Source organism: Dyadobacter sp., assembly GCF_017744695.1.
In the GTDB taxonomy this organism is placed as follows: Bacteria; Bacteroidota; Bacteroidia; order Cytophagales; family Spirosomataceae; genus Dyadobacter.
Genome location: NZ_JAGIAS010000001.1, coordinates 1,377,099 through 1,492,441, shown reverse-complemented (window position 1 = coordinate 1,492,441; position 115,343 = coordinate 1,377,099). Strand labels below are relative to the sequence as shown.

Below are 115,343 nucleotides of genomic sequence, written 5' to 3'. Positions count from 1 at the left end.
TTCGAGTTCCCTAACTTCGCGAAAGGAACCAACGCAATCGCCGAGGCGGTAGTTTCGGTAACGGAAGACAACGACGCATTCTCTCTGATCGGTGGTGGCGACTCAGCTTCTGCGATCAACAATGCTGGTTATGGCGACCGTGTAAGCTACGTTTCGACCGGTGGCGGTGCATTGCTCGAATACATGGAAGGCAAAGTGCTTCCGGGTGTGGCTGCGCTGCAAGCATAAGCATTCACTTTCTTAGGTTTATATCAAAAAAGAAATCCATCCCGCACATCGCGGGATGGATTTTCTGCATAACAAACCTAACTAATTTATGAACGCTGGCCTCGTTCGGCCGGAATTCCACTTTTAATTGCCTCCTGCGCGTTTCTGCAAATCATCCGAACCGGTGTTGCGCTGGCGGGCTCCCTTCACATTCTGGTTACCGAAGTTGTAAGTGAAGGTCAATCTGAACTGGCGGCTAGGCCATTCGGACCGTACTTTGAAATTGATATCCTTGTACACCGCGGTACCATTGAAGCGGTTGGTCCAGAAGATATCGTTTACGTTGAAACGGATCGTCCCTTTTTTGTTCAGGATATTCTTTTGCAGACCTGCATTGATCATCCCCATCGGACGGGCGGCGTACAATCCGTAGAACTGTCTGCTATTATACCATCCGGAGAGCTCAGCGGACCATCCTTTGCCGATCGTAAATTGGTTGCTCGCATACATATTCCAGGATGTCTGCTTGATTTCGAGCTGCTGTTCCAGGTAATATGACTTGTAATGGTTGTATACACCCGTAAAGTTCGCCTGCACCTGCCACCATTTGGTAACCGGAATCGGGAAAGAGATGGTAAGGCTTACATTGTCCTGGTTGTCAAGGTTATCCGACGTTACAAAAGTCTTGTTCTCCGAAGCGATCTGCTGGGGCAGCTCGTCCGCGATCATATCCTTGATGCGGCTGTACGCCAGCGTCGTGTTCAATGCATTCTTGTAAACGTGTACCAGCTGGAACGAATGCGTGTACTGTGGTCTCAGGTTCGGGTTACCGCGTTGGAATGTGTACGGGTCGAGGTAAAACTCGAACGGGTTGAGCGACTGGTAATTCGGGCGGTCGATCCGGCGGCTATACGAAAGGTTGATCACGTTGTTCGTATCAAGCTGGTTCGAAAGGAATACACTCGGAAAGAAATTGATGTAATTTCTGTCGCGTTTCTGGTTCAGCGTGACCGAGTTACCGATCGAATGCGTGTGCTCGGCACGGACGCCCAGCTGATATTTGATTTTCTTCGAAATAGCACCGGCATAGTTCGCATAAGCTGCATTCACGTTCTCGGTGTATTTGAAACGGTTCGAGCGTTTCGGGTCGAATTGCCAGCTGTCAACAAAGGTTTCGAATACCATATCATTATCCGAAGTCACGTAGCTCGATTTCAAGCCGGTCTCGAACTTTCCTTTGCCGATCGTCTGGGTATAGTCCAGTTTCGCCATCGCAATGTTGATGTCCGAAGGCATGTCGTTACGTACCATTTCGGTGGCTGCTTCATCCGGGGTACCGTCTGCTTTGAAGTAGCGGGTATCCAGGTCGCTTTTCTTTTTGCCGCCGTAATGCACGTAGTCGAGGTCGAAAGTCAGTTCTTTTCCTTTGTCGTTGAACTGGTGTTTCAGGTTCAGGTTGGAACTGATATTATTCATCTTGCCGCCGTTGAAAACGTTGGTCCGGAAGGTCCGTTGCAGGCTCAGGTCTTCGTTCAGGATCCGGGTGTTGGTTTGTCCGAAGGGATTGCTCCAATCGTTATAGAACCCGGAAACCAGTACGCCCACAGTGGTTTTATCCGTTGCAAAGTAATCGAGGCCGGCACGCACATTATAGTACTCCGATCGGTTGATGCGCTCGGTATGCTGGTCGAAAATCGTCACTTTGCCGTCGTAAGGAATGGTGCGGTAAATGTCGTTGTTGTTGAATCCTTTGTTATAAAAAGCGCCGCCGCTGATAAACGTGCTGATTTTTCCGGCCCGGTGGTTGAGCGTTCCGGTTGCATTGGCACGACCATATTTTGCCCACGCCCCGCCAAGGTTGATATTGCCATTGGTGCCGTAGTTTTTGTTACGCTTCATTTTAATATTGATGATCCCCGAGTTGCCCGCGGCATCATATTTGGCCGACGGGTTTGTGATCAGCTCGATCTTCTCAATGTTGTCGCTGGGTGTGTTGCGTAGGAGCGTGATGAGTTCCTGTTGAGACAAAAAGGTCTGTTTCCCGTCTATCTGAACGATCACCCCTTCCTTGCCGCGCAGCTTCAATTGCTCGTTCTGCTGGTCGACCGTCACGCCGGGAGCGCGTTCGAGCACTTCCAATGCGGTAGCGCCGGCTGAAACAATGCTGTTTTCCACGTTCACAACCGTCCGGTCGATTTCCTGTTCGATGAATGGCTTTTTCGCTACGACTGTCACCTCGCTCAGTGATTTGATATCCGATTTCAGACTGACAGTGGGAAGGTTTACGGGAGCGTCTTTTACATGAAACACCTCGCTGTATGCTTTCTGGTAACCAACCATCGATATCAGGGTAAGGTATTTGCCTGCTGCTACCTGGTCGAATGCAAATTTGCCCTGCTCGTCGGCCGCGAGCCCTTTTACAAGCACCGAATCTTTGGCTTGCAACAGGAGAACGTTCACAAACGGGAATGGTTGCGACTTTTCATCAAGCACCGCGCCGGTGACTTTTCCTTTTCCGGTAAGAGGCTGGGGAGCTTGTGCGTGCACAAAGCCGGTTCCCAGCAACAGCGCTGCAGTTAGGTTCATTAAGATTTTCATGGCTAATAGTTAAAAGTTCAGCGTACCCGGGGTGAGTTGTTCCATTAGGTACACTGCAAAGATAGGTACTTGGTATAACATAGAACCTTTGATTACATAAAAGGCGTGTATGTTATATAAGTGGTGTGTGTCTATCTTTCGGCTTATAGATACAAAGGGATAAAAGGAAGTTGCATATCGGCTGGAAAAAAGTTTAAACGGTTAAATAGCTATTTGAACGATCAAAGCGGCGAAGTTTCAACTTCGTTTTTTGCTTTTCACCCAATCTCCCTACCTTTGCGTTTTAGATAGCATATATATGACTGAACAAATTCTGATTTTAGATTTTGGCTCACAGTACACCCAGTTAATTGCACGCAGAGTTCGCGAACTGAACGTTTATTGTGAAATCCACCCATACAACAACTTCCCCGAACTCACTCCCAACGTCAAAGGTGTCATTCTCTCAGGTAGCCCCTGTTCGGTGAGGGACGAGGATTCTCCCCGGGTCGATCTCGACAAATTCCGCAAAATATTGCCTCTTTTGGGTGTATGCTATGGCGCACAATTGCTCGCACAGGAACTTGGCGGCGATGTGAAGCCTTCGCAGCACCGCGAATACGGCCGTGCGAAGCTGGAAATCGATGATACCGATTCTTCATTGCTGGCCGGTTTGTCGGAGTCGTCACAGGTGTGGATGTCGCATGGTGACACGATCGTTCGCGCACCGCAGAACTTCCACGTGATCGCTTCAACGGAGTCGGTGAAGGTCGCCGCATTTAAGGTGGAAGATGAACTGACATATGGTATTCAGTTCCACCCGGAGGTTACGCATACGACCGAGGGTAAAAAACTCCTGCATAACTTCGTCGTGAATATTTGCGGCTGCAAGCAGGACTGGACTTCTGAATCTTTTGTAGAACATACGATCGAACAGCTTCGTCAGAAGCTCGGCAACGACAAAGTGGTAATGGCATTGTCGGGTGGTGTGGATTCAACAGTGGCTGCTACGCTGGTACACCACGCGATCGGCCAGAATTTGTATTGTATTTTCGTAGATAACGGGCTGCTGCGTAAGGATGAGTTCGAGCAAGTGCTGCATTCTTACCAGGATATGGGCCTTAATATTAAAGGTGTAGATTCTAAATCACACTTTTACCAACAGCTCGACGGCCTGAGCGATCCCGAAGCGAAACGCAAGGCGATCGGAAAGTCGTTTATCGATATTTTCGACCAGGAAGCGCATTTGATCGAAGACGTGAAATGGCTCGGTCAGGGTACCATTTATCCCGACGTGATCGAATCCGTTTCGGTAAAAGGCCCTTCGGCGACGATCAAATCGCACCACAACGTGGGTGGTTTGCCTGATTTCATGAAGCTGAAAGTAGTAGAGCCGCTGAATACTTTGTTCAAAGACGAGGTGCGGGCGGTTGGACGTACACTGGGTATCGACGAGAAAATTCTCAGCCGTCACCCGTTCCCGGGCCCAGGCCTTGCGATCCGTATCCTCGGTGAAATCACAGCGGAGAAGGTCGCTATCCTTCAAGAAGTAGATGCGATCTTCATCGGCGGTCTCCGCAAATGGGATCTTTACAAAGACGTTTGGCAGGCGGGTGCCATGCTCCTTCCCGTGCAGAGCGTAGGGGTAATGGGCGACGAGCGTACGTACGAGCGTGTAGTTGCGCTGCGCGCGGTGACGTCCGTCGACGGTATGACCGCCGACTGGGCACATTTGCCCTACGATTTCCTAGCGGAAGTTTCCAATGACATTATCAACAAGGTAAAAGGAGTGAACAGGGTCGTTTACGACATCTCTTCAAAGCCGCCGGCTACCATCGAATGGGAATAAGGCATACGAAAAAAGCGGACACCGAGTCCGCTTTTTTCATTTGTTGTATTTCCGGAAGTCGTCAGGATCGCCCGACTCCGCGGCTTAATAAGCTTAACACGAAGAGAACGAGGAATACGAAGAAAAGAATTTTAGCAATGCCTGCTGCGCCTGCCGCTATACCACCGAATCCGAGGATCCCGGCCACGATAGCGATGATGAGAAATATGACGGTCCATCTAAGCATGATTGACAAATATTTAGGTTCTTAATTATTGATTTCTGAACCAATAATTACCAACACTATGCCAGAAGCATAAATGCGCCCTCAATGCCCTAAACTGCTGTTTCTGCTTGAAAATGAGGTTTTTTGTGGAGAATGATGCACAGTTTCAAGGGGATTTAAGTTAATTTGCGGTTTAATCAAATTACTAACCTTATAATGAAGTTTAAATTTTCCGTGCTTTTACTGGTCGCGCTGGCGTTCCGGGTTTCAGCACAAAATGACCGTTGGCAGCAGCGCGCGAAGTACCAGATGGAGATTGATTTTGACGCTGTCAAACACCAGTATAAAGGCACCCAAAAGCTCGTTTACACCAACAATTCCCCTGATACACTTCAAAAGGTATTTTATCATTTATACCTGAACGCATTCCAGCCCGGCAGCCAGATGGACGTCCGCTCGCGCTCGATCAGCGACCCCGATCCCCGCGTGAAGGACCGTATTTCCAAACTGTCGCCTTCGGAGATCGGATATGAAAAGGTGCTTTCCCTCAAACAGAATGGAAAGCCACTGAAATACGAAGTGGTGGGCACTATCCTGGAAGTGACGTTGAACGAGAAGATCGTTCCCAAATCCAATCACACATTCGAGATGGAATTTGAGGCGCAGGTGCCGTTGCAAATCCGCCGCACAGGCCGCAATAATAATGAAGGCATCGACTACTCGATGGCGCAATGGTACCCCAAAATGTCGGAATACGATTACGAAGGGTGGCATGCCAATCCCTACATCGGTCGGGAGTTCTACGGGATCTGGGGGGATTTCGACGTGAAAATCACGATGGATGCTGCTTATACGATCGCGGGAACGGGTTATTTGCAAAACCCTGATAAAATTGGGCACGGTTACTCCAACAAAAATGTAACCCACAAACCCGGTGACCGCCTTACCTGGCATTTCGTAGCGCCGGAAGTACACGACTTCATGTGGGCGGCCGACCGCGATTACCAGCACGATGTCGTGAAAGTAGACGATAACCTGGATTTACATTTCTTCTACCAAACCGACACCCTGGCCAATGTATGGAAGCAAATGGAGCCGCTGGCGGTGCGTTCGTTCAAAATCATGAATGAGCAGTTCGGTCGCTATCCGTACAAGCAGTATTCGGTAATCCAGGGGGGCGACGGTGGTATGGAATACCCGATGGCGACGCTGATCACCGGAAGGCTGAACCTGCACTCCCTGACGAGCGTGACAGTCCATGAGTCCATCCACAGCTGGTTCCAGGGCCTTTTGGGGACCAACGAATCCAAATATCCCTGGATGGACGAAGGCTTCACAACATATGCGCAAAACATCGTGATGAACGAGCTGTTTCCTGCGAAAGGCGATCCGCAAAGAAGCGCCACGACGAGCTACCGCAGCCTGGTGAAGTCGGGTACGGAAGAGCCGCTCACGACCCACGCTGATCATTATAATACCAATAAAGCGTACAGCATTGCCAGCTACAACAAAGGCGCCGTTTTCCTGAATCAGCTTAATTATATCATGGGTAAGGAAACGTTTCAGCGGGGCATGAAGCGGTATTTCAATGAATGGAAGTTCAAACACCCGAATCCGACCGATTTGAAACGCATTATGGAAAAGGAATCGGGGCTGGAACTGGACTGGTTCTGGGAGAATTTTGTAGGCACTACCAAAACGATCGATTACAGCGTTCGTGAAGCGGTGGCCAATGGAAGTAAAACAGACGTTGTGCTGGAAAGGATCGGGCAAATGCCGATGCCGTTGGATGTCGTAGTAAGCTACAAGGACGGCACTCAGGAGAATTTTTACATTCCGCTTGAAATTATGCGGGGCGAGAAGAATGAGAAACTTTATTCCAAGACCACCCAAATGGCGGATTGGGGCTGGACTTACCCGGAGTATTCCTTTACCATCGACCGCAGCATTTCGGATATTCAAGCCATTGTAATCGATCCGAGCCAGCGCATGGCTGATATCGATCTTGATAACAACGTGTGGCCGACGCTTCCTAAAACCGCCCCACGCTTCAAGGCTACCAAAGTAAAATAGTTACCGTCCGAACCGAAAGGAGGCCCCGATGCGCCATCCCATGCCTTGAAAATGCGAGCCATGGAATTGCGCGACGGCCTCCAACCGGACGATCCGCATAATATTATCAATTCCATAAACTGCTTCCGTGTAATTCCGGATCGTTGGTGCACGCAGGTAATGCAGCTGCAACGTCTCCGAAATACCCGTCACGCGTAACGACTGCACACGCGTGAGCAGGAAATGCTGCATCGACCACGTCAAATGGGTCTGGAAAAACCATTTCGCCGTACTGTAACGGTAGTAGGGTAGCATCCGGAACTGATCGGGCGGATAAACGTACTGGAAGAAGAATTCGTTACCCATAAAATGCTGGTAATCGGGGAAGTACATTTTTTTAGTAGTCAAAAAACCGCCGGCATTTACCAGATATTCGAGGTTGCTGCGTGGCCCGAGGTTCAAATCCTGGCGGATCGTTCCTTGCAGCAGTGAATAATCCACGTCTCCCCAAAAGCCCAGCCCGCTCTTGTAATTGACACTAAAAGCTGGACCACGGCTCCTCAGATACCGTTTTTCACCATTTCGGATCAGGTACCTTCTCCAGGGGCGTAATGTGGCGGTGACGTCGAGAATCCATGCATTGTGTTCCTGAAAACCGGTGTTTTCCAGCTCCCGGTTCACCGGTCTGTTAGGCGTGAACCCGAACTGGCTCCAGAAAATGATTGGTCGGGCACTTTCCTGATTGAACAGCTCCTTCCGATGTTCAAAATCCAGACTAGCGTTGAGGCTCAGGACGTCGCCGATGTTGCGGAGCGTGTATTGAATGTGGCCGTATTGTTTTTGATACAATTTCATCAGGCTCCGGTCGACAAAGCGGGCGGCGACGCTATTGGGCAAGGGCGGAATTGGTTCGCGATTGTTGATCTGCGAGGCCATTTCGCCACCTGCCAACGCCAGGTTCCAGTTTTTTCCACCCACATGGGTTTCCAGGTTCCCGTACAACCGCTTCCGCCCGAACGAGTAGCGCACGAGCGGTCGCACGCTCAGATATGACGATTTCGCCCAGCGCTTCTGCCATTCGGTGATAAAGTTAACCGCATTGCCCTCCACCGAATTATAGCTGACCGACAGGAACGGGCTTTTGAAATAGAAAGTGTTACGGTTACCCAATGCATAGGTGTTCCCCAAAAGCAGGTGAATAGGTTTGAAATGGGTGGAGTCGGGCTTGGTCTTGACCCTGAGGGAATCTTTGACAACTTTGATGCTGTCCTGCGTAACATAACTCGAAACCTCCGATCTGGTTAGCGGAATAGGGCGTAATGCCTGCCAATAGGTGGTATCGCGTTTGTTGGCCATCGAATCGATCACAATGGAATCTTGCCGCACCAGCCGGTCGTTGCCAAGCTGTTCTTTTTGTTCCTTCTTCTGCTGTTTTTCGTATTGTTTGGTGAGTTTTCTGAAATTTTTGGTTGAAAACTCCTTCTGCGCCTGGATCAGATTTTCGAGGTCTTTGCCACCTTTTACTTTTGGGGCATCCTCTTTTTTATGGTCTGCAATGACAATGTCTTCCCTTAAACCCGGATCTACATCGAGCTTATCGTAGGTAAGCGAAACGAGGTAGCGGAATTCCCCTGCGAATCCGAGGTAGCTGCCATTCAACCGGAACTGCTGATTGACCGGGATCCATACCCCCTGCACCGGGCTGAAAATTTGCTTCGCCGCAATGTTCAAACCGCTGGTAGTCGTTTGCAAATCGTAGCTATGGATCGCCCAGCGATCTTCCAGAATGAACAAGCTTCCCCGGAAAACCCCTTCGCCGTAAGCTTTTGGAATAACCTTTATTTTGTTGACGATTTCGCCCCTTTCTTCGAAATATCCTTCATACTCAAACTTATAGTAGGCGAATGCCTTGGGGGATAATGGTGAAATCGTTCCGGCGATCTCGGGGCTGTACAAACTGGCCAGGATGTACTCGTTGGGTGAAGGTATGCTGTTATCGAGGCTGTTTCGGGTAGAAATAATGCGTTGGCTGTAATTGTTCGGGCGGCGGTACCTGATCTCCGCGACACTCTCATTCAGAATGGCCTTGCCTTGCTGAACGCCTTCTTTTTTTAGCCGTTTTTGTAGTAAAAAGGGGATTTTGGTAGCCACACCTGTACTTCTGGAATAGACTTTGGCCGTATAACCCCGTATCTGCAACTGATGAAAACGAGCTTTCGCGATGGCGCGGCGCATGATCGTGTACGCGGGATCTTCTTTGCTCTTGCCGATCGTGGCCTCTTGCAGGCTGAGCGCCTGCTCTTCCATCTGCACATTCAGCTCGGTAAAATCGTTGCCGATTGTGATGGTTTTGGAAACACTCTTAAAACCCAGATACTGAAAGACGATTTCGTAGTTCCCGGGCGCGAGACTAAACTCATACTCGCCCTCCTCGTTGGCCATCGTGCCGTTGCTCGTACCCTTTATTGCGATGCCCGCGTAGGGAAGGGATTCGCCATTTTTTGTGGTAATGCGTCCCCTTATCCCGCCAGCCCGGGAGAACTGTTGTATGGCCAGAAAGAGCAGCAATAATGCCAGAAAGCGCATATAGTCGGGTATAAAGTGCTGACAGCGGTGGTTGGAGGTGTGGTATTTTGTGCAACAAATTATCGCAATTAGCACAAATTGCGTGACATTCCGGACCCGCGCTCCCGACTTTACTTATAGAACCATACCAGTGATGCAGCCTGATATGAAAAAGGGGCACGCCGGATAGCCGACATGCCCCTTTTGAATCCATATTTTACCTTAGTTGCATTCCCCGTCGACTGTGCAGTTCGCACCGTCGGCCAGGCTCACGAGCGGTTTGGGATTAGCCTTTTCCCACTCGCCGAATGACTGTTGCAATGCGTTCAGGAAAGTTTCGGTGTGTTGTGCGCCTGAAACAGCATATTTGCGGTCAAGCACAAAGAACGGAACGCCACGCGCGCCCACTTGCTGCGCTTCGTAAATGTCGTGACGCACATCTTCACTGAAACGCGTGCCATCCAGGACAGCTTTCAGTTCAGCAGCGTCCAGCCCGATGGCAGTTCCCAGCTCGATCAGCGTAGCGTGGTCGGCGGTATTTTTGCCATCCGTAAAATAGGCTTTGAACAATTGTTCCTCCGCCGCATCGCCCAGGCCTTTGGTTTTGGCAAACTGTAAAAAGCGGTGCGCGTCGAAAGAGTTGGCCAATACGGCCTTATCCATATTGTATTCCAGACCCACTTCGGCAGCCATGTTCGTCACGTGGTCGTTCACCTGCTGCGCATAATCGGGCGTCCAGCCTTTGGTTTCGGCCAGGTAGTCGTTAATGCTTCTTCCGGGTTCGGTTTTCATCTGCGGATTCAGTTGGAAGCTTTTCCATTCTACCTGAATCTGGTCGCGCTGCGGAAACTCCGCCAGCGCACTCTCAAAGCGCCTTTTGCCGATATAGCAAAACGGGCACATTACATCACTCCATATTTCTACTTTCATAATATCGCTTGTTCGTAATTGTAACTCCGGGGGGAGGCATTGTTTGTTAGGTGTTGTCATTTGTTGTCAGGTATTGTCATTTTTAGTCAGGTATTGTCATTTGTTGTTTCAACAATCCATTACAACCCTGACCATTCTTGACTACACTTGACTATAATTGACTACACATGACTACACATGACCAACCTTGACCATTCCTGACTTTCAACCTCCGGTTACTAAAAAGCTCAGATGGAGATAAAAAGTTCTTCATGCGGCCGGCGTACCTTCTTCGCATTTGCATACGGGTCTTTTTCTGCGTCACGATAGCCCAATGCCAGGATCACCACGCTGCGCAATCCTTTTTCACGGAGTCCAAGGATTTCATCCACTTTTGCCGCGTCGAAACCTTCCATTGGTGTTGCGTCCACTTCTTCGATAGCCGCCGCCACAAGCCCATGCCCCAATGCTATGTATGCCTGGCGTGCAGACCAGTCGAAATTTACATCCTCACTACGGCTGAGGATACCGCCATTAATGCTGCTATGAAAACCCGCCAGCGACTCGACGCTCACGTTGCGAGTCTGGGCGAAGAATTTGATATAATCCTCCACATGCTGCGAGGTCAGCTTCTCCCATGCCGCAAAAATCAGCAAATGCGAAGCGTCGGGGATTTGCGCCTGGCGGGTAGCCGCCTCGTGGTAAATTTTGTCTTTCAACGCCTTGTCCTCCACAATGACAATATTGTAAGGCTGCAAACCCACCGAAGACGGCGCCAGCTTGATCGCTTCAAGGATATTGTCCAGTTTCTCCTGGGGAATGGTCTGGCCATTCATGCGTTTGGTGGCGTAACGCCAGTTCAATTTTTTTATTAACTCGCTCATTTTTATCTAAGTTTGAAGTGCCAATGATTAATCGGCATGCAAACTTAATTAAATTTACTATACATTTGTAAGTAGTATACAAAAGGATAGTGAAAAAATCAGCTATGGAAAAAACAAAAGAAGCGAAGCCGCACACCTGGGATGAATGCACGAAAAGCATCCTCCCCGTGCGCGACGCATTGGAAGTACTCAGCGGCAAATGGAAATTGCCCATCATCATATCCCTTATGTTCGGCAACAAACGCTTCTCTCAAATCGCCAAGGAAGTGCCGGGCATTACCGACAAAATGCTCTCGAAAGAACTCCGTGAGCTGGAAAGCAATGACCTGGTGAAGCGAACCGTTTACGATTCCATTCCCGTGGTTGTGGAATATTCACTCACTGAATACGGGCATTCACTGGAGATCGTGATCAAGACGCTGCGCGACTGGGGCGTAGCGCATAGGAAGCGGATGATGGTGGAGAGTTAAGAAGAAAAAAAGAGCAACCGATAAGGGTTGCTCTTTTCATATCTGTCGGGCTGATAATTATCCCAGCTGATTAATGCAGTTCAAATCTTCGAACGCCACTTTCAGACGGGAGATCATGCTCTCTTCGCCTTTGCGTAGCCATACGCGTGGGTCGTAATATTTTTTGTTCGGCGAATCTGCACCTTCGGGGTTGCCGAGTTGTGATTGCAGGTAGCCTTCTTTTGCTTTGTAATAGTTGAGAACACCTTCCCAGGTCGACCATTGCATGTCGGTGTCGATGTTCATTTTGATCGCGCCGTACTCGATCGCCTCGCGGATTTCTTCGCGGGATGAGCCCGATCCTCCGTGGAATACGAAGTTAACGGGCAGGTCGCCGGTTCCGAATTTCTGCTTGATGTATTCTTGTGAGTTGCGGAGGATTTTCGGTTCCAACTTCACGTTACCTGGCTTGTATACCCCGTGCACATTACCGAATGCCGCTGCAATGGTGAAGTTAGGGGAGATTTTAGAAAGTTCTTCGTAAGCGAATGCCACTTCCTCAGGCTGCGTGTACAGTTTTGAGCTGTCTACATCCGAGTTGTCGACACCGTCCTCTTCGCCACCGGTAACACCGAGTTCGATTTCCAGGGTCATGCCCAACTTCGCCATGCGCTCGAAATATTTAGCGCAGATCTCGATGTTTTCGTGGATCGGCTCTTCCGAAAGGTCGAGCATGTGCGAGCTGTACAAAGGCTTGCCGTGTTGATCGAAATAGCGCTCGCCTGCATCCAGCAAACCGTCGATCCAGGGAAGGAGTTTCTTCGCGCAGTGGTCGGTGTGGAGGATCACAGGCACTTCGTACAATGCCGCCATCTGGTGTACGTGTTGTGCACCGGAGATACCGCCGGCGATAGCCGCCTGCTGGTTGGCATTGGAAAGGCTTTTTCCTGCATAAAATATAGCTCCGCCATTCGAAAACTGAATGATAACAGGGCTGTTAACCGCTTTGGCTGTTTCCAGGACCGCATTCACTGAATTGGTTCCTACCACGTTCACGGCCGGAAGGGCGTAGTTGTTTTCGTTGGCGTGGCGGAAAATTTCACTAACTCCATCGCCGGTTACAACACCGGGTGCAAAGCGTTTTGTCGTTTCGCTCATAGTAATAAAGGATATTTTTTCAAGAATTAATTTTACAATTCAAGTGTCGGCCCTGAATTGTACGGCAATCCCTGCAAGTTAGCTATTTTAGGGGGAAATGACCGAGTTATGTATGGTTTATTATGCGTTGAAACGAAGATTAATACACGGATGACCGTTTTGGCGCAATCTGTGGTATCTTTGAAAATCAATGAAAAAATGGGGCCTTAAACCCCGCATGTTTAAGAAGATCCTTCATTAATGAATTCCAAACTGATCCGGACGATTTTCCTGGCCCTCGCATTCGGGTTTCTCGTGCTTTGGGTGCTCGAATTCCGGCGCGCCGGGCTATTAGAAAGCTACTGGCTTTTACTATTGTGCATTGTTTGTTTTTTGCTATTCCAATTCAGCCGCTTGAAAGCTGCCACGCTTGCGAAACAGGGAGGTGAGCCGGGGGCAGCGCCGAATAAGACATCGGCTGTCGGCGGTCCTGCAATCCACTCCAAACCGGCTAAAAAAATAAAGAAATGAACCTGATATTCCTGGTTACGACCATCGTATTCTTCATGCTGGCGGGCTACTATGGAGCGGTGCGATCGGTGTTGCTGGATGTGTGGATCGACCGGTACGCGCTCAGGCACGAAAAGAATGAGCAGGTCGAGCAGACGCTCTACTGGCGGCGCATTCTCCGGATGATACGCCTGGCATCGGTCGCTTTGGGCTGTTTTATGGGGGTGATCGCGATTTTTCCGTTGTTCGAGCTTAGTAGCGGCACACAGAATTGGCTGTTAATCATCGCATTGTTCGCCGCACTGGCTGTTTTGTGGATGGGCAGCTATTCGAGTTGGGTCAAAATCGGACGTAGTTTTCCCAAAGTACTGGACCTGAAAGCATTTCCGGTACGTTTTGGCGAATGGCTTATGACGCCGCTCTATTGGGTGATCGAGCCGTTTGTGAAAGAAAATATCCTGTCACCTTCGCTGCGTGATGACATTATCTCGGCCGACGATCCCGATTTCGACGATCACAGCATCGAAGAGAAGATGTTTATCAATGCATTGGATTTCAAAGATTTGCGAATTCGGGATTGTATGATCCCGCGGACGGAAATCTCGGCGGTGAATGTAAATGCGACTATCGAGGACCTCCGTACTGCATTCCTGACGAGCGGCCATTCCAAAATCATCGTGCATAAAGAGTCTGTCGATGAGGTGCTGGGTTATTGTCATGCATTGTCATTGTTTAAAAAGCCGAAAGAAATCAGCAGCATTATCACACCGATCCTGATCGTGCCCGAGGCCATGCCCGCACGGGACCTGATGCTGCGCTTTCTCGAAGAGCGCCGCAGCATTGCATTGGTAGTCGACGAATTTGGTGGTACATCCGGCCTGGTAAGCGTCGAGGATGTCGTGGAGCAGATTTTCGGAGAAATCCAGGACGAATATGATACCACCGAAGACTGGACCGAACGACAGCTCGACGATCATACGTACATGCTCAGCGCACGTCATGAGCTCGACTATTTGAATGAAAAATATGGCTGGGAGCTTCCCGAAGGCGATTATGATACAATAGCCGGTATGCTTATTCATTTCTGCGGCGACTTGCCCGATGAAAATGAAGTGGTAGATATCCCGCCTTATTCTTTTCAGATCGTTTCTGTTCAGGACACACGCATCGAACTCGTGAAACTGACCATCGAAGACCGGAAAGCCGAACGTTCATAGTTAACAATCATCATCAAGCCTCAAAATACTGTATGATCAGATTCGCCCGGTTTTCAGTTTTCATATTACTGTTTCCCATCACCGCATTTGCCCAGCAGGCGAAGCTCAAATCTGAAATCGAGCGAATTAGCGCGGAAGCGAAAGGTATCGTCGGCGTGGGAGTGATGGATTTGAAAACAAAGGAAACGCTGCTGATCAACCAGAATCACAAGTTCCCGATGCAAAGTACATTCAAATTCCCGCTGGCGATCGCGGTACTGGATCTGGTCGACAAAGGGAAATTGAAACTGGATCAAAAGATACACGTCACCCAGGCACAGCTCGACCAGAAGACGCACAGTCCGATGCGGGATAAACATTCCAGCCAGGATTTTGATATTACTATTGGCGAACTGCTCAGCTACTCCGTTTCGGAAAGCGATAATAATGCCTGCGACATTCTTTTTGAACTGGCGGGCGGGACAAAAAAGGTGAACGACTACATTCATTCACTGGGTGTGAAAGATATTGCGATCGTTGCGACCGAAAAGGAAATGAAGGCGGGTTGGGAAGTACAGTACACCAACTACGCCCGGCCGTCGGCCTACCTTCAATTGCTGCAAATCGCCTACGAGCGCAGTAGGTTGTCGAAAACGAGCCATGATGTTCTTTGGAAAATATTGGTTGAAGGTCCTACCGGTTTGAAAAGGATCAAGGGACTGTTGCCGAAGGGTACCGAAGTGGCGCATAAAACGGGGACTTCCAATACCAACGACAAGGGTATTGCGGCTGCGACGAACGACGCAGGTATTATGAAATTGCCCGATGGAAGGGCCATTGCGGTGGTAGTGTTCGTCTCAGACGCTTCCGCAGCCATCGATACGCGCGAACTGGTGATTGCCCGGATCGCGAAGGCCGTATGGGATTACTACGGCGGTAAATAATAAAAGAATATCAGAAAGAACCAGTGCAGATAACAGTTGATAAAATAGGGAAGAAGTTCATCAAAGAGTGGATTGTCAGAAATGCCAGTTTCGAGCTCGAGGCCGGTGAAAAGTATGTGTTTGTGGGGCCGAACGGAAGCGGTAAGTCGACACTACTGCAACTGCTAACAGGGATGATCCCCGTTTCCGAAGGTAGAATAGCGTACACGGACCGAAGTGGTAAAGAAATCGAGACTGACCATTGGTATAAGCACATGGTTATCGCTGCTCCCTATCTGGAACTGATCGAGGAGTTTACATTGCGTGAGCAGATCGAGTTTCATAGCAAGTTCAAACCGTTCAAAAACGGGATTTCGGCGAAGGATTTCGAGGATTTTATTCAGCTTCCGCACGCCAGCGGGAAGATTATCCGGCATTTTTCGTCGGGTATGAAGCAACGGGTGAAATTGGGCCTGGCGTTTCTGTCGGATGTGCCAGTGGTTTTTCTCGATGAACCAACGACAAATCTGGATGTGCAAGGCATCAATTGGTACCTCGATCACGTAATGGATAATACACAGAATCAGTTAGTTTTACTGGGTTCAAATGTGCAGCAGGAATACGAATTTTGTAAAAATATCATCTCGGTTTCTGCGTTCAAATAGAAAAACTTTGCCGCGCGGACTATGCAGAAAACTTTACGGCTTCTCTTCATATCGTTTCTGATTATCGTCCGCACAGCCGACCATTCCCGGGCTGCTTCGGCCTACTTTATCGAAAACAAAGGACAATGGGACAGCGATATCCGCTTCCGGGCCGCTATTCCTGGCGGTTTTCTGTTTTTGCAGTCGCATTCACTGCTTTACGTACTTTATGACGGCGCAAAAGTATCCGCCATGCACGCGAAGGGTCACGCACAGGCGCCCGGCACACGCGAGGACATGAGCGCCCCCGGCCTTCGTGCGCATGGGGTGGAAGTTACGTTTCTTAATACTTCTCAGAATGTGCGACACCAGCCATTAAAGACAAGTAAAGGACGTTTCAACTACTTCCTTGGAAATGACGCCAGTACCTGGGCGAGTGGCGTGAATGGTTTTGAGGAGGTGATTTATGAAAATATTTACCCCGATATCAACCTCCGTGTTTACATCAATCAGGCGAAACTCAAATATGAATTCATAGTCAAACCCGGTGCGGATGCGTCCCGGATCAGTTTTCAATACAAAGGAGCGGAAAAGGTAGCCTTAAATGAATCGGGCCAGATCGTGATCAAAACTTCGGTGGGGGACATCAGGGAGGCGCAACCGTATTCATTCCAGTCAGGCAGCAATGCGCGTGCCACGGAGGTGCCGTCTGCATTTCGTCTTTCAGAAGATGATATCGTGCATTTTGAGTTGCCCTCAGGTTATAATAAGTCATTGCCGCTGACAATCGACCCGGAACTCATTTTCTCGACTTATTCCGGTTCCGTAGCCGACAACTGGGGCCACACCGCGACGTATGACGATGAGGGTAACCTCTATTCGGGCGGTACCGTGTTTGGTACCAATTTCCCCGCGACAAAGGGGGCATTTCAAGTCAAATTTGGTGGTTTGGTCGATGTTTCGATAATGAAGTTCAACCCCGATGGCTCTGATCTGCTCTATGCGACTTTTCTCGGAGGTAATGATGGGGATGTTCCTGCGAGTCTGATTGTAAATAGCCGGAAGGAATTGCTGATTCTGGGAACGACCTCTTCCAGGAATTTTCCAACCGGAGGCAATGCATTTCAGAAGGTTTTCGGAGGTGGGACACGTACAGAACCGATTTCGGGAATCGAGATGACGAATGGAAGTGATCTTTTTGTTTCCAAACTCAACGCTGCCGGTAACCAGCTTACAGGCTCCACGTTCGCAGGCGGTAGCGGCAACGATGGCGTGAGCGTGACGAGTAACGTAACGATACGGAATTACGGGGATAGTTTTCGGGGAGAAATAGGAGTGGATAAAAACGACCAGGTATATGTGGTTTCGTCGACCAATTCTGCCAATTTTCCTTTGAAAAACCCCGCTCAAAGTAAGTTGGGAGGCGGACAGGATGGCGTGGTTTTGAAGCTCTCCGCCGGCCTGGATCAACTGCTGTGGTCGACCTACCTGGGCGGCGACAAATGGGACGCGGCGCATTCATTGAAAGTAGCTGCGAATGGCGAGGTATTTGTGGCAGGGATATCCCAAAGCGGCAATTTGCAGACCAAAGCAGGGGCTTATCAATCGGCGTTGAAAGGAACAGAAGATGGTTTCGTAGCGCGTTTTGTGAATGATCAGCTATCGGCACTGACCTATCTTGGCACCGATAAGGAGGATGGTGCTTATTTGCTGGACATCGATCAGGGTAACCAGGTGTATGTGTATGGGCTCACAACGGGCAGCTATCCGGTGAGTCAGGGCGTGTACCGGAATGCAAAAAGCGGACAGTTCGTACATGCATTGAATGCGTCGTTGACCCAAACCCTGTTCTCGACCATCATAGGTTCCGGGCGCGGTACGCCGGATATTTCGCCGACGGCCTTCCTGGTAAGCGAATGCGGGAACATTTACCTCGCTGGCTGGGGAGGGAATGTCAATAGCGGGACCAATAACAACGTGGCCAGCAGCACGGCCGGCTTACCCGTTACGGATGATGCCATTCAGCCCACTACCAACGGAAACAACTTTTATATAGCCATTCTGGAACAGGGCGCAAAATCTCTCCTTTACGCCACATTTTTTGGAAGTCTTGCCCGTGACACGCGCCTGCAAGGCGATCATGTGGATGGAGGAACGAGCCGGTTTGATAAAAATGGGATGATTTACCACGCTACTTGCGCCTGTGGAGGCAGCCATTTCCCAACGACGCCACAAGCCTGGTCGGAAACCAACAACAGCGATAACTGCAATAATGCGGCTTTTAAAATCGATATCGACCGGTTAAAGGCAGATTTCGATGTTTACAAGGGCCAAACCAAGGGCGTGCTTCGCGGCTGTGCACCCCTGGAACTGACATTTGTAAACACGAGTGAAGGCGGGGTGGACTACATATGGGAGGTTAATGGAAATACAATTTCTAGGGATGAAGGGCAGTCGGAATACACATTTAGCAAGCCAGGCGAATACACCGTCACGCTTACGGCCTACAACCGTTTGAGCTGCAAGCGAATGGATGTGGCCCAAAAAAAAGTTGTAGTCGAAACACTGGTGACAAAAGTTACCGGGGATACGACGGTTTGTGAAAACAGTATTGTTAAACTGAGTGCGGCCGGCGGTACGCAATATAAATGGTCACCTGCGACAGGGCTGGATAATGCGAACATTGCTACGCCGGTTGCTACGGTAAAAGAAACGACGGAATACACGGTTGAAATCAGCAATAATGCCGGTTGTAAAGTAACTGAAAAAGTAAAACTGGCTGTCGAGAGAAAGGCCGACTTCATCGGCATGCCCGACACCGAGGTATGCCAGGGCGCTACGGTGACGCTGACTGTCTCGGGTAACGCGCCGAAATACAAATGGCACGCAACAACGGGCCTGGAAGAAACGATCGGGAAATCGGTGACTGTAAAGCCGACGCAAACAACCACCTACGTGATCGAAGGCATGTATGAAGATGGCTGCCGTCCGCTGCGTGAAATTACGGTAAGAGTCGACCAGTCTTACGCACCGGATTTTGAAGTGGTGCAATCGGGTGGGGCGTGTAATGAGCCGTTTTCCTATTCCTTAACCAACAAAACAGGCAAAGCGCAGCGTTACGAATGGAATATGGGAACCGGTAATCCCATAACCGACACGGAGGTGAAGAACTATATTTACGAAGTCCCCGGGGAGTATACCATTACGTTGACGGCCTACAATACGGCCGGTTGCTCGCTCACGGCTTCCAAAAAAATCAGTGCGGAACCCGCATTCACATTAAGTAACGTTATCACCCCGAACGGCGACGGGAAGAACGATTTTTTCATCGTCCCCGTCGCTTCATCGTCACTGGAAGTTTTCAACCGCTGGGGGAAATCAATTTTCAAATCGACTGATTACAAGAACGATTGGGGGAAAGGGATTGCCAACGGCACGTACCTCTACGTCGTCGATACACCGCAAGGGAATCACTGCAAGGGCTGGGTGGAGGTGCTGGAATAGGGTGGTTTTGATTGTATTGCGGGAGGTGTTAACTTTATGTTGATCAAATGAAACACACTTCTAAACCATTAGCACTATGAAAAAACTGCTTTCAATATTCGTGGTAATTTTAACGGTATCTTTCGCCAGAGCTCAAAGCAACTTCGGCAAGCAGATTGATGATAAAAAGGCGATTGCGGCGACGGCGCTTCCGGCGAAAATGGGTGATAAGAATGAAATGCAGGCGAAGGTGACGGGTACCGTGGAGTCGGTTTGCCAGGTGAAGGGCTGCTGGATGAAGGTTAACCTGGATAATGGCGAAACCATGCGGGTTGTTTTTAAAGACTACGCGTTTTTTGTGCCCAAAGATATTGCCGGTAAAACAGTGGTTTTTGAAGGAGAAGCCAGGAAAACAACAGTACCTGTGGAGCATTTAAAGCACTATGCGCAGGATGCGGGTAAGAGCAAGGAGGAAATAGCGAATATCACAGAGTCGAAAGATGAGCTGACGTTTATTGCGGATGGCGTGATCGTGAAATAATGCTCTTCCAAACGGGAGAAATAGCCTGACGGACACTTTTGTAGCGATACATTGGTGTCCGTTTTCAATTTTATGCTTTTCAGATCAATTTCAAATATGTGTCTGGGCCTGTTGCTAAGCGTTCAGGTTTTAGCACAGACTAGCCAGTATGTCTGGTGGAATCCTCAAACAGCTACTTTTCCTGTCGTGGAAGGGCAGGCCTGGCCTACCAGGGAGTTGAAAAATCCGTATGACCGGCTGCCGGCGCGGGCCGAAAAGCAGGTGCGGGATGTCGTCTGGAATTTGTCGAACCAGTCGGCGGGGCTGATGATCCGTTTCCGTGCCAATTCTTCCGAAATCAAGATCCGCTACGCAGTCGGGGGTAAGCACGCGCTCCCACATATGCCTGCGACGGGCGTGAGCGGTGTGGACCTTTACGCAATCACGAGTGACGGCGATTGGCGCTGGTGTGCCGGCAAATATGCATTTGGGGATACTATTACCTACGATTTCAGAAACCTGTCCGCGAACGATAGCTACCACAAACATGGAAGGGAGTACCGGTTGTTCCTGCCGCTTTATAACAGTGTGAAATGGCTCGAAATCGGCACACCGGAAGGAACGGAGTTCACTCCTCTGGCGGTACGACCCGACAAACCGATCGTCATTTATGGCACGTCCATTGCCCAGGGGGCGTGTGCATCGCGGCCGGGTATGGCGTGGACATCGATACTGAGCCGGAAAATGGACCGGCCGTTGATTAACCTTGGTTTTTCGGGAAATGGGAGACTGGAAAGCGAAGTAGTGGACCTTTTGGGAGAGATCGATGCAAATGTTTACGTGCTGGATTGCCTTCCCAACCTGACGATCAGGCCGGATTCCAAGCTCGGCATTACGAAGGAGGAAATTAAAAGACGCGTAATCAGTACCGTTACAACACTTCGCCAGAAGCGGCCGGATGTTCCCATTGTCGTTGCGGAGCACGCCGGATATACCGACGAGGATATCAATCCGCAAAGCAAGCATTATTATGTAGAAGTCAATGAGGTTTTGAAGGACGCTTTCGCGGCATTAAAGTCGCAGGGTTTTCAGAATATTTATTTGATACCGAAAACAGATTTCGGACAAACCTACGAATCGACAGTGGATGGAACGCATCCAACGGACCTGGGAATGCTGCAATATGCCGATGGCTATGAAAAGCATTTGCGACAGATTCTCCATGAACCGTCAGGTGACCTTTCGACGACCCGCCCGGTAACTCAAATGCGCGAATTGCATAATTATGACTGGGAAAAGAGGCATTCGGAAGTACTCGAACTAAACCGTAAGGCCTCGCCTGTCACGGTGGTGATCGGTAACTCGATCACCCATTTCTGGGGCGGCTTACCCAAAGGACCCAGAGCGGTAGGTGAATCTTCCTGGGGCAACACTTTCGGGAAAAATTCAGTGAATATGGGTTATGGTTGGGACCGTATCGAGAATGTGCTTTGGCGTGTTTATCACGGAGAACTGGATGGTTTCAAACCGAAACAGATTTTCATCAATATCGGTACGAATAATCTCGGGTTAAACAGCGACGAGGAAATTGCGGCAGGCTGGAAGCAACTTATTAAAGCGATTAAATATCGCCAGCCGCAGGCGCAGATCGTGATGATGGGCATTTACCCACGCCGCCAGCAAGAGCAACGCGTGGCTGCATTGAACGACAAACTGGTACAGATCACCGGCGAAGCCGATGTGCTGTTTGTGAACCCGGGTAAAGTGTTCCTGAAAGAAGATGGCAAAATCGACGAATCGCTATTTTCTGATGGCCTGCATCCCAATGAAAAGGGTTACAGCCTGCTGGGCAATGCGATCAAGCCTTTTGTGAAATAGGCATTAAAGCACAATACCAATCCCGAAAAGGATTACGAAAAGCAATGTGGAGAGTGCCATTTGTTTCAGGTAGGGGTCCAGTTCGCTGGCTTTCGTGAGCCGGGAAATAGCGAGCCCGTTTTTGACAAATAGCGGAAAGCTGAGGAAAAAGATCAGGCTGGTGTAGCTGGAAAAATGCTGCGCCGTGTAAATGGTCACGCAAAGCATGCCGATCAGCAGAATGCACCAGTGATAGACGATTGCTTTTTCACGGCCGATGCGGACCGGGATAGAGTTTTTGCCCGTAGCACGGTCGGATTCGATGTCCCGGATATTGTTGATATTTAACACCCCAACTGCGAAGAGGCCACAGCTGGTCGCGGGCAGGAGCAAGCCCCAGTTCCATACGTGCGTGTGCAAAAAGTTGCTGCCGATAACGCCCACCCATCCAAAAAAGATTAATACGGAAAGATCACCGAGGCCCACGTAGCCATAGGGGCGCTTGCCTGCTGTGTACGTAATAGCCGCGATAATGCAGGCAATGCCGATTCCCAAAAACACCCAGAATGTGTTTGCGGGTGCCCCTTTCAATGCGATCGTCAGCAGGGTGATGCCCGAAATCAATGCCAGTACCGAGAAAAGAATGATTGCGCGCAGCATTTTCGCAGCGGTAATATGCCCCGAATGCACGGCCCGGCGTGGGCCTTCGCGGAGTTCGGTATCCTTGCCATTCACGGCATCGCCGTAATCATTGGCAAAGTTGGAAAGTACTTGCAGGAGAATGGTCGTCAGCACGCTTAAACCAGCCACTGGCCAGCTGAATTGCCCCGAGGCCGCAGCCAGAAAGCAGCCCATTAAAATACAAGACAGTGCGAGAGGTAATGTGCGGGGACGTGCGGCTTCAATCCAGGGATTCATTGTTGGGTATTGTTAATTCGGGTATTTCAGGCTGCTGTTTTTTGCTCAGCCCAGTCAATAATTTTTTCAGCGATTTCGAGTCCTTCTTTTGAAATTGCAGCACTAAGGTTACCATCGTAACTCATGGCAAGATGAAGGGTGTCATAAGCTATCCCGAACAAATTGAGCATCTTTTTATCGACGGACGCCAACTCTTCCTGATACCATTCAATACTTTTTCGACCCTTCTTTTTGTTTCCGAATACAACATCCAGCGCTTCCAGAACACCGACATATGCAGTATGACCGGCCATTTTTACATACTTCCGATCTTTGTAATAACCATCTTCTTTAACTGCTTTCTCGCGAAGGATCTCTTTTGCATTTAAAAGGTAGCGGCGGGCTTCGTTCATGTTTTTCATAGTTGCGTATAGTTGATGTATTAAAAAACTGTCGGAAGCGCCTTCGGAATACCAAAGGCTACCTCCGACAGTGAATATACTTAAATTCCTACCGCCTTCGTAAATTCTTCGTCGGTAGGCAATACTTTCGAAGCGAAGAAGTTAGTTAGTTCGCCTTTTTCATTGATGACATATTTGCAGAAATTCCAGGTAGGAACTTTGTCATTCCATCCGTTCAGATCTTTGTTGCTCAGCCATTTGTAGATTGGCGCCTGGTCGTCGCCAAGTACGGACACCTTCTCGAACATCGGGAATGTTACACCATAAGTCGCGGAGCAAAAAGTGGCGATTTCTTCGCTGGTGCCTGGCTCCTGCCCGCCGAAATTGTTGGCAGGAAAGCCGAGTACGACCACTTTGTCGCCGTGATCTTTGTAAAACTTCTCCCAGTCGGCATACTGCTTGGTATAACCACATTTGGAAGCTACATTCAGGATCACCACTTTTTTGCCTTTGTACTTGCTCAGATCAACGGTTTTGCCGCCTACCAGCGATTTCACCTTGAAGTCATACAGCGTTTGTTTTGCAACAGGAGCATTCTCCGGACGGCTCGCTATTTCGGATTTGTCGACGAAAAGTCCGGTAATCAATGAAGTAATCATAATGAAAAGTGTCTTAATTAAGCTCATAATAGGTTTTGGTTATGGTTAGTACATATAGTTATAAAGTGAATTGCATGCACGAATCGGGTTATTGACTCTCCAAAACACTATACGGCCCGATTTTCAAAAAAGTTGCTTACATCCGTTCGGGGACATCTATGCCCAATAACCCCAAAGCCTTGCGAATCGTTTCCGCAACCGCACCCGATAATGCGACGCGCAATTTCACCGCTTCCGGATCGGGATCGGAGAAGATCGAAACCTCCGCATAGAACTGGTTATAAACCTTCGCCAGGTCGAACGCATATTGCGAAATGAGCGACGGCGCGAACTCATTGGCAGCCGCCACGACTTTCACCGGGTACTGCGACAATGCAAATACCAGCTCACGCTCAGCCTGGTGCATGGCGTAGCTGTCGCCAGGGATTTCCGCGGATATGCCGGCCTGCTCCGCCTTACGCATGATCGAGCGGATACGTGCGTAGGTGTACTGAATAAATGGTCCTGTATGTCCTTGGAAATCAATAGATTCCTCGGGGTTGAAGAGCATTCGTTTTTTGGGGTCTACTTTCAGCAGGAAGTACTTCAATGCCCCCAATGCCAGCTGATTATAAAGCTGTTTGGCTTCCTCGCTGTTGAAATCGTCGATTTTTCCCAGCTCCTGCGTACGGTCGGAAGCGGTTTGTACCATTTGGCCCACCAGGTCGTCGGCATCCACCACGGTACCTTCGCGGGATTTCATTTTGCCAGATGGCAGGTCCACCATGCCATAGCTGATGTGGTAGCAGCCGTGGGCGTAAGTGCGGCCCAGGCGTTTCAGGATCGCGAACAGAACCTTGAAATGGTAGTCCTGCTCATTACCTACCACCCATAAGTACCGGTCGTTACCGAAATCGCTGTTTTTCAGCTCGGTCGTGCCGAGGTCCTGGGTGATGTAAACAGAGGTCCCGTCGCCGCGGAGTACGAGCTTTTCGTCAAGTCCTTCCTCAGTAAGGTCGATCCAGACGGAGTTGTCCGGCTTTTTGAAGAACACCCCTTTTTGCAGACCTTCTTCGATGATATCCTTTCCTAGTAGGTAAGTATTTGATTCATAATAAGTTTTGTCGAAGCTTACGCCGATTTTCTTGTAAGTCTCCGCAAATCCTTCATAAACCCAATTGTTCATTTTTTGCCAAAGCGCTACCGTCTCGGGATCGTTGTTTTCCCAAAGCAAGAGCAATTGCTGCGCTTCCAGTATCCACGGCGCCTTTTTAGCGGCTTCCTCCTCGCTCATGCCTTGCTCTACCAGCGCCTTGATCTGCTTTTTATATTCAATATCAAACAGGACGTAATACTTGCCCGCCAGGTGGTCGCCCTTGATGCCGCTCGACTCGGGAGTTTCGCCATTGCCGAGCTCGCGATAGGCCAGCATGGATTTGCAAATATGGATGCCGCGGTCGTTGACCAGGCACGTTTTCACCACGTCATAGCCGCTCGCTTTCAGGATTTTTGACAGCGAATCGCCGAGGAAGTTGTTGCGCAAATGCCCCAGGTGAAGCGGCTTGTTGGTATTGGGCGAAGAAAATTCCACCATCACCGACTTCCCGTTTGAAGGCAGTGTGCCGAACGTCGCATCGGAAGAAATCTTGCCGAACAGATCCAGCCAGGTGCTGTCTTTCAGGCTGATATTCAGAAAGCCTTGCACGACATTAAAGCCAGCAACCAGCGACGACGACGCAATGAGCTCATCGCCAATGATCTGCCCGATCTCAGCCGGCGCCTTGCGGGCCGCCTTGGTCAAAGGAAAAGTGACAAATGTGTAAAATCCCTCAAATTCTTTCTTGGTAGGTTGCAGAATGATCTCCTGGTTGTCCAGTTGAAAATGTTTTTGGACGGCTTTTTGAATATCCTCCTTGAGTATTGCTTCAATTGTCATGAAAAATCGGGGATTACATTCCCGCAAGTTTTTATTTAAGTGAAATTATTTCTAATATTAATAGCAATGTGAGCCTTGCAGCATGCAAAATTAGGCGAATTATTGATCTGTGTCACACCCCTGAAGGAAGAAGTTATGCATAACCGTTCTATAAACTATTTCGGGTTGAAATTAATGCTGCTATTGATCTTCGCGCCGCTCTGGGGGGTGCTGGCACAGTTGCAGCAATCCGATCGCCTGGAAATCCCGACCAGCTCATCTTCTTCCGAGCAATTCGAGGTTTTTAGCCTTGGCGAGAAGGGTATTTTGTCCGTCATACGAGGAAATGAATTTTCGAACCGCAACGAGCAATGGGAATTTGTGAAATATGACACAACCCTGAAAGCGCTCTGGCGGACTTCCTACAAACTCGATTTCCGGTACATTCCGGTAATGGCTTACAAGGCGGAAGAAAGCGGTTACTGGTTGTTTGCCGAGCCGGATACCGACAAATTCCTGTTCCTGCAACTGAATTTCCAGGACGGTTCCATTGATACTTATAAAGGTAACCTGCTCTCGGGGGTCGATGTGCAGCATTTCAAGGTGATTGGCAGCAAGGCATTGGTATCGGGTTACTACCGGTCGCGACCGATTGTGATCGTGCATTCATTTTTCGATCACACTACCCGCGTGCTGCCAGGCCTGTTTGAAAAAAATACTGAGCTGAATAATGTCGACATTAATGAGATCGACGGATATATCAACGTAATCACCTATGCTTACCGTAAGAAAAACTGTGTTTTTGAAATAAAAACTTACAATTATGATGGTAAGTTGCTGAAAAGGACCAGTTTGAGTGATCCCCGTTACAGTTTCATTTCAGGCCAGATTGTCCCGCTCAATGCCGATGACTCTTACCTGATCGGTAATTATTCCGTGGGATGTACCCAGTATTCCCAGGGACTTTACGTGACGCATGTTTCCGACGATACGCCGGAAGAGCCGCAGTTTATCGAATTTTCGGAATTACAAAACTTCTTCAATTATATGAAGCCCAAGCGGCGGGCGCGGGTACTCGAAAAGATTGGTAAGCGGAAGAGCCTGGGTAAAGAAAACCGGTTCCGCTACCGGCTGCTGGTACATCAGCTGTTCCAGACGGAAAAGGAAATTGTGCTGGTGGCCGAAGTTTATTACCCCAATCAGCGGTCTACTAGTCCTATTATTTCCGGCGGGATTTCGCGCCCGTACGTAGCACGCGCGCTCGAAGGCTACCGGTATACGCACGCAATCGTCTGCGGGTTTGATCGTAGCGGCAAACTGATGTGGGACAATACCATTACTATTAAAGACCTGACAAGCTTCGACTTACAGGAAATGGTGCAGGTAACACCTGTCGACGACTATTTTGTACTGGCTTATCCGCAGGAGGGAGAAATCCATACCGAGGTGATCAGCCGCAATAAAGTGGTGGTTGAAACGGAGAAATTCAAAATCAACCCGAAATCGGAGAAGGAAAAGGTGTTGAACAATGAAGATGGCTATCTTTCACCGTGGTACGGCCAATATTTCCTGGCGTACGGTATGCAGCGGATCGGGACATCGTCCATTGTACAGGGGCGTGAGGTATTTTACGTCAACAAGCTCACATACAAAACCGACGACATCGGTAAAATGGAGGCCAAAGAAGAAGCTTCCCGGCCCGGTCACCAACCCTGATGTATTTTGAGTAGCCGGCGGCACCTGGCCGGCGGCACCTAGTCGACGAGCCAGATGTGGTCGGCGTCAAAGCCCTGCTCGGTCCATTCCACCTGTACGCGCTGTGTTTCCACCGTGCTCACCTGCATTCCTACATAATCGGGATCGATGGGTAGTTCGCGGTTATAGCGGCGGTCGATCAGTACAAGCAACTCCACTACTTTCGGCCGGCCGAATGCGGTCATGGCGTCGAGCGCGGCACGTACCATACGGCCGCTGGCGAGGACGTCGTCGATCAGGATCACTTTTTTGCCTTCGATCAGGAAAGGTACATTGGTTTTGTTCGGTACGAGGGGAGATTCGCGGCGACGGAAGTCGTCACGATAGAACGTAGCATCCAAATGTCCCAGAAGGATATGCTGTCCGGTGATTTCGCGGAGCTCTTTCACAATGCGTTCGGCAAAGTGGATTCCCCTGGGCTGCAAACCCATGACAACCGTGTTTGAAAAATCCTGGTGATTTTCAATCAGTTGTTGGCATAGCCGGCTGATCATTATTTCCAGAAGGGGACTGCTAAGTACTAATCGTTTTTGGGGTATCATGAAATTTCCCTGAATTTTAGCCTAAATTAAAGTGCTCTTAGACGAAATTAAAATTTTTATTCAATGAAATATCTGATTGCCGGGCTGGGAAATATTGGTCCGGAGTACGCTTTCACCCGACATAATGCCGGCTTTATGGTGCTCGACCGCCTCGCAGCGCAGCACGGTTTTAAGTTTTCTTTTGAAAAACTGGCCTTTGTGGCTGAATGGAAGTATAAGGGCAGGCATATTTATTTTATAAAGCCTACTACCTACATGAATCTGAGCGGAAAATCGATCCGGTATTATATGGACCAGTACAAAGTGGCTGCGGAAAATACGTTAACCATTGTGGATGAGCTGCAATTGCCTTTCGGTACTTTGCGGATCAAACCCAAAGGCAGCCACGGCGGGCACAACGGTTTGAAGAATATTGAGGAATTATTGGGCACCACAGAATACCCCAGACTACGTTTCGGGATCGGAAATAATTTTCCACGTGGGAGGCAAGTAGATTACGTGCTAAAACCTTTTTCCAATGAGGAAATGGCGGAGCTACCCATCATTTTGGACAAAGCGGGCGACATGGTTACATCGTTTTGTACTTTGGGGATACAATCGACAATGAACAATTATAACCAATGATTGTACTTTTTTAAGAAAATATAAATATTTCAAGAATTGTATTTATTTGGTTTTTGATTATTTTTTCGAAATTTGATAAAAGATAATTGCTGATTGTTAGTATAAAATAAGTTTTGAAGTGCGGGTATTGCGATAAAATTCCAAAGAATATTTTGAATAATGATTTTGAGGCAATTTGTAATTTCAAAATTAATTCCGACATTTGTAATGCAATAAGGCACAAGGGAAATAGAATAAATCCATGAGGCCAAAATGAAGTATTCTTATCTTTGCACGATAATGGAATTTCAGGGTTGCAATCCGGTGAAATGATGTGAGACCGGAGAGAAAAAAGGACGAAGCAGCAAGATTTCGTCAGATCTGGAGAATAATTAACAGCGTATATTGGTTAAGTTCTCTGAATTTTGTAAAGAAGAAAAATTGGAGTATTATTGGTAGTATTCTTTCTTTACAAACAAATGAAACGATCGGGAAGTCTGATACGTTAAAAAGAAAAAGAAAAAACAGCTTTAAAGCTAAAAGATATATAAGATAAGAAAAGGTTAAGGGTTTAGGAATAGTCAGTATAAAGCCATCTCCATGAGATGGCTTTATCTTTTTACCGACTCCGCCCAAACTTCCACTCTTCTGTTCGACTTTTTTGTCGCTTCGGTCCGGTTGACCTGATTCGGTTGCGCGGACCCGTAGCCAGACCCCTCGATCCTGCTGGCGATAATGCCTTTGCCGATCAGGTACGCCCGCACAGTTTCGACGCGCTTGTTAGAGAGTTCAAGGTTCTTCTCAAAACTTCCGGTGTTGTCGGTATGGCCTTTCAGTACCAGTCGCAAATCCTGGCGTTTCTGGAAATAGTTTACGATCGAGTCGAGATCTGCAAGGGCGCTGTCCTCCAATACCTCGGTCCCCTGACTAAAATAAAGCGTCGAAAGTGGGGTAGAATGCGTCTCGGGCGCCATATTCATGAGCGCCTTTACTTCCTCGAATCGGTTATTGGTCCGAACGGTCACACTTTTGGATTGAAAACCATCCGCTTGTGCGGTGATCCGGTAAGTCTCGTGAGGGGGTAATTCCACATTGTAAACACCGTCGACGGTCCGGGTGTGTGCAACGAGGGAATCATTCGTCGATTTGCGAACGTGTACCTCCGCGTCGTTGACGGGTTTCAGGTTGCGGCTGTCGTAAACCCGGCCTGTAACCACTGCCAGGTTCTTATTCCGTGCGGGTTCCGGCTTTTCTTCTACCGGCTTGGGTTCTTCTTTTGGTTCTTCCTTTTGAGCGACAGGCTCTTTAAAAGTCTTCGCGATCGACTGGTAGCTCCGGCGCACAAATACGGGCGTCATCACGCGGTCGTAAATACGGATCAGCGCTACGGTTCCTGCACTGGATTCGTTACCTGCAATGAGGTCGTCCTGGAAGATATTCAGTACCTGGTCGGCGTCGAGCACCCCTTCCGTTCCCGGATCTTTAAAGTCCAGTTTCAGGATACCATTGATGTACATCCGGATAACTTTTGTCTCGTAATCTCTCGAGTAGACGTAATGCACCCATTGCTTCGCACGCACCGCAGCCTTTTCACTCATGGCAAAATTGAAGAAATTGAGTTTGCCGTGATAAATATAGGTGCCGTAGTCGCTCTTGCGATTCTTGAAATCGAGTACGCGTTTCCAGATATCGAGCGAGTCGAGTTTGAAATAAATTTCGACGGTGAATGATTTGTTCAGGAATCCCTTCGCTTCGCCGCTATTGAATTGCAGCCCGCTGTTTTTTTCAAAAACATAAATCGATCGTGAAAGGCCATCGGAACCGGGAATTTGTTCTTTGATGATCTGCCCTGGGCGTCCGAGCGGTTTTAGCGCAGGGCCGCCACTTTCAATAGGCAAGAAACCGTTGTTGAAGTCATAAGTCCACTGGTTTTGGGCGTGAACACACAGCGCCGGGGCGCAAAGCAGGGCCATCAGCACCGCCCGCAGCGCATTTTTTTTATTAATCATACCCAAAAATATGAAAAGTGGGGGCGGAAGCCGAAGTACAACTTGTAATTTTGGATTGTTATTATTCTTGCGCGTGAAAAACATCGGTATCGGTCTTCTCTTTTCCATTCTCTGGTCGTCGGCCTCCGTGGCAACGAAATTCGGCGTGCAATCGGCAGCCCCTTTGATACTGGCAAACGTTCGGTTCTTTATAGCTGGTATCTTGCTGCTGTCATTTTCCTACGTGTTTGTCAAAGATAAAGCCTACCGGCTGCCTACGAAAAAAGAATGGCAGCAACTCGCACTGTTCGGTTTCCTCAATACAACGCTTTACCTCGGCTTGTACGTGTACGCGATGAAGTATACTGCTGCCGGCATTGGCAGCTTGGCGGTGTCTACCAATCCGCTGATTATCGTATTACTGTCGTCATGGTGGTTGAAGAGAAAACCCAAAGCGGAAGAATGGACCGGGATAATTCTGGGCATGGGTGGCGTGGCAGTAGCAACTTATCCGCTGCTTGCTGATAGCTATACGACCGTCGGAGGCATTACATTGCTGCTGATCAGCATGATGGCCGTGTCGGCGGCGAGCGTTTACTATGCCACGGTGAAATGGGAATTACCCAATTTGCTCATTAATGGCTGGCAGGTCTTCCTCGGCGGTGTTTTTTTGCTACCGGCGACATTGTTCATGGCCGATTTTAATACTACTAAATTAGATACCGTCTTTTGGGGCTCGGTACTGTGGCTCAGCCTTGCCGTTTCGATCGTGGGATTGATATGCTGGTTTTACCTGCTCCGGATTGATACCGTCAAAGCGTCGCTTTGGCTGTTTTTGTGCCCGCTTTTCGGGTTTTTCTTCGCATGGTGGCTGATGGGTGAGCCCGTGACAATGTACACCGTCGGAGGAACGGTACTGGTGGTTGCAGGCTTGTACGCCGGGCAACGCACGAAATTTGCCGGAAATAAAAGGAACTAGTCGGAGGCGCCTAGCCGGCCGCGCCTAGTCGGGGACGCCTAGTCTACGAGGATTTCGCCTTTGAGATACAACTTCGCCTGACCACCAATGTAAACACGGTCGCCCTGCAATTCACATTTCAGAAAGCCGCCGCGGCGTGAGAGCTGGCGGGCGTTTAGTTGTGTTTTGCAAAGCTTGTCGGCCCAGTAGGGGATCAAAGTCGTATGCGCGGAGCCTGTCACGGGATCTTCGTCAATGCCCGATTGCGGTGCAAAGAAACGCGATACAAAATCCACCTCGTCACCTGCCGCAGTTACGATAACGCCCCGTGCCGGAATGGTCGAGAGAATAATAATGTCAAAATCAAGGTCCCTCACGACTTCCTCCGATTCAAGCACGACCAGATAGTCGGTTTTGCCTTTGTAAACTTCGAGTAGCGTCGTGTTTTTCAGGCTTTCTACAAGCCCGGGAGGCGGTACGGCAATGTGGTATTGATCCACAGGGAAGTTCAATGTAAGCCAGTCTTCCTTGCAATCGACGGTGAGCACGCCGCTCCGTGAATCAAAGCTAATGGATTGCCCTTCGTAATGCTGAATATTGAAAATCACATATGCTGCGGCGAGCGTCGCATGTCCGCAGAGGTCTACTTCTACCGTCGGCGTAAACCACCGGATATGGAAGCCATTTTCGGTCGGGACGTAGAATGCGGTTTCGGCGAGGTTGTTTTCGGCAGCGATGGCGAGCATCGTTTCTTCCGGCAGCCACTGTTCCAGAGGAACTACTGCGGCAGGGTTTCCACCAAACAACTTATCAGTAAAAGCATCGATTTGGTATATGGGAAGTTTCATGAAGTCAAATGGGCTTGATAACAGCAAGGTATTAAAAATATCCGCTACGGGAAGATTTTCCTGCCAATTTTTAATATAATTTATTGGAAATAGATAAGAAATCAAAGTGGATTTCGTCGAAATCCGGCTATCGCTTGCGGTTTTTCATTCGGAGATAGACCCCGTTCGTCCAGCCGAATCCTTCCTGGATTTCATACTCGCCGCCTCCGGCGATCAGATTGGTATCCGATACATTGTACTTCTCGAGCATCTTGCCCGAATGCCTGAACTCCTTCTCGATGAGCCCCAGCCATTCGTCGCTGAGCTCGTTGGCTGTCCTGTGAAAATTGTAATTACGCAAACCTTTGTAAACGATCCATTGCAGCGGGGCCCAGCCATTGGGGGCATCCCATTGCTGTCCCGTGCGTACCATGGTCGTGAGCAGCCCGCCTGATTTCAGGAAATTGAGCCTTATGTATGCACGTACATAATGCGAGTGCGGTTTGGGCGCGAGCTTAAAAAACAGGGGAAAGGCCCCCGCAATGGTGATCGCTTTCGTGAAATCCCTTTTGCGGAAATCATAATCCATGTAATAATTTTTGGACTCATCCCAGAAATAGGTCTGGATAGCGATGTTCCGCTGCCGTGCCTTTTCCTCGTAAAGCAAATGCATACGCCGGTTGTCAGAGAGCAAGTAGGCTTCCGCAATGGTTTTTTCGAGGTGGTAAAGCAGGCAATTAAGGTCGAGCGGCAGGATGTCGGTCGTGTGGATCGAGGCAAAATCGGTTTCATCGGCAAACCACCGGCTGCTGAAATCCCACCCCGATTCCGCAGCCGCGCGGATATGGCGGTAGAGCTCTTCAGGGGCGGTGCCGTATTTTTCGTAGGCCTCATGGGCCAGCTCGGTGTCTTCGCTGAAAGATTCTGGTCGCGGGGTAGCCTTATCGTCCCAATAGCGGTTCAGCAGCGCGCCGTTCGGAAGATAAACCAGGCGCCGGTGAGCGGTGAAAGGTTCGCAAGGTTCCAGGCATCCATCCATCCAGTAATCGTATTCTTTTTGTAATTGGGATAAATATTTTTTCAGTACTTTTTTGCCTTCCATTTCGCTGAATAGTCTCACCATCAGGGAAAAAAAAGGTGGCTGGGACCGGCTCAGATAATAAGTCCGGTTGGCAGTCGGTATGAATCCCAAGGTATCAATCAGATAGGCGAAATTATTGAGCATATGCTCTATCAACTCCACCCGTCCCGACTCTTTGAGGCCCAGCATCGTAAAATAGCTGTCCCAATAATATATTTCCCTGAAACGCCCGCCGGGTACCACGTAAGGATGGGGTAGCGGGATGAGGGATCCGCCCCGTTCCTGGTTTTCGGGCTGGCGGGTAAGTACCGACCAGAGTTTTCCTGTGTGTTCGGAAACCGGCTCATTCTTATCGGAAATGAATTCCGAAGCAATCTGGGCCGGTATCCTGAAATGTCCCCGGACGAATGTTTCCATGTCGAAGTCCGGGGCGTCTTTTTCCTGGTGATAGCGCTCGATGATCAGTACCGGGTCTTCCAGCGGAATCGCATCGGCGAATGTTTTGGAATCGGAGAAAATATGGCTGCACTGCACGTCACGAAATAGCGTTCCGTACAACTCTTCAGGAGAGATGTGGGCCTGACCGTAAGTGAATGATGGAGCAACAAAACCGTACAAAACAAACTGATTTTAGGGATTCTCCCGAATGGACAATGACTTATTTGACTTCTGTGAATTTGAGTTTTGGTAATGACATTGCATTCTCAATGAGTTTAATTTGAATACCCAGAATCCCCGCTTCTGCGTTGGCATCTATCTTCTCTGCATCGTCGGTCGGTTTATGGTAATCGTCGTGGCCGCCGGTATGGAAAAACAATACGGGGATTTGCCTGGCATAGAACGAACCGTGGTCAGAGCCGCCGCTTCCCGCCTTATCCGTAAAAAACTTCGTATCGCTTTTTACATCCTTAAAAATCGCCGGCCATTCGGCACACGTGCCGTAGCCGCCAATGCCGACTCCCCGGTTCGGGTCGTACCGCCCGATCATGTCCATGTTCGACATAAAGTTGATGTCGGCCAACGGCAATGTCGGATTGTTCACAAAGTGACGGGAGCCCACAAGCCCCAGTTCTTCGGCCCCGAATGCGATAAAAAGGAAGTTGTAAGGCTCCTTTTTGTCATTTCCCGAAAAATACCGCGCCAGTTCGAGCAGCCCGGCCACGCCCGAGGCATTATCGTCGGCCCCGTTGTGGATCTGTCCTTCCGGTTTTTCGGCTTTGGAGCTTCCCTGGCGACCCAGGCCAAGGTGGTCGAAATGAGCGCCTATGACGATGGTATATGGCGCCCCGTTGTCGAGAAACCCGATTACATTCCCTGCCTCACGGATGCTGTCGGGCACTACAATGCGCCTGATTTTTGCGGTAAATGGCTGGTAATAACCTTCGGTGCCTTTGGGTAAAAGGTGGTACTTCTTGAATTGTTTCGCCACATACTTCGCAGCTTTCTCATTCTCTTTGCTTCCGGTGCCCCGGCCTTTCATTTTGTCGGAAGCCAGGTACGAAATGTGCTTGCGGATGTTCTCCGGCGAGGGTGAAACGGATTGTCCAAATGCCTGCGCAACGCCGAAAACGAGCAGCAGACTGTGAAAAAAGATTCTCATTCTACTAAAAATGGTTGACGGGCAAAGATAAGCTGCCGCGGCACGAGCGGGCCTCACGGAAGGACAGAATTTTTGCATTTGCTTGTATTTTCAGGCATCCGCGCTTAATATTGCACCATCAATCAATTGCTTCCCTGAACAGCGGTTGATTTATAAAGAAGAGGCGAGAGAATGGGCTCTATGAACCTCTGGCAACCTGCTACCGCGATGGAGAAAGGTGCTAATTCCCACCTAAGTTGATTAGGAGATATAAAATCAATTCGTGTGCTCTTACAGTTAGAAATTTCCGTAAGCCGATTGGCTTTAGTCTCGCAGCTGCAACCGAAAATTTGTATTTCGGCTGTCAATTTTACCATGTGTTGAATTTAACCACGTGCTGTGGCTCTTATGCAAGCGGAACAGAAGACATTTAAGTACCCATATCCTTACGCCCTCGAAATGGGTGGCGAACTACCCGGATTTGAACTCGCATACACTACTTACGGAGAGAGAAATGCCAGCGATACCAATATCGTCTGGATTTGCCATGCGCTCACCGGAAGCTCCAATGCGGCCGACTGGTGGGACGGACTGGTAGGAGAAGGGAAATATTTTAATCCGGACCAACACTTCATCATTTGTGTGAACGTGCTAGGCTCGGCCTACGGGTCCACGGGGCCATTGTCGGTTAACCCGAGAACAAACCAACCCTATTACCACAGCTTTCCGACGCTCACTGTGCGGGACGTTGTAGGAACACTTGACCTTTTGCGGCAGGAGCTGGCGATCAGCAAAATCAAAATATGCATAGGGGGCTCACTAGGTGGGCAGCAGGCGCTGGAGTGGGCCGTGGAAAGGCCCGATTTATTCGAGGAGCTGATCCTGATCGCTTCCAATGCATTGCATTCGCCGTGGGGTATCGCATTCAATGAATCGCAGCGGATGGCCATCGAGGCGGACCCTACCTACAAAGAGGATAGTGATGAAGCAGGGGCAATGGGAATGCGAGCGGCGCGTTCGATCGCATTGCTGTCCTATCGCAATTACGATACTTACAACTTCACGCAGGCGCGCGATAATCCCGATCAGATCGATGATTTCCGGGCGTCGTCGTACCAGCAGTACCAGGGCGACAAGTTTGTGAAGCGTTTCAATGCATTTTCGTACTGGGCGCTATCCAAGATCATGGATTCGCACAATGTGGGCCGTAACCGTGGAGGGATCGTACATGCGCTCGGGCTTGTGAAGGCGAAAACGCTGGTGCTGGGTATCAAATCCGATTTGCTATTCCCGCTTTCGGAGCAGCAATTCCTGGCCCGCCATATTCCCGATGCCGCGTTTCAGGAGATCGACTCATTGTATGGGCACGATGGCTTCCTGATCGAATACAAGCAGCTTACGCAAGTGATCAGGGCATGGCAGGAAACGAATGGACAGTTGCAGATGGCGCGCATTCGTTAAGGTATTCTTATTGGTATTTAAAGATATTGTATAAACTTTGGTTAAAGTTGTCACCCTTCGACTCCGCTCAGGGTGACAACGAAAGTCGTTTTGCTCTTTTTATTTACTTCGAAAGGCTTAGCAGCAGCTCTGGCTCGTTGGTGGTGATGTAATCCACGTCTTTTTCGAGGAAATATTTCAAATCTGCTTCATCATTTACTGTCCACACGTTGGTAGTCAGTTTTTTCTGGCGCATTGCGGGAATGTAATCTTCCTTCTTCTTCAAAATGCTGAGATGATAATCGATACCGTCGAGGCCGGCAGCCTGGATTTCGTCAGGCGTTTTGTCGCCGTTCAGGTATTCCACGTGTGCTTTTGGTGCGAGTTCCTTCACTTTCAGACAAACGTCCCAGCTGAATGCAATGTAGTCGGTGATCTTTTCGACCTTCATTTTTTTCACCAGTTCCACGCATTTCGCAGCCAATGCCAATGAGCGCTCCTTGCTGATTTTAGAAGTTTTGATTTCCAGGATCAAGCGCGTCTTCTTTTGCTTCGAACCCGCTTTCAAATAAGCCTCCAAAGTCGGCAGCGGCTCGCCGTTAGCCAATTTGATCTTAGAAAGCTCAGCCGAATTGGTTGTCTCGATATTTGTTCCTTGAATGGAGTGGTCGTGGAGTACATACAAAACCGAGTCGGCCGACATATGCACATCGAATTCGCTACCGTAGCAACCCAACTTAATGGCATGTTCCAGCGCACCGATCGAGTTTTCGGTAGCACCGGTATTTTTCCATGCGCCGCGGTGCGCGATCACCTTGTTTTTCTTTTGAGACATACCATCCATCGACACCAGGCTCATCAGCCCGATTGCTAGCATTAAAAATCCTTTTTTCATTGTATTCTATTTAAACTTACTTAAAAAGACATTTTTCGGCGCATTTTACCCCAATGCGGCAAAACAGCGGCGAAATTACGGCAACCTGGGCGAGTGTCTGTTAGGCCAATATTAAGTTATCCTAAAAACCCTGGTGCGGTGTAACCGTCAGGATCACCATTTTGGAGGTAGGGGTATTGCTCTTTTCCGCGACGCTCGTGATGGGTACCAGTACGTTGGTCTCCGGGAAGTAAGTGGCCGTGCATTGCTCGGGGATAGGGTATTCGACGACTACGAACTTGTGTGCCACGCGCTCGACACCATCATAATGGTTGTGCAAATCCACGAGATCGCCATTTTTCAGGTTGCGGTCCTGCATGTCCTTTGCATTCATCAGAACGACGCGTCGCTCATTATAAATGCCCCGATAGCGGTCGTTCAGGCCGTACACGGTGGTATTGAACTGGTCGTGGCTGCGAATGGTCATCATCATCAGTTCGCCTGCATTCAAATGTTGCTTTTCCGGCGCGGCAATGTGGAAATGTGCCTTGCGGGTAGGAGTGTCGAAGTCGCCCGCGCGATTGCAGTTGGGTAAATAGAAACCGCCCGGCTGTCGTACCCGCTCGTTATAATCCGCAAAGCCTGGGATCGTGCGCTCGATGTCGGTGCGGATGAGGTCGTAGTCTTCGATGTACTTATCCCAGCTCACTTTGCTGCGTCCGCCCAATGTGGCCTTTGCCAACCTGCAAACGATTTCCGGCTCACTCAGCAGGTGTTCCGACACTGGTTGAAGCACACCGCGGGACGATTGTATCACGCCCATCGAGTTTTCACACGATACGAACCGGTTTTCGCCATTACGCATGTCCTTATCGCTCCGGCCGAGGCAAGGTAATATCAATGCTTCCTGGCCGTGCACAAGGTGGCTGCGGTTCAGTTTGGTAGACACGTGGACCGTCAATTTGCATTTCTGCAAGGCTTCGGCGGTAAAACGTGTATCGGGTGTGGCAGAAAGAAAATTCCCGCCCATGGCAAAAAACACTTTTGCTTCACCGGCGTGCATAGCCTTAATGCATTCCACGACATCGTACCCATGTTTCTGCGGCGCGGCGAAATGGAAATTCTGTTCAATTGAATCCAAAAATTTAGCAGAAGGGCGCTCGAAAATGCCCATTGTGCGGTCGCCCTGGACGTTGCTATGCCCGCGCACCGGACAGGTCCCCGCGCCGGGCTTGCCGATGCTGCCTTTCAGCAACAGCAAATTCACCACTTCCTTAATAGTCGCCACAGCATTCTTGTGCTGCGTCAGTCCCATGGCCCAGCAGGCGATGATCTTGCTTTTTCCCGTGAGTACTTGCGCAACCTCCTGCACCTGCGCATAAGGTACGCCCGCCTGCGCGGCGAGCTGTTCGGCATTGTATTGTTTCAGGTCTTGGAGGAAATCGTTGTATCCTTGTGTATGCTGTTGGATGAAATCCTGGTCAAAAACGGTACCGGGGGCTTTTTGTTCGGATTCTAGCAAAAGCGTTTCAATGGCTTTGAGCAATGCCATGTCGCCATTAATTTTCACTTGCAGGAAAATATCGGTCAGCCCGGGCTTGTAACCCAGCACGCCCGCCACGGTTTGCGGATTGTTGAAACCCATCAGGCCGGTTTCGGGCAATGGGTTAATGGAGATGATCGTCGCGCCGTTGGCTTTGGCTTTTTGTAATGCGGTAAGCATCCGCGGGTGATTGGTACCCGGGTTTTGCCCGAGGATCATGATGACCTCGGCCTGATAAAAGTCATGCAGGGTGACGGAGCCCTTCCCGATTCCCAACGACTCGCCCAATGCCGTGCCGCTGCTTTCGTGGCACATATTGCTGCAATCGGGCAGGTTATTCGTACCATATTCCCGCACAAACAACTGGTAGAGGAACGCGGCCTCATTGCTGGTGCGGCCCGAGGTATAAAACACTGCCTCATGGGGTGATGCGAGGCGATTCAATTCCGCTCCGATTTTTTCAAAAGCAGCATTCCACGTAATGGGCTGGTAATGCGTGCCGCCTGCGGGCAAAAACATCGGTTCGGCGATGCGGCCCTTGCCGCCTATCTCGTAATCCGAAAGTTTTCCCAGCTCCTGCACGGAATGTTGCGAGAAGAAATCCGCGGTCAGTTTCTTTGCCGTGGCTTCTTCGGCAACGGCCCGGGCGCCATTTTCGCAATACTCGGCAATGCCCGAGCGCTCGTCGTCAGGGTCGGGCCAGGCGCAACTGGGGCAATCGAAGCCGCCTTTTTGGTTGAGATTGAAAAGTGCTTTCATACCCCGTTCCAAACCGGCTTCACTGATGGTCATTTCCAGGGCAGAAACTACGGCGGGAATACCCGCAGCCACTTTTTTGATCGGACCTTGTTTCAAACCGGTCAGTTTTTCCGGGTTTTCAGCGCCCGGAACAGGGAGCAGGTTTTCGGACATGGTTCAGCAGGTTTTGGGGTTATCGTAATTGTCGGACTGGTCTTCGGCGACGTTATCCAGACATTTAAAATCTTTTTCAATCAACATCAATAACGAACTACCGTTGGCCAACGGCATATTGCCGTTAAATCCGACAGTATTGTTCGCAGCCCAGCCAGTAAGGAACTTTTCGGGGACTTCCAGGGTGATTTTGCTATCCTCAAATCGCGCCAGCAGCTCGCTTACTGCCGATTTTTGTACTGCATAGGCAAACTGCGCCGGACCGAAATCGGTCGTTTCTTCCAGGTATCCTTCATTTTCAAGTTTGCCGACTTCCGTTTTCGAAAGCCTGAAACGTACGGAGTTTCCGTGAATGCGGATTTTCATAGTTATCGGATCCGGTGATGGCCGGTGTAAATGTTGAATTTATTGCTTTTCAGAAAACCTATCAGCGTCATGCCGCTCTCTTCCGCCAATTGTACCGCTAAACTCGAAGGCGCGCCTATTGCCGCCACGACCGCTATTCCGGCCATTGCGGCTTTTTGAATGAGTTCAAAACTCGCCCGGCCGCTGAGCAGGAGGATGTGTTTATCAAGTGGCAGTTGATTCGCCAGCAAGGTTGCACCGATGAGTTTGTCCAGGGCATTATGCCTTCCCACATCCTCGCGCAACATCAGAAATTGCCCGGAAATGTCAAAAAGAGCCGAAGCATGCAGTCCGCCCGTAGTTTCGAAGGTGTTCTGGTGACGAGCGATCTGCTCGGTGAGCGGGTACAACAGCTCCTTTTTCAAAACCCAGTTATCCTGTGCATTTGCGTAAGCCGACTTGGTTTTGATCGCATCGATGCTCGCCTTGCCGCAAACGCCGCAGCTGGAAGTGGTATAGAAGTTACGTTCCAGCGAACCTAGTTTCGGCTCGAAACCGGCGGAGAAGGTTACTACCACGCGGTTTTCGTCGAAAGGTGAATGCGCAATGCCGCCGATCTGGCTTTGGGAATGGATAATGCCTTCAGTAAACAGAAACCCGACGGCAAGTTCGTGATCGTTTCCGGGCGTTCGCATCGTTACCGAAATGCTTTTGCGCTCTTTTCGCCCCTCCGACTGAAACGCAACCTGTATTTCAAGCGGCTCTTCCACGGCGAGGTGGTCGTCGAGCTCTTCGGCGTCATCTCCGTTAATGCGAATAATTTTATGGCTGGTTATCGAACTGGTCTCCATCTTGAATGTCATTTTCTGCTTCGAGTGCTTTTTTTATGGCTTGGAAATCATCGATCGTGTCCACGCTCAGCATCGTTTTTTCCGACAATGGCCGGTATTTTCCTGCATTCTCCGCTACCAGAAAACGTTGCAACGAGCGCGAACCGTTTTCAAAAGCTTTCAACAATGCATTCCCCGCCGATCGCGCATACCACCCGAGCAGCGGCTCGTAGAAGGCATTTTGATTATAAAAGGCCGCGGCAGGCAAATCCTTATCGGTGTCGTGCAGAAAATTGGCCAGTTCGTCGGTAGTCAAATAGGGATAATCACAGCCGGCCACCAGAAAGTCATTTCCCGGAAACGTTTCAAATGCGCTGAGCAACCCGGTCATAGGGCCGGCCCCGCCGTATTGGGGCAGGTCGGCCAGTTTCGGGTAGACGGTACGGAATGTTCTGTATTGTTCCGCGTTGCAGCACAGAATTACGCGCTCACACAAGGGCGCGAGCAGGTCTGCAACGTGTTCGTGCTGAGGTTTTTGATAATACACCAGCAGGCTTTTGTCCGTCCCCATTCTCGTGCTTTCGCCGCCGCAAATCACCAGTCCGTATAAGCTCATAGTGGCAGTTCAATGGTTTTAATCGGTCAAATATGCGTAACTTCCTTGTATGGAAATGGGTGATGTTAAAATATTAAGGAAAAAACCGATTTATCCGGTGAGCTCTGAGCTGCGCAAATACCTGCGTTTTTACCAGCGCGACGCCCGTTTGCCGGTGGCTTACCACGATCTGCTGAATTTCTATGAGTCGTTTCCGGTCATTGATAAGAACGGGAAGGATACGCTTTGGGAGAGCCCGCTTTACCCGCCGCATGAGCTGGAACGATTGCACGCGGGCCTGAAAAAGGTGTATGCAATGCTCAAAGCTTCGGGTAACCTGCGCATTGTCGAGCACAAATACATCGACCGCATTGATTATTGCAAATTCGGTAATTCCAACCCGTTCCGCATTAAAATCGTGAACCGACTGAATGATATCTACGATTATTTCTACGTCAAAAAGGCCGATTCTTCCCGCATTTACGGACTGGAACTGGAAGAAATCTTCTCACCCAACCAGGTCAACTACATCGTCGACGGTGAAACGCTGATCGAGGAACACATTGCCGGTATTCCGGGCGACGAGTTTGCGCGCACACGCATGCGTGACCCCGACTACAATCCGATCCGGATCGCCAAGGAATTTGTGAAGTTCAATGAGCGCTGCAAGATCACACTGCTGGGCGATATGCGTTCTTACAATTTTGTGATGCAGATTACCCCGGATTTCGACGATTTCCAGTTCCGCCTCCGTGCTATCGACTTCGATCAGCAATTTTACGAAGGCAATCTGAAAGTGTATATGCCGCAGTTTTTCAAGGAAAACCTGCCTTACGTGCAGTTAGCGATGGAATACCTGACCGACAAAACGGTGGTGCAATACCAGCAAGAAGAGCAGTCGTCGATTATGTATCAGGCCAAGGCCGAGCGCTACCGCCTGCGGGATTTGCGGGATGTTTGTATCAAAGACAAAATTTCAACCACCGACAATATTCATCAGTTACGCGAAAGTCTTGCAGCCCATTATTCCGATGCCCATTACCACAAATGCGAGACCATGACGGAGATTATCGAGTTGAATATTAAGAATGTGATCAGGATGGTGATTGCTTGAAGTTTTGACGGCTGGACAAGATTCCGGCAATTAATCCGTACCTTTGTGGAACTGTGCCGCGGTTCGCCGCTGTTACAATTTTTCAAATTAACCAAAATCGGAAGGCATTCAACCTTCGCCAGATTACCACCATGAGTAAACACGGACGCATTCTTGTCGCTATGAGCGGCGGCATTGACAGCTCACTCGCAGCTGTCCTTCTCCACGAGCAAGGTTATGAGGTCATTGGGATGACCATGAAAACCTGGGACTATGCCAGCAGTGGCGGTACCAAGAAAGAAACCGGCTGTTGTTCGCTGGATTCTATTAACGATGCACGCAATATCGCGGTGGAACTCGGTTTCCCGCATTATATTCTCGATATCCGCGCCGAGTTCGGCGATTATGTGATCGACCATTTTACAGGCGAATACCTCGAAGGCCGCACGCCCAACCCTTGTGTGCTTTGCAATACCCACATCAAATGGGATGCATTGCTCCGTCGCGCCGACAGGCTCGATTGCGAGTTTATCGCTACCGGGCATTATGCCAATATGCAGTTCAATAATGGTCGCCATTATGTGTCCAAAGGCATTGATGCCTGGAAGGATCAAAGCTACGTGCTTTGGGGCGTATCGCAGGAAAGCCTGGCCCGTACCAAGCTGCCGTTGGGTTATTTACATAAAACCGAAATCCGTGAAATGGCGCGTGAAAGAGGGTTTATTGACCTGGTTAATAAATCTGAAAGCTATGAAATCTGCTTCGTGCCGGATAACGACTACCGCGGCTTTCTGAAAAGACGTATTCCAGGACTGGAAGCTGAGGTAGCAGGCGGTAATTTCATTTACGCGGATGGCACGGTCGTAGGCAAGCATGAAGGTTATCCATTCTACACTGTCGGCCAGCGCAAAGGGCTTGGCATTGCATTAGGCCGCCCGGTTTTCGTGACGGAAATCCGGAAAGATTCTAACGAAGTGGTACTTGGCGACATGCCCGATCTTTTCCGCGACGGTATGAACGTGAGCAAATTGAATTTGCAAAAATACGCTTCCCTCGAAAAGCCGCTGGAAACCGTAACCAAAGTGCGGTACAAACACGACGGAACCCCGGCGATCATCGAACAAACCGGCCCGGATCAAATCGTAGCCCGCTTCCACGATGGCGTCAACGGCATTGCACCAGGCCAGGCCGCTGTCTTTTATGAAGGCGATGATGTGGTCGGCGGCGGCTGGATTATGAAGAGCTTCAAGCAGGAGTGAGAGTGGTGAATTATTTCTAAATTAGCTTCCCATTATCTACTCAAATAGTTCCTCTGTAAAGTTTTATCATCAACAAACTTACAGATGGATTTAAATCTCTTGCGCCGGATGGCGAAGGAAAGGGTTAGATTGGATTTGGTCTCAAAGAATGTAGGGATTTTTCGCAAGGAACTCGGCGGGGAAATCGAATTTAATATGGCTGGGATTAAAGAATGCATCAATCAACCGTTCAATCTCTACCGCGACAAGATCTTATTGCTAATCGATGGATTGGAAGGTGCATTGAGAAGCGCTACTTATGTAGGTTTTACATCACATCAAAATCATCCCAGACCCCACGTAGTTGGATATCATTTCTTTGAAACGCAAATAGGCGGTGAAACCGCCTATTTTAATGTCCAGTTGACGGTTCAGAACCGCTATTTTCTTTACTCGATCACAGAATCGATACGCTGGGAAACGCTGGAATAAAAAAACACCCGACGTGCTTAGAGGAGATGCAATCCAATGCCGGTTCAGGTGTTACACAAATATAAGACTTTTATCTGAAAAACAAGTCTTATTGTCAGATCTTTATCCTCTGCCTCACAGCTTCGTACAGAATGATAGAACTCGCCACCGATACATTCAGTGACTCGACTTGCCCGGCAAGCGGGATTCTTGCGCCGCTGTCGGAGAGGTCGATGAATTCCTTGGAAATACCGTCTTCCTCTGATCCCATGATGATCACGGTTGGAACGGAGAAATCAATATCGTAAAGCGATTTGTCCGTTTTTTCTGTACAAGCGATGATCTGCAACCCGCTGTTGCGAAGGTAAGTCAGCGTTTCATAGAGATTCGGTTCGCGGCAAATGGGCAGGAAGTTCAATGCGCCTGACGACGTCTTCATCGCATCCGCATTGATTTGCGCACCGCCTTTGGTAGGGACAATGATGGCCTGCACGCCTGCGCATTCGGCCGTACGCGCGATCGCACCAAAGTTGCGGACGTCGGTAACGCGGTCGAGTAGAAGCAGGAGCGGGGTTTTGCCATCTTCATACACCTGCGTAAGCACATTGTGCAAAGGCATGTATTGAATAGGCGATACAAATGCGATGACACCCTGGTGGTTTTTGCGCGTTACCCGGTTCAATTTTTCAACCGGTACACGCTGATAGGGGACGCCGAGCTCCTTGGCGAGCTTTTCAATCTCCGCAAGACCAAACTCGCGCTGAATAAATAACCGTTCTATTTCTTTGCCCGAACGAAGGGTTTCGAGTACCGACTGCGTACCAAAAACCATATCGGCCTGGGACTGTCTGGGGGCGGGTTTTCTTACCGTATACTTCCGTTTCTCCATGCTTCTACTACTGGATACCAAATCGGCTGGTATTCGGCATAGCGAACCAGTTCATAATGATCATCCACAAATTGATTGTTTCTTCTGTTAAATGTAAAATTGACGTTTTGGGCGTTGCCTCTGTGATCGTAGGTCCACACCTCGCGGTCTTTGCTGCGCTGTACTTTATCCGGCGGGCCCAATACGATGTAAATCATTCCTTTATCGGTTTTCCAGCCTTCCTTGTAAGTGGTGAAAAGCTGGTTGGCCTCTTCGACCCTGCCATAGAACGAACGGATCGATTGCTGAGCAAGTGGCGCATTGCCGTTCATGAGCGTAAGCCAATATTTATCCAGCGCCTTTTTATAGTCCTCGGCCTTCTTGATTTCGTTGATCTCATTGTTGGTGCTCATGTAAAGCAACGGACCAAGCAGCAATTGCGGACGGGTAACCTTCGGAAAACGCTCATTTACCACCAGAATGCCCAGGCCTTCCGATTGGGTAGTGTCTGCGAAAATATTGTAAAGGCCTTCTTTGGTGAATTGCAGCGGCTGGTTGGCACTAATCGTGAAAGTACTATCCACTTCCAGCGATTTCCCCACGTTCTTTGGAGCAATGTTCATCGGCGATCCTGCCGGTTCGAAGTCGTGATTGTAGTAATAAACGTGCAGCTGGTCGGCGTTTTCGCCTGCTTTCTTGATCGTAAACTGCTCAGTGGAACTGATATAATGTCTTTGCAAAGGCTGGGTAGAGTTGCCCGCGTAGACACCATATGTTTGGTTGACAGCCAGTTTTTTGAACCGGATCGTGAGATCGTTCAACACCTTCTTCAGTGTACCGGTCTGGCTGATTTCACTCAAAAGCACGCCATAGTCCCGGTTGGGGCTTTTGAGCTCATAGGAAATCACGATCTTGTCGCCCATGCGGGAAACGTTTGTAGAATCGAGTTTCACATTACCGTAGCCGAGCCTTTCGCGTGTTCCGTAATCGGAGTAGATGACGTAGTTGAGATTGTAGAGTTTCACAAAATCCGCCACACCCATCGGATTTTTTCCCTTGAAGGCATCCACGTACAGAAAAACCGACGTTTGGGTCGTGTCTTTCAACAAATATTTACTTTGAATAGCGACCAGGGAAAGCTCTTCGTTCACCGGTGCGGGGGCCTGCTGTTGCTCCGTCGGGCGTACCTGGGCCTCGGGAATCTGCTTCATAGACTTATTGGATGATGCGCACCCGGCCATCACCAAAACAGACATTATATAAATACAAAAGCGAAGATTTGTTCTCATGTACGTGTATTCATCGTTTGTCAAATAACGAACGAACGGGCAAAATTACCCAATAAAACGGTAATAAAATTTTTATTCCGGACTCTTGCCGCCACGGGTAGCGGATTTGATCTGTTCCTCGATCGCATTCCATTGGCTATCAGTGATTTCTTTCAGAAAATTGAATTGGCCGCCAGCCAGTACTTCACCGCCGTCGAGCGTGATTACTTCGCCGGTCATGTAGGCTGAAAAATCCGAAATCAGATAGGCTGCCAGGTTGGCGAGTTCCTGGTGCTCGCCCGTGCGCGCGAGGGGAATGCGGTTTTCGAATGCGAATTTGGTGGCCAGTTCTTCGGGGAACAAGCGGTCCCAGGCTCCTTTTGTAGGAAATGGGCCGGGAGCGATTGCATTGAGGCGTATGCCATGCCGCCCCCATTCGAATGCGAGCGATTTGGTCATCGTCAGTACGCCGGCCTTGGCCATGGCCGATGGCACCACCCATCCGGAGCCGGTGGTGGCGTAAGTAGTCACGATGTTGAGTACCGAGCCTTTGATTTGATTTTCAATCCAGTATTTGCCCAAAGCCAACGTGAAATAATAGGTACCGCGCAACACGATATCGACGACCGTATCGACCGCTTTGTACGAAAGCCGCTCCGTGGGACTGATGAAATTCCCGGCAGAGTTGTTGACCAATCCATCGACGCGCCCGAATGTTTCAACGGCTTTGGCGATCACGTTTTCGACCTGCTCAGGTTTTCTTACATCGCATGCCACATAAATGATCTTACCGCCTGTACTTTGGCTGAGTTCAGATGCCGTTTTCTCAAGAACATCTTCTTTTCTGCTGCAAATGACCACATTCGCGCCGAGGCAGAGGAAGTAGGCGGCCATCGATTTTCCCAGCCCGGTACCGCCTCCGGTGACGATGATCGTCCTGTTTTCGAGTGCGCCGTCGCGCAGCATGCCTTCATTGTAGGTCATGATGAATGTGTTTTTAGAATGGGATGAAAGTTAAATTTTTCTTTAAAAACATTATATTTTGAATGAAAAACAAATCGCCCGAAGATGGAGCAGGTGAAGGAAATCATGAACGAGCTGGCCATGCTGGCGACTGAACAGACACTCAAAACAATGCGGAACCATGGCGCGGTGGAGCCCATCTATGGCGTGCGGATAGGCGATATGAAGCCGATCCTCAAAAGACATAAAAACAACCATCAACTCGCACTGGAATTGTTCAAAACCGGTAATTCGGACGCGATGTACCTGGCCGGGCTGATGGCGAAACCTGCACTAATGACGCCGGAAGTGCTCGACGAATGGATCAAAGGCGCATCCTGGCATATGATTAGTCAATATACTGTGGCCTGGAACGCGGCGGAAAGTCCCTACAAATTTGAAATGGCGCGAAAATGGATCGAATCCGACCATGAACTCACTGCTGATGCCGGATGGGCAACCTGGGGATACATTCTGGCATTGACACCCGACGAGCAGCTCGACAAGCAGGAAATTGACAGCTTGCTCGATCGCGTAGAGCGCGAGGTGCATTCGGCGCAAAATCAGGTCCGGTATGTCATGAACGGCTTCGTGATCGCGGTAGGTTCCTATTATGCGCCGTTGGCGGAGAAGGCAATGGAAGTCGGGAAACGGATTGGAATAGTGACGGTCAATATGGGGAATACCGAATGTAAAGTGCCTTATTCGCCCGACTACATTCAAAAAGTATGGGACAAAGGCCTTTTGGGAAGAAAACGAAAAGAAGTAAGGTGCTGATCGGTAGTTTGTTATTGCTGGGCCAACAGATAAAGCACAGCCATTCTCACGGCTACCCCGTTTTCTACCTGGTTCAAAATGATGGAATGCTGTGAATCAGCCGCATCGGAAGAAAGCTCGACACCGCGGTTGATAGGGCCCGGGTGCATCAGTACGATTTCCTTGTCCAGCTCGTCGAGCATGGCCTTATTGATACCGTAATACAACGAATATTCCCGCAGCGATGGGAAATATTTGATTTGCTGCCGTTCCAGCTGTATACGCAGCACGTTGGCCACGTCGCACCATTGCAATGCCTCTTTGACGTTGTGGCTAATCTTTACGCCTAGCTCTCCCAAATGCTTAGGTATCAGGGTGGAAGGGCCGCATACCATTACTTCCGCCCCCAATTTTTGCAGACAGAATATATTGGACAATGCTACGCGTGAGTGCGTAATGTCGCCGATGATCGCGATTTTTTTGCCGGCCAGGTCGCCTAGTTTTTCGCGCATTGAAAACGCATCGAGCAATGCCTGCGTCGGGTGTTCGTGCGTGCCGTCGCCTGCGTTCACGACGTTCGCAGGAATGCGTGTCGAGAGGTAATGGGGTGCTCCCGGGCTGCTGTGGCGCATCACGATCATGTCCACTTTCATGGCGAGGATATTATTGACCGTGTCGAGCAGTGTTTCTCCTTTCTTGACCGAACTGCCGGACGCCGAAAAATTGACCACATCGGCCGAAAGCCTTTTTTCCGCGAGCTCAAAAGAAAGCCGGGTACGGGTGGAATTTTCGAAAAAAACGTTGGCAATGGTAATGTCGCGAAGGGAGGGAACTTTCTTGATGGGCCGGTTAATGACTTCTTTGAACTGAGTCGCTGTATCTAAGATAGTTTGAATGTCGTTCTCGTTCAGGTTTTTGATTCCAAGTAAGTGCCGGACCGAAAGTTGTGTCATTGTTTGTATTCAAGAAAGTTTGGCAAAGATAATAAGGAAGCGCTCAATGCGAAAATCCGGGCGAAATTTTCAGGAAAATCAGTGTTAAATGAACCTCATTTTTTGGAGTCAAATAATCTTTAATTGCCGTAGAATAATTTATTTTAACCTATCAATTTATTTCTTGATTTCTCTGCTATTTTTGTTTCAACCGGTTGCTTGCCCACTACTTCGTTAGTGTTTTCTCCTCCCTATTTCTTGATAATCAGCTCAATAGTATCATTCATTCATGAAAAGGACTGACGGCTTATTGCTGTGTCTTGCCCTGTCGACTATCCGGTAGAGGTATGGCTCCCGCTGTCAATAAACCTTTGCATGAGTGACAATTTTTTTCTGTCCGCCCGGATGGAATAGCGCCCCCCGTTTTTTTGATTGCCCCAGCACCCGCTCGTTTTAAGTTTCTCATACTTAAACCTAATTCCTATGCGCGTAAAGCTTTATGTGTTTTTCGTTTTCGTAGTTACGTATTCCCCGGTGCTGGCGCAGCTCAACGTGAATTTCCCACCTGCGCGTATGGTTTTTCAACGCAATCAGGGTGGTAATGCAAATGTATTTGTGACGGGGACCTACACCGGTAATCAGATCACTCATATCGAAGCAAGGCTGAATCCCAGAGCGGGGGAGCCGGGTAATGCCGTGGGATGGACGACCATCGCTTCGAACCTCACAACCGGGGTATTCGGCGGGTTCCTGACTTCGCCCGGAGGACGCTTCGATCTGGAAGTAAGAGGGATGAACAATGCCGATCAACAAGTGGGGAATGCTGTCACCATCGAAAAAGTAGGTGTGGGGGAGGTGTTTCTCATTGTCGGTCATTCCAATGCCGCTGCCGCGGCAGGAGCTATGACTGGTGCCGCCAGCGACCTGGTCAACAGTATCGACCCCAATCCCAATCAGGCGTTGCGGGATCTTTATCTTCAGACAGGCAGCGCCAGTAATCTCCCTGACTTGCAACCTACGCACCTCTGTCAGACCTGCGGCATTGCGCCAATGGTGGATGTCCCGTGGTTTTGGTCCAAACTGGGTGATTCGCTCGTGAAGGCATTGAACGTGCCCATTCTCTTTTACAGCGCGGCTTTCGGAGGCAGTAATATGGGTTATTTTTACAAAGCGGCCTACGATATCCCCTTTACACACGGTTTCATCAGGTATAATATCCGCATGCCCTATGTCAACATTCGGAATACGATGTCCAAATATGCGCCGCGGACGGGATTACGTGCGATTCTTTCGGCTCACGGCATCAACGACGGCGATACAACGGGCGCAGGCTTTTATTTCAGGAGTCAGAAAGTCGTTGAAAAAAGCCGTAACGAGGCGAATTACCAGGACCTGGCGTGGCTGGTGGCGACGGCCTGTTATAATAACGGTGTCAGGCAGGAGATTACCGACGCCCAAAATGCGCTGATCAACGACGATCCCAATATATTCCGGGGAGCAAACCTGAATGCGATCGGGAATGAGGGGCGTTACGATGGCCTGCATTTCAATGAACTGGGACAGGTTATGGCGGCCGGCCTTTGGCGTGATGCGATCCTCGACCCGGCAGAGAATGTGCTGGCTAATGCTAAGCCATTTATGGCCACCGCTCCACCGCTGCCGCCTCCGCCGTTACCCGTTACACTGGTCAGTTTCGATGCGAAAAGGTCGGTCAACGGCTTCCATGAACTCGAATGGGTAACAACTTCCGAGACTAACAACGATTACTTTGAAATACAGAAAAGCACCGATGCCAGGATCTTTAACACAATAGGGAACGTGAAAGGGGCAGGCGACAGCAAGGAAACGAACCACTACCATTTTACCGACGAGGCTCCCGGATTGCAAACGACCTATTACCGCCTCAACCAGGTTGACTACGACGGAACGGCTACGCTTTCCAGGATAGTGTCGGTGCGAAACGGAAATGCAGCCCCCGATCCCGCTGTCTACCCCAATCCGTCGCAGCACCTGATTGAAGTAGCAACCAACGACGGCTCGGCGGTTGTAGGGCTGAAAGTACTGGATTTGAATGGCAATACCCTGCTCGAAAAGCGGGATAGTGATGAGGTCGATGTGTCGGCACTGAACCGCGGCGAATACATTGTGGAATTCAAAACCGGGGCTGGGGCGGTTGTCAGGAAGAAAATTACCAAACTCTGACCCTGGCCATTATATTTGCAGCTTTTCGGGCAACAGCGGCAAATATTTAGAATATGGATAAAGCAAAGGTGATCGCTCACGTAAAATCGCTCCTGGATGAGCGTATGCAGGTAGCGTGGGCCGCTATGGAAGCGGCACAGGAATCGGCGAACGATCAGGGGAAAAGCTCGATGGGGGATAAATATGAAACCTCACGGTCGATGGGACAGCTCGACCGTAATATGCACGCGCGCCAGTACGAGCAGGCGCGTCAGGAACGACTGATCCTCGAAAAGATCGGTGAAGGGGATGCGCCTGCCCGCAGCGCCGTAGGGTCTTTGTTGGAAACCACGGCTGGCTGGTTCCTTATCGCGGTGAGCCTGGGCGCCGTTAAAATAGAAAATGAGACCGTCATCGCAGTCTCATCTTCGTCGCCCGTAGGTGCTTCGTTGTTAGGAAAAGAACCCGGGACTTTTTTTGAATTTATGAAAAAACAACACCGGATCGTGGCGCTGCATTAAGCCATATTGTGGAACACGCGTACCACATCGTCGTCCTCCTCGATTTTCTCGATCAGTTTCTCGACTTCGGCAATCTGCTCGTCGCTCAATGTCTTGGTATCGTTCGGAATGCGCTCGAAATCCGCTTCGACGATCTCGTAGCCGTTCTCTTCGAAATAATGCTGTAACGCACCGAATGCAGGGAACTCACCGTACACGTTGATCAGGCCGGTTTCTTCATCGAGGAACACCTCTTCGCCGCCCACGTCGATCAGTTCAAATTCAAGCTCTTCGATATCCTTGCCGGTATTCTTGATTTTGAAAATACATTTGCGGTCGAAGATAAAGTCGAGCATGCCCATTGTTCCGAGGCTTCCTCCCAGCTTGTTGAAGTAGCTTCTTACGTTCGCAACGGTGCGGGTAGGGTTGTCGGTGGTGCTTTCCACGAGGATGGCAATGCCGTGCGGGCCGTATCCTTCGTACACCATTTCCTTGTAATCTTCCTGATCCTTGGATGTGGCGCGCTTGATAGCCCGTTCAACGGTTTCTTTGGGCATGTTCACCGCTTTGGCGTTTTGCAGCAGTACCCGGAGTTTGGAGTTGGTGGCCGGGTCGGCAGTACCGTTTTTCACGGCCAGAACGATCTCCTTACCAATCCTGGTGAAAGTTTTGGCCATCTTGTCCCACCGCTTGAACATCCGTGCCTTTCTGTATTCAAAAGCCCTTCCCATACTTATAATGTATTATTAGTTATTTTAATGTTGGTAACTTGGTATTGTCAATTGTGCCGCAAATTTATAAAAACGGTCAATATCAGATAAAATAAATTCTTTTGCCCCCAATTTTCATGGATTATCACCTCGACTGGCGCTTTCAAACATTCGACGAACTGACTACAACCGAGCTCTATGCTATACTACGGCTACGCAGCGAGGTTTTCGTACGCGAACAACGGTGCTGTTATCTCGATGCGGATAACAAAGACCAGCTTAGTTATCATGTTTCTGGCTATCGCGACGGCGAGCTCATGGCCTTCTCGCGCATCGTTCCACCCGGTTTGTCGTACGAATATCCGGCGATTGGCCGGATCGTCGTTTCGCCGAAAGGCCGCGGGGCAGGGTACGGCATCGAGCTGCTCAACGTTTCCATTCAAAAACTGGAAGAATTGTATGGCAATGTCCCGATCCGGATCGGCGCTCAACTGTACCTCAAAAGGTTCTATGAGTCGTTCGGTTTCAGGCAGTCGGGCGATGTTTACCTCGAAGATGCCATCGAACATATCGAAATGACGAGGCCAAATCAGTAGAATTTACAAAATGTGCGACCTTTTGGGGAATCGTTTCCCAAAAGTGTTGAAATAGTAAACACTGCATGTAACCGCAAAATGTGTTAAAACGGAGTTGAAACAGGATATTTGGAGAAAATTGTAGTAACTAATCTACATTTCGATAAAAAAAGTTTGATATAAATTGCTCGTAAACGCTTTCTTTCCTAATTTGGCACAGAATTTTAGTTATTAGTATTCAGTCAAGCAAATTGTTGCTTTGGGACTGACGCCCTGTCAGCAACCCAATTAACATTTTTGACGAACACTGATAGAGGAGGGTTTACGTGGAATGGCCTACTGTAATGCGGTAGGCCATTTTTTTTGTGCTTTCTTTGTACTCTCTTAAAACACACCACATCACTCCCAAATGACCAAAGTTACCGAGTACATTCGCCGCGCGGAGGGAAAGACCTTATTCTCCCTCGAGATCATTCCGCCGCTGAAAGGTCAGAATATTAACGAACTGCTGAATTCCATTGAGCCTTTGATGGAGTTCAATCCCCCTTTTGTAGACGTGACCTACCACCGCGAAGAGCTGATCGACAGGGTTGGCCCGGATGGCAGCATTGAGCGGATTCCCATCCGCAAGCGCCCGGGTACTGTCGGCATTTGTGCACGCCTGATGGAGCGCTTCAAGGTAGATGCTGTTCCGCATGTAATTTGTGGTGGCTTCACGAAAGACGAAACCGAGGATGTCCTCATCGACCTGCATTACCTGGGCATCGACAATGTGCTGGTGCTGCGCGGCGACGCCGAGCGTTCTGCCGGCGTTTTCAGGCCGAAACCGGGCGGGCATTCGTATGCGTCCGAATTGGTGACGCAGGTAGATAATATGAACAAGGGTATTTTGCTCAACGCGGAAACCGAAACTTCACCAACCGACTTCTGTATCGGTGTGGCCGGCTACCCTGAAATGCATTTCGAGGCGTCGTCGTTCGATTCGGATTATGCGGCTTTAAAGAAGAAAATAGACCTCGGCGCGAATTACATTGTGACGCAGATGTTTTTTGATAACCAAAAATATTTCAGATTCGTGGAGCGCTGCCGTGCGGAGGGCATTACCGTGCCGATTATACCGGGTTTGAAACCCATATCGACGCGGAAACAACTAACCGTACTGGCGGATATTTTCCACCTGGAATTTCCGCAGGAGCTGGTAAAGGAAGTTGAAAAATGCGCCACCGATAAGGAAGTGCGTCAGGTAGGTGTTGAATGGGGTATACAGCAATGCAAGGAGCTGCTGGCTTATGGCGTGCCCGTACTGCATTTTTACACGATGGGTAAATCCGACAATGTGTCGCAGATCGCCCGCGGCGTATTCTGATAACCGCTTGCCGCTTGCCATGTGCACGGCAAGCGGCCTCAGCTATCACTCATAGCACACCGCAGTTCCGTTGGCGCTTACCATGAGCATTGAGCTGCCGTTTCCAATCGTTTCGAGGTCGATATCGACGCCGATCACCGCATTGGCGCCCAGGCGTTGAGCCTGCTCCATCATTTCGCGGATGGCAATGCTTTTGGCCTCGCGCAATCCCTGTTCATAGGCGCCCGAGCGCCCGCCTACGACGTCGCGTATGCCTGCCAGGAAGTCTTTGACGAAGTTGGCCCCGATAATGGCTTCACCATTCACCAGTCCGATATACTTAGTGATTCTTTTACCTTCGATATTCGGGGTAGTAGTGACAAGCATGCGATTTCAGGTTTGATTGGTGTTGATTTTGGCCGGCCAAATTACGGTTTTGTCAAAGAGGAGGTTGAAAATAATGGTTTAGCGGCAAAGTAGCACGAGTTCTGGGTAAATTTTGGGTATAATCGTTAGTTTTGCTCCTTGACCAAATCCGAGTAGTAAAACAATCAGTAATGGAACAGACAGTAGAAACCATTAATCATATCATCCGCACACGCCGGGCTATTTTCCCACCGAACTACATTCAAAAAGAGATCCCGCAGGAAATCATTGAAAATATTCTTGAAAATGCCAATTATGCGCCTACCCACAAGCGTACGGAACCGTGGCGTTTCATTGTGTTCAGAGGAGAGGAGAAATTGCAGCATCTGGCCAGCTTTTTCATGGAGCGCTACCGCAACAATACCCCGGCTGAATCTTTCTCGCAGGCACGTTACGAGGCAGCGGGCGAGAAGATCCTGAAATCGGCCTGCGTGATCGCGATCAATGCACAGCTTCACCCGAACGACCTGCCCGAATGGGAAGAAACGGCGGCGGTAGCTTGCGCGGTACAAAACATGTGGCTTACAGCAACTGCCTACGGCATCGGCTCGTACTGGAGCAGCCCGGCGGTATTGAAGGAGCTGGGCGAATACCTTGGCCTGCCCGAAGGACAGAAATGCCTCGGCCTGTACTACTTAGGCTACCACAACGCGCCCGAAACGCCGGTACGCCGTAATAGCAGCATCGCGGAGAAAATCACCTGGGCCTGAGCATGAAACAGTCCCGACCGACCCTGCGCGCGCAACAGATCACCAAGACATACGGTACCGACACCGTCCTTGCGGGCATCGACCTCGAACTGGCACCGGGCGAGTGGCTGGGTATCCTGGGCGAAAGCGGGTCGGGGAAAAGCACCTTGCTACGCATTCTGGGACGTTTCCTGGATGCGGAGCAAGGTGATGTTTTTTTCAAAGGGCAATTGCTGAAACCGGTGGCGAGCGAGCTCATGCCCGGTCATGAGGCGATACGGCTCATTCACCAGGAGTTCGAGTTGTTTCCCAACCAGACGGTCGAAGAGAATATCGCCTATTCCCTGCGCTTCTACGAGCCCGATTACCGGCTCGAAAAAGTAGCGGAGTTGCTGGAAACGACTGCATTGAAAAGCGTCAAAGACCGCAAGGCCAAGTTGCTTTCCGGCGGCGAAAAACAGCGGACGGCCATTGCCAAAGCGATTGCTGAAATGCCCGACGTACTGCTGCTGGACGAGCCATTCGCGCATTTGGATAACCATAACCGTCGCGTACTCGCGGACGCGATCGAGCGCCTGCGGAAGCAACAGAAAATGAGTTGCATTTTCGTTACGCACGAAGCTGCTGACGCATTAGCATGGTCGGACAGAATAGCAGTGCTGCGCGATGGCCGCATTATCCAGATCGGAACGCCGCAAGAGGTGTACAACAACCCCGCGAACAGCTACGTAGCCGAACTAACAGGCGACATTAACTGGATCGCCGGTGAGCAGGGCAAAAAGCAGTTTTACATTCGTCCGGAAAAGATCAAACCGACGCGCAACCCGGAGAAAAGCCGTTGGATAGGCAAGGTAGAAGCCATACGTTTTCATGGAAACCATTGGGAAATCCGTTGTGTAAAAGGTAAGGAGCAATTGTCCTTTTATAGAAACAAACCTGACCTTGAAATCGGACAGGAAGTGCATTTGACTTACGCCTCCAAAGACCTCAAAAGCATTTAGCTTACACTACAATTTGAACCAGAAGGAAATCTTCACAGCAAACGGTGTGACATTCGGATTATCGAGATAGGTAAGCCGGTGAATGAAATCGACGCGACCCGTGCGGAAAATGTTGTCGATTCCGTAGCCCAGTTCAATGTAAGGTTTTGAATTGAGTCGGCTGAATGCGGGAACCTGTTTGCCCGATTCGTCGGTAGTAGTGGTAAGCTTCTCGTTGGCCCCGCTGATATTGCCGTAGAAAAGCCTTCCGGTAGCCAGCATCCGCAGTTTCAGACGTCGGATCGCGGGAATGCGGTTTAATATAAATCCTTCAAAATTGTGCTCCATGCGCAGGGCAAAATACCGGTCGCTGATAAACTCGAAATAGCGCATCAGATTAAATGCATTCTCTACATAAAAGAATGACTCGTTGCCCAGCGGCGTGTAAAGCAGCGGATAGGGCAGGGTGGAAGGAATATATCCGAGCGTAACGTTGTAATAGGTGCGCCCGATCACTCCCGCACGAAAGCTCTGCCGGATGTTGAAGGAAAACTTGTTGTAGTTGAAATCGCCGCCCAATAAATGCTTGAAACCGTGCGTATAGCGTAACGTAAATGCGGGGGAATTGCCGTTACCCATGCTGATGCGCTCGTTATCGTTCAGAAGGAAAGTTTCTTTCGGCGCGAGCCTTGCCTCGAAATTGACTTCCGTAATGTCGAATGCGCTCTTCACAGGTGAATTGTCGCCCGCCGCCGGGTCGGTGCGGTAGGTGAAAGCAAAAAGCGGATCGAAGGTCCGGTGACGGAGCTGCACACTGCCTGTAAGGCCTTTTACGACTTCCCTTTTGAAATAGGCCGAAATATCCTGCTGCCAGTACGGCCGCCGGAATGCTCCGAACCGTGATAATGCCCCGAATATCGTACTGGGGCCGATCGCATCGGCGGAGAGTCCGAGCCTTTCCAGGTCTTTGGAGTAGGAAACGCCGGCCATTGTCCAGGGCTTCCGGCTGATAATGTAGTCCAATCCACCCCCGTATTTGAACTCGCGGTCACGGGTGCCGTATGCCCCGTAGCCGCTGAAAATCCATTTTTTGCTGAACCCCGGATCGGTCCGGAAGCCCAGGCGGAACCGGTTACCTTCTACCTTATTGTTGGCATACAAAAACAGATAAGGTCCCAGATCGATATTCCACTTATCGATCCTTTTATAGCCATTTACAAAAATATTGAGGAGCTCTGTATAGGTTTTGACAACCGGCAGGGCTTTCAGCGAGTCGATCATCCCAAATGTCAGTTGTTCCGTGGGACTGAGCTCTTCCGGCCGGCTTTTTATCCAAAATGTCGAATCATGGTCGCGGTAATCTTCCGCGAGCTCAATGGCCGTGTCGTAAAAGCGGCCGTCGCGCGGCACATTGAGTTTGTATTTGGATTGGGCTGAATAGAACTTCAGGAGCATGCCCGCAGCCTGAGGGGTAGGCTCGTCGACGTCGATCAGTACCCGCGTTTTGCGGGGAAGCCAGTTCTTTTCATCGTCGGACACCTCATACGACTGCTGGATTTTAATACGGTCAATGTAGTTGAGGTTAGCTTGCTTGTCCACACTCACGTCAATTTGCGTCAATGCGAATGTCTGACCGTCAACCCACAGCGAGCCCGTGAATGCGAGGTCCTGCTTTTGCCTGGGCTCGAAATCGATGTGGTAATCATAGCTGGTACCATTGTAGACGCTGTCGGCCAGGTAATATTCGTAGTAAAGTTTCCAGCTGTCGGAAATCGGTGAAACGAAATCCTTTTGCAGGATATTCAGCCAGTTATTATAAAAATTATACTGCTGAAATGTGGAGCCGATCAGCTGGGAAACCACGCTGCCGTCGCTAAGACCTACGCCCGAGACTTTTGTTTTATTAATAACCTCCTTCTTTTTCTGCGGATCGCGCCGGTAGAAAACATCGGAGACGGACTCGGAAATGAAGATCGGAATAATCGTTTCGCCATTCTCGCCTTTCACTTCATCGAATTTTTCGAGCACATGGGCCATTTTCCTGACCGTTTTCCGGTCCCTGAACCCCTTCGAAAGATTGTCGATGTCGATTTGAATCTTGTTGTAAGCCTGGTATTCGTAAGCAGTGAGCTCGTCGGTGTTGTTAGCTTTCTTACGTGCCACAATCTTGCGTATCACCGCATAGGCCGGATTTTCTCCTGCCAGGATTTTCACCTCGCGAAGCTGCATAATGCCCGGGGAAAGCTGGACATCAATGACTTGTTCGCTCATATTCGGGACAATGGCCTTACTCCGGCTCGTATAGCCGACGTATGTCACAGTAACCGAATCGGCCGGTGGGCTGAATTTCAGCTCATAAATGCCATCGAAATTGGTGGTAGTACCGCCGAGTTGCCCACGGATGCCGATATTGGCAAAAGGAATGGGATCGCCCGTAGAAGCATCCGTAATGCGGCCTTTTACGGTATAGGTGGTTTGTGAAAAGCCTTTGGTACAAACGAGGCTAACGAGCAGAAGCAGGGCGGTAATGTTCCGGCGCAGCTTCATTCGTCATGTTCATTTTTACCAATTTGAATATTGGAAGTCACGTCCGCGGCCGGGCGCAGGATATGGACGTCGAGTACAGCCTTCGGGCGGGCGAGGTACTCGCGCACGAGCGTGCGGAAGGAATAGCCGTCAGGGACGTCCTGTGCTGCAAAGGAGATCGCATTAATACCTTCGTTATGGGCAATATAGAGTGCCCTGGCGTTGTGAAAATTCTGCGAAATGATCGTGAAATTGTCCTGATTGAAAACCTTTTTGCAGCGCACGATCGAATCGAACGTACGGAAGCCGGCGTAATCGAGCGTCATGACATTCTCAGGAACGCCCAGGTTCAGGAGTGCGCGCTGCATATCCAGCGGCTCATTATAGTATTGCGAATCGTTGTTGCCGCTCAGGATAATGTATTTGATCTTCCCCTCCTTGAAAAGTCGCGCGGTAGCCTCCATCCGGTATTTGAAAAAGAGGTTTTCGGTACCCCTTTCTGACTTTTTACTGGTACCGAGCACCAGCGCCACGTCGTTGGGCGGCAGGCTTTCGATAGAGAAATAGGTATACTGGCGTGTACAGTAAACTACCCAGAAATTACAAAGCAAGATGAAAACCATGCAGGCAAATAATAAGGCTAATATGATTTTGATCAATTTTTTCACCTGTGCACGCGTTGCCTGTTGAATTTTCAGTTCCTGGAAATTCTGCCCGTTTGCGTACATCGGCATTTAATGCTGATATACGCAAACGGCGGGTGTTTTTGTTGCCGGGCCTATTCGAATAATCCGAGCTGACTTTTGGGATCAGAGCCTTTTTTGCCCTCTTTTTTGGGCTTTGACTCGCTTTTCGACACTTCACCGCCATCCTGATCTTCCGCGCCGCCGGTATCTTCTCCGCCGTCTGCCTCTTCTTCCGGATTAACAGTATTTTCGGGGAAAGCATTCGCCGGGTCGCCGGTCGCCGGTTCGCCGGGCGCCGGGCCGCCGGCCGCCTCGTCGCTGTTGTCGTCGTCGGCTACTTCATCCGCTCCCGATTCTGACTGTTCCGCGCCTGATGCGTCGTCGCCCGGTACCTCTTCCGGCTCTTCTACGGGCACTGCAAGTGGTTCGAGCCAGCGGATGTCCTTGAACTTATCGTTCGGGATACGGTTCCCCTGTGCACGCCAGCCCCGGATATCGACCATCTCTTCCACCAGGTATTCGTCGGCAGTCTGCTCTTTCTGTGCCGTTTTAGGATAAACGATTTCCAGCCGTGGACGAATATCCGTGCTGGCGAGGATCAGCTTGCTGTTTTTGGCATCGCTGATGAAAAGGAATTTCTTGTCGAGCGAAGAAGTCTCGATGTTGAACCTTTTGATGAAATGCTGTTTTTGACCACCATCAAAATAAATGGCGGTGATAGGAAGTTTGGTGTCGAATTTCTTGACCAGCAGCACCTCGTGCGGCTCGTAGTGATTGGTCAGGTCGAAGTTGGTGAGCTCGTAGCTGCCATCCTTGTAAATAACCACAATGTTATCGGTAGGGCCGAAGTTGCCCAGGTATTCGCCGCGCTCGTCACGGTTGAGGCGACCGATAATCGGGTCGAACCACATATCCACACCGCCCAGGGTAGAGCGGCCGGCCGATTTTAATGTCAGCTTCCTGACGGGGTATTTCGTCAGAATGTTACCCATCGCGCTCCGATTTTTGATCAAAAGGTCGGCAAAATTGTAGTCAAACTGTTTGACCTTCGCTTTGCTTTGCGCTTGAAGGTTAACCGTAATGATCTCGGCTTCGCCATTGTCATTCGCCGTGAAATAGGTGATTTTCGATTTCGGTGTTCCCTGTGTGAGGTCGTACTCGCGGTCGCGCGTGACGGCTGTTACCTGGAAGCGCTTCGCATACGAAACGCCCGTTTTACCATCCACATAAACAAGGTTATAGACCTTCCGTTCGTCGTTTTTAACAAAAACGGCGCAATGGATAATGTCTTTGCCGACAAATACCTTATCCTGCACTTTGGTCACCACACAACGGCCATCGGCACGGAACACAATAACGTCGTCGATATCGGAGCAGTCCATGACGTATTCATCCTTTTTCAAACCATAACCAATGAAACCTTCCGCCCGGTTAACATAAAGCTTCTGGTTGTTGGCTGCCACGATATTGGCGGCGATCTGGTTGAATGCCCGGATTTCAGTCCTTCTACCTCTTCCTTTGCCGTATTTTTTCAGCAACTCCCTGAAATACTCGATCGCGAAACGGGTAATGTGCGCCAGGTTGTCCTCGGTTTCGGCGAGGTCTTCCTCCCATTTACGCATGAGCTCGTCGGCCTTGAAGCTGTCGTATTTCGAGATACGCTTAATGCGGATTTCAGTCAGTTCTACGATGTCATCGTCGGTGATTTCGCGGTAAAACTGTGGCTTGTAAGGTTCCAGGCCTTTGTCGATCGTGCGGATCACGGCCTCGAAAGTCTCACATTCTTCGATGTCGCGGTAAATGCGGTTTTCGATGAAGATCTTTTCGAGGGAGCCGTAAAGGATTTTTTCCAGCAAGGCCAGCCGCTTGATTTCCAGCTCGCGCTGCAAGAGGTGAACGGTTTGCTGGGTATTGTATTTCAAAATGTCGGTTACGCCGACAAAATGCGGTTTTTCTGCAATAATGATACAGGCGTTCGGCGAAATGGAAACCTCGCATTCCGTAAACGCATACAGCGCGTCCATCGTAATGTCGGGTGAAACACCCGGCGCCAGATGTACCTGGATTTCCACATCTGCGGCGGTATTATCCACCACCTTTTTGATCTTGATCTTACCCGCGTCGTTCGCCTTGATGATCGACTCGATGAGGGAAGTAGTGGTGGTACCAAAAGGAATGTCGCGGATGACGAGCATCTTTTTGTCCTCTTCCTCGATTTTGGCACGTACCCGAACTTTGCCACCACGCTGGCCGTCGTTGTAGTTGGAGACGTCCACCAGGCCGCCTGTGAGAAAATCGGGATAGATCGTGACCTCCTTGCCTTGCAGGATCGTGATCGACGCCTCGATGAGCTCGCAGAAGTTATGCGGGAGTATTTTAGTCGACAAACCCACCGCGATACCCTCCACACCCAACGTGAGCAACAGCGGGAATTTGACGGGCAAAGTGATCGGTTCGCGTTTCCGGCCGTCGTAGGATAGCTGCCATTCGGTGGTGTCGTCGTTGAAAACGACGTCTTTGCCGAACCGCGACAGCCGTACCTCGATGTAACGCGCGGCAGCGGCCCCGTCGCCCGTACGGATATCGCCCCAGTTGCCCTGCGTATCGAAAAGCAGCTCTTTTTGGCCGATATTGACGATCGCGTCGTAAATAGACGCGTCGCCGTGCGGGTGGTACTGCATGGAAGATCCCACCACGTTGGCCACCTTGTTGAAGCGGCCGTCGTCCATTTCGTTGAGCGCATGCATAATGCGCCGCTGAACGGGTTTCAGACCGTCTTCGATCGCCGGAACGGCACGTTCCAGAATTACATAAGAGGCATAGTCAAGAAACCAGTTTTCGTATAGGCCCGAAATGGGCAGTTTATCATGCAATCCGCTATCTTCTACGTCGGGCGCAGCTCCGTTTTCGTCCATAAATGCAGGAGGAACCAGGTTTTAAGTATTCAGAAAAAAATGATCAGCCATTCGCTTCCCGGTCTTCATGGGGGACTGGCTCATTCAAAAAGAAAGAAACAGGGTGAAGTTTACCGGAAGATCAGGTTGAATTAACTGCTAATATAGCAAAATAAGCGATAAAACTTAGTTTTCAGGTGCAGGATCCGGCGCATTCAACACCGCCAGCAGTTCGCTGATCATCATGGCTGTGGCACCCCATATTTTATAACCCTGCACCATATAATGCGGCGCATGTACCTGTTCGCCACGTACTTGGATGTCGCTCGAACCGATAATGTCAACATCAGAGATTTCTTCCAGCTTGATCTCGAAAATATCTTCCACCTCGCGTGGGTCGGGGTAGAAGTCGGGGCGGTAGGGCATGGCCGCTACCACGGGCAGCACATGAAAATTGCTGGCCGGAATGAACAGCTCGGTCAATGCGCCCAGGATTCGGACATCCGTCAATCGCAGCCCGATTTCCTCCTGTGCCTCCCGTAAGGCCGTGCGGATCAGATTTTCATCGCTCAGTTCATACCGTCCGCCGGGAAATGCAACCTGTCCGCTGTGCACACCGTCGTAAGCGGGCCGGAGGATCAACGGGAAGTAGATTTCGTTCTGGTGGGGATAAAACAAGATTAGTACCGCGCTCCGGCGCGTACGGTGATTGGGCTTGAAAGTCAGGCGGAGCCGGGAAGAAGCCTGCATTACCCGGTGGGCCGTCTCACCAGGAAGCGGGAATTTCAGTTTATGAGTCAGTTGATCGGTAAAAGCGGAAAATGATTCCAGTGCGGCCATGTTGGCTGAGTTGTTGAAGAGTTAGGTGGCAGAACATTACGCCCAAGTTAACGCACGAAACCTAAATCTTTGCGTAGTTGAGCTCTCTTTTGAAGTCAAAAAAGCTTTCGAGGCTCAGGTCTTCGTCCAGTTCCTCCCAATGAATGCTACCGCCTAACGGGCCGATTTCAAATCGAAGTCGTTGGTCCGAAGTGGCCTTTTCCAGTCGTTTGAACCAAGCCAGCGGATTGCCTATGGTGTGACCACTGGCGAGCACCAGGTATATATTGGTTTCGTCGAACCAAACTTTGTTGATCTTCATAGCTTCTGCTTTTTGTGGATTAAAATCATTCACCATGAAACTCGTGCCACTTTTTAATAATCAGTTCCGAATGTTGCTCAACCAACGCCTCTGCGAGCATCAGGTCTTTAGGTTTTATTCCGTGGCTTTCCACTAATTTTACTGGATTTACTTTAAACTTGGCCGTGCCATCGGCATTTCTGACATGGATGTGAATGGGTAGATGTTCCAGGCTATAAAAGAAGAACTTCATGCCGAACCTCTGAATATTTCTGGCATAATATAGTGTGTGATAATTGTTTACAATCAATACAAATATAATAATTACTTGCATCGATTGTAACTGCGCTAGACCTGGTCTCCGGCATACAACTTCACCAGTTGCTCTGCACATCTTTCCCCATCCATGGCAGCCGACATGATACCTCCTGCATAACCAGCGCCTTCGCCGCAGGGGAACAATCCTTTGATTTCCGGGTGCTCGCACGTCTCGCGCTCGCGGGGGATGCGTACGGGCGAGGAGGTGCGGCTTTCGACGCCGATCAACTGGGCGTCACCTGACAGGTAACCGCGCATTTTGCGGCCGAAATCGGATAGCGCGTCGCGCAACGGGAAGGCAATATGACCCGGGAGTACGTCGTACAGGTCGACCGATTGTAGGCCCGGTTGGTAGGAAGTGTCCCGCAAATGGGCAGAGGTCCGGCCTTTGACAAAATCCACCGCGAGCTGGGCCGGGGCTGTTTGAGTGGCTCCTGCGAGCTTGCAAGCGGCCTGTTCCAGTTCACGCTGCAATTGAAGCCCTGCCATCGGCCCGAACTCCTTGTAAGGTACAAGGTCCGCGTCTTCGATCGTCACAACCATGCCGGAATTGGCATACGGCGAATCCCGGCGCGAGGGCGACATGCCGTTGACGACCACCTCCCCCGAAGCCGTTGCCGCCGGGACGATAAAGCCGCCCGGGCACATGCAAAAGGAGAAGACGCCGCGCTGCACGCCTTTGTAGCGGGTTTGGGTGACCAGACTATAAGAAGCAGCGGGCAAATAGGGGCCGCGGTCCACCTCGCAATGGTATTGTATTTTATCGATAGTATTCTGCGGGTGCTCGATCCGTACGCCCATAGCAAAAGATTTGCTTTCGATCAGGATGTTTTTGGCATGGAGCAGTTCGTAGATATCCCTCGCCGAATGGCCGGTCGCGAGTATGACGCCGATTCCCGCATGCTCGTCTTTATCGTTGGTGATCACACCGTCAATCCGATTATCGCGGACGATCAAATCCGTGACTTTGGTATCGAAGTGAATTTCTCCGCCTGCTTTCAGGATGCTCTCGCGCATTTCAGAAACCACAACCGGTAGTTTGTTGGTGCCGATATGTGGATGGGTGTCGATGAGGATCTGTTCGCTGGCGCTGTGCGCTACGAATATTTCCAGTACCCTGCGGATATCGCCCCGCTTGTTGGAGCGGGTGTATAATTTACCGTCGGAATAGGTCCCGGCGCCGCCCTCTCCGAAACAATAATTGGATTCCGGGTTGACGTGGTGATCCTTGTTGATCGCTGCCAGGTCGCGCCGTCTGGTACGCACATCCTTGCCTCTTTCAAACAAAACAGGCTTGATACCGAGTTCGATCAGCCGTAATGCGGCAAACATCCCGGCCGGTCCGCAACCGACGATCAATGCCTGTGGGCGCTTGCTCACGTCCGGGTACACGATGCGGGAACCTACGAGCGCGGGTGGTGTTTCGCCCACATAAACTTCTGCCTGCACATTAATTTTTACCTGCCGGCTACGGGCATCGATCGATTGACGCGTTTTGCGAATGAATGGGTTGTCGCTTTCGCGAAGGCGGAGTTTTTGGATGACAAAACGACGAAAATTGTCATCGTCCAGCGCGATCTCAGGCGCCAGGGTCAATTGGAGCGTATGTTGCATATTCCGGAAAGGGATTTATCCTTTAATGCTGCAAAGGTACGGATACTTTCACAGCACGCAACCCCGCACAATCCCTGACACACCTGACAACACATGACTACCTCTGACAGTACCTGACCGCATCTCGACAACCCTTCACCATTCCTGACAATCCATGACCACACCTGACCACCCTTGGCAGCATACCCGGGTAGCAAACCGCGCGGTGCTACTTTAATGCATAACGATCGTCAAACACTATTCAAACCCATAAATCCATGTCGCAAAATCGCCGCCAATTCCTGAACACCCTGGCTGTTTCGGCCGGGGCCGCAGTACTTTCGGAAGCCGCCCGTGCCGAGCAGCATGCCGCAGCCCTGCCGCTGTCGTGCAATCAGTACTCGTGGATCACCTTTTATGCCCGCGACGGGAAAGACTGGGGCAAGGATCCGGACGCCTCGCTGGCCGAATTTGCTTCGACGGGATTGAAGGCCTATGAACCTGCGTTCAACAATGCTGACGAAGTGTCGAAACTACTCCCGGTACTTAAAAAACACCGGCTGGCAATGCCATCCGTGTACGTCAATACCGCATTGCACGAGGCAGCGGAAGGCGTCAAATCCATTGAATCGGTGCTATCCATTGCTGATGCACTCAAAGCGGTGGATACCAAAATCATTGTGACAAATCCCAGTCCTATTCAATGGGGCAGCGACAAGAATAAATCCGACGAGCAACTGACCCGGCAGGCTCAAAACCTTGATAAACTTGGGGCGGAGCTCAAAAAACGGGGTATGACCCTCGCATACCACACACACGACGTGGAGCTGCGTGCGGCTGCGCGGGAGTTCCACCATATGCTGCTCGCCACCGATCCGAAAAACGTGTCGCTGTGCCTCGATGTGCATTGGGTTTACCGCGGCTCTGGCAATTCGCAGGTAGCGTTGTTTGATATTGTGAAATTGTATGGCAAACGCATTGCCGAGCTGCATTTACGGCAATCTAAAGGCGGTATCTGGCAGGAAACTTTCACGGAAGGAGATATCGATTATCCGAGACTGGCTCATGCGTTGGATAACCTGGGTGTAAAGCCGCATTTGGTTTTGGAGCAATGCCTTGAAAAAACTTCGCCGAAGACGATGGACGGCGTTGAGGCACATAAGGAGGATTTGGTTTATGTAAAGAAGGTGTTTGGGGTTTGAGCATTTTGATGGTCTAAGATTAATTCTGAAATTGTAAACAACCTTTGCTTATGCCAGGTAATCACGAATTGATCATGTATTGGAGCGAGGAAGATCGATCATTTATTGTGGAAGTTCCAGAATTGCCGGGATGCATGGCTGATGGTGCAACGCAAAGCGAAGCATTGACAAATGCCCAACGAGTGATCGAGGAATGGATTGCTACTGCAACGGCGCTGGGCAGGAAAATTCCCAAAGCCAATGGCAACTGATGTAAGCCTGACCCTGAAATGAGCCAAACCGATTTTTTCAACATTGCCGACCTGCTGACCGAAGAGCAGCGCCTCATTCAGCTGGCTGTGCGCGACTTTTCTGATCGCGAAATCAAGCCGATTATCGAAGATTATGCCCAAAAGGCGGAGTTCCCTTTGCACTTAATCCCCAAATTTGGAGAGCTGGGTGTCTTCGGGCCGACGATCCCGGCTGGATATGGCGGTGGCGGGCTGGACTATACCAGCTACGGACTGATGTGCCAGGAGATCGAAAAGGGCGATTCGGGTATGCGCTCGACCATTTCGGTGCAGAGCTCGCTGGTGATGTGGCCTATTTATGCATTTGGTTCCGAGGAACAAAAACGTAAATATTTGCCCAAACTCGCGACCGGGGAATGGCTGGGATGTTTTGGGCTTACCGAGCCGGACCATGGTTCGAATCCTGGTGGGATGAAGACGCATGTTGTGAAAACCGAAGGTGGTTATCTGCTCAATGGCTCCAAAATGTGGATTTCGAATGCCCCTTTTGCACAAGTCGGCGTGGTATGGGCACGGAATGAAGCAGGGAGGGTACAAGGTGTGATCGTCGAGCGCGGTATGGAAGGTTTTTCAACGCCTGAAATCCATCACAAATGGTCGTTGCGCGCGAGCGCGACGGGCGAACTGGTTTTTGACAATGTACTGATTCCTGAAACACATATTCTTCCAGGCGCTGAGGGGCTGAAAGCTCCCTTGCAATGCCTCGATAAAGCGCGGTACGGCATCGCTTGGGGCGCTATCGGCGCGGCGATCGATTGCTATGAAACCGCTGTGAAGTACGCTGCGGAGCGCATTCAGTTTGACAAACCGATCGGTGCATTTCAGCTTACGCAAAAGAAACTGGCCGAAATGCTGACAGAGATAACAAAAGCGCAATTGCTCGCATGGCGCCTGGGCAAATTGATGGACGCCGGCGAAGCTACTACCGTCCAGATTTCCATGGCGAAAAGAAATAATGTGGAAATGGCCTTACATACCGCCCGCGAGGCCCGCCAGATCCTCGGCGCTATGGGCATTACCGGCGAGTACCCCATTATGCGCCACATGATGAACCTCGAATCGGTGATTACCTACGAGGGGACGCACGATATTCATCTGCTGATTCTGGGCGCGGAGATTACGGGGGTGCAGGCGTTTAAATAGTACTTCGGCTCTCGGCAGTCGGCTGTCGGGCTTCGAAATTGGCTGATGAATGGTCTGATGGCTGATAGCCGACAGCCGAAGTACCATTCGCCAGCTTCCGCTGCAAATCCTTACTCGTCTCCCGCGAACCGTCCGGCGACCATCCCGGGGCTTTGAACAGGTATTTCAGCTTCGTCTTCAAATCGATCGGCTGCGAGAAATCTTCACTGATAGCCTTCCATTCGTGGAAAACGGTCTGCCCCAGACCTTGCTGTTCCATGGATTTGGTGAGACCATATCGCGGAGGTTCACCAGGCAACTCCTCTTGGAAAGTACCAAACAGTCGATCCCAGATGATCAGGCACATCCCCATGTTCTTATCAAGGTACTGGACGTTGCTCGCGTGGTGCACGCGGTGGTGTGAAGGCGTTACGAAAATGTATTCCAGCCAGCCCAGTTTGCCCACGTATTCGGTGTGGACGATAATGCCGTAAATCTGCGTGATGGAGTACATGACGATGATATCAGCCGGGTTGAAACCCACCAATGTGAGCGGGATGAAGTAAATAAACCGGTAAAGCGGCTGGAATACCGACGACCGGAAGCCTGTGGTCAGGTTGAAATGCTCTGACGAATGGTGCGTCACGTGCACAGCCCAGAACAGTCGGCAGTGGTGATCGACGTAATGTAACGTGTAGAATGCGAGGTCCTCGGCGAGGAACAATGCGAGCCAGTACCAGTAAGGATTAGCGATCGGTTCCAAGAAGGAGAAATTGTAAAACCAGATCAGCACGCTCACGTACGCAGCGCGGAAAAGCAAATCGATGCCGCCGTTGAGCAGCATCAGCACCGCGTTCATTAATGTGTCTTTCAGAGAATAGGCCGGACGTTTGGCCAGTTCCTCGTGGGGTGTTTTGTATGTTAAAAAGATCTCAAGACCGATCAGACATATATAAAATGGGGTCGACAGTTTTAAAATGAGATCCTCAAAATCATAAGTGCCGGGCATAGCAATTTCTTCAAATAATAAACAAAGATAGTTGAGAAGAGAACTGTAAGTTTCCGCCTGCCTATTTCTAAGATTTTTTTAATAGCAACCGGCAGGGTACTTATCAGACATTTATTTGACAGGAAACCCCCATTGAAGGTTCAAAATTTCCCGGGTTTACGTTTTAAATATAATAGATAACCGGAAATGATCAGTTAATCATCCGCTTCAGGGCTTTCCGGAGTTCCTCGTTTTTATGCCGTTTTTGCAGGATTACCGGCGCTGCAATCCGCTCCCGGCAATCGAACAGGGAACAGCGCTCGCAGGTCTGGTTTACTTCTCTGGCGGCCAGGGAAGGGTCATCGAGGAAAGCCAGTTTCTCCCGTGTTTGCTCGTCCAGGTAAATACCCATCGACACGCTCACATTCAGGTTGGGCGTGGGCGACATGGGTTGTGCGAAACTCACCACGAGATATTGGTCCTGTGTATCGATATACGTCGATTTCTGGGCCTTGCACAAAATGCGGGGTGGCTGTTTCGCCTGGATTATCTCCCCCAGATCGTTCAGGATCGTGAGCGCTACCCACCGGCGACAGTAATGCTCGTCGCGGACGGTGTGCGGGTAATGCTTTCTCGAAATGTGCATTTCCTTCGTCATATGGAACAGGTTCTGCCCGACGAAATTGTTGAAACGCGAAAAGAAAATCTGGTTAATGCCGAAATAACGCGGCAGGATATTGCTGAGGCGGTAACAGAAAGATTCCGGCGTGGTATTGAAGTCATGAATGAGTTGGATCAGCTTCTCCGGTTGCCAGGTTTTTTGTGCAAAGAAATCGGCGATGGCGGGCACCAGCAGGCTTCTTTTGATGATAATGGCACTGCCGAAATAGGAAGCTTTGAAATTGTTCAAAAGTTGCTCGAACGATTCCGCTTCGACGAGCGCCGTGGTGTGCAACCTGTTTTTCAGATTGAGATACAAATACCCTATTTCCCGCCCGTAAATAAATGCCCGTTGCACGGAGGATAAATGTGCATTGATCAACAGGCGCGTGCCGGCTGCATTAGGGATTGTAAGCGACCGCACCGTCGCAAACTCGGGATTATTGCGCTCATTAATAGGCTCGATCGTGTAGCCGTACTGCTCTTTGAGAATGGTTTCGAGCTGCTGCTCATCGAGCAACTGCGTTGCTTCCACATTTTGCTCCCCCAGAAAACGCTCGGCTTCCTCTTCGATATCCTCGAAATAATTATCGTGCATTTCCTGATACGTCCGCAGGGCCGAGAAATAGAACTTCTCGATCGACATGTTGTAATTCCGGGCGATCTCGATGAGCGTTCCCACGAACGCGCTGATTTTGGTAGGCGCATCGGAAAGGATTTCGAGCAGGTTGGCGGGGTCGATGCCGAACAATTCGAGGGGGAGTTCCGTCAGGATATTCGAGCTGAGCAGATCGGAAATCGGTTCCAGCCGTTTGCTCAGTTTTAATGAAACCAGCGTGTCGTAATCGACCTCAATGGCGCTCGCCAATGCAAGGATTTTGTCGGATTTCGGGTACTTCTTTCCTTTTTCAATTTCATTGATATAAGAAATCGACAACCCCGATTTCTGGGAAAGTTCGCTGAGCGACATTCCCTTGTCGAGCCGGAGCTGTTTGAGTTTGAGTCCGAAAACAAGTCTTACATTATCCTGATTGATAGCCACTGTGCTGAGATATGGGCCTGATTTTGTGCGATTTTGCTTACAGGCAATTTAACGAATGAAACACAAAAGTAGAAATAGCCCCGCATTCGGCATTCATGAGGAATAAAAAAAACGGAACCGTTTACACAGATTCCGTTTCCTGTTTTTGCTTTAATTCTCTTCGTTTCTAAAAAATGGCGAAGCCGAGCGTGGCCTGGAATAGGTTACCCTTTTTACCAAACTGAGAAGCGGTCGTCGCATTGTTGAAATTCACTTTTACGATCTCCGTGAAGTTGCCTTCGTAGCGTACATCCAGGCTCATCCGCCCGAAATCGAAGCCTACGCCGGCCTGATAACCATAGGCTAACCGGTTCTTGAAAGTGACGTCCGAATTGTCGCCCGTGAAATCGTCGAATGAATCGCTGAGCTTGCCGTTACTAGATAACCTGAGCGACGCCATGGGGCCCACATTGACGCGGAAAAATTTGGCAACGCGGAAGCCGAAAAGCACAGGCACGTCAAAGTTGCTGAACCTGACGTCGACCTTGCCCTCTGAATTGGTCAGGCCGTCCTTGTAAACGTTGAATTTCCCCCCTTTCTGGGACAAGAGTAACTCAGGTTGTATGTAGAATGTTTTTCCAAAGCGGAAGAAAACGCCGCCGGCAAACCCCAGCGAGCGGTTCGAATTATCCTTAAAGTTGAATGCATTTCCTCCCGGCGCGAGGGTGAGGTCGTTGCTGCCGTTGATGTTCGATAAATTGGCTCCCGCCTTGATACCGAAGCGGAAAGCGGGGTCGTACTGAGCGGAAGCGGAGTAGCTGATCAATAATGCAAGCAGCGCAATCGTCACGTTTTTCATAGTGTTTAAAAACTGGGGTAAGATGGATAACTGCTGCTTAACGGTAAAATCCTGTGCCGGATTATCGACAACCGCCCGAATCCGATCAAAAAACGCTATTTTTGCGGTTTATTTGAAGAAATAGAAAATAAATCAAAGCTTTACCTTCTGATAATCAGTATTTTGGTCGGATATACACACCGAAAACCCGGGAAAAGCATAACAACTAACAGGATATGAGTGAGTACAGTCATCGGGAAATAGAAAAAAAATGGCAGGACTACTGGCAGCAAAACGGCACTTTCAGCGTGTCGAACGCGTCGGATTTGCCTAAGTATTATGTGTTGGATATGTTTCCTTATCCTTCGGGGGCGGGCTTGCATGTGGGCCATCCGCTGGGATACATCGCTTCCGACATCTATTCCCGCTACAAAAGGCTGAAAGGCTTCAATGTGCTGCATCCGATGGGTTTCGACAGCTTTGGATTGCCCGCGGAGCAATATGCGATCCAGACCGGCCAGCACCCGGCGATTACGACGGAGCAGAATATTACCCGCTATATCGAGCAGTTGAAAAACCTGGGTTTGAGCTACGACTGGAACCGCGAGGTGCGGACTTCCGACCCCGGCTATTACAAATGGACGCAGTGGATTTTCTCCGAGCTGTTCAACAGCTGGTACAACAACGATGCCGACAAGGCAGAGCCGATCGCAACGCTGACTGCGAAGTTCAGCCAGGAAGGCAATGCGAAAGTCAATGCGCCTTGCGATGAAGATACCCCGGCATTCACTGCGGAAGAGTGGAATGCATGGTCGGAAGAGGCGCAATATAAGATGACGTTGAAATACCGCCTGACCTACGTGGCGGACGCCACCGTGAACTGGTGCCCGGGATTAGGTTCGGTATTGTCGAACGACGAGGTGAAGGACGGCGTTTCTGAGCGTGGCGGGTTCCCTGTGATCCAGAAACTGATGCGCCAGTGGATGATGCGCATTACCGCATATGCACAACGTTTGATCGATGGTTTGGATACGGTGGATTGGACGGAGTCATTGAAAGAGCAGCAGCGGAATTGGATAGGACGATCGGTAGGGGCGTTGGTGAAGTTCGCGGTGGATGGCGTTGATGCTAATATTGAAGTATTTACGACCCGCGTTGATACGATTTACGGTGTAACATTCATGGTGATCGCACCGGAGCATGAGCTGGTGGACGTGATCACAACCGCGGAGCAACGTGCGGAAATCGATGCGTACATTGCGATGACGCAGAAGAAGTCGGAGCGCGACCGGATGTCGGATGTGAAAACCGTCTCGGGAGCATTCACGGGCGCGTACGTGCTCAATCCGTTCAGCGGGGAGAAGGTGCCGGTTTACATTGCCGACTATGTGTTGGCAGGTTACGGAACCGGTGCGGTAATGGCCGTGCCATCCGGCGACCAGCGCGACTGGAACTTTGCGAAGCATTTCAATCTGCCCATTATCCCGATCCTCGACGCGCAAAAAGACATTGAAACACAGGCCGACGCGACCAAGGAAGGAAAATATATCAATTCAGGCATTATCGATGGATTAACCTACAAAGAGGCGACCGACAAGTTGATTAATGTACTGGAAGAAAAAGGATTAGGTAAGGGCAAGATCAACTACCGCCTGCGCGACGCGGTATTCAGCCGCCAGCGTTATTGGGGCGAGCCGGTACCTGTTTATTACAAAAACGACAGCGAAGGCCAGCCGGTACCATACCTGCTCGACTTGAACGAGCTGCCGTTGAACCTGCCGGAGGTTGACAAATACCTGCCGACTGAAAATGGCGAGCCGCCGCTGGGGCGCGCGCAAGGCTGGGAACACGGTTCGGGCAATGGCTACGAGCTGAGCACCATGCCGGGCTGGGCGGGCAGCAGCTGGTACTGGTACCGCTATATGGACCCGAAAAACGAAAACGAATTTGCGTCGAAAGAAGCGATCAGCTACTGGAAAGACGTGGACTTGTACATCGGTGGAACGGAGCACGCGACAGGCCATTTGCTGTACAGCCGTTTCTGGAATAAATTCATGAAAGACCGCGGCTTCGTGCTGGAAGAGGAACCTTTCAAAAAGCTGATTAACCAGGGGATGATCCAGGGGCGCAGCAATTTTGTGTACCGGGTGAAGAGTGAAGATTTCAGCAAACCAGTGTTTGTAAGTGCCGGTTTGAAATCACAATATGAGGTTTCCGCATTGCATGTGGATGTGAATATCGTCGAAAACGATGTACTGGATGTCGAGAAGTTCAAGGCTACGCGTCCGGACATTGCGGGCGAGCAGGCGACATTCATTCTCGAAGACGGCAAATACATTTGCGGCGTGGAAGTGGAGAAAATGTCCAAATCCAAATTCAATGTCGTAAACCCGGACGATATCGTCGAGCGCTACGGGGCTGATACCCTGCGTTTGTACGAAATGTTCCTGGGGCCATTGGATCAGGCGAAGCCGTGGAACACGAACGGTATCGACGGTACTTACCGTTTCATCCGCAAGCTGTGGAGGCTGTTTTACACCGAAACCGGGCAGTGGCAGGTGAAAGATGTTCCGGCGAAGCCCGAGGAGCTGAAGATTTTGCATAAAACGATCAAAAAGATCGGAGAGGATATCGAAAACTTCTCATTCAACACGGCCGTGAGTGCATTTATGGTGTGTGTGAACGAGCTGGGCAGTCAGAAATGCCAGAGCAAGGAGGTTTTGGAACAACTGGTGGTTCTGCTTTCGCCTTACGCGCCGCACATTTCAGAAGAATTGTGGGCAGCGCTGGGTAACGAGGCCGGAATGGTGTCCAAAGCCGCATTCCCGGTGTTTGAAGCGAAATATGTGCAGGAATCGGTATTTGAATATCCCGTGCAGATCAACGGAAAGGTCCGTGCTTCGCTGACCTTCCCATTGGACACGCCGCCTGCCGAAATCGAGAAGGAAGTTTTGGCGGACGCTACCGTTCAGAAATGGATGGAAGGCAAGCCGGCCAAGAAGGTAGTCGTGGTGCCGAAGCGCATCGTGAACGTGGTGATTTGATGCCGCTGTTGAAATAAGAATGCCAAAATGGCCAGCTCCGGAAAAACCGGGCTGGCCATTTTGTTTACAGGATAGGGCAGGTTACTTGATGGAAATCTGGCGTTCTGTGCGGATTTCAGCTACCTCAAAGTTCTTTTCAGTTTTCTGGCCATTGGCAGAAACTTCGATGGTGTAAGTGCCGGCTGGCAATTCGTTCACATTGAAAGTTTTTCTGAACTTGTCGGTGTCGCGGGCAATCGTTTCGCGATACATGACTTGCCCGCTTTTGTTGGTGATCAATACCACCGCTCTGCTGTCTGTGTACTTGTCAACGTTGACGTGGATCTTACCGCTGTTGGAAGCGAAAATGCCGGTTCCGAACGCCGCTGCTTTTTTGCTTTCTTTATCTTCTGCAAAAGAATTGAATGCGAAGGTGGCAGCGATTACCATTGTCATTGCGATGGATTTCATTGAAGGTTTCATGGCTATGTTCTTTTAAATGATGGCTAATAATTCCGTTTTGTTGATTCAAATATATGTGCTATATCAGGTACTATGCATTACATAGTACACGAGTGGTAATTATGGAAAATGAATGGCGATATGCCGGGAATAGCGATCTTTCTTAATTTTGCATGGTATGGCAAAAAAGAAGACCCGCACCTCGTTAAGTAATGTAAAATACCTGAAACCACTTCCCGCGAAGGGTTGGGCCATTATCGGTGCCGTTGTAGTAGTGATTGGAGGACTGATCTGGTGGAACGACCGGACCGACGAAAATCAATGGGAGTTTATCAGCAAGTTCGGGATCAAACTGCCGTTGCGTTACGCGGTCCACGGAATCGACGTTTCGCACCACAATGCGAAGATCAATTGGGATAAGCTCAAAAGTGCCCGTTCCGAAAACGTGAGTATCGATTTCGTCTATATCAAAGCGACAGAAGGCGCCACGCATCTCGACAGGCAGTTCAAACGGAATTGGGCAGAAGCAAAAAGGGTAGGGATGAAGCGCGGCGCTTATCATTTTTACAATCCGCGTGTCATGTCCGACCGCCAGGTCGATAACTTCATCGGCCAGGTGAGGATGGAGGCCGGCGATTTGCCACCTGTGCTCGACCTGGAAGTGAATGGAGGCAAGCCTGACGACATTATCATTAAAGGCGTCCGCAACTGGCTCACACTCATCGAGGCGCATTATGGCGTAAAACCAATCATTTACGTCAACGAGCATTATTACAAAAAGTACATCGCCGGAAACTTCGATGAATACCCGCTCTGGCTTGCTGGCTATTCGCGCACACACCTGAACGACCTCGCGTCCGATGCGCATGTGCTGTTCTGGCAGCATAGCGAAAAAGGCTGGGTAGACGGCATCCGCGGTTTTGTAGATTATAATGTATTCCTGCACGAACGTGCCGATTGGGAAAATTTGGCGGACGCTGAATAATTTATCATCAGTTACTTACGTATTAGTATCAGTTACATCCTCAACAGATCTGGTGCTATGAAAAACGTTATCCTCATTCTCGTCGTGTTGTTCTTTACCGGCTGCTCGAACCGCGATCCTGTTCGGGCAGACGCTTCTGAAAATTATACAGGAACCTATAAGTTCGCCATCGCTTCACCCAATGGTTTTGTTTCTAAATACACCTGGGTTATCACCCGGCGTTCGGTTAATTTGCTGGACTTCGATATGCAGAAAGTTATTGTGAGAAGTGACGGATCCGAAATTTTGAGTCGCGACACGGCGACGGAAGTGGAGGTTAAGGACGAAAAAAGGCTTCAATTTTCATATACCGACTCAAATCGCCGGTTGGTAGAGGTTACTTTACTGGCCGCTCCAAAAAAACTGACGATGACGAGCACAGCATTGCAGGGAGATGATGCCACGCACTTGGCCTGGTATGAGTTTGACAAGCAATAGTAGCCGTTTATCAAACAATGAAGGGCAGGTTTGGTCAGGTATTGTCAAGTGTTGTTTAACTGTCCTGACAATATCTGACAATTCTTGACAATCCCTGACCACCACAGCCCAATGGCTATTCAGCAGGCTCCTGCTGGCTCAGGCAGTGGAAGCTCCCTTGCCCCCAGATGATTTCCGTGGCTAAAAGCGGAATAATCTTTCTTCCATTAAATGCTTTTTCCAGAATGTCGATTGCAACCTGGTCGTGCGGGTTGTTGAATACCGGCACAATCACGCCGGCATTGCAAATCAGGAAGTTGGCGTAAGACCCCGGCGTGCGGAAATCGTCGATGATGACTGCTTTCGGCATTGGGAGTTCGATGATATCCGGCTGTTTCCCACTCAGCAAACGCATTTCTTTCAGCATTCGCAGGTTGGTGTTCAAAACGGCATAGTTCTCGTCATTACGATCGGTTTCGACGCAGGCGACAATGGTATCTTCATTTACAAAACGTGTGGTATCATCGATATGGCCGTCGGTATCGTCGCCTACAATGCCGTCTTCGACCCACAGAACCTGCTCGATGCCGTAGTAATCGCACAAAATCTGCTCGATCTGACCTTGGTTCAAATGTGGGTTGCGGTTAGGGTTCAGCAAGCATGATTTGCTGGTTAACAGGCTACCTGCTCCATTGAACTCCACCGAACCGCCTTCCATGATGATCCCCGGATTGACGACCGGGAGGTTCAGGTATTCGGCTACGGCGCGGGGTGTGCGGTTATCGTCGTCGTAAGGCGGGTACTTGCCGCCCCAGGCATTATGGCCCCAGTCGACGATCATTTTTTCGCCGGTTTGGGGGTTAACCACAAAAGAAGGTCCGTGGTCGCGGCACCAGGCGTCGTTGGTGGGTTTTACTATAAATTCAATTTTAGCTAAATCGACTCCCGTTTTATCGAGCTCGCCGATGATAAACTGCTTCAAAGCTTCATCGTTGGCGATAATGCCTACATTTTCCCCCTCGCTGATCGCCTTGATGAATGCCAGATATTGCGGCCGCATTTTGGCCAGTTTGTCGCCCTGCCAGGAGGCGTCGTTATGCGGGAAAGTAAGCCAGGTGGCGCGGTGCGGAGCCCATTCGGCTGGGAAAGTGAAACCTAGCTCGCGGGGTGTGGATGAAGCGGTATTTGCTGCCAAAATGTATTCAATGTATTTGTTCTGCTCAAAAATGAAGTGCAAAGGTCGTAAAAGGTTTTGAAGCAGACCAAAAAAATAAAGCCCCGCGAGCGGGGCCTTACCGGATTGTTGAGTAAATACGCAGGATCAGTTGTTGGCGACCATCACATTGTCGACCAGGTAAGTCCCATCCACCGTTTCGAGGTTGTAGGCCTTGTTCACACGCCGTGCATTTTCCTGCACCGCTCCCACTTTCCACGACGATACAATGCCGGTGGAAGGCTCATAATGATAAAGAATATCCTTTTTCGATAGTTTTTTCATGCGCTTTCTTCCGTGGTTCGTCTGCACATAGTGATGCGGCGTGGCTTCGAGCAGCAATGCAGGTACAATCGGCGACCCGGAGGTATTGTCTTCCGCCGGTCGCAGGTACACGGCCGTCAACGGCGAAGTAGGTTGGTTGAAAACGTCGATTTGCTTCACCTGCGTGATGGTCGTTTTGCCATCCTTGCACGTCTTCACATGCTCGCCCACGCGCACGTCCGCGATGGATTTCAGGCTGCCATCTGCCATCGTCACGGGCGCGCTGGCCGGGAAATATTTGCACCGTTTGGTACTTTTCGAAATCCGGATCGTCGCCTGCGACTGGATGCTGCTGACGGCCGTAACTTCGGTTTGGGCAAAGATGGTGAGTGACAGGAGTGAAAAAATACTGGTGGTCAGAAATTTCATGCGGTGTTGGATTATGAAGATGCCTTCGACATTTTAACGAATACCTTGCTCAGCACATTCGGCACAGCGCCCAGGCAGATTAACACCAGCCCGGAGGTGATGAGCGTAGAGGTATGCGCAAAAAATGAACCGGAGGACAAAATGGCCAAAATTAATATCGTTGAGAATGGCAAAGAAAATGCAAGTAACAGCACAGCCAGTTCCAGATCAAATGTTCTTTTTTCCTTGGCCATGCCTTTCGCGTCCTCCCGCAGGTTAAATGCGGAAATGTGGGCGAGCGGCCAGAAACTGGCGGCACTCAATGGGATCACGATCGATAGCAATACCATATTCATGTCGGTAATGTTCAGGACGTAGATCATTCCCGCGCTGATGAGCATCGTAATGCCTGCGCGGAAGAACAGTATACTTGCAACGATACGCTTCTTGCCCTCTTTTAGTTGCACGGCCAGGCCGATAAAAAGCAATACGAGCGGCGTCATCATTGCGCTGGTTTTATCAAAAATATCCACCACCAATGGGGGCAGCTTGCTGTAATTGATTCCCAGACTTAGCAGGATGATGGCGATAAAAATCAACAGGTTAATCGGCTCCTGGAACATGCTCGCGAAGAGGCTTTTCAACTTTCCTCCCATTTTGGTTTCCTTGTCGTCGCTGTTTTTGAGAAACATATTCATCGCCAGAATGTACAATGAAATGAGTACGAAAAACTTGTTGCCGACGTCGGCCAATGCAGCAATCGCAAGGCTTTTTTCTCCCAAAAACTCGGCAATGAACGGGAAGCAGGACAAGCCCGGTGCCAGGGAAGGAATGAGCATCATCAGCGTGCGGCCGGTAGGGCTGTTTTTTTCTATTCCAAACAATGCGAACGCGAGCGGCGCGGAAAAGAACATCAGGAAGTTGAAGACCAGCGTAACGAGCGGGATCACGAACATCGACGAATCGATGTCGATTTTCATTAAGGAGATAAATATCGTTGAGGGCAGCGCCACGGAGAGGATAATCTCCTTGATGCCGTTGGTTTGATCCTTGTTCTTGAATTTGCTTTTGAGCAACAAACCCAAGGCAATTAATAATAAGAGCGTAATGGTTTTTTGCAATGCGTCACTCATGGTCAGGAATATTTAAGTAATAGGAGTGTATCGAAGATTAAGAAGGGTATCGCTTTCGCGGGGGTGTTGTAATGAGGTATTGTAATAGGAGTGAAATATGGTATCGTTATCGCATGCACTTCGACTTCGCTCAGTGTGACAATGGTAATGTCATCCTGAGCGGAGTCGAAGGATAATTGCGAGATGTCAGCTCAACCCGCTCAACGCGCCTACAAATGCCTTCATCTCATCCATCGTACCGATACTTACGCGGCACCATGGTTTGTTCATGACGTCGAATGAGCGGACGGCGATGCCTTTGGCGGTCATTTTGGTGAGCAGCTCCTTGCCGGAAATGCTGATCGGGAAGAGCACGAAGTTGGTATATGACGGGATGTATTTGTAACCCAGCTTGTCGAGGCTTTCGTAGAGATATGTTTTCGCCTCGTGGTTCAGCTTGCGGGTGTTGCCCTGGAAATCCTTGTCATCGAGACTGGCGGATGCCGCGAAGATCGATGTGTAGGAAATACCCATTCCGCCGCGGGTGATTTTGTTGATGCTTTCGAGGAACTCAGGTTGTGCCGCAATGTAACCCACCCGGATACCGGCCATACCCATGATTTTCGAGAATGTACGCGCGATGATTACGTTCTTCTTCTGTGCCAGAAGCGAAACCATGCTTTGGGTATCGGCGCCTACTGCGAGCTCGATATACGCCTCGTCCACAAATACCGGTACTTTTTCAGAAACGCGCGAGCAGAAATCAAGCAGGTCCTGACCTTTGGTGATGGCGCCGGTCGGGTTGTTGGGGTTACAGATGTAAACGAGTTTGGTGTCCTTATCGATAGCGGCTTCCATCGCTTTCAGGTCGTGTGACCAGTCGGCAGTACATGGAACGGGCTTCCACGTAGCACCCACGGATTTCGCCACGCTTACGAGCGACATGTAGCAAGGGTCGGCCGACACGATATTGCCGCCTTTCATGAAAGTGACCAACGCCACTTTTTCGAGCAAATCGGAAGAGCCGGGGCCCATCATAATGTGGTCGGCCGTAACGCCTTCCTTCTTGGCGATTTTATCGATGAGGTCGTACATTTCTTTCCATGCGTAGCGGTTCCCGTTTTTCACGGATTCCGCGACTGCTTTCTGCGCCGACATCGGTGGTCCGTAAGGGTTTTCGTTCGCACTTAGTTTGGCAACGATTTTTGGCGCCTTGAAATCATCTGGCAAGAAGTGTTCTCTTACCATTGGGCTGCGGTAAATGCGGTTTTCAGGATCCAGTGATAATGGTGTGTTTTCGAATGCGCCAGCAGTAAGGTGTGGTGCTACGGCGATGCCGCCCAATGCCATTAAACCGGATTTTAACAGGTTCCGACGGTCAATTTTTTGATTCATTGTTCAATTGTTTAAGTACGTGACGATAAATATTAGGAGTAAAAGTCTTAATTCAAGTTACAAACAAACAGGCCAACTTAGAAGTATATATTACTTGTTTTTCAATTAGTTAGCCTGTACTTGCGAGAACCGCGTAAATGCGATCCCCTTGTGGCTGCCCGACCATGATATTTTGGTGATGCTGCCCGCTTTCGGTGCTGCAACGCCCAGGTCGGCCCAGGTTTTTTCCAGTTTTACCAAACCTTGCGCGTCGGAAGTGACCTCGCCCAGAACTGCTCCGGTCCGAAGCGTGATCTTGATGGCCAGGTTGGGGACCGGGATCGAGTCGATGCCTTTGGTGTGATCCAGAATATTGGTTTTGTCTAGTTCCAGTAGTCGGGCTGAGAGCGTCAGTTTTTCGGCAGTAGCAGAGTAGGTCACGGTCGGTTCACTGGCAATGGGTGCGCCGAATGGAGCGCCAACGATATCAACCAGCACAGGGGCTACGTCGCGGTCAAGGAACGGGTCTTCTTCTTTGCAGGCTACAAATCCAAGCGACAATGCGAGTAGCAGGTAGGGGAAAAGCGATTTGATATTTTTCATCTTCTTGAAAGTCTTTGAATGGGAAATAAACCGTTACTTCTCGGCCCACCACAGTTTGGTTTTCATGTCGTCGGCACCGCCGTTGAGCTTCACGCCGTCGCCTACCGAAGTAGCATTCAGCGAGTATTCGGAGGCCGGGTAGTTGAAGCGGGTAGGGAGGATACCACCATTGTTCAGGACTGCGCGCGGATCGGGTGCAGGGAATACCGGGAAGCCGGTTCTGCGCCATTCGATCCAGGCTTCTACGCCTTGTCCGAAGAGCGAAATCCATTTCTGTTCGAGCACTTTTTCCTTGCTCACCGGGCCTGCTTTGGTCACGTAGTCGGCTGGCGGCGTGAGCCCGTATTGCGCGAAAGAAGCGGTAATGCCGGTTTCGAAATACTTTTTAGCATCGCCCGCGATGTCGCCATCGATCGCAGCTTCTGCGAGGATGAAGTTCAGGTCGGCGTAGGTCATGATCACTTCCGGTGCAGCTGCGTCCGTAAATGCTTTGCCGATAGTCGAGCTGGTGGCGAGGTAGCCGGTAGCGATCGCGTCGGGAAGGCCGTTGGCGTGGCCCTGGTAAAGGCCATCCTTGTTAGGGTTGGCATACACGGTAATGCGGGTGTCGCCCAATGCATTCATCTTGTCGGCCAGCGTCTTGCTGATGTTCCAGTCGGTACGACCGCCCTGGATCAGGATCTGGTTCCATTCGTTGTTGCTCGGGAGGACAGTGGTGCATTTCAATGCGGCATTGTCGGCATTGCTGGTGAAAATCGGGAACTTGGTGGCGTCTCCGAGGATTTCGGCAAATATCGCTTTCGACTCTGCCGGCTTTTTGGCAGCCTGGCGGTTAGCGAGGCGCAGACGGAGCGAGTTGGCGAATTTCTTCCATTTCAAAATATCACCTGCATACAAAATATCCCCTGCAATAGCCGGGCCGCTTACCGACAGTTTCTCGTTCGCCATTTTCAGGTCGTTTAGCAAACCTGCGTAAATGGTTTCCATCGAGTCGTATTTCGGCGTGTAAATCGCCTCGGTAGCTGTTCCCTTGATTGCGTCGGTGTACGGGATAGACCCGTACATATCCGTGAGCAGCGAGAATACCCAGGTGCGCATGACCAATGCCACACCTTCGTAATTAGCGTTAGGTGAACTAGATTCCGAATTTGTCTGGTTGATGATCCGCTGGAAGTTGAGCAGGCCGTCGTTGAAAAAACCTTTCCAGTTATTGGCCAGCAATGCGGGCGAAACCGTGTAATCGTCGCCCTCGTTGCTGTAAATGTTGCGGGTTAAATGTTGCACATAGAGTTCGGCGGCGTCGATATTGATGCGCTCGAAGCGGTCGCGGTGACCCCAGTAGCGGTCAACGGATGTTTCGATACCGGTAGGGAGCAGGTACTGCGGGCCGATAGCCGTCGGGCTGTTCGGGCTCACGTTCATGCTGTCGAAATCCTTGGTACAGCTGGTAATGCTCATCGCGCCTGCCAGAGCTGTCATCCAGATGTTTTTATGGGTCAAAATGCTTTTCATCTCGTAATGCTTTTAGGTCTTCAAATAGTTGAGAGAGGATCAGAACGACAGTGAGAGGTTTGCACCAATGCTGCGGGAGCTTGGGAGCTCACCATAACCGAATCCTTGCTGGTTACCCCCTTTCGCATCGATCTCCGGGTCGATATGCGGGGTGTTTTTGAAGATCATCCAGACGTTCCGGCCCACAAGGGAGATCTTGGCCGACTGGATTTTAACCTTTTTCAAAAGCGATGGGCTGAATGTATAGCCGAAGGTCAGTTCGCGGAGTTTTACATAGCTCGCATCGAAAATCGCCGACTCATGGTAGTTACGTGGGTTGGAATAGCCATAAAGCTGGTTGGCAGTTACAATAATGTCGTTAGGGACATAGGATTTCGTACCATCCGCGGCTGTTACCTCCCGTACACCCTGGCCGATCACGCCTTCCTCGCGGCCCAATGCGGTTTCGGCATACTGGCCTGTCCAGCGGGCGGTTCCTGTACCTTCGTCATAAATGTCGCCGCCCATGCGAACGTCCACCAATGCGCTTAGCGACCAGCCCTTGTAGTTGAGGGTGTTCAGCATGCCGCCGATCCAGTCGGGTTGGATGTTACCCAGCTTCTGTCCGGCAGCGGTGAGCGGCAGACCATTGGGGCCATACACCACCTGTCCGTTGTACTTCTGGAAACCTACGCCGTAGAATGTACCGTAAGGTTGTCCTACACGTGCTTCCGACGACATACCGCGCTGCGTTGCGAGCGTATAGGTAGTGAGGCCTTCCGCGAGTTCAACTACCTTGTTGCGGTTGCGCGCCCAGTTGAGCGACACATCCCAGCTGAAACCACCCGGCAGTTTTACCGGCGTTCCGCTGATCGAAATTTCGATTCCTTTGTTGGTGATTTTACCTGCATTCAGGATACGGGTGTTGTAGCCGCTCGCTTTGGAGATTTCCACACCGAGAATCTGATCTTTAGTCGTCTGACTGTAGTAAGTTACGTCCAGGCCTATTTTGCCTTTCAAAAAGCGCAGGTCGGCGCCGAGTTCGAGCCCGGTCGTGATCTCCGGTTTCAGACCGCTGTTCGCAATCTGGGTGTTTTCAGAGAATTTGGGCACCGCACCATTCCACGAACCGCTGGCGAGATAGGTTTGTGCCAGCTGATAAGGGGTCGCATCATTACCCACCTGTGCATAGCTCGCACGCACTTTCCCGAACGTGAATACATTGCTTTTTACATCAAACAACTCCGTCAAAACCGCGCTCAACGACGCAGAAGGGTAGAAGTACGAGCGTGCATTGGCAGGCAGCGTACTCGACCAGTCGTTGCGGGCTGTGAGATCGAGGAATAATGCGTCTTTCCACGAAAGGTTAGCCGTTCCGAACACGCTCTGCGTCTCCGATTTACGGATTTCCGATTCGATCGTATTCTGACTTGGTACCGAGTTACCTGCATTGTACAGGCCATCCACCACCAACTCGCCTACATAGAAATAGTTTCTTTTGTAATAATTGGTGCGTTTAATACCGCCTACCTGCACGTTCAATCCGAAATCCGCATTGATATTCTTGTTGTAAGTCAGCATGAAATCCGAATTGGTTTCCTGGCTGCGGAGCACTTCTTCCGAGTAGCGTCCCGGCGTGCGCACGCCGTTGCGGACGCGCAGGAAGTTGGATACGTTAATGCGCGTGTCGGTCCAGTAATCGGTCCCGCTGCGGATCATCAGGCTCAGTGAAGGCAATATCTTGTAATTCAATGCTATGTTGCCCAGCAGGCGGTCCTTCTCGTTGCTTTGCGGAAGCTTCTTTTGGGAAAAATAGGGGTTCGTGAAGAAGGTATGCTGCCAGTTAGGGGGATCAGTGTCGTTGCCGCGCTGGTTGTGCACATCGATATAGCTTTCATAATCACGCAGCTGTGCCCACGAAACGTGGCGGTGCGACCAGATGAACTCCTGTCCGCTGCCGTAGCTCTTATTGTCGGAACCCGATTTGATGTACTCGCCCGAAAGCGTAATGCTCAGGTTTTTGGTCAGGTTATAGCCCGAGTTAATGCGGAAGTTATTCCGGTGGAAGTCGTTGTAATACATAATACCCGTTTGATCCAGGCGGCTCAGGCCAAGGCGGAAATAACCTTTATCGTTACCGCCGTTCAGCGCAACGCTGTTGGTGGTAGTACGGCCGGTATTCCAGTACTCGTCCCAGTTGTTGGGCTGAGGAGTCAGTGGTGCAACATCGTCACCCGTCCACCACTGTCTCACCAGGCGCCCGTCCATCGGAGCTCCCCAGCTTTCGTCGGTTCCCTCTGATCCAACCAGAGGATATCTTGCGTCATAAACGGCGCGATACTGCGCAATTTCTGCCGGATCGGTGATGTTGCCACTCCATCCGTCGGTATACCAGGTGCGGTAGCCATTGCCACCGCCGTAAGTGTTCTGAAAGTTCGGTTTGATCCACGGACGCTCGAAAGTGATGTTGGAATTGATATCCACGCCCAGCCCTTTCGTGCCCTGGCCATTTTTGGTAGTAATGAGGATAACCCCGTTGGCAGCGCGGGAACCGTATAACGCAGCCGCATTCGGGCCTTTCAGTACGGACATTTCCTTGATATTGTCGGGATTGATCTCCGAAATGCCGCCGCCCCATGTTTTGTTCGCGGTTTGCTCCATTGGCACGCCGTCGATGACGATCAACGGTTGGTTGTTCCCCGAAACGGACGAAGAGCCACGGATCTGGATCGTCGAGCCGCTGCCCGGGCCGCCGTTCGATTGCACACGAACGCCTGCTATTTTACCGGAAAGTGCATTTGCTACGTTCGTCGAACGCGATTCTGTTAATGCGCTTCCTTTCACTTCCTGTACTGTATATCCCAACGCCTTTTTCTCACGCTCGATACCGAATGCGGTTACGACCACCTCGGCGAGCTGTCGCGTGTCGGCGTCCAGCTTGATGTCAAATTTGGTTTGGTTGCCGATCGGCATTTCTTTGATCAGGAAACCCACATAGGAGATGACGAGGACGCCATCACCCGGTACCGAAAAACTGAAATTACCGTCAGCATCGGCATTTGTACCCACATTGGTGCCTTTGTAAATGATTGACGCGCCTGCAAGTCCGAGACCATCTTCGGCCGCTGTTACCTTTCCGGTGAGCTGGCGCACTTGTGCGAAAGCTACCGGGGAACACAGACAAACCCATATAAATAAGAGTAGAACTTTACGCATGGGGAATCAGGGGTTAAAATTGTTAGGTGGTAGTAGTAGGAGGAGAAAAAAGTTATGGCCGTGTGGAGTCCACACTTCCGTGCGCCGCACACACTTTCGCGTGGACAAAACAACACGGCCATAAGCTTGCAACACTGCTTTTCCGGAAAGCAATACCCTCTTTAATCGAGGACAAACAGGTCAAATCGTTTCAGTGAGGCTTAAAAAAGCCAGACGTCGACAAGCGGTGTTTGTCCACGGTGTCAAGAAACCTGTATTAAAAAAATTATATTGTGTTGGAGCGTGACTCGCCCGGCGTCCGTGTTTCGGTACATCCGGCTTTCAGCAAGGCCCTCTCAACACGGTCAGATATATTCATGTGCGGCTGGAATATATCCTCGGTTTAGAAGTTCTGTCATTCGTTTAATGACTTTTCAAATATACTGACAATGTCAAATAATGCAAGAGATTAGATTTAAAAATTGAAGTTTTTTACAATAAAAATTGGTCATTTAAAATTAATACAGACTATTATTGTAATAATTTGATAATAAGTTTTACTAATCCGATTTTTAGCGCTTCCTATCGATTTTATAGATTAATACTTCAATTTTATGGCCTTAATTGTCTAAAATATAGGCGTTTAATAAAATCTGATTCTTATAAAATTGTAACATTGGGTTACTATTGGTTTTTTGCCCCATCGGAGCCTGCTGAAAGTGGAGGTAATAAAAAAGAGCACCCCGGATGGAGGGCGCTCTTTTGTTGTGTATTAAAATAATTATATTTCTGTACTATGGCTGATCGATAAACCGCTTTAAAATAGGGCGGTAGGAATCCACGCGGCGATCGCGTAAAAATGGCCATGTCGTGCGGTAAAAATCGAGTTTTTCAAGGTCTAGCTCTTCCACGTGCGTAACCTCGCCCTCGTGCGGGGCCAGGTAAAGCAACCTTCCCTGCGGATTGGCAATGAACGACCCACCCCAGAACTGCTGGTCGGCTTCGCGGCCTACACGGTTTACAGATACGACATATACGCCGTTCGCAACGGCGTGTCCGCGCTGTACGGTTTGCCATGCGCCGTATTGCTCTTCATTAATAATAGGGTCTTTCTCATTCACGTCCCAGCCGATCGCGGTTGGGTAGAAAAGGATTTCCGCGCCCATGAGGCTGGTAATGCGCGCCGCCTCGGGGTACCACTGATCCCAGCAAATGAGTACGCCGATTTTGGCAAACTGGGTATTGAAAATCCGGTAGCCATCCGTATCCTGCTCGGTTACAGGCGAACCGTCGCCCGGCGCGTCGCCGGGGGTGAAATAGAATTTTTCATAGTAACCCGGATCGTCGGGGATATGCATTTTCCGGTATTTGCCCAGGTAAGCGCCGTTGGCGTCCAGCACGGCGGTGGTATTATGGTATAATCCATGTGCGCGTTTTTCGAACAGCGACGCGATGATCACCACGCCCAGTTCCTTGGCCAATGTACCCAGCGACTCGGTGGACGGGCCGGGAATAGCCTCGGCCAGGCTGAAATTGGCATGATCTTCCACATCGCAGAAATAGAGCGATTTGAACAGCTCTTGCAGACAGATAATATTCGCGCCCTTTTGCGCAGCTTCGCGGATTTTTTCGGTAGCCTTCTGAAAGTTAGCATCAATGTCCGACGTGCAGCTCATTTGCACCAGACCAATGTTTACTTTTTTTGCCATTTTGGATGTTTGTGTGGATGAATAACGGACGGAAATGCAACACTAATTTGACTGGGGTAGTTCTGGAATCGGGAAATCGAACGAAATATCGTTCATGCATTTGAAATGACCTTTCGGGCATTTGCTGTAACCGATCTTCGAGCATGGGCGGCAATCGAGGCCTTTCACTTCCAGTTTTTCAAATGTGGTACGGTAGGGATACATCCCGAATTCCGGAATGGTGTTGCCCCAGATCGAGTACACTTTTTTTCTGAATGCGGCCGCGACGTGCATCAATCCCGTGTCGTGCGTGAAGACGATCAACGCCTTTTGTATTAATGAAGCCGACTGGTTGAAATTGTATTTACCGCAGGCATTCAAAACTTGCGTGTCACCCAATGCGGTACAGATAGTCTCGCCGGCTTCAAAATCCTCCGGCCCGCCTAGCAGAATAACCGGATGGTTGATCTTCCGGCAAAGCTCGATCATTCTGGGCGCCGGCATTTTCTTCGTGAAATGCTGTCCGCCGATCGCGTAGGCGACGTAGCTCTTCCGGTGCGTTTCCGGGAGCCATTCGAGTTCCACCTGGTCTTTGTAGGGGATGAAATAGTCTAGCCCTTCACCATCGTTCTTAATATTGAAAGTTTTGAGCGTATCCAAACATCTGTCCACAATGTGTACCGGCGGCAGGTAGTCGATCTTGAATTGCGTCATCAGCCACTTCTGTACATTCAGCTTTTCAAAACTGAATGCCGGTACGCCGAGTGTCCATTTAATGCGGAGCGTGCGGATGTTGCGGTGGAGGTCGATGATGTAGTCGAACTTTTCCCTTTTGAGCAACGCAAGCAGCTCCTTCGCGTTGCCTTTTTCGAGCAGCCAGGCCTTATCGATGTAGGGATTTTCCCGCAGCAGGAACTCGAACTTACTTTTGGTAAAATAGTGGATTTCGGCCTCCGGCATCTGCTTTTTCAGGCAGCGCACCACGGGCGTCGTGAGCACGATATCGCCAATGGAGGAAAAGCGCAGGATGAGGAACTTGACCGGTTTATTCACTTTGGATTTCCTGTAATAATTGTAACGGGTTCAGATGCGCAGGGCGCGGGTGCTTCCAGCGTTTGTGCGTCCAAAGCCAGTTGTCCGGCTGGCGACGGATATCTTCTTCGAGGTAACCTATCTGTTTTTGCAAAATGCTATTGGTAGGTTCCTGCTTGGGTGTTTCGGTGATCGGCCGGAAGTACGCTTTATAAAAACCGCGACGCAGTTCGTTTTTGAGAATACCCATATAAAGTACCGGTGAGTTCAATCGGCGGGCGATCAGCTCCACGCCGCGGTACACGCCGGTGTCCTGGTTCAGGAAGCGGGTCCAGAAAGCTTTTTCCGGCACGGCCGACTGGTCATTGATCAATACAAATAAAAACGGCCTGTCACGCGGCTCGAATGCTTTGGAAATGGCCTCCTTCATCGTCACCATCTCGGTACCGAAGCGGGTGCGTACATTTTTGAACCAGTCTTCGAAAGTATCGTTCTGCAATTCATGGTACACGACCACAATCTGGTGCGGCAATTTGGCCGACGCGAACAGGTTGAGCATTTCCCAGTTACCTAAATGCCCGGCCACCACGACAACATTCTGCCTTTTTTCGAAATAATGCATCAGGATCGGCGTTTCCAGATCGAAGCGTTGCAGCAGATCGTCTTTCGAAACCGACTTCATTTTAATGGTTTCGAAGATGATGTCCGTGAAATTGCGGTAAAATTTTGCGGCGATTTCGTGGATTTTCGTTTCGCTGAACTCGGGAAAACTGTTGCGCATATTTTGCAGCACCACTTTTTTGCGGTATTGACCTATATCGAAGATCAGGAAACGGACGATATCGGAAAGCTTGTAGAGCGCTCCCCAGGACAGCTTCGAAACCGCATTGAGCAGCATCAGAAACAAATGGGTAGAGAACGCTTTCATGTGAGGAACATCTTGTACTAAAACGGTAATTAGTGTGCAAAGGTAATATTTAGATTGCACTTTACCTGACAGAACCGGTTGATCGGCAGGGGCTAGCTGCTTAGAAGTATTGTAAATTAGACGGTTGCGACACTCCAACCTTTCGCGAAACTTAGGATTACACTTTCGTTTTGTTTATATTCACTGATTCAAACAGTAGAACTAATGCTATGCTGGAAGGATTATTTGATATCAAGAATGATCGCAGACTAAGCGTCTATCTGTACCGCACCGGTTTTGGTTTCTGGCTGATGTACATTGCGCTGGGCGCGCCTGCATTGCATGTGTACAAGCATTATCGCCAGGATTGTGGAATACTTTGTTTGATGCTGATGGTCTTTGCTTTTTCCGCATCGATGGTGTACGATTACTTCCACCACCGCGATCAGTATGAAGTGAAGAAAAAGTGGCTGTTTATCAGCTACGTAATTCTGGCCGGGCTGATCTATTTCCTCGAATTCCGCGGCCACGAAAACAGCATTAACCTCGATTGGCTGCTGGGTCTGCTCTAATCGGTTACCGACTGCGAACTCTGCATCATTTCCCGCACTTTTCCGTACGAAAGATCCGGTAATGCCGCTACTTTCCCGATCACGATGATCGCCGGCGAAGCTATTTCGCTTACTTGTGAAAGCGGCACGATATTGCCGATCTTGCCCGTAACTACCTTCTGGTTTTCGAGCGTACCATTTTGGATAATAGAAATGGATTCGTCGAATTTGCCGAGCTCGGAATAAATGCTGACGATCTCCTGTAACTTGTGAAGGCCCATTAGTATAACCACCGTGGCGGTCGACTGCGCTGCCAGGCGCACGTCTTTGGAAAGCTCGTGTGCTTTGGTCGTGCCCGTAATCACCCAGAAACTCTCGCTCATTCCGCGTGAAGTCAGCGGAATACCCGCCAATGCCGGCGCGGCGTAGCTACTCGAAATGCCGGGAATGACTTCCGATTCAATGCCGTGTTCAGCGGCGAAAAGAATCTCTTCATACCCGCGACCGAATATGAACGAGTCACCGCCTTTGAGCCGTACAACTTCGCCGTATTGACGCGCTTTTTCGACGATCAGATCGTTGATCTCGTCCTGGCCGCAGCTGGTTTTGCCAAAGCGTTTGCCGACGAGGATCTTGGCGCAATCGTCCGGGCAATAATCCAGTAAAGCGGGGTGGGCAAGGGAATCATACAAAACGACCCGTGCTTTTTGCAGGGCCTTGATCCCTTTGAGGGTGATCAGGTCGGGATCGCCCGGACCTGCACCGATGAGTGTCAGTTTCATGGTGAGTGGGACTTCGGCTTTCGGCTGTTGGCTATCGGCCTTTTTTGTGCAAATATCAGCACAAGAAAAAGCCGACTGCCGACAGCCGAAAGCCGACAGCCAATTTAACTATCCTTTCCGAACGAAAGCTCTTGCAATGCAGGCTCGCCGGTTTCGACCAATTGCGCCTCGCGGGTTTCGCGGACGAAGTTCAGGAAGTTTTCTGCCGTGCTAATGAAATAGCTGGCGAATGCTTCACTTGGTTCGAATTTATTAATGCTGAATACCAATGCTTTGAATGGCGTTTCAGCTTGATTCTCTACCTCAAATCCGGCGTGCACTTCATATTTGAAATCCTGTCCGAAATGTGTTTCGAAATCGTTGATAATGCCGTATTGCGTGTTGGTGGTCACATCTTTCGACATCAGCAAACCTTTCGCGCCGGTGATGAACACGTTGTAAGCGTGGTATATCGCATCTGCCCAAACATCTGATTGGAAAGATTCTTTGGCGAGGTTCAATTTTTCCTGACCTTCGATGATAGTCGTCGCCACAAGGTCAACCAGCACGGAAGCACATTCTCCCACCCCGATTTCTGTTTTGAACAATTCATCGTGATCCCAGTCGCGGTAATCGTCGTCCTGTACCGTTGTCAGATCCGCGAGTGGTTTCAGCAACTGGAAGAAGTAGTTTTTAGTCTGACGGAGATAGTATTGGTTGAAATACTCTCCATCCATTGCATTTGCTTCATAATCATTGAAAAGCAGGCGCAATACTTCCGGTCCGCGTTTGGTAGGAACCTTAATGACTTTATCACCGATCAAACCAATGCCGTCGCCGGAGAAACCGCCGCCGAGCAACACCTGCAATGCCGGTAGTACCAATTTGCCATTTTTGATCGAGCTGCCGTGGAAACCGATATTGGCCGCATTATGCTGGCCGCAACCGTTCATACAGCCGCTGATCTTGATTTTAATATCCTGGTTATAAATCATTTCAGGGAACTCGTCGCGCATTACGTCTTCCAGCACGCGGGTGATCCCGTAGCTGCTGGAAATGGCCAGGTTACAAGTATCGGTTCCAGGGCAGGTGGTAATGTCCATCGTGCTGTCGAAGCCCGGCGCTGCAAGGCCGAGTTTCGCGAGTTCGTGGTAGATAGCTACGAGATCTTCGCCTTTTACAAAACGGAGAATGTAGCCCTGGTTTACGGTTACACGAATGTCGTCGGCAGCATATTGGCGAACCACATCAGCCAGGCTGCGGGCGGTATCCGAGTTCATATCACCCAGCAACACGCGCAGCTGCACGGCGTACCAGCCTTTTTGCTTTTGCTCAAATGTATTGGTACGCAGCCATTTGGTGAAAATATCGAGCTTGTCGGCATCGATGCTTTCGGCTGCAATTTTCAGGATTTCCGCTTCGGACAATGCAGGACGCGGCGCGTGATTAACTGCCTCGTATTCATTGGTGCCAAAAAGGTCTTCCGGAATCTGGAACACTTTGTTTCTAACGGCTTTGCGTTCTTCTTCCACTTTCTCCATCATGCCTTCGAGGCCGAGGTCGTTGAGGAGGAACTTCATACGCGCCTTGTGGCGACGTACGCGCTCGCCGTAGCGGTCGAACACGCGAAGCAATGCTTCAATGAACGGGATAACCTTGTCTTCTTCGAGGAATTCAAATGCCGTTTGTGCCGAGAAAGGCTGTGCACCAAGGCCGCCGCCGATCAGCACTTTGAAACCGCGAACGGTTTCTCCTGCTTCGTTCTGACCCAATTTCGCGATCAGGCCCACGTCGTGGATGAACGCCAATGCGCTGTCTTTTTCAGAAGAAGAAACGGCGATTTTAAACTTCCGGCCCATATCCTGGTTGATCGGGTTGCGGAGGAAATAAGAGAAGATCGAATGGGTGATCGGCGTCACGTCGAATGGCTCATCCGGATCGATACCCGCGACAGACGATGCCGTAACATTGCGGATCGTATTACCACAAGCTTCTTTCAACGTGATGCCCGCGTCTTCCAGGTCGGCCCACAACTGGGGCGAGTCCGAAAGTTTTACAAAGTGCAGCTGGATATCCTGGCGCGTAGTTGCGTGCAGGTTGCCAGTCGCATATTTGTCGGATGTATCTGCAATGCGGACCAGCTGGTCGGCTGTGATGCGGCCGTAAGGCAATTTGATACGAATCATCTGCACGCCGGGCTGACGCTGACCATACACACCGCGTGTAAGGCGGAACTTACGGAATGCCTCTTCCGGCGTCTCACCGGAGTTGAATGCACCGATCTTTTGTTGCAGGTCAATGATATCGCGCTTCGCAACGGCGGATACTTTGTCAGAAATGATTAAATCGCTCATGATGATATTCTAATCGTCTATCGGGATAGTATATTTTTATTCAATAGTGCGGTGACGTTGGGTGTTTGACCTTCAATAGCCCGGCTTCGACTCCGCTCAGCCTGACATTGCTCATGTCAAGCCGCACGGGAATGTCACCCTGAGCGAAGTCGAAGGGTATTCCCTCAAACATTACTCGATCATACAAGCCCCAACCGTCACATTGGACGTCTCGTCGATCAGGATCGCTGCGCCGTTTGCGCGATTCTTCTGATAGGGGTCGTATGCGATGGGTTGAGCTGTCCTGAGCACGATTCTTGCTACGTCATTCAGTTTCAGGGCCTCTACCTCATCCAGTTTTTCATAAGAGTTGATGTCGATCTGGTATTCGATGTCACGGATCGAGCAGCGCGAACGTGCCGTACCGTGTTGCAAGACATATTTGTTACCTGGTTTCAGCGTCTTCTTGTCGTCCATCCAGCACACCAGCGCTTCGATATCCTGGCTTACGATCGGTGAATTGTCAACGGTCACGATCGTATCGCCGCGGCTGATATCGATATCGTCTTCCAGCAATATCGTTACAGATTGAAGAACAGATGCCTCCTGGATTTCGTTTCCGCCGAATTCGATTTTAGCGATTTTAGATTCTCTTTCCGAAGGCAATACCTTAATCGCGTCGCCTTTTTTGAAAGTACCACTTTGTACCCGACCGGCATAGCCACGGTAGTCGTGCAGCTCCTCGGTCTGAGGACGGATCACATATTGCACCGCGAAACGACCGTCTTCCTGGTTCTGGTCTTTGAGCACATTCACATTTTCCAGTACCGAAAGCAATGTTTCGCCGGTGTACCAGCTCATGCTTTCTGACCGGTCTACGATGTTGTCACCATTCAAAGCACTCACCGGAATAATGGTAAGGTCTTTAATAGACAGTTTCTCAGCCAGTTCCTTATAACTTTTGGCGATTTCGAGGAATGCATCCTCCGAGTTACCAACCAAATCCATTTTGTTCACCGCTACGATTACGTGGGGAATACCCAGCATGGAAGCGATCAGCGAGTGACGACGGGTTTGTTCCACCACGCCGTGACGTGCGTCAACCAGGATAATGGCCAGATCTGCGTTGGAGGCTCCGGTCACCATGTTACGGGTGTACTGAATGTGCCCCGGCGCGTCGATACTGATGAACTTGCGGTTCGGTGTCTGGAAATATTTGTAGGCAACGTCGATGGTAATGCCCTGCTCGCGCTCCGAACGAAGGCCGTCCGTCAGCAATGCAAGGTCGATTTCGCCCGCATTACGGGTTTTGCTGGCGCGTTCGATGGCTTCCATCTGATCGGCCAGGATATTTTTGGTATCGTAAAGCAAGCGACCGATCAATGTGCTTTTGCCGTCGTCCACGGAGCCTGCTGTTATAAATCTTAGTAAATCCACTGGTAATAGTTTAAAGTCTATGAGTTAAGAGTCTATGAGTTGAGAGTTCATGAGACTCATGCTTTGAACTCATAAACTCCTGAACTTTGAACTCTTTAAAAATATCCGCCCTTCTTCCGATCTTCCATCGCCGCTTCCGTCTGCTGGTCGTCGATGCGGGTTTCGCCGCGTTCGCTGATTCTTGAAATGGTGATTTCGGCGATTACTTCGTCGAGGGTAGCTGCGGATGATTCCACTGCCGCGGTACAGGTCATATCGCCCACGGTGCGGAAACGTACCTGGCGGGTTACGATCTGGTCTTCCGGATCGGGTTCGATTACTGGCGTGTTGTTCAGCAATTTGCCGTCGCGGAGGATCAGCTCGCGTTCGTGTGCGAAGTAGATCGAAGGCAATGCGATACCTTCTCTTTTCAGGTAAGCCCAAACATCCAGCTCGGTCCAGTTCGAGATCGGGAATACGCGTACGTTTTCACCTTTCTGAATGCGGCCGTTGAACAAATTCCAAAGCTCGGGGCGCTGGCGTTTCGGGTCCCATTGACCAAACTCGTCGCGGAACGAGAAGATACGCTCTTTCGCGCGTGCCTTTTCTTCGTCACGGCGTGCGCCACCAATACATGCGTCAAATTCAAATTCTTCGATGGTATCCAGCAAAGTGAAAGTCTGCAACCAGTTACGGCTTGCATTCTTACCGGTTTGTTCTTTCAAACCTTTTGCCTTGATGGTATCCTCCACATAACGAACGATCAGTTTCGCATTGATTTTTTCGGCCAGCTCGTCGCGGTACTCTATCGCTTCGATGAAGTTATGACCGGTATCGACGTGCACCAGCGGGAAGGGGATTTTGCCGGGTGCGAATGCTTTTTTCGCCAAATGAACCAATGTGATCGAATCCTTACCTCCTGAAAACAACAGGGCAGGGCGCTCAAACTGGCCGGCTACTTCACGCATAATGTAAATGGCCTCTGCTTCCAGCTGATCCAGGTAATCCGGAGCGCTGCGTTCACTAATCTCCCGTTGGATGTCGGAGGCCTCGTTCACTGAAATTGACATATTTTTGGTTATTGATTTTTTGTTAATAGCTGTAAGCTTTAGGCTATAAGCTGTAAGCCATATGTTTTTTAAGCTTAAAGCCTAAAGCTTACAGCTTATAGCTACTTCGCGTGCAACCCGCACTCTTTCTTCGACTCATCTTCCCACCACCATCTTCCGGCGCGGAAATCCTCGCCTTCCTGGATCGCACGGGTACAAGGCGCGCAGCCGATGCTTACGAAGCCTTTGTCGTGCAACGGGTTGTAGGGAATGCCGTTGGATTTGACATATTGCTTCACCTCTTCGAACGACCAATGTAAAATCGGGTGGAATTTGAAAAGCTGGTGCGCCTCGTCCCATTCGAGTCTCGGCATATCATGACGGTTGCCCGACTGTTCTGCCCGGATACCCGTCACCCAGATTTTCGCACCTTTCAATGCGCGGTTCAGCGGCTCCACTTTGCGGATGAAGCAGCATTCCTTCCGGTTTTCGATGGATTCGTAGAAGCTCAGCGGCCCTTTCGTACTCACCAGGTTCTCCACCGCCTCGGTTTGCGGGTAGTATACCTTGATTTTAGTGTCGTAGCGGTTATTGGTTTTTTGCAAAGTCATGTAAGTCTCCGCGAAAAGCCTTCCGGTATCGAGCGTGAAGATGCCGATATTGATATTATTCTTTAAAATGAGGTCGCTGATCACCTGATCCTCATAACCGAGGCTGGTTGAAAAAACGACTTCACCGGGAAAAAGGTCCGCCAGTATCGCCAGCGATTCCGTTTCACTTTTGCCCTCGATGGCAGCGTTTAAAGATGCTAATGTTTCGTTCATGGTTGTTCTCCGGCTAGTGTTATAGCCTCTTTTAATATGCGGTCGCTGATCCGGAAATCAGTTTCCATTATCTTTTCAAAAACCGCTTTGGCCGATGGTATCTTGTTTTCCATTTTGGCTTTCACAATTACCCCGATCGTACCAGTCACTTTAATATTCATTTTCGACGCCGTTTTCCGGGCTTTCAGATCGTCAAGGATCACCGTGCAGCCCTGCGTTTCAAATGCAAGGGTTAATGCAGATGCTTCTCCGAGATCCAGTATTTCTTCGAACAGCGATTGCAGTGCTTTGTTTTCAACTGTTCTGACTTCGATCCAGTCAGGCAGATCGAGACCAAATTCTCCTGCAATTTCTTTCGTGACAAAAACATGCTTGTAAATGCTTCTCAGGATTTCAAGCTCTTCGATTTTGGATAATAAAATCAGGCAGCTGGAATCCGCAATAACAAGCGTATCACGCATTGGCAATGTCATTTTTTAACTCTTCCAAGGACTCACCGAAAAGGGAAAACCCAAACCTTCCCATGATTTCGATAAAAGATCTTTTGCTAATGCCGACAATCTTTGCAGCCTGACCAACGCTTACCTTGCCGCGCTCATATAGCTGACCGGCCAGAAGCATTTTTATTTCAAATTCTTCTGAATCCAGCGACTCCGGTAAGTTGATGGTCAATGTTTTCATATCGACATTGTTGAACAATCTATACTACTCCAATATAGCACTTTTCACTGACACTTCCACGGCGTGCGTGAAGTCCTCGATGAGGTCTTCAATGTCTTCCAAACCGACCGAAATGCGGATCAAACCTTCGGTGATACCCAGTGCGGCTTTCTCCTCCGGCTTCAACTTGGCGTGGGTAGTCGTGTTCGGGTTGGTGACGATTGTGCGGGTATCGCCGAGGTTGGATGACAGCGATGCGATCTCCAATGCGTCCATAAATGCTGCTACGCGTTCGAAACCGCCTTCAAGATCGATGGTGACGATAGACCCACCAGCGCTCATTTGCCGTTTCGCGAGTTCGTATTGTGGATGCGATTCCAGGAATGGATATTTCACCGATTTTACGTCAGGATGCTTGTCCAACGCCGTAGCCAATGCCAATGCGTTAGAAGCGTGTTTCTCCATTCTCAGGCTCAGCGTTTCAAGGCTTTTGCTCAATACCCAGGCGTTGAATGGTGACATCGACGGCCCGGTCTGGCGACAGAAAAAGCGCAGCTCCTTGATGTATTCTTTTTTACCTACAACCACACCACCCAAAACGCGGCCTTGTCCGTCCATGAACTTCGTGGCGGAATGCAGCACGAGGTCGGCGCCAAAGTCGGCAGGGGTTTGCAATGCGGGTGAGGCAAAGCAGTTATCTACATTGAAAATAATATTGTGTTTTTTTGTAATGCGACCGATCATGGCAAGGTCTACCAGGTCCAAACCGGGATTGGACGGTGTTTCGAGGTAGATCATCCGGGTATTGGGCTGTACTGCCGCTTCCCATTCTGCCTCGCTCGCGTCCGCGTCCAGGTAGGTGTGAGAAATACCCCATTTAGGCAAAATCTGCGTGATGATCTGATGCGCAGAGCCGAACAACGCACGACATGCCAGGATGTGATCGCCGCTTTTCAGCAATGCGGCCATACTCGCAAACACCGCCGCCATACCGGTTGCAGTGGCTACACCGTCTTCCAGGCCTTCCAGCATACAAACCTTGTCCACAAACTCCTGCACACTCGGGTTAGAGAAGCGGCTGTAAATGTTACCTTCTTCGGTTTCCTCAAAAAGCGCTTTTCCCTGCTCCGCGCTCTCGAATGTGAAGCTGCTGGTCAGGAAAAGGGGAGTCGAATGCTCGCGATACTTGGTTTTACCGGTTTGAGTGCGTATCGCTTTGGTTTGTTTTTTCATAGGAAGCTTTAGGCTGTATGCTTTAGGCTATAAGCCCTTTGTGTAATGTATTGTAAATCAATTAATGTAAATAAAATGGCCTGCTCCAATATAGCTTATTGCCTATGGCTTACAGCTTAAAGCCTATCGCTTAAAGCGTACTCAAAACCATGTATATAATCCTCACACTCACGATGATGACGATCGTGCCTACCATGATCATCATGGTTTTGATCGGCAGGCGACGGGATAGTGTGGCGGCGATGGGCGCGGAGACCATACCACCGAGGATCAGGCCGAGCACCACTTGCCAGTGTGAAAATCCGATAATGCTGATGAATGTAACCGAGCTTGCCAGCGACACGAAAAACTCTGCGAGGTTTACGGACCCGATGGTGTACTTGGGATGCCTTCCACGCGCAATGAGCGTCGAAGTTACGATCGGCCCCCAGCCTCCACCGCCGATGGAATCCAGCGTTCCGCCTGCCATCGCCAGCCAGCCGATTTTCGTGATCGGCCTTTTTTCAACTCGTTTCTTTAACGCTTTCTGGATAATAAGGATTCCCAGGATGAGCGTATAAATTGCCACTAATGGCTTAATGATGTAAATGTATTTTTCGAGGGAAGAGAGGGCATAAGCTCCGGTAATCGCCCCAAGCACGCCCGGAAACAGGATCTTCTTGAACAATTTGCTGTTCACATTCCCGAATTTCAGGTGCATATAACCCGAAACGCCGCTGGTAAAGATCTCGGAAGTGTGCACGCTGGCACTCACTGCCGAAGGCGGAACACCCAAGGTGAGCAGGAATGTGGACGCCGTTACACCGTAGGCCATACCCAATGCGCCGTCGATCATCTGGGCCACAAAGCCCCCGAGGATATAGTAAAAAAAGCCTTCGCTCACTTCGAGCTCGTTCCACAGGAGCGTCAGTCGATCGTAAGAGAAAAAGGTGAAAAGCAAATGCCCGATCACCATCAATGCGATCGCAGAGAAGATGTTAACCGCTACTTCTGTGCGGCTCCGTTTCCTTACAGTGGCCGCCCAAAGCTTTTGCTGAATGGTCTCCCAGGTAAGAGGTGTTTTTGTATTATTTCTGGAAACAGCATTGGTCAGAAAGTCGTTTTCTTTCCTAACGGCCGCTGTCTGGAAGATATCGTCGGATTCCTCGGGCAGGTCACGCAGAAAAACCGCCTTTCCCTGCTCGCGTGCAAGCGCAGCCAAACGCCGATCTTCCTCAGGATCACCACTTGCGATATAGGCAACGTGTAACGATTCCCAGTTCTTTTCGGTGTTTTCAGTAGAGGGTGTAAAATCCGCCGCTTCCTTCAAAGTCTATGTAGTATACTATAATTATAGAGTAAACTTTCAAGAAAATAGCAAACAGAAGTTTGCTATTTCAGGACGGCAAATTTAAGATCAATTTATTAGTTTTCAAAGAATAAAAACGGAAGCCGCGTTAATAAACGCGTACTTCCATGAGCGATACCGGGACATGCGCATGACTGTTTCGCAGCCTGATTTTCAGCGAATGCGTTGTTACTGGGTTGGCAAATGCCAATGTTCTTTTGGTCAAATGGTTGTCAGTGATTGTTCCGACTACATTACCGGCATCGTCCAGCACCTCAATATCCTGTGTGCAAAAAGGCATGACAGTTTCGGGATGGACGTAAATCACGTTTTCCATCGGGTGGTCGAAATCGGTGTCGAACACGAAATCGATTTTGGAAATGCATTGATTATCATCCCATTGTAGTAGAAGTTCGGGATTTCGGTCGTCCGCTGCTGCTACCCAGGCATTCGGCCCGGCGATTGGGCGGTGCCAGCCATTTTTCAGGTTTGCTGGTTCAAAAAGTGAAATAGGCTTGTTTAATGTGAATGCAAGGTTCAATCCGGCGGGCCGGCGCTGCGGGCACCAGAACTCGAAGGTGTCGACACCGAGGTCCCCGGCAGGTTCCTGTTTGCCGTAATTGGAAACGGCAGGATTCGTCGCGTTGAAAACGGTAACCAGCCCGGTTACCCGTTGCTCGCTGTACTGGATTTTGACGTGCTCATTTTTCAGGAAACATACAAAAGCATAGCATTCCTCCCGGAAGTCGCTATCCCAGTCGAGGACCAGTTCGTGTTTGCCCGCGATCAAACGGTAACTTTTTGTCTCCTGAGTCACATCCGGCGTATGGTTGAACGGCTTGCTGCTCTTGCGGAGTTCCACAAGCAACTCTGTTTCCTGCAAAGCTTCCACCCAAACCGTCAAAGAAGGCATTTCACCCTTAACCGGTAGCATTTGTGCTACCGAATGTGCGATCGTTTTCCATTGGTCGGAGCCGAATAATGCCTGCAATTCCAATGTCGAAGAAGCCGTCACCTGCGCATTATTCACGAGGTTATCAGGGTCGGAAACCGCGGTTTGTGGTAAATACTGGCCTGAGCGCCACAGTTCCAATTGCAGTTCTTCCAGATACTTCTCACCCACTTCCCGCGGCGAGCAATGGTGCTTCTTAGCCACTGCTGCGGCAATAGCGACTGCCTGTCCGCCCGTCGCGCTCGTGGCCATCACGCGTGTAGACGCGAACGCGACGTGCGTAGCGCTGATAATCCGGCCCGCGATAAACAGGTTGTCAATGTTTTTGCTGTAAAAACAGCGGTAAGGGATGCTGTAAACGCCTTTGCTGTGCCATTGGTTACAGCCGGCCTGATCGGAATACACGCCGTCGGCAGGATGGAGATCAAGGCTCCATCCGCCGAATGCCACGGTGTCGTGAAAAGCCTTTTGCTCTACCACATCCTGTTGTTTTAACAGGTAATCCCCTTCAAAACGGCGGCTTTCGCGCTTTCCCGGTATCGTACCAACCCATTCGAGCGTCATATTCTCCGCCTCCGGAAATTCGCCGGAGTTTTTAATATAATTCCAGGCTCCGTAAACAACTTTCCAAAGCTCCCATTTGATCTTTTCGGTATCGTGCACGGTGTCCAGCCTGCCGCCGTATTCCAGCCACCATAGCCGGCAGCCGAAATCTTTGGGATTGAACGTCTTGTACCGCGGGATTTCAGTAATATCCTGCAAAGCAAATGAGGGCGGGATAAACTTTACCGGGCGTCCCATATCTTTGGAATAGAAATACATAGAATGCCCCAGGAGCTCGCCATAACCCTTGTCCGGCGCGAACTTCTCCCCGAATTCGTCCATAGACTCTGCACCCATCCGGAACGCCGCTCCCGCCAGAAACCCGACGATGCCATCGCCGGATGAATCGCAGAACAGCGGGGCTGTCAATACATATTTGGTACTGTTCTGGCTGCAAAATGCATGCAATGCTTCGATTTTATTACCATTTTGTGTTTTATCAAGATCATAAACCGCCGTGTTGAGGAGCAACGTGATGTTTTCTTCCTGCGTGACCTTTTCGAGTAGCACGGTGTCGAAGATCAACGGATTGCCATCGGGATTGCGATAAGCGTTTTCGAGCATGATTTCGTCGATTACGCCGCCCTCACGTGCCCAGCGGTTGTTGTTGCCCATGTGTGAGGTGGCACCCAGGATCCATAGCCGCACTTCGCTCGAACAGTTGCCTCCCAGCACCGGCCGGTCCTGTACCAATATCACTTTCAATCCCGCCCTCGCCGCGGTAATGGCCGCACAGGTGCCGGTTAATCCTCCTCCGGTAATGACGAGGTCTGCGGCTAGCGCGATGGTTTTGGGTTCTCTTTTGTGTGTTGATTCTCCGATTATCATCTTGTCAGGTCTTTATATGTCGTTGTTTGCATGGCCTACGCGGCCCGGCCTGCGCGGCCCGGCCTGCGCGGCTCGGCCAACGTGGCCGGGCCTCTGCGGCGTGCAATAGTTATTTAAGGTCGATGTCTGTTTGGGTAGTAATGAAACCCGTTGGTTTGATTACGGTGATGTGGATTTGTTTATCAAACCCGCGGATAGGGATCACTAAATCCTTGCTTTCTCCGGGGTTCAGGTCCGGTAATGCGATGTTCGTATCACCTGCTTTCAGAGTATAGCCTTTCAACGACCGGGCCGGAAAGTCTCCGCGGGAGGTAATTTTCAGGGTTAACTGGTGAATGCCCAGCTCGCCTGTCTGAAAGCTTGTTTTTTCAATAACAACCGGCGAAAATTCTTTTTGGTGAACCGGGTAGGCCAGCCTTGGCGAGCGATCCGGCCCTACAATGCCCCACGGACGGAAGCCATTCACGTTGGTACCGAACAACTTGCTGCGGTAGTCGTTATAAGTCCACCACGACGCACCGGCTACAAATGGTCGTTTCCGTATTTCCACTATCACATCACTCAGATGTTGCGCCTGGCCAACCTCGCCGCCCTTTCCGTCGGAACGTGTGCCCCATTCGCTGATGAAGACCGGTTTGTCTGGATACAGCTTGTGGATGTGGTCCAGCGATTTGGCATGACCGCCGTAAGTGTTGGTTGAAACAAAATCGACATACTGACTGGCCTCGTCGTCCGGCTTCTCCGGCAATGTGTTCAGGAGCATACTTGCGAACGTGTACAGGCGCGTGGGGTCGAGCTCGCGTGCGTAGGCGATCATATCTTTGGTCCACCGCTGGCCGCTGGCAACGGTCGACCCATATTCATTACCAACGCTGTATGCGATCACGCTCGGGTGATTCCAGTCGCGCTCGGCCATTTCGCGGAACTGCGACCGGAACTTGACGCGCATCGAATCATTGTCCATTTGTTTCGGGGTGAGCTGCCAGTTGCCGGCCTCGGTGATGATCAGCATGCCGTAGCGGTCGGCGAGGTCGTAGAAGTATTCGGAGGGAGTGTAATGCGTAAGGCGCTGGAATTCCATACCGGCCTCCTTCATCAGGCGGAAATCCTTCTCGACCAGCCAATCCGGCTCGAGTGAGCCCATGCCGGGATAATCGATCACCCGGTTGCCCCCGCCGGCTTTGACCGGTTTTCCATTCAAAAGAATTTGTGCGCCGTTTACTTCAATTTTCCTGATCCCGAAGTTCGAAGCCAGCGTATCTGCACCAACCACTGTTTTCAGTTCGTATAAATTGGGTTGGTCCAAATCCCAGAGCTTCACCTGCGCTGCGGTCAGTGCCGCTTCCGCCTCGAGTATGGCCGTTTGTCCCACCGGAATGCTTTCCGTTTTCGTTTTCCAGCGGAGTGTCAACGGTTTTTTATCCTGCAAAACCGTCATATCGATTTTGGGAGATAATGCCGTGGATGATGCATTCCGCACCCTGATTTTAGCCTTGACAACCGCCGTACCTTTCGCCAGATCGGGCGTTGTCTCGATTTTTACATTTTCCGTATAAACCTCCGGCTCGATCGTGAGGTAAACCGGACGGATAATACCGCCATAATTCACCCAGGCAGGGTAGCCGTCGTTGATATTGCCGCCGTCTTTGAGGCCAGGAATCGTATTTGTTTTCCAGGTATCGTTATTCACAGCCACTACCAGCAGGTTGTTGCCGGCCCTCAATTGTTCCGTCACATCGAAGCTGAACGGGGTGTACCCGCCCTCATGTACCCCGATTTTCTGGCCGTTCAACCACAAATCGGTTTTGTAAAAAACTGCATCAAAATGCAGGATTACGCGCTTACCGGTGGTTTTTTTCCAGGCGAAATTCTTGAGGTACCAGGCAGTACCGGTGTAAAACTCGTAGCGGGGATCCGTCGAAAAACAATGCGGGACGGTAACCTTGTCCTGGCGGTTCTCTTTCGCAAAATCTTCCCTGTACCACTGGCCGGCGATGCCTGCTCCCGCCGGATCGAGCAGGAACCACCATTCGCCGTGCAGCGGTATTGCATCTGCCTGCCGGATATGGTAAGAGGCCGCACCCGGTTGGGCCGCACTCGGCTGGGCCGCACCCGGCTGGGCCGTGAGTTTCGAACAGGTTATTGACAGTAATATGGAGAAGGTAAAAAGGGTTAATCGTTTCATTATGTGATGTCGTTCAGTTGCGGTTTTGTTTTATGGGAGGTTGATTTTTCTTCGGGTCGGATTGCCGTTTATATTGCTGTTTCATGCCTGACGGCATTTTTATCGTCTGTTTAAATTCCATATTGCTACCAATATTGTGTCCCTAGCGGGACTTGCTTTTACTTTACACTGCTTTTGAACTTCAATTTTCTATCGCCCTAATCCCGTCAGGGATGTAATATTGGTAGTATCATACCGATCGCATTTGCCCAAAATGCCGTCAGGCATGTAACAACCAAAACTAAGCTGCGACGCGCGGCTCATCCTGCTCCGCTAACACCGCCTTCCGAGCCGCCGAAAAAGGTATCGCAGCGGAAATCAGTACGACGGTCGCGACACCAGCCGTCACCAGTGTTCCATTGGTTGTCAAAAAGCTCAGAATAAACAGCATTACCGCCGTAAACAGCAGCGCCCCGGCGATGACCTGCAAGCCAAAACGGTTCTGTTTTTTTATCTCAAATGCTTCTTCCGGATTTGCATTTTCAGCTACTTGTTTACGCTGGTCTTTGGAAAGCATGTAAATGGTGTATTCATCCGCAATCACATTTCTGGAACGGGCCCAAAGCTCATAAGCAAGCAACAGCAACAACGGCAGGCCGACGCCAACAATCGTTTCCATACCGCGCGAGAGCTTGAAGTCGAGCAGGAGCGGGGCGAGAGTCTTGAAAAACAGATTGACACATAGCCCGATCCCGGTAATCCAAAGCGTAGTCTTACCATTCAGCCTCCTGGAAAACAGCGCCCAGAGTGGCGGCGCAAGTAACGGGCCGCCGGAAATGGCCGAAATACTGAGTACCACTTCCACAATGCCGCCGGCTGCCGGTACCAGCAATGCGATGCCGATCATGCCTAGTCCGAAAAACCATGACGAACCTCGGGCCACGCGTATGAGCTGGCGGTCGGACGCGGCCGGGTTGACCATCCCTTTGTAAATGTCATTGGTGAAAACGGCCGATACCACGTTCAATGCGGTGTTGGCACTGGCGGATGTGGAGAAGTACATACCCGTGAGCATCAGGCCGAGCAGGCCGGGAGGCAAGACGAGCTTGCAAATCATCAGGTAGGCATTTTCGGTGTCCAGACCGGTCAATGCAGGGTTGATTGCCTTGTAAATCATCGGTGGGAACATCCATATCACCGGGCTGATGAGGTATAAGCCCGCAAAAAGGAATGCTACCTTTTTGGCCGACTTCTCACTGTCGACGCTCGTATACCGTTGCACCATCGTCCAGTTACCGCCGATGTAGCAGATGTGATAGATCACGAATGCAGCCACGAAGCCGAGCGTGTACTCGCCATTGAGCAGGTTGAAAAAATCGTCGGGAATATTGCTTGTAAACCCTTCCCAGCCGCCGACTTTATCGAATGAAAGCGGCAGCAGAATGAATACTGCGGCCGACAGCACCACAAATTGCAGAATATCCGTTACCATCACCGCCCAAAGCCCTCCGACAGCCGTGTAGGCGATCATGAAGAGTCCGAGGCCAATCGTGCAGGGGACCAGCGGCAAATCCAGCGAGGCACTCACCAGCTTTGCCACCGGGTACAACACCGAACCTTTGATAAACACCGAAACCAGCGTAAAAATGAATATGTAGGTTTTCTGGACCGTTAGCCCCAGGCGCTCGCGGATGAATTCGGCGGCCGTTAAAGCACCTGTCCGTTTCCAGCGTGGGGCAAGGTAAACGGCGGTGATCAGCGCGCCGATGCACATCGTCCATTGAATGGTAATGGCCACCCAGCCGTGTTTGTAGGCAATGGAGCCCCACGCTACAAATGTACCGGCGGAAAAGAAGCTCATAAACAGCGATAACCCGCCTATAAACCAGGGCACGGCCTCTCCCCCCGCGAAAAAGGACTTAAGGTTACGCCCCGTTCGGGCAAAAAGCATCCCTATGCCCATCACGAATGCGGAGAATACGAGAATGACGATCGTGTCGGTGGTATTGTTCATAAAAATGTTGTAAATGCTGTAAGCTGTATGCTGTAAGCTATAAGCTATATGCCATAAGCTTTATTTTCCTGTTTATCGAATGACTTAAAGCTTATAGCCTACGGCTTATAGCTTATTACCAGCGTTCTGCTTCCGAATGCCGGCAGTTTGATATTTGAAATAGCGGCTTTCTGATTTGTTTCGGCCCATTTCAGGGTCGCCGGTGCATTCGTTTCGGATACTTTGCTATGGTCGATTTTTAGATTGAAGGCCGTCGGCTGGGGGCTGTTGTTGAGCAGCGTCACGTAGTAAGTGTTTTGGCTGGTCGATTTCGAAACAATCGGGTCGATGGATGGGCTGTCGGCCACTGCGAAGCCTTCTTTGATAATCAGGTTTGCCTTGTCGCCGAAAACATCGCCCGGCGCAAAGCCGTAGGTCTGGTGCGGGCCTACCTTGGGTGTCACAAAGCCGCGGGGGAAAGTGACTTTGCCGTTGGATCGCAACGCAGCTTCCGAGAGCAGGTAATCGGTGATCCAGCCGATTTGCCACCAGGCGTGGTGCGGGTATGGACCGGCGCCGCGGTTCATGGCATTCCAGTAATACGACGCGACGCTGGTTTTGCTGTCCACGAAGGCATCGCGGCCAATAGCTGCCGCGCGGGCCATATCGGCAAAAAACAGGTCTCCCGTAAGCTGGTAAATTCGGATAAACATCCCGGCATGGCTTGCCAGCTGAATAGGGCCGTGCCGAGTGGCCGAACCGAAAATGCCGCCGTGCTCAAAGCTGAGGCCAGTTTGACTGATCTCCCAATCTTCGCGGGCAATGCCGTTCACGGTTTTGGGGGTGTGGTCGGCAATAGGGTGCGTGTAAATGGACGAAGTATAAATCTTCGCGCAGGTGATGGCGGCATCCTGGTACTTTTTGTTTTGGGTTAAATCAAACAAATCCAGCAATGCCTGTGCCGACTGGCCGGTGGCAAAGTCGGGAGCATAGCGCGCGTCGCCGCATACGCCCAGGAAGGCGCCTGTTTCTACGGCATTTTTGAGAAACCATTCGGCCCCTTTTTCGGCGGCTTTCAGGTATTTTCCGTCTTTCAAAATACGGTGCGCGACGATGAGACCATAAAACGTAGGCCGCACATCCTGAATATCCTTGAAAATTTCTTCCTCGGTTTTGCGGTCGTAGGCCACGGCGAAGCTGCCGTCCTGGCGCTGCCAGCTCAGCAGTTTTTCGGCCCCGATTCGCAGCCGCTCCTTCAATTCCGCATTATCCGGTTCGAAAAGCAGCATATTGCCCACGTCCAGCATTACATAGTACGTCAATGCGATAGGTTCAACCACCTCGCCCCATTCTTCGACGAACTTCTTTTTCTTGGCTAAATAATACTGGCCTTCGACGGCCCCTTTGAAAAAGCCCTCGTCGGTTTGCTGCTGCACCAGTTTGAAGTTTTCGGCAGGGGGCAGCACTTTTTGGGTCAGCTCCGGATCTTTGGTAGCATTGGCGAGCATCCACATGGCGCCGTAATCCGAGTTCTTCATGGCATCCTTATCCGAGCCCACCACGCCGCCGAGGTACGACTGTGCCCCGATTTGCTTGCCTTTGAACTCCTCGATATTCCAGAGGGAAGTCTTCGGGTCGGTGAGGTAATGGTGCATTTTCTCAATGCGGTCGGTCAATGCCTGCTTACTCTGGCGAAGGGCGAGTGTTTCGCGGAATTTGTAAATATCGATCGCGGCATGCTTGGTAGCCTGGAACCAGTCGCCCGCAATGAGGCTGTAACGGAAAGAGTAGGAGATCGACTGACCTGCATCCATTTCCGATTTTTCTTCTCCCAAAACAGGATAATATAAAGTGGGCGAAAGCTGCGCCTTGCGGTTCATATGGGAGATGCCCAGGTGCCAATCGATCTGTGTAATCTGGTCCTTCGCCCACGGGTCACGCGCGAGGCCGGGCTCGGGAACGACCGACAGCGTAAATCCATTCTTACTGCTCATCAGCGGGCTCAGCGTAGAAGCGCACCGCTCGCGGTAAACCACGGGGCGGTCGGGGATACCGTGGCCGTAGGCATAGGCCAAGGCAAAGTTCTTTTGCATAAAATTCCCCTGGAAATAACCTGGCACCGACACCCAGCTCGTTTGCTCTACCGGTAATACGGCCAATGTAGGTGTCGCCAGCGAAAAAAAGCCCTTTTTCTTGGCATTCAGGGTCATCGTTACCAGGATGTCGTTTGGGAAACGGGGATCGAACTTCCAATGCGAGGTGACGGTCGCTACATCGGTTTCGGATTTGAATTCCAATCCCTGATCTTTCGCTTCACCTGTTTGCGGGTAGAAATGAAAGGCTTGTCCGGCCGTGTTGAGCGCCACGCCGGTGGTACTCTCTTTCCATTGGGTTTGCTGGTAATGGTAGGCGTCCTCCGGGAATTTTCCACCCGTGATTTTCTCAAAAGTTTCGGCAGATTCGGTCGAAGGCTTGGTTTCGGAATACAACAACGTGTACTCGCCGGAAGGAGGAATGGTCTTCGCCCAGCGGTCGTTTTGCCTGATCGAAACTTCTTCGATCTTTAATGCCCCATCGATTTGACGCCATTGTATGCGGATCGCGTTGTTAGCCAACGACTTCACCACTGTCCTTTGGGCAGTGGCGTGCAAAACAGTCATAACGCTGAGTAAAATCGGGAGTAGTAGGGTTATTCGTTTCATTTTTCCTGGATAAATTCTTTGATACCGTCGGTCGCATAGGACATCAAATGCCCTTCCTCATTGGTGTAAAGCATATATGCGTCGATATCTTTCCGGTTTTTCAAAAAGGTTTTGGTCGCTTCGAGGCCCATCACGAAGAAGGCGGTGTCGAAGCCGTCGGCGGTTATGGCGTCTTTAGCGAATACGGTCACGCTCAGCAGAAAGGTTTGCTCTATAGAGCCGGTACGCCGGTCGCTTGGACGTGGGTCGCCCGGATGTGGGTCGCCCGGACGCGGGTCGATAATGTGGTTATAGGTGATGCCGTTACGGGTAATGTGGTTATGGTAGTTGCCGGCGGTAGTCATGGCGCGGTTGGTGAGCGTTGCTGTGGCCGCGAGTGCCTGAGGCTTCAATGGGTTTTCGATGCCGGTTACCCAGCCGTTGCCACCGTTTTTAGTGCCCGAACAAATTACTTCCCCGCCGATTTCCACCATAAAGCGATCGATGCTGCGGCTTTTCAGAAATGCCCCGACAATATCCACAGAGTGCCCCTGGGCAATGCCGTTGAAATCCAGCTTCACGCCCGGACGACTTCTGACTTCCTTTTGATTGAATTCAATTTGTTTAAAACCAATGAATTGCAGTAATGAATCGACGTTCACTTGCTCCGGATCGACATTCTTTTTATTCCCGAAACCATAAGCCTCCGAAAGCGGCATAATGGTCGGGTCAAAGGCTCCGTCCGTCGCTTCATGGATTTCTTTTGATTTAACCAAAACCTCATAAAACCATGGCGACCTGAAAGTATGATGCGAAGTACGATTGAATGCAGAAAGCTCGGAATCGGGTCGGTAGAGTGACAGGCACAGGTCAAAATCGGCTAGAATGGAATCGATGGAATGCTTGAAATTGCGGTTATGTGCGTCGAAATACCGAATGTGATAGGTAGTGCCCTGCGCCTCGCCATTAATGGAAATCATCGCAGTATCGCCCACCTGGGCTGCCATTGTTACCAACGGCAGCGTCAGGAGAAGCGTGGATATTACTCCGGCAATATGTATCACAAGGTTTTTCAATGTAAAATCAGGGTTGGGGAGCGAGCGTTTCTCCTTTCAGAATGCCGGTCAGCTCGGGTAGGTGGTCTTTGTACACGCCGCGCGGGCTGGTTTTGTATTTGGCTGCGATGTACGAGGCAAATCCTACGACCTCGCCCATCATCCCGCATGTACGCATCACGCGGGTGCTCCCGAACGCCACGTGCGTGGTGCTGATGTTGCGCCCGGCCATGAACAGGTTCTGGATGTTTTTGGAATACAAACAACGATATGGAATCGTGTAAGGGGCCACTTTGATGTGCTTGGTACCGGCGAAAAATTCCTGTCCTTCAAAGTACTTGCTGTTTTTGGCATCTGGGAAATGCAGGTCGATGGTCCAGGTGGCTGTTACCGAGCCGTCGGGGTAGAACTTGCCTTCCTGAATGTCCATCTGGTTCAGCACATAATCACCGATAATGCGGCGCGATTCGCGTTTGCCACCGATGTAGGCTACCCAGGCCAGCTCCTTTTTACCATATTTGGCGGCTTTGTTCTTTTTCAAATACGACCAGTTACCGTAAATGGCGCGGAGGTTATGGTCGCGGATCTGTTCGGCCTGGGTAATGGTGTTGAAATTCCCGAAACCGGTTTCCCATTGCCAGTCGGATTTGGGCTCATCAATATGGTATTCATCCGAGAACTGCATCGCCCAGGGCGTTTCGGGGAAGGACGAAACGGTATCGCGGTCCACTGAAGCCCAGAGATTGGAAGTACCCAATGTAAAATCGTCGCTTTTGTCCGCCGCCAGCGACTCGCCGGTTTCAGCTTTGCTCTCGCGGCCCATGCGGAACTCCGCGCCGGCCAGGAAGCCTACCGTGCCGTCACCCGTGCAATCCGAGAAGAAGGAGCCTGAGAAACGGCGCTCCTGGTTGGTGGCAATGTCACGACCGACCACTGCCGTAATAATGTCGTTCTCTTTTTCAACTTTAAAAACGTGGGTATTCAGGAAGAGGGAAATGTTCTTTTCGGCTTTCACGATCGAGATTTTGCGGGCGTCGCCATATTCTTTGGCATCCGGGTTACCATTGCCGGGATCACCGTTATCCATTTCCCGCACAATGCGACCGAGTTTCGGATAATGGTTTTTGTCCACATCGCCCATTAAATGCACACGCACTTCGGAGCTGTTGTTACCGCCAAGTACCGGGCGGTCCTGGATCAATGCCACAGTAAGGCCCATCCGTGCCGCAGAAATGGCCGCGCAGGTACCGGCGATGCCGCCGCCCACCACCACGAGGTCGTACCGGCCTGCTTCCTGGGGTTTTTCGGTCAGGTTAAGGAGCTTTCTGCGGAATGCCGTTAGTGCTTCCAGTTCATTGGGCGGGGTGAATTTCAGATCGTCGGTGAAAAGCAATGCATCGCAGCGGCCGTTGAAGCCGGTAAGGTCCTTCAATGCGAGTTTTGCAGCCGTATTTTTAATGTCGATCACGCCGCCGTCATACCATTTCCAGGCATCCGAGCCGCTTTCACCGAAAGTCTGTCCCACGGATTTGCCATCCACCAGCACCTGAAACTTGCCCGGTCCTTTCGGAAAGGGCGCCCAGTCCCTGGTGCGTACCCACAAATGGTACTTGCCGGTTTTAGGGAATTGAACAGTCGTAGTAGCATCCTTCACCGGCCGTCCCATCCCATGTGCCATGATATAGGACGAGTTCATCACCACAAAAGATTGCTGGTCGATCACCCAGCCGCCTTTGTCCTCAAAAGATTCTGTCTCGACAAAAACATGATTTTGAGCCATTGCCGGAAACATCAAAATCATTAACACAAATAGCCCAAACAACTTTCTAAAATCCCCGGGTTGAAACCCGGGGCAAGGGGATTTTTTTGCCTCCGGCAATATTGTCTTTGGCAACATTGCCGGAGGCAATATTGAATCTATTGCCCCGGACTTTAGTCCGGGGATATGGGGGATGTTCATGGTTTTTGCAGGATGTTTTGGATCAGTAAAGTTTGTTCTTCATTGGCATTGGGCAGGCTGGTTTGCAGGCTTGCTGCCAGGGGTTTGGAAATGGGGATTTTGCTGGTATTTAGTTTTTTCAGGATGGCTATTTGTATTGCATAGCCTGTTTTCTGATAGGTTTCCCAAAGCCAGTTCTGTCTTTGCTCTGTTTTAAAAAAATCATTTCCCACATGCTGCAAGGCATATTTGGCAATGAAGCCGTTCTTTCCGGCAATGATCGCCTCGATGTCTTTTTCAAATGGCTTCTTCACCGTGCCGCCGGTATCCATCACTTTCGCCATTGCCCAGTATTGGTAGTAATGGTTTTTGCTTTCCAGAAACCGGTGCAGCAATGCGTCATTGGAATAGGTCTCGATGATCTTCTGCATTTCCGGCACCGCTTTACCGTAAGCAATGTGCCACAGCGTGTAGCACGTGTAAACTGCCCCGTCGATGACCTGGTTTTTAATGGTTTTCAAAGTAGCGCCTGCTTTTGCATCGACGGAATCCGTCAGGTTATCCGTGCCTTTGGTAATCAGGTCTTCCATTTTGAGGTCGGCGAAAATGGAGTTGTTCTGCGCGAGGATATCCTGCAATTTCTGGTAATCCTCTTCTTTGAACTCGTCGTGATCAACCTTGGTGAGTACCTTGCCTTCGGGCAGGTCGTAGCGTTCGTAGTTGCCCAGCAAGTCCCAATAGAAATTGATATACACAGGCTTGCATTCGTTGGTGTAGCAAACCGGCGTAAAAATGTTCCTGAAAAAATACTGGGGCTGACCCTTTTCGTCGAGCGCGAGTTTCAGGGTGTAGGTTAGGGTATCGTTCTCAGTGATTTTGTATTCACGGATGCGTCCTTCCCGGGTTGGGGAGGCGCAGCAGAGCGAAAACAAAAGCATTAGTTGAATCATCGTTTTACCTGGTCGTTCGGGTTTTAGGAGGCCCCTCCGGGGCCCGGCGGAAGTTGAAATCCGCCGGTTGCTATAAACAGGCTGCCTCTCCGAGGCATTCAGGACAATGACGATCCCGGAGGGACATCCTGCTTATAGCGAGTATGTAACATTTATAAACATCCGGGCTCCGGCAGGAGCCTCCTTAGGCACCTCGCTATTTCCACTCAGGATTCTGTTCCAGCTTCGGATTGGCATTGATTTCGTCCTGCGGAATAGGGAAATACTTGTTTTTGGCGGTTACGTTGCGGGTCGGGTACACATCATTCACGGCCTTTGGGATCACCGTCAGGAATTTGCCGGTGCGGGTGAGGTCATACCAGCGGTCACCCTCAGCGAAAAACTCCCACGCGCGCTCCTGCAAAACCGCGTCGACGAATGCGTCTTTGGTAAGGCCGGTTTTCAGGTCAGCCAGTCCCGCGCGTTTTCTTATTGGGTTGATAAAATCATAAGCTATCGCCGTGGCACCATTCAGCCGTGCCTCGGCTTCGGCTGCGATCAGGTACATGTCGGGGAGCCGGAAGATCGGAATGTTCGGGATTAGTCCGACCGTTGAAACAGGGTCCTGGTACTTCTTGATCAGCACACCTTTGGTCGTAATAGGGGTGATGCTTTTCTGAGGTACAATGGTGCCGGCTTTGTTTACATAGTTTGTATCCAGCAGGGTACGCCGCTTATCCGTAGGGTCAAATGAGTCGAAGAATGCCTGATAAGCAAACATAGACCCGAACGAAGTGCGGGCAAATTCGGGGCCGGCGCTACCCGGAGGACCGCAGAGGCCGGTAAGCTGGTGGCCCAGTCCCGGAGAAACAGGGTCGGCTTCATACGCCCACATGTTTTCTATGCGGGCAGCATCTTCCTTATCATATTTGTAAACATCACGTACATCCGGCATTAGCGTGTATTTGCCGGAGTTAATTACATCCTTGGCTTTTTCCAGTGCTTTGGCCCAGTCCTCGTTATAAAGGGCGGCCTTCGCGTACAATGCGCTCACAACCTCCTTGGCAACACGTCCCTTATCTACATTGGGGTATGACGGCAGGCCCGCCGCCAATGCCTGGTCGAGGTCGGCGTAAATCTGCTTGTAAACATCGGCTTTTGAACTTTTGGCCGTCAGCGCTTCCTCCGCTGTGTAGCTTGGCGTGATTTTAACCGGAACATCGCCGAAATTCTTGGTGAGGAACCAGTGGTAAAATGCCCTCAGGTAATATGCTTCACCGATGATCTGCTTTCTGCGGGTTTCGTCCATATTCGCGCCGGGTACTTTGGCGATTACCCAGTTAGCCTTTTCGATACCGTTGTAGCACGATGCCCATATCTGCTGGGGCGATTCGTTGGTACGCGCATTACTTTTTTGCGTGGTGTAATTCACATCGTAGGTGAACAGCGTCAACGTGTTGCGTCCAACCACCCCGCGCGGGTAGGTCTGGTCGTCGCTGAAATCGGCGATCAACGTCAACGCAGGTCCACCGCCAAGGCCGCCCAATGCGCCGTAAACGGAAACCAGCCCTTTTTCAGCATCGGCAGCTGTTTTGTAAAAATCTTCCGTGTAAATGGAAGAATAAATCGTTTCGTCCAGCTGGCAGGAAGGAGCGAGCAGCGCTACGCCGGCAGCGCTGAGGTATGACGTTATTTTTAGTAGCTTTTTCATATTAAATGGGACTCGAAGTCGACAAGAGGATTGGATCAGAATGTAACCTGGATACCCCCCAGGAATGATTTAGACTGCGGGTACACGAAGTTGTCGACCCCGATAACCGTGTTGGAACCTGCGTAGGTATTTACTTCCG

The 115,343-nt window shown here is 50.3% G+C and carries 97 protein-coding genes and 1 riboswitch (2 of these 98 cut by a window edge); of the genes, 32 read left to right on the top strand and 65 right to left on the bottom strand.

Annotated elements, in window-relative coordinates:
* Positions 1 to 228, top strand: partial view of a phosphoglycerate kinase gene (locus J7619_RS05760; protein ID WP_291195363.1) — the 3' portion only. It extends 963 nt beyond the left edge of the window; the window shows 228 of its 1,191 coding nt (coding positions 964-1,191); the start codon falls outside the window, past its left edge; the stop codon is at positions 226 to 228.
* Positions 229 to 351: 123 nt separating this feature from the next.
* Here the strand turns inward: J7619_RS05760 and J7619_RS05755 are convergent, their stop codons facing one another.
* On the bottom strand, positions 352 to 2,793 hold the full coding sequence (locus tag J7619_RS05755; protein WP_291195360.1) for an outer membrane beta-barrel protein: 2,442 nt from the start codon (positions 2,791 to 2,793) through the stop codon (positions 352 to 354).
* A 310-nt stretch (positions 2,794 to 3,103) separates the two neighbouring features.
* On the opposite strand from J7619_RS05755, the gene guaA reads away from it, so the two are divergent.
* A complete protein-coding gene (guaA, locus tag J7619_RS05750) occupies positions 3,104 to 4,633 on the top strand; it encodes a glutamine-hydrolyzing GMP synthase (protein WP_291195357.1) in 1,530 nt (509 codons plus the stop codon).
* Between the two features lie 61 nt (positions 4,634 to 4,694).
* Here the strand turns inward: guaA and J7619_RS05745 are convergent, their stop codons facing one another.
* On the bottom strand, positions 4,695 to 4,859 hold the full coding sequence (locus J7619_RS05745) for a DUF1328 family protein (RefSeq protein WP_019940565.1): 165 nt from the start codon (positions 4,857 to 4,859) through the stop codon (positions 4,695 to 4,697).
* 195 nt (positions 4,860 to 5,054) lie between these two features.
* Here J7619_RS05745 and J7619_RS05740 point away from each other — a divergent pair, with 195 nt between their 5' ends.
* A complete protein-coding gene (locus J7619_RS05740; protein ID WP_291195353.1) occupies positions 5,055 to 6,911 on the top strand; it encodes a M1 family metallopeptidase in 1,857 nt (618 codons plus the stop codon).
* Here the strand turns inward: J7619_RS05740 and J7619_RS05735 are convergent, their stop codons facing one another.
* From J7619_RS05735 to J7619_RS05725, 3 genes are all read right to left on the bottom strand, one after another.
* A complete protein-coding gene (locus J7619_RS05735; protein ID WP_291195350.1) occupies positions 6,912 to 9,476 on the bottom strand; it encodes a DUF5686 and carboxypeptidase regulatory-like domain-containing protein in 2,565 nt (854 codons plus the stop codon).
* A 201-nt stretch (positions 9,477 to 9,677) separates the two neighbouring features.
* Entirely contained in the window at positions 9,678 to 10,385 is a 708-nt protein-coding gene (locus tag J7619_RS05730) for a DsbA family protein (protein WP_291195347.1), read from the bottom strand.
* Between the two features lie 227 nt (positions 10,386 to 10,612).
* Positions 10,613 to 11,248, bottom strand: coding sequence for an NAD(P)H-dependent oxidoreductase (locus J7619_RS05725; protein WP_291195344.1), 636 nt, complete (start codon positions 11,246 to 11,248; stop codon positions 10,613 to 10,615).
* 104 nt (positions 11,249 to 11,352) lie between these two features.
* Here J7619_RS05725 and J7619_RS05720 point away from each other — a divergent pair, with 104 nt between their 5' ends.
* Positions 11,353 to 11,718, top strand: a complete 366-nt coding sequence (locus J7619_RS05720; protein ID WP_291195341.1) for a helix-turn-helix domain-containing protein — start codon at positions 11,353 to 11,355, stop codon at positions 11,716 to 11,718.
* Between the two features lie 57 nt (positions 11,719 to 11,775).
* Here the strand turns inward: J7619_RS05720 and fbaA are convergent, their stop codons facing one another.
* Positions 11,776 to 12,855 carry a class II fructose-bisphosphate aldolase gene (gene fbaA / locus J7619_RS05715; protein ID WP_291195338.1) on the bottom strand — a complete coding sequence of 360 codons (1,080 nt, stop codon included), beginning with the start codon at positions 12,853 to 12,855 and terminating at the stop codon, positions 11,776 to 11,778.
* 240 nt (positions 12,856 to 13,095) lie between these two features.
* Here fbaA and J7619_RS05710 point away from each other — a divergent pair, with 240 nt between their 5' ends.
* From J7619_RS05710 to J7619_RS05680, 7 genes are all read left to right on the top strand, one after another.
* Entirely contained in the window at positions 13,096 to 13,365 is a 270-nt protein-coding gene (locus J7619_RS05710; protein ID WP_291195336.1) for a hypothetical protein, read from the top strand.
* Complete coding sequence (locus J7619_RS05705; RefSeq protein ID WP_291195333.1) at positions 13,362 to 14,561, top strand: hemolysin family protein; 1,200 nt, start codon at positions 13,362 to 13,364, stop codon at positions 14,559 to 14,561. The genes J7619_RS05710 and J7619_RS05705 overlap by 4 nt, the downstream gene beginning before the upstream one ends.
* A 32-nt stretch (positions 14,562 to 14,593) precedes the next feature.
* On the top strand, positions 14,594 to 15,484 hold the full coding sequence (gene bla / locus J7619_RS05700; RefSeq protein ID WP_291195330.1) for a class A beta-lactamase, subclass A2: 891 nt from the start codon (positions 14,594 to 14,596) through the stop codon (positions 15,482 to 15,484).
* Between the two features lie 23 nt (positions 15,485 to 15,507).
* Positions 15,508 to 16,128, top strand: coding sequence for an ABC transporter ATP-binding protein (locus tag J7619_RS05695; protein WP_291195327.1), 621 nt, complete (start codon positions 15,508 to 15,510; stop codon positions 16,126 to 16,128).
* 21 nt (positions 16,129 to 16,149) lie between these two features.
* Positions 16,150 to 19,611 (top strand): gliding motility-associated C-terminal domain-containing protein, encoded by a 3,462-nt coding sequence (locus J7619_RS05690; RefSeq protein ID WP_291195324.1) that lies wholly within the window; start codon positions 16,150 to 16,152, stop codon positions 19,609 to 19,611.
* 76 nt (positions 19,612 to 19,687) lie between these two features.
* On the top strand, positions 19,688 to 20,131 hold the full coding sequence (locus J7619_RS05685) for a DUF4920 domain-containing protein (protein WP_291195322.1): 444 nt from the start codon (positions 19,688 to 19,690) through the stop codon (positions 20,129 to 20,131).
* Between the two features lie 72 nt (positions 20,132 to 20,203).
* A complete protein-coding gene (locus tag J7619_RS05680) occupies positions 20,204 to 21,988 on the top strand; it encodes an SGNH/GDSL hydrolase family protein (protein ID WP_291195319.1) in 1,785 nt (594 codons plus the stop codon).
* Positions 21,989 to 21,991: 3 nt separating this feature from the next.
* On the opposite strand, the gene J7619_RS05675 is transcribed toward J7619_RS05680, so the two are convergent.
* The 4 genes from J7619_RS05675 to argS form a co-directional block, all read right to left on the bottom strand.
* Complete coding sequence (locus J7619_RS05675) at positions 21,992 to 22,885, bottom strand: 1,4-dihydroxy-2-naphthoate polyprenyltransferase (RefSeq protein WP_291195316.1); 894 nt, start codon at positions 22,883 to 22,885, stop codon at positions 21,992 to 21,994.
* A 26-nt stretch (positions 22,886 to 22,911) separates the two neighbouring features.
* Positions 22,912 to 23,286 carry a DUF5618 family protein gene (locus J7619_RS05670; protein ID WP_291195314.1) on the bottom strand — a complete coding sequence of 125 codons (375 nt, stop codon included), beginning with the start codon at positions 23,284 to 23,286 and terminating at the stop codon, positions 22,912 to 22,914.
* Positions 23,287 to 23,366: 80 nt separating this feature from the next.
* On the bottom strand, positions 23,367 to 23,951 hold the full coding sequence (locus J7619_RS05665) for a glutathione peroxidase (RefSeq protein WP_291195311.1): 585 nt from the start codon (positions 23,949 to 23,951) through the stop codon (positions 23,367 to 23,369).
* Positions 23,952 to 24,060: 109 nt separating this feature from the next.
* Positions 24,061 to 25,839 carry an arginine--tRNA ligase gene (argS, locus tag J7619_RS05660; RefSeq protein ID WP_291195308.1) on the bottom strand — a complete coding sequence of 593 codons (1,779 nt, stop codon included), beginning with the start codon at positions 25,837 to 25,839 and terminating at the stop codon, positions 24,061 to 24,063.
* 174 nt (positions 25,840 to 26,013) lie between these two features.
* Between argS and J7619_RS05655 the strand changes: the two genes are divergently transcribed.
* Positions 26,014 to 27,534, top strand: coding sequence for a hypothetical protein (locus J7619_RS05655; protein WP_291195305.1), 1,521 nt, complete (start codon positions 26,014 to 26,016; stop codon positions 27,532 to 27,534).
* A 38-nt stretch (positions 27,535 to 27,572) separates the two neighbouring features.
* Here the strand turns inward: J7619_RS05655 and pyrR are convergent, their stop codons facing one another.
* Complete coding sequence (pyrR, locus tag J7619_RS05650; protein ID WP_409012705.1) at positions 27,573 to 28,115, bottom strand: bifunctional pyr operon transcriptional regulator/uracil phosphoribosyltransferase PyrR; 543 nt, start codon at positions 28,113 to 28,115, stop codon at positions 27,573 to 27,575.
* 63 nt (positions 28,116 to 28,178) lie between these two features.
* On the opposite strand from pyrR, the gene pth reads away from it, so the two are divergent.
* The gene (gene pth / locus J7619_RS05645) at positions 28,179 to 28,739 is read left to right on the top strand and encodes an aminoacyl-tRNA hydrolase (RefSeq protein ID WP_291195302.1); all 561 of its coding nucleotides are present in this window, start codon (positions 28,179 to 28,181) and stop codon (positions 28,737 to 28,739) included.
* A gap of 590 nt (positions 28,740 to 29,329) precedes the next feature.
* On the opposite strand, the gene J7619_RS05640 is transcribed toward pth, so the two are convergent.
* Positions 29,330 to 30,727: an OmpA family protein gene (locus J7619_RS05640; RefSeq protein ID WP_291195299.1), complete on the bottom strand. Its 1,398-nt coding sequence runs from the start codon at positions 30,725 to 30,727 to the stop codon at positions 29,330 to 29,332.
* A gap of 73 nt (positions 30,728 to 30,800) precedes the next feature.
* Between J7619_RS05640 and J7619_RS05635 the strand changes: the two genes are divergently transcribed.
* Positions 30,801 to 31,685, top strand: a complete 885-nt coding sequence (locus J7619_RS05635; RefSeq protein ID WP_291196502.1) for a DMT family transporter — start codon at positions 30,801 to 30,803, stop codon at positions 31,683 to 31,685.
* 38 nt (positions 31,686 to 31,723) lie between these two features.
* On the opposite strand, the gene J7619_RS05630 is transcribed toward J7619_RS05635, so the two are convergent.
* The 3 genes from J7619_RS05630 to J7619_RS05620 all read right to left on the bottom strand — a co-directional run bounded on the left by J7619_RS05630 (position 31,724) and on the right by J7619_RS05620 (position 35,172).
* Positions 31,724 to 32,512 carry a PhzF family phenazine biosynthesis protein gene (locus J7619_RS05630; protein WP_291195296.1) on the bottom strand — a complete coding sequence of 263 codons (789 nt, stop codon included), beginning with the start codon at positions 32,510 to 32,512 and terminating at the stop codon, positions 31,724 to 31,726.
* A gap of 127 nt (positions 32,513 to 32,639) precedes the next feature.
* Positions 32,640 to 34,190, bottom strand: a complete 1,551-nt coding sequence (treF, locus tag J7619_RS05625; protein ID WP_291195293.1) for an alpha,alpha-trehalase TreF — start codon at positions 34,188 to 34,190, stop codon at positions 32,640 to 32,642.
* A gap of 40 nt (positions 34,191 to 34,230) precedes the next feature.
* Positions 34,231 to 35,172, bottom strand: coding sequence for a M20/M25/M40 family metallo-hydrolase (locus J7619_RS05620; RefSeq protein WP_291195290.1), 942 nt, complete (start codon positions 35,170 to 35,172; stop codon positions 34,231 to 34,233).
* Between the two features lie 147 nt (positions 35,173 to 35,319).
* A riboswitch (SAM riboswitch) is annotated at positions 35,320 to 35,428 on the top strand.
* Between the two features lie 131 nt (positions 35,429 to 35,559).
* Here J7619_RS05620 and metX point away from each other — a divergent pair.
* Positions 35,560 to 36,612, top strand: a complete 1,053-nt coding sequence (gene metX / locus J7619_RS05615) for a homoserine O-acetyltransferase (protein WP_291196499.1) — start codon at positions 35,560 to 35,562, stop codon at positions 36,610 to 36,612.
* A gap of 103 nt (positions 36,613 to 36,715) precedes the next feature.
* Here the strand turns inward: metX and J7619_RS05610 are convergent, their stop codons facing one another.
* From J7619_RS05610 to J7619_RS05590, 5 genes are all read right to left on the bottom strand, one after another.
* A complete protein-coding gene (locus tag J7619_RS05610; protein WP_291195287.1) occupies positions 36,716 to 37,486 on the bottom strand; it encodes a glycerophosphodiester phosphodiesterase family protein in 771 nt (256 codons plus the stop codon).
* Positions 37,487 to 37,607: 121 nt separating this feature from the next.
* Entirely contained in the window at positions 37,608 to 39,920 is a 2,313-nt protein-coding gene (locus J7619_RS05605) for an FdhF/YdeP family oxidoreductase (RefSeq protein ID WP_291195284.1), read from the bottom strand.
* A 3-nt stretch (positions 39,921 to 39,923) separates the two neighbouring features.
* Positions 39,924 to 40,286, bottom strand: coding sequence for a DUF7009 family protein (locus tag J7619_RS05600; protein ID WP_291195281.1), 363 nt, complete (start codon positions 40,284 to 40,286; stop codon positions 39,924 to 39,926).
* A 2-nt stretch (positions 40,287 to 40,288) separates the two neighbouring features.
* Positions 40,289 to 41,116 (bottom strand): formate dehydrogenase accessory sulfurtransferase FdhD, encoded by an 828-nt coding sequence (gene fdhD, locus J7619_RS05595; protein WP_291195278.1) that lies wholly within the window; start codon positions 41,114 to 41,116, stop codon positions 40,289 to 40,291.
* Entirely contained in the window at positions 41,088 to 41,711 is a 624-nt protein-coding gene (locus tag J7619_RS05590) for a molybdenum cofactor guanylyltransferase (protein ID WP_291195275.1), read from the bottom strand. Before J7619_RS05590 ends, fdhD begins: the two co-directional genes overlap by 29 nt.
* A 49-nt stretch (positions 41,712 to 41,760) precedes the next feature.
* Between J7619_RS05590 and J7619_RS05585 the strand changes: the two genes are divergently transcribed.
* The 3 genes from J7619_RS05585 to J7619_RS05575 all read left to right on the top strand — a co-directional run bounded on the left by J7619_RS05585 (position 41,761) and on the right by J7619_RS05575 (position 44,513).
* Complete coding sequence (locus tag J7619_RS05585) at positions 41,761 to 42,804, top strand: hypothetical protein (RefSeq protein ID WP_291195272.1); 1,044 nt, start codon at positions 41,761 to 41,763, stop codon at positions 42,802 to 42,804.
* Between the two features lie 131 nt (positions 42,805 to 42,935).
* Positions 42,936 to 44,042 carry a tRNA 2-thiouridine(34) synthase MnmA gene (gene mnmA, locus J7619_RS05580; RefSeq protein WP_291195269.1) on the top strand — a complete coding sequence of 369 codons (1,107 nt, stop codon included), beginning with the start codon at positions 42,936 to 42,938 and terminating at the stop codon, positions 44,040 to 44,042.
* Between the two features lie 84 nt (positions 44,043 to 44,126).
* Complete coding sequence (locus J7619_RS05575; RefSeq protein ID WP_291195266.1) at positions 44,127 to 44,513, top strand: hypothetical protein; 387 nt, start codon at positions 44,127 to 44,129, stop codon at positions 44,511 to 44,513.
* 94 nt (positions 44,514 to 44,607) lie between these two features.
* Here the strand turns inward: J7619_RS05575 and rlmB are convergent, their stop codons facing one another.
* The 3 genes from rlmB to J7619_RS05560 all read right to left on the bottom strand — a co-directional run bounded on the left by rlmB (position 44,608) and on the right by J7619_RS05560 (position 47,612).
* Positions 44,608 to 45,381 (bottom strand): 23S rRNA (guanosine(2251)-2'-O)-methyltransferase RlmB, encoded by a 774-nt coding sequence (rlmB, locus tag J7619_RS05570; protein WP_291195263.1) that lies wholly within the window; start codon positions 45,379 to 45,381, stop codon positions 44,608 to 44,610.
* Positions 45,357 to 46,571, bottom strand: a complete 1,215-nt coding sequence (locus J7619_RS05565) for a GWxTD domain-containing protein (protein ID WP_291195260.1) — start codon at positions 46,569 to 46,571, stop codon at positions 45,357 to 45,359. The genes rlmB and J7619_RS05565 overlap by 25 nt, the downstream gene beginning before the upstream one ends.
* Before the next feature lie 150 nt (positions 46,572 to 46,721).
* Positions 46,722 to 47,612 (bottom strand): SDR family oxidoreductase, encoded by an 891-nt coding sequence (locus tag J7619_RS05560; RefSeq protein ID WP_291195257.1) that lies wholly within the window; start codon positions 47,610 to 47,612, stop codon positions 46,722 to 46,724.
* An 84-nt stretch (positions 47,613 to 47,696) separates the two neighbouring features.
* On the opposite strand from J7619_RS05560, the gene J7619_RS05555 reads away from it, so the two are divergent.
* Positions 47,697 to 48,407, top strand: coding sequence for a DNA alkylation repair protein (locus tag J7619_RS05555; RefSeq protein ID WP_291195254.1), 711 nt, complete (start codon positions 47,697 to 47,699; stop codon positions 48,405 to 48,407).
* 11 nt (positions 48,408 to 48,418) lie between these two features.
* Here J7619_RS05555 and J7619_RS05550 read toward each other — a convergent pair whose 3' ends face one another.
* Complete coding sequence (locus J7619_RS05550; RefSeq protein ID WP_291195251.1) at positions 48,419 to 49,339, bottom strand: aspartate carbamoyltransferase catalytic subunit; 921 nt, start codon at positions 49,337 to 49,339, stop codon at positions 48,419 to 48,421.
* A 462-nt stretch (positions 49,340 to 49,801) separates the two neighbouring features.
* On the opposite strand from J7619_RS05550, the gene J7619_RS05545 reads away from it, so the two are divergent.
* Both J7619_RS05545 and J7619_RS05540 read left to right on the top strand, forming a co-directional pair.
* Complete coding sequence (locus J7619_RS05545) at positions 49,802 to 51,520, top strand: T9SS type A sorting domain-containing protein (RefSeq protein ID WP_291195248.1); 1,719 nt, start codon at positions 49,802 to 49,804, stop codon at positions 51,518 to 51,520.
* Positions 51,521 to 51,573: 53 nt separating this feature from the next.
* Entirely contained in the window at positions 51,574 to 52,020 is a 447-nt protein-coding gene (locus J7619_RS05540) for a transcription elongation factor (protein ID WP_223403596.1), read from the top strand.
* Here the strand turns inward: J7619_RS05540 and J7619_RS05535 are convergent.
* Positions 52,017 to 52,730 carry a YebC/PmpR family DNA-binding transcriptional regulator gene (locus tag J7619_RS05535; RefSeq protein ID WP_291195244.1) on the bottom strand — a complete coding sequence of 238 codons (714 nt, stop codon included), beginning with the start codon at positions 52,728 to 52,730 and terminating at the stop codon, positions 52,017 to 52,019. The genes J7619_RS05540 and J7619_RS05535 overlap by 4 nt on opposite strands.
* Before the next feature lie 116 nt (positions 52,731 to 52,846).
* Here J7619_RS05535 and J7619_RS05530 point away from each other — a divergent pair, with 116 nt between their 5' ends.
* Positions 52,847 to 53,305 carry a GNAT family N-acetyltransferase gene (locus J7619_RS05530; RefSeq protein ID WP_291195241.1) on the top strand — a complete coding sequence of 153 codons (459 nt, stop codon included), beginning with the start codon at positions 52,847 to 52,849 and terminating at the stop codon, positions 53,303 to 53,305.
* 388 nt (positions 53,306 to 53,693) lie between these two features.
* A complete protein-coding gene (metF, locus tag J7619_RS05525; RefSeq protein WP_291195238.1) occupies positions 53,694 to 54,650 on the top strand; it encodes a methylenetetrahydrofolate reductase [NAD(P)H] in 957 nt (318 codons plus the stop codon).
* A gap of 45 nt (positions 54,651 to 54,695) precedes the next feature.
* Here the strand turns inward: metF and J7619_RS05520 are convergent, their stop codons facing one another.
* A complete protein-coding gene (locus J7619_RS05520) occupies positions 54,696 to 55,016 on the bottom strand; it encodes a heavy metal-binding domain-containing protein (protein ID WP_291195234.1) in 321 nt (106 codons plus the stop codon).
* A gap of 170 nt (positions 55,017 to 55,186) precedes the next feature.
* Between J7619_RS05520 and J7619_RS05515 the strand changes: the two genes are divergently transcribed.
* Positions 55,187 to 55,765, top strand: a complete 579-nt coding sequence (locus J7619_RS05515; protein WP_291195231.1) for a nitroreductase — start codon at positions 55,187 to 55,189, stop codon at positions 55,763 to 55,765.
* Between the two features lie 2 nt (positions 55,766 to 55,767).
* Entirely contained in the window at positions 55,768 to 56,745 is a 978-nt protein-coding gene (locus tag J7619_RS05510) for an ABC transporter ATP-binding protein (RefSeq protein WP_291195228.1), read from the top strand.
* A 6-nt stretch (positions 56,746 to 56,751) separates the two neighbouring features.
* On the opposite strand, the gene J7619_RS05505 is transcribed toward J7619_RS05510, so the two are convergent.
* From J7619_RS05505 to J7619_RS05475, 7 genes are all read right to left on the bottom strand, one after another.
* On the bottom strand, positions 56,752 to 59,271 hold the full coding sequence (locus tag J7619_RS05505) for a DUF5686 and carboxypeptidase-like regulatory domain-containing protein (RefSeq protein ID WP_291195225.1): 2,520 nt from the start codon (positions 59,269 to 59,271) through the stop codon (positions 56,752 to 56,754).
* Positions 59,268 to 59,978 (bottom strand): vancomycin high temperature exclusion protein, encoded by a 711-nt coding sequence (locus J7619_RS05500; RefSeq protein WP_291196496.1) that lies wholly within the window; start codon positions 59,976 to 59,978, stop codon positions 59,268 to 59,270. Before J7619_RS05500 ends, J7619_RS05505 begins: the two co-directional genes overlap by 4 nt.
* Before the next feature lie 50 nt (positions 59,979 to 60,028).
* Positions 60,029 to 62,851 carry a DNA gyrase/topoisomerase IV subunit A gene (locus J7619_RS05495; RefSeq protein ID WP_291195222.1) on the bottom strand — a complete coding sequence of 941 codons (2,823 nt, stop codon included), beginning with the start codon at positions 62,849 to 62,851 and terminating at the stop codon, positions 60,029 to 60,031.
* 165 nt (positions 62,852 to 63,016) lie between these two features.
* Positions 63,017 to 63,670 (bottom strand): CoA pyrophosphatase, encoded by a 654-nt coding sequence (locus tag J7619_RS05490; RefSeq protein WP_291195219.1) that lies wholly within the window; start codon positions 63,668 to 63,670, stop codon positions 63,017 to 63,019.
* Positions 63,671 to 63,731: 61 nt separating this feature from the next.
* Positions 63,732 to 63,971 carry a DUF2442 domain-containing protein gene (locus tag J7619_RS05485; protein ID WP_291195216.1) on the bottom strand — a complete coding sequence of 80 codons (240 nt, stop codon included), beginning with the start codon at positions 63,969 to 63,971 and terminating at the stop codon, positions 63,732 to 63,734.
* Between the two features lie 25 nt (positions 63,972 to 63,996).
* Positions 63,997 to 64,203: a DUF4160 domain-containing protein gene (locus tag J7619_RS05480; protein ID WP_291195213.1), complete on the bottom strand. Its 207-nt coding sequence runs from the start codon at positions 64,201 to 64,203 to the stop codon at positions 63,997 to 63,999.
* A 95-nt stretch (positions 64,204 to 64,298) separates the two neighbouring features.
* Positions 64,299 to 65,882 carry an NAD(P)/FAD-dependent oxidoreductase gene (locus tag J7619_RS05475; RefSeq protein ID WP_291195211.1) on the bottom strand — a complete coding sequence of 528 codons (1,584 nt, stop codon included), beginning with the start codon at positions 65,880 to 65,882 and terminating at the stop codon, positions 64,299 to 64,301.
* A 257-nt stretch (positions 65,883 to 66,139) separates the two neighbouring features.
* Between J7619_RS05475 and J7619_RS05470 the strand changes: the two genes are divergently transcribed.
* The 3 genes from J7619_RS05470 to J7619_RS05460 are packed head-to-tail and all read left to right on the top strand — an operon-like array spanning position 66,140 to position 68,496.
* A complete protein-coding gene (locus J7619_RS05470; RefSeq protein ID WP_291195208.1) occupies positions 66,140 to 67,063 on the top strand; it encodes a sugar phosphate isomerase/epimerase in 924 nt (307 codons plus the stop codon).
* 50 nt (positions 67,064 to 67,113) lie between these two features.
* The gene (locus J7619_RS05465; RefSeq protein WP_291195206.1) at positions 67,114 to 67,314 is read left to right on the top strand and encodes a type II toxin-antitoxin system HicB family antitoxin; all 201 of its coding nucleotides are present in this window, start codon (positions 67,114 to 67,116) and stop codon (positions 67,312 to 67,314) included.
* Positions 67,315 to 67,332: 18 nt separating this feature from the next.
* Positions 67,333 to 68,496 (top strand): acyl-CoA dehydrogenase family protein, encoded by a 1,164-nt coding sequence (locus tag J7619_RS05460; protein WP_291195201.1) that lies wholly within the window; start codon positions 67,333 to 67,335, stop codon positions 68,494 to 68,496.
* Here J7619_RS05460 and J7619_RS05455 read toward each other — a convergent pair.
* The 3 genes from J7619_RS05455 to J7619_RS05445 all read right to left on the bottom strand — a co-directional run bounded on the left by J7619_RS05455 (position 68,489) and on the right by J7619_RS05445 (position 72,003).
* A complete protein-coding gene (locus J7619_RS05455) occupies positions 68,489 to 69,484 on the bottom strand; it encodes a sterol desaturase family protein (protein ID WP_291195199.1) in 996 nt (331 codons plus the stop codon). The genes J7619_RS05460 and J7619_RS05455 overlap by 8 nt on opposite strands.
* 190 nt (positions 69,485 to 69,674) lie before the next feature.
* Positions 69,675 to 71,165, bottom strand: a complete 1,491-nt coding sequence (locus J7619_RS05450; protein WP_291195196.1) for a helix-turn-helix domain-containing protein — start codon at positions 71,163 to 71,165, stop codon at positions 69,675 to 69,677.
* A 166-nt stretch (positions 71,166 to 71,331) separates the two neighbouring features.
* Complete coding sequence (locus tag J7619_RS05445) at positions 71,332 to 72,003, bottom strand: porin family protein (RefSeq protein WP_291195193.1); 672 nt, start codon at positions 72,001 to 72,003, stop codon at positions 71,332 to 71,334.
* 215 nt (positions 72,004 to 72,218) lie between these two features.
* On the opposite strand from J7619_RS05445, the gene leuS reads away from it, so the two are divergent.
* The gene (gene leuS, locus J7619_RS05440) at positions 72,219 to 75,026 is read left to right on the top strand and encodes a leucine--tRNA ligase (protein ID WP_291195190.1); all 2,808 of its coding nucleotides are present in this window, start codon (positions 72,219 to 72,221) and stop codon (positions 75,024 to 75,026) included.
* An 81-nt stretch (positions 75,027 to 75,107) separates the two neighbouring features.
* On the opposite strand, the gene J7619_RS05435 is transcribed toward leuS, so the two are convergent.
* A complete protein-coding gene (locus J7619_RS05435) occupies positions 75,108 to 75,476 on the bottom strand; it encodes a DUF3244 domain-containing protein (RefSeq protein WP_291195187.1) in 369 nt (122 codons plus the stop codon).
* A gap of 169 nt (positions 75,477 to 75,645) precedes the next feature.
* Here J7619_RS05435 and J7619_RS05430 point away from each other — a divergent pair, with 169 nt between their 5' ends.
* Positions 75,646 to 76,452, top strand: coding sequence for a glycoside hydrolase family 25 protein (locus J7619_RS05430; RefSeq protein ID WP_291195184.1), 807 nt, complete (start codon positions 75,646 to 75,648; stop codon positions 76,450 to 76,452).
* Between the two features lie 57 nt (positions 76,453 to 76,509).
* Positions 76,510 to 76,929 (top strand): hypothetical protein, encoded by a 420-nt coding sequence (locus J7619_RS05425; RefSeq protein ID WP_291195181.1) that lies wholly within the window; start codon positions 76,510 to 76,512, stop codon positions 76,927 to 76,929.
* A gap of 115 nt (positions 76,930 to 77,044) precedes the next feature.
* On the opposite strand, the gene J7619_RS05420 is transcribed toward J7619_RS05425, so the two are convergent.
* From J7619_RS05420 to J7619_RS05375, 10 genes are all read right to left on the bottom strand, one after another.
* Entirely contained in the window at positions 77,045 to 78,103 is a 1,059-nt protein-coding gene (locus J7619_RS05420) for an agmatine/peptidylarginine deiminase (RefSeq protein ID WP_291196493.1), read from the bottom strand.
* Positions 78,104 to 78,229: 126 nt separating this feature from the next.
* Positions 78,230 to 78,814 (bottom strand): hypothetical protein, encoded by a 585-nt coding sequence (locus J7619_RS05415; protein WP_291195179.1) that lies wholly within the window; start codon positions 78,812 to 78,814, stop codon positions 78,230 to 78,232.
* An 11-nt stretch (positions 78,815 to 78,825) separates the two neighbouring features.
* Positions 78,826 to 79,926 carry a hypothetical protein gene (locus J7619_RS05410; RefSeq protein ID WP_291195176.1) on the bottom strand — a complete coding sequence of 367 codons (1,101 nt, stop codon included), beginning with the start codon at positions 79,924 to 79,926 and terminating at the stop codon, positions 78,826 to 78,828.
* A 186-nt stretch (positions 79,927 to 80,112) separates the two neighbouring features.
* Positions 80,113 to 81,300, bottom strand: a complete 1,188-nt coding sequence (locus J7619_RS05405) for a histidinol-phosphate transaminase (protein ID WP_291195173.1) — start codon at positions 81,298 to 81,300, stop codon at positions 80,113 to 80,115.
* A gap of 105 nt (positions 81,301 to 81,405) precedes the next feature.
* On the bottom strand, positions 81,406 to 81,882 hold the full coding sequence (locus J7619_RS05400; RefSeq protein ID WP_291195170.1) for a hypothetical protein: 477 nt from the start codon (positions 81,880 to 81,882) through the stop codon (positions 81,406 to 81,408).
* 33 nt (positions 81,883 to 81,915) lie between these two features.
* Entirely contained in the window at positions 81,916 to 83,394 is a 1,479-nt protein-coding gene (locus J7619_RS05395; protein ID WP_291195167.1) for a SusD/RagB family nutrient-binding outer membrane lipoprotein, read from the bottom strand.
* A gap of 39 nt (positions 83,395 to 83,433) precedes the next feature.
* The gene (locus J7619_RS05390; protein ID WP_291195164.1) at positions 83,434 to 86,589 is read right to left on the bottom strand and encodes a SusC/RagA family TonB-linked outer membrane protein; all 3,156 of its coding nucleotides are present in this window, start codon (positions 86,587 to 86,589) and stop codon (positions 83,434 to 83,436) included.
* A 773-nt stretch (positions 86,590 to 87,362) separates the two neighbouring features.
* On the bottom strand, positions 87,363 to 88,277 hold the full coding sequence (locus J7619_RS05385; RefSeq protein ID WP_291195161.1) for a carbon-nitrogen hydrolase: 915 nt from the start codon (positions 88,275 to 88,277) through the stop codon (positions 87,363 to 87,365).
* Positions 88,278 to 88,319: 42 nt separating this feature from the next.
* Positions 88,320 to 89,309, bottom strand: a complete 990-nt coding sequence (locus tag J7619_RS05380; protein WP_291195158.1) for a glycosyltransferase family 9 protein — start codon at positions 89,307 to 89,309, stop codon at positions 88,320 to 88,322.
* A complete protein-coding gene (locus J7619_RS05375) occupies positions 89,302 to 90,216 on the bottom strand; it encodes a lysophospholipid acyltransferase family protein (RefSeq protein WP_291195155.1) in 915 nt (304 codons plus the stop codon). Before J7619_RS05375 ends, J7619_RS05380 begins: the two co-directional genes overlap by 8 nt.
* A gap of 209 nt (positions 90,217 to 90,425) precedes the next feature.
* Here J7619_RS05375 and J7619_RS05370 point away from each other — a divergent pair, with 209 nt between their 5' ends.
* Positions 90,426 to 90,767, top strand: coding sequence for a hypothetical protein (locus J7619_RS05370; protein ID WP_291195152.1), 342 nt, complete (start codon positions 90,426 to 90,428; stop codon positions 90,765 to 90,767).
* Here the strand turns inward: J7619_RS05370 and cobA are convergent.
* From cobA to J7619_RS05280, 18 genes are all read right to left on the bottom strand, one after another.
* Positions 90,764 to 91,528, bottom strand: coding sequence for a uroporphyrinogen-III C-methyltransferase (gene cobA, locus J7619_RS05365; protein WP_291195150.1), 765 nt, complete (start codon positions 91,526 to 91,528; stop codon positions 90,764 to 90,766). The two genes, J7619_RS05370 and cobA, sit on opposite strands and share 4 nt — an antisense overlap.
* A 104-nt stretch (positions 91,529 to 91,632) precedes the next feature.
* Positions 91,633 to 93,861 carry a nitrite reductase gene (locus J7619_RS05360; protein ID WP_291195147.1) on the bottom strand — a complete coding sequence of 743 codons (2,229 nt, stop codon included), beginning with the start codon at positions 93,859 to 93,861 and terminating at the stop codon, positions 91,633 to 91,635.
* 171 nt (positions 93,862 to 94,032) lie between these two features.
* A complete protein-coding gene (locus J7619_RS05355) occupies positions 94,033 to 95,277 on the bottom strand; it encodes a sulfate adenylyltransferase subunit 1 (RefSeq protein ID WP_291195144.1) in 1,245 nt (414 codons plus the stop codon).
* Between the two features lie 95 nt (positions 95,278 to 95,372).
* On the bottom strand, positions 95,373 to 96,326 hold the full coding sequence (cysD, locus tag J7619_RS05350) for a sulfate adenylyltransferase subunit CysD (RefSeq protein ID WP_223403531.1): 954 nt from the start codon (positions 96,324 to 96,326) through the stop codon (positions 95,373 to 95,375).
* Positions 96,327 to 96,427: 101 nt separating this feature from the next.
* Positions 96,428 to 97,129, bottom strand: a complete 702-nt coding sequence (locus tag J7619_RS05345) for a phosphoadenylyl-sulfate reductase (protein WP_291195138.1) — start codon at positions 97,127 to 97,129, stop codon at positions 96,428 to 96,430.
* Positions 97,126 to 97,590, bottom strand: coding sequence for a DUF3368 domain-containing protein (locus J7619_RS05340; protein ID WP_291195135.1), 465 nt, complete (start codon positions 97,588 to 97,590; stop codon positions 97,126 to 97,128). Before J7619_RS05340 ends, J7619_RS05345 begins: the two co-directional genes overlap by 4 nt.
* A complete protein-coding gene (locus tag J7619_RS05335) occupies positions 97,583 to 97,810 on the bottom strand; it encodes a UPF0175 family protein (protein WP_291195132.1) in 228 nt (75 codons plus the stop codon). Before J7619_RS05335 ends, J7619_RS05340 begins: the two co-directional genes overlap by 8 nt.
* Positions 97,811 to 97,834: 24 nt before the next feature.
* On the bottom strand, positions 97,835 to 99,022 hold the full coding sequence (locus tag J7619_RS05330) for a PLP-dependent aspartate aminotransferase family protein (RefSeq protein ID WP_291195129.1): 1,188 nt from the start codon (positions 99,020 to 99,022) through the stop codon (positions 97,835 to 97,837).
* 130 nt (positions 99,023 to 99,152) lie between these two features.
* Positions 99,153 to 100,331: a sulfite exporter TauE/SafE family protein gene (locus tag J7619_RS05325; protein ID WP_291195125.1), complete on the bottom strand. Its 1,179-nt coding sequence runs from the start codon at positions 100,329 to 100,331 to the stop codon at positions 99,153 to 99,155.
* 127 nt (positions 100,332 to 100,458) lie between these two features.
* Entirely contained in the window at positions 100,459 to 102,732 is a 2,274-nt protein-coding gene (locus tag J7619_RS05320) for an FAD-dependent oxidoreductase (RefSeq protein WP_291195122.1), read from the bottom strand.
* A 109-nt stretch (positions 102,733 to 102,841) separates the two neighbouring features.
* Positions 102,842 to 104,917: a glycoside hydrolase family 2 protein gene (locus J7619_RS05315; RefSeq protein ID WP_291195119.1), complete on the bottom strand. Its 2,076-nt coding sequence runs from the start codon at positions 104,915 to 104,917 to the stop codon at positions 102,842 to 102,844.
* A gap of 280 nt (positions 104,918 to 105,197) precedes the next feature.
* A complete protein-coding gene (locus tag J7619_RS05310; protein ID WP_291195116.1) occupies positions 105,198 to 106,910 on the bottom strand; it encodes a sodium:solute symporter family protein in 1,713 nt (570 codons plus the stop codon).
* A 98-nt stretch (positions 106,911 to 107,008) separates the two neighbouring features.
* Complete coding sequence (locus tag J7619_RS05305; RefSeq protein ID WP_291195113.1) at positions 107,009 to 109,591, bottom strand: glycerophosphoryl diester phosphodiesterase; 2,583 nt, start codon at positions 109,589 to 109,591, stop codon at positions 107,009 to 107,011.
* On the bottom strand, positions 109,588 to 110,646 hold the full coding sequence (locus J7619_RS05300) for an FAD:protein FMN transferase (RefSeq protein WP_291195110.1): 1,059 nt from the start codon (positions 110,644 to 110,646) through the stop codon (positions 109,588 to 109,590). Before J7619_RS05300 ends, J7619_RS05305 begins: the two co-directional genes overlap by 4 nt.
* 7 nt (positions 110,647 to 110,653) lie before the next feature.
* Positions 110,654 to 112,405, bottom strand: a complete 1,752-nt coding sequence (locus J7619_RS05295; RefSeq protein ID WP_291195107.1) for an FAD-dependent oxidoreductase — start codon at positions 112,403 to 112,405, stop codon at positions 110,654 to 110,656.
* Between the two features lie 176 nt (positions 112,406 to 112,581).
* Entirely contained in the window at positions 112,582 to 113,514 is a 933-nt protein-coding gene (locus J7619_RS05290) for a hypothetical protein (protein WP_291195104.1), read from the bottom strand.
* 196 nt (positions 113,515 to 113,710) lie between these two features.
* Positions 113,711 to 115,204, bottom strand: coding sequence for a RagB/SusD family nutrient uptake outer membrane protein (locus tag J7619_RS05285; RefSeq protein ID WP_291195101.1), 1,494 nt, complete (start codon positions 115,202 to 115,204; stop codon positions 113,711 to 113,713).
* A gap of 35 nt (positions 115,205 to 115,239) precedes the next feature.
* Positions 115,240 to 115,343, bottom strand: partial view of a TonB-dependent receptor gene (locus J7619_RS05280; RefSeq protein WP_291195098.1) — the final stretch only. Its footprint extends 2,920 nt past the window's final position; only the last 104 of its 3,024 coding nucleotides appear in the window; its start codon lies off the right edge, out of view — the gene reads right to left on this strand; the stop codon is at positions 115,240 to 115,242.

Excerpts from the sequence above, each read along its gene's own strand:
- J7619_RS05755 (WP_291195360.1), bottom strand. The coding sequence starts at position 2,793 with ATGAACCTAACTGCAGCGCTGTTGCTGGGAACCGGCTTTGTGCACGCA.
- guaA (WP_291195357.1), top strand. The coding sequence starts at position 3,104 with ATGACTGAACAAATTCTGATTTTAGATTTTGGCTCACAGTACACCCAG.
- J7619_RS05745 (WP_019940565.1), bottom strand. The coding sequence starts at position 4,859 with ATGCTTAGATGGACCGTCATATTTCTCATCATCGCTATCGTGGCCGGG.
- J7619_RS05740 (WP_291195353.1), top strand. The coding sequence starts at position 5,055 with ATGAAGTTTAAATTTTCCGTGCTTTTACTGGTCGCGCTGGCGTTCCGG.
- J7619_RS05735 (WP_291195350.1), bottom strand. The coding sequence starts at position 9,476 with ATGCGCTTTCTGGCATTATTGCTGCTCTTTCTGGCCATACAACAGTTC.
- J7619_RS05730 (WP_291195347.1), bottom strand. The coding sequence starts at position 10,385 with ATGAAAGTAGAAATATGGAGTGATGTAATGTGCCCGTTTTGCTATATC.
- J7619_RS05725 (WP_291195344.1), bottom strand. The coding sequence starts at position 11,248 with ATGAGCGAGTTAATAAAAAAATTGAACTGGCGTTACGCCACCAAACGC.
- J7619_RS05720 (WP_291195341.1), top strand. The coding sequence starts at position 11,353 with ATGGAAAAAACAAAAGAAGCGAAGCCGCACACCTGGGATGAATGCACG.
- fbaA (WP_291195338.1), bottom strand. The coding sequence starts at position 12,855 with ATGAGCGAAACGACAAAACGCTTTGCACCCGGTGTTGTAACCGGCGAT.
- J7619_RS05710 (WP_291195336.1), top strand. The coding sequence starts at position 13,096 with ATGAATTCCAAACTGATCCGGACGATTTTCCTGGCCCTCGCATTCGGG.
- J7619_RS05705 (WP_291195333.1), top strand. The coding sequence starts at position 13,362 with ATGAACCTGATATTCCTGGTTACGACCATCGTATTCTTCATGCTGGCG.
- bla (WP_291195330.1), top strand. The coding sequence starts at position 14,594 with ATGATCAGATTCGCCCGGTTTTCAGTTTTCATATTACTGTTTCCCATC.
- J7619_RS05690 (WP_291195324.1), top strand. The coding sequence starts at position 16,150 with ATGCAGAAAACTTTACGGCTTCTCTTCATATCGTTTCTGATTATCGTC.
- J7619_RS05685 (WP_291195322.1), top strand. The coding sequence starts at position 19,688 with ATGAAAAAACTGCTTTCAATATTCGTGGTAATTTTAACGGTATCTTTC.
- J7619_RS05680 (WP_291195319.1), top strand. The coding sequence starts at position 20,204 with ATGCTTTTCAGATCAATTTCAAATATGTGTCTGGGCCTGTTGCTAAGC.
- J7619_RS05675 (WP_291195316.1), bottom strand. The coding sequence starts at position 22,885 with ATGAATCCCTGGATTGAAGCCGCACGTCCCCGCACATTACCTCTCGCA.
- J7619_RS05670 (WP_291195314.1), bottom strand. The coding sequence starts at position 23,286 with ATGAAAAACATGAACGAAGCCCGCCGCTACCTTTTAAATGCAAAAGAG.
- J7619_RS05665 (WP_291195311.1), bottom strand. The coding sequence starts at position 23,951 with ATGAGCTTAATTAAGACACTTTTCATTATGATTACTTCATTGATTACC.
- argS (WP_291195308.1), bottom strand. The coding sequence starts at position 25,839 with ATGACAATTGAAGCAATACTCAAGGAGGATATTCAAAAAGCCGTCCAA.
- J7619_RS05655 (WP_291195305.1), top strand. The coding sequence starts at position 26,014 with ATGCTGCTATTGATCTTCGCGCCGCTCTGGGGGGTGCTGGCACAGTTG.
- pyrR (WP_409012705.1), bottom strand. The coding sequence starts at position 28,115 with ATGATACCCCAAAAACGATTAGTACTTAGCAGTCCCCTTCTGGAAATA.
- pth (WP_291195302.1), top strand. The coding sequence starts at position 28,179 with ATGAAATATCTGATTGCCGGGCTGGGAAATATTGGTCCGGAGTACGCT.
- J7619_RS05640 (WP_291195299.1), bottom strand. The coding sequence starts at position 30,727 with ATGATTAATAAAAAAAATGCGCTGCGGGCGGTGCTGATGGCCCTGCTT.
- J7619_RS05630 (WP_291195296.1), bottom strand. The coding sequence starts at position 32,512 with ATGAAACTTCCCATATACCAAATCGATGCTTTTACTGATAAGTTGTTT.
- J7619_RS05620 (WP_291195290.1), bottom strand. The coding sequence starts at position 35,172 with ATGAGAATCTTTTTTCACAGTCTGCTGCTCGTTTTCGGCGTTGCGCAG.
- metX (WP_291196499.1), top strand. The coding sequence starts at position 35,560 with ATGCAAGCGGAACAGAAGACATTTAAGTACCCATATCCTTACGCCCTC.
- J7619_RS05610 (WP_291195287.1), bottom strand. The coding sequence starts at position 37,486 with ATGAAAAAAGGATTTTTAATGCTAGCAATCGGGCTGATGAGCCTGGTG.
- J7619_RS05605 (WP_291195284.1), bottom strand. The coding sequence starts at position 39,920 with ATGTCCGAAAACCTGCTCCCTGTTCCGGGCGCTGAAAACCCGGAAAAA.
- J7619_RS05600 (WP_291195281.1), bottom strand. The coding sequence starts at position 40,286 with ATGAAAATCCGCATTCACGGAAACTCCGTACGTTTCAGGCTTTCGAAA.
- fdhD (WP_291195278.1), bottom strand. The coding sequence starts at position 41,116 with ATGGAGACCAGTTCGATAACCAGCCATAAAATTATTCGCATTAACGGA.
- J7619_RS05590 (WP_291195275.1), bottom strand. The coding sequence starts at position 41,711 with ATGAGCTTATACGGACTGGTGATTTGCGGCGGCGAAAGCACGAGAATG.
- J7619_RS05585 (WP_291195272.1), top strand. The coding sequence starts at position 41,761 with ATGGAAATGGGTGATGTTAAAATATTAAGGAAAAAACCGATTTATCCG.
- mnmA (WP_291195269.1), top strand. The coding sequence starts at position 42,936 with ATGAGTAAACACGGACGCATTCTTGTCGCTATGAGCGGCGGCATTGAC.
- J7619_RS05575 (WP_291195266.1), top strand. The coding sequence starts at position 44,127 with ATGGATTTAAATCTCTTGCGCCGGATGGCGAAGGAAAGGGTTAGATTG.
- rlmB (WP_291195263.1), bottom strand. The coding sequence starts at position 45,381 with ATGGAGAAACGGAAGTATACGGTAAGAAAACCCGCCCCCAGACAGTCC.
- J7619_RS05565 (WP_291195260.1), bottom strand. The coding sequence starts at position 46,571 with ATGAAGCAGATTCCCGAGGCCCAGGTACGCCCGACGGAGCAACAGCAG.
- J7619_RS05560 (WP_291195257.1), bottom strand. The coding sequence starts at position 47,612 with ATGACCTACAATGAAGGCATGCTGCGCGACGGCGCACTCGAAAACAGG.
- J7619_RS05555 (WP_291195254.1), top strand. The coding sequence starts at position 47,697 with ATGGAGCAGGTGAAGGAAATCATGAACGAGCTGGCCATGCTGGCGACT.
- J7619_RS05550 (WP_291195251.1), bottom strand. The coding sequence starts at position 49,339 with ATGACACAACTTTCGGTCCGGCACTTACTTGGAATCAAAAACCTGAAC.
- J7619_RS05545 (WP_291195248.1), top strand. The coding sequence starts at position 49,802 with ATGCGCGTAAAGCTTTATGTGTTTTTCGTTTTCGTAGTTACGTATTCC.
- J7619_RS05540 (WP_223403596.1), top strand. The coding sequence starts at position 51,574 with ATGGATAAAGCAAAGGTGATCGCTCACGTAAAATCGCTCCTGGATGAG.
- J7619_RS05535 (WP_291195244.1), bottom strand. The coding sequence starts at position 52,730 with ATGGGAAGGGCTTTTGAATACAGAAAGGCACGGATGTTCAAGCGGTGG.
- J7619_RS05530 (WP_291195241.1), top strand. The coding sequence starts at position 52,847 with ATGGATTATCACCTCGACTGGCGCTTTCAAACATTCGACGAACTGACT.
- metF (WP_291195238.1), top strand. The coding sequence starts at position 53,694 with ATGACCAAAGTTACCGAGTACATTCGCCGCGCGGAGGGAAAGACCTTA.
- J7619_RS05520 (WP_291195234.1), bottom strand. The coding sequence starts at position 55,016 with ATGCTTGTCACTACTACCCCGAATATCGAAGGTAAAAGAATCACTAAG.
- J7619_RS05515 (WP_291195231.1), top strand. The coding sequence starts at position 55,187 with ATGGAACAGACAGTAGAAACCATTAATCATATCATCCGCACACGCCGG.
- J7619_RS05510 (WP_291195228.1), top strand. The coding sequence starts at position 55,768 with ATGAAACAGTCCCGACCGACCCTGCGCGCGCAACAGATCACCAAGACA.
- J7619_RS05505 (WP_291195225.1), bottom strand. The coding sequence starts at position 59,271 with ATGAAGCTGCGCCGGAACATTACCGCCCTGCTTCTGCTCGTTAGCCTC.
- J7619_RS05500 (WP_291196496.1), bottom strand. The coding sequence starts at position 59,978 with ATGTACGCAAACGGGCAGAATTTCCAGGAACTGAAAATTCAACAGGCA.
- J7619_RS05495 (WP_291195222.1), bottom strand. The coding sequence starts at position 62,851 with ATGGACGAAAACGGAGCTGCGCCCGACGTAGAAGATAGCGGATTGCAT.
- J7619_RS05490 (WP_291195219.1), bottom strand. The coding sequence starts at position 63,670 with ATGGCCGCACTGGAATCATTTTCCGCTTTTACCGATCAACTGACTCAT.
- J7619_RS05485 (WP_291195216.1), bottom strand. The coding sequence starts at position 63,971 with ATGAAGATCAACAAAGTTTGGTTCGACGAAACCAATATATACCTGGTG.
- J7619_RS05480 (WP_291195213.1), bottom strand. The coding sequence starts at position 64,203 with ATGAAGTTCTTCTTTTATAGCCTGGAACATCTACCCATTCACATCCAT.
- J7619_RS05475 (WP_291195211.1), bottom strand. The coding sequence starts at position 65,882 with ATGCAACATACGCTCCAATTGACCCTGGCGCCTGAGATCGCGCTGGAC.
- J7619_RS05470 (WP_291195208.1), top strand. The coding sequence starts at position 66,140 with ATGTCGCAAAATCGCCGCCAATTCCTGAACACCCTGGCTGTTTCGGCC.
- J7619_RS05465 (WP_291195206.1), top strand. The coding sequence starts at position 67,114 with ATGCCAGGTAATCACGAATTGATCATGTATTGGAGCGAGGAAGATCGA.
- J7619_RS05460 (WP_291195201.1), top strand. The coding sequence starts at position 67,333 with ATGAGCCAAACCGATTTTTTCAACATTGCCGACCTGCTGACCGAAGAG.
- J7619_RS05455 (WP_291195199.1), bottom strand. The coding sequence starts at position 69,484 with ATGCCCGGCACTTATGATTTTGAGGATCTCATTTTAAAACTGTCGACC.
- J7619_RS05445 (WP_291195193.1), bottom strand. The coding sequence starts at position 72,003 with ATGAAAAACGTGACGATTGCGCTGCTTGCATTATTGATCAGCTACTCC.
- leuS (WP_291195190.1), top strand. The coding sequence starts at position 72,219 with ATGAGTGAGTACAGTCATCGGGAAATAGAAAAAAAATGGCAGGACTAC.
- J7619_RS05435 (WP_291195187.1), bottom strand. The coding sequence starts at position 75,476 with ATGAAATCCATCGCAATGACAATGGTAATCGCTGCCACCTTCGCATTC.
- J7619_RS05430 (WP_291195184.1), top strand. The coding sequence starts at position 75,646 with ATGGCAAAAAAGAAGACCCGCACCTCGTTAAGTAATGTAAAATACCTG.
- J7619_RS05425 (WP_291195181.1), top strand. The coding sequence starts at position 76,510 with ATGAAAAACGTTATCCTCATTCTCGTCGTGTTGTTCTTTACCGGCTGC.
- J7619_RS05415 (WP_291195179.1), bottom strand. The coding sequence starts at position 78,814 with ATGAAATTTCTGACCACCAGTATTTTTTCACTCCTGTCACTCACCATC.
- J7619_RS05410 (WP_291195176.1), bottom strand. The coding sequence starts at position 79,926 with ATGAGTGACGCATTGCAAAAAACCATTACGCTCTTATTATTAATTGCC.
- J7619_RS05405 (WP_291195173.1), bottom strand. The coding sequence starts at position 81,300 with ATGAATCAAAAAATTGACCGTCGGAACCTGTTAAAATCCGGTTTAATG.
- J7619_RS05400 (WP_291195170.1), bottom strand. The coding sequence starts at position 81,882 with ATGAAAAATATCAAATCGCTTTTCCCCTACCTGCTACTCGCATTGTCG.
- J7619_RS05395 (WP_291195167.1), bottom strand. The coding sequence starts at position 83,394 with ATGAAAAGCATTTTGACCCATAAAAACATCTGGATGACAGCTCTGGCA.
- J7619_RS05390 (WP_291195164.1), bottom strand. The coding sequence starts at position 86,589 with ATGCGTAAAGTTCTACTCTTATTTATATGGGTTTGTCTGTGTTCCCCG.
- J7619_RS05385 (WP_291195161.1), bottom strand. The coding sequence starts at position 88,277 with ATGGCAAAAAAAGTAAACATTGGTCTGGTGCAAATGAGCTGCACGTCG.
- J7619_RS05375 (WP_291195155.1), bottom strand. The coding sequence starts at position 90,216 with ATGAAAGCGTTCTCTACCCATTTGTTTCTGATGCTGCTCAATGCGGTT.
- J7619_RS05370 (WP_291195152.1), top strand. The coding sequence starts at position 90,426 with ATGCTGGAAGGATTATTTGATATCAAGAATGATCGCAGACTAAGCGTC.
- cobA (WP_291195150.1), bottom strand. The coding sequence starts at position 91,528 with ATGAAACTGACACTCATCGGTGCAGGTCCGGGCGATCCCGACCTGATC.
- J7619_RS05360 (WP_291195147.1), bottom strand. The coding sequence starts at position 93,861 with ATGAGCGATTTAATCATTTCTGACAAAGTATCCGCCGTTGCGAAGCGC.
- cysD (WP_223403531.1), bottom strand. The coding sequence starts at position 96,326 with ATGTCAATTTCAGTGAACGAGGCCTCCGACATCCAACGGGAGATTAGT.
- J7619_RS05345 (WP_291195138.1), bottom strand. The coding sequence starts at position 97,129 with ATGAACGAAACATTAGCATCTTTAAACGCTGCCATCGAGGGCAAAAGT.
- J7619_RS05340 (WP_291195135.1), bottom strand. The coding sequence starts at position 97,590 with ATGCGTGATACGCTTGTTATTGCGGATTCCAGCTGCCTGATTTTATTA.
- J7619_RS05335 (WP_291195132.1), bottom strand. The coding sequence starts at position 97,810 with ATGAAAACATTGACCATCAACTTACCGGAGTCGCTGGATTCAGAAGAA.
- J7619_RS05330 (WP_291195129.1), bottom strand. The coding sequence starts at position 99,022 with ATGAAAAAACAAACCAAAGCGATACGCACTCAAACCGGTAAAACCAAG.
- J7619_RS05320 (WP_291195122.1), bottom strand. The coding sequence starts at position 102,732 with ATGATAATCGGAGAATCAACACACAAAAGAGAACCCAAAACCATCGCG.
- J7619_RS05315 (WP_291195119.1), bottom strand. The coding sequence starts at position 104,917 with ATGAAACGATTAACCCTTTTTACCTTCTCCATATTACTGTCAATAACC.
- J7619_RS05310 (WP_291195116.1), bottom strand. The coding sequence starts at position 106,910 with ATGAACAATACCACCGACACGATCGTCATTCTCGTATTCTCCGCATTC.
- J7619_RS05305 (WP_291195113.1), bottom strand. The coding sequence starts at position 109,591 with ATGAAACGAATAACCCTACTACTCCCGATTTTACTCAGCGTTATGACT.
- J7619_RS05295 (WP_291195107.1), bottom strand. The coding sequence starts at position 112,405 with ATGGCTCAAAATCATGTTTTTGTCGAGACAGAATCTTTTGAGGACAAA.
- J7619_RS05290 (WP_291195104.1), bottom strand. The coding sequence starts at position 113,514 with ATGATTCAACTAATGCTTTTGTTTTCGCTCTGCTGCGCCTCCCCAACC.
- J7619_RS05285 (WP_291195101.1), bottom strand. The coding sequence starts at position 115,204 with ATGAAAAAGCTACTAAAAATAACGTCATACCTCAGCGCTGCCGGCGTA.